This window comes from Sphingobium sp. 3R8 (assembly GCF_020166615.1).
Classification (GTDB): Bacteria; Pseudomonadota; Alphaproteobacteria; order Sphingomonadales; family Sphingomonadaceae; genus Sphingobium; species Sphingobium bisphenolicum.
The window spans coordinates 284,214-397,979 of sequence record NZ_JAIQXR010000001.1; the positions used below are offsets into that span (position 1 = coordinate 284,214).

The 113,766-nt window shown below is 65.3% G+C and carries 103 protein-coding genes, 3 tRNA genes and 1 other RNA gene (2 of these 107 running past the window's edge); 40 read left to right on the plus strand and 67 right to left on the minus strand.

Going from position 1 to position 113,766, the window contains the following annotated elements; translation table 11 throughout:
- Both K9B33_RS01360 and gltX read right to left on the minus strand, forming a co-directional pair.
- Positions 1-135 carry the 5' portion of a citrate synthase gene (locus tag K9B33_RS01360; RefSeq protein WP_224546113.1) on the minus strand. Its footprint begins 1,152 nt before the window's first position, so the window shows 135 of its 1,287 coding nt (coding positions 1-135); the start codon lies at positions 133-135; the stop codon falls past the left edge of the window.
- A gap of 20 nt (positions 136-155) precedes the next feature.
- Positions 156-1,577, minus strand: a complete 1,422-nt coding sequence (gltX, locus tag K9B33_RS01365; RefSeq protein ID WP_224546286.1) for a glutamate--tRNA ligase — start codon at positions 1,575-1,577, stop codon at positions 156-158.
- A 69-nt stretch (positions 1,578-1,646) separates the two neighbouring features.
- Here gltX and K9B33_RS01370 point away from each other — a divergent pair, with 69 nt between their 5' ends.
- Positions 1,647-3,788, plus strand: coding sequence for a ComEC/Rec2 family competence protein (locus K9B33_RS01370; RefSeq protein WP_224546114.1), 2,142 nt, complete (start codon positions 1,647-1,649; stop codon positions 3,786-3,788).
- On the opposite strand, the gene lexA is transcribed toward K9B33_RS01370, so the two are convergent.
- From lexA to K9B33_RS01405, 7 genes are all read right to left on the minus strand, one after another.
- On the minus strand, positions 3,779-4,456 hold the full coding sequence (lexA, locus tag K9B33_RS01375; protein WP_224546115.1) for a transcriptional repressor LexA: 678 nt from the start codon (positions 4,454-4,456) through the stop codon (positions 3,779-3,781). The two genes, K9B33_RS01370 and lexA, sit on opposite strands and share 10 nt — an antisense overlap.
- Positions 4,457-4,525: 69 nt before the next feature.
- Positions 4,526-5,707, minus strand: coding sequence for a gephyrin-like molybdotransferase Glp (gene glp, locus K9B33_RS01380; RefSeq protein WP_224546116.1), 1,182 nt, complete (start codon positions 5,705-5,707; stop codon positions 4,526-4,528).
- The gene (gene moaC / locus K9B33_RS01385) at positions 5,704-6,177 is read right to left on the minus strand and encodes a cyclic pyranopterin monophosphate synthase MoaC (protein ID WP_224546117.1); all 474 of its coding nucleotides are present in this window, start codon (positions 6,175-6,177) and stop codon (positions 5,704-5,706) included. Before moaC ends, glp begins: the two co-directional genes overlap by 4 nt.
- Positions 6,174-6,965 carry an indole-3-glycerol phosphate synthase TrpC gene (gene trpC, locus K9B33_RS01390; protein ID WP_224546118.1) on the minus strand — a complete coding sequence of 264 codons (792 nt, stop codon included), beginning with the start codon at positions 6,963-6,965 and terminating at the stop codon, positions 6,174-6,176. Before trpC ends, moaC begins: the two co-directional genes overlap by 4 nt.
- Positions 6,962-7,954, minus strand: coding sequence for an anthranilate phosphoribosyltransferase (gene trpD, locus K9B33_RS01395; protein ID WP_224546119.1), 993 nt, complete (start codon positions 7,952-7,954; stop codon positions 6,962-6,964). Before trpD ends, trpC begins: the two co-directional genes overlap by 4 nt.
- A 156-nt stretch (positions 7,955-8,110) precedes the next feature.
- Positions 8,111-8,701: an anthranilate synthase component II gene (locus K9B33_RS01400; RefSeq protein WP_224546120.1), complete on the minus strand. Its 591-nt coding sequence runs from the start codon at positions 8,699-8,701 to the stop codon at positions 8,111-8,113.
- A 57-nt stretch (positions 8,702-8,758) separates the two neighbouring features.
- Positions 8,759-9,514, minus strand: coding sequence for an NRDE family protein (locus K9B33_RS01405; protein WP_224546287.1), 756 nt, complete (start codon positions 9,512-9,514; stop codon positions 8,759-8,761).
- Between the two features lie 39 nt (positions 9,515-9,553).
- Between K9B33_RS01405 and ssrA the strand changes: the two genes are divergently transcribed.
- The 3 genes from ssrA to K9B33_RS01420 all read left to right on the plus strand — a co-directional run bounded on the left by ssrA (position 9,554) and on the right by K9B33_RS01420 (position 10,651).
- Positions 9,554-9,906, plus strand: a transfer-messenger RNA (tmRNA) gene (ssrA, locus tag K9B33_RS01410).
- Positions 9,907-10,006: 100 nt separating this feature from the next.
- Positions 10,007-10,216, plus strand: coding sequence for a hypothetical protein (locus K9B33_RS01415; RefSeq protein ID WP_224546121.1), 210 nt, complete (start codon positions 10,007-10,009; stop codon positions 10,214-10,216).
- 45 nt (positions 10,217-10,261) lie between these two features.
- A complete protein-coding gene (locus tag K9B33_RS01420; protein ID WP_224546122.1) occupies positions 10,262-10,651 on the plus strand; it encodes a tetratricopeptide repeat protein in 390 nt (129 codons plus the stop codon).
- A 125-nt stretch (positions 10,652-10,776) separates the two neighbouring features.
- Here K9B33_RS01420 and K9B33_RS01425 read toward each other — a convergent pair whose 3' ends face one another.
- Positions 10,777-13,476 (minus strand): TonB-dependent receptor domain-containing protein, encoded by a 2,700-nt coding sequence (locus K9B33_RS01425; RefSeq protein ID WP_224546123.1) that lies wholly within the window; start codon positions 13,474-13,476, stop codon positions 10,777-10,779.
- Between the two features lie 91 nt (positions 13,477-13,567).
- Positions 13,568-15,166 (minus strand): hypothetical protein, encoded by a 1,599-nt coding sequence (locus tag K9B33_RS01430; RefSeq protein ID WP_224546124.1) that lies wholly within the window; start codon positions 15,164-15,166, stop codon positions 13,568-13,570.
- 239 nt (positions 15,167-15,405) lie between these two features.
- Between K9B33_RS01430 and K9B33_RS01435 the strand changes: the two genes are divergently transcribed.
- On the plus strand, positions 15,406-16,845 hold the full coding sequence (locus tag K9B33_RS01435) for a CHAD domain-containing protein (protein WP_411973971.1): 1,440 nt from the start codon (positions 15,406-15,408) through the stop codon (positions 16,843-16,845).
- Positions 16,846-16,851: 6 nt separating this feature from the next.
- Here K9B33_RS01435 and K9B33_RS01440 read toward each other — a convergent pair whose 3' ends face one another.
- Positions 16,852-17,511 carry a prolyl hydroxylase family protein gene (locus tag K9B33_RS01440; RefSeq protein WP_224546127.1) on the minus strand — a complete coding sequence of 220 codons (660 nt, stop codon included), beginning with the start codon at positions 17,509-17,511 and terminating at the stop codon, positions 16,852-16,854.
- Positions 17,512-17,681: 170 nt separating this feature from the next.
- On the opposite strand from K9B33_RS01440, the gene K9B33_RS01445 reads away from it, so the two are divergent.
- The 13 genes from K9B33_RS01445 to K9B33_RS01505 are packed head-to-tail and all read left to right on the plus strand — an operon-like array spanning position 17,682 to position 29,626.
- Positions 17,682-18,551, plus strand: coding sequence for a type II secretion system protein N (locus K9B33_RS01445; protein ID WP_224546129.1), 870 nt, complete (start codon positions 17,682-17,684; stop codon positions 18,549-18,551).
- A complete protein-coding gene (gspD, locus tag K9B33_RS01450) occupies positions 18,548-20,755 on the plus strand; it encodes a type II secretion system secretin GspD (RefSeq protein WP_224546131.1) in 2,208 nt (735 codons plus the stop codon). The genes K9B33_RS01445 and gspD overlap by 4 nt, the downstream gene beginning before the upstream one ends.
- Positions 20,752-22,293 (plus strand): type II secretion system ATPase GspE, encoded by a 1,542-nt coding sequence (gspE, locus tag K9B33_RS01455; protein ID WP_224546133.1) that lies wholly within the window; start codon positions 20,752-20,754, stop codon positions 22,291-22,293. Before gspD ends, gspE begins: the two co-directional genes overlap by 4 nt.
- Positions 22,286-23,503 (plus strand): type II secretion system inner membrane protein GspF, encoded by a 1,218-nt coding sequence (gspF, locus tag K9B33_RS01460; protein WP_224546135.1) that lies wholly within the window; start codon positions 22,286-22,288, stop codon positions 23,501-23,503. The genes gspE and gspF overlap by 8 nt, the downstream gene beginning before the upstream one ends.
- Before the next feature lie 11 nt (positions 23,504-23,514).
- Positions 23,515-24,039: a type II secretion system major pseudopilin GspG gene (gene gspG / locus K9B33_RS01465; RefSeq protein WP_224546137.1), complete on the plus strand. Its 525-nt coding sequence runs from the start codon at positions 23,515-23,517 to the stop codon at positions 24,037-24,039.
- Positions 24,011-24,475, plus strand: coding sequence for a GspH/FimT family pseudopilin (locus K9B33_RS01470; RefSeq protein WP_224546138.1), 465 nt, complete (start codon positions 24,011-24,013; stop codon positions 24,473-24,475). Before gspG ends, K9B33_RS01470 begins: the two co-directional genes overlap by 29 nt.
- Positions 24,468-24,839 carry a type II secretion system minor pseudopilin GspI gene (gene gspI / locus K9B33_RS01475; RefSeq protein ID WP_224546140.1) on the plus strand — a complete coding sequence of 124 codons (372 nt, stop codon included), beginning with the start codon at positions 24,468-24,470 and terminating at the stop codon, positions 24,837-24,839. Before K9B33_RS01470 ends, gspI begins: the two co-directional genes overlap by 8 nt.
- Positions 24,839-25,549 carry a type II secretion system minor pseudopilin GspJ gene (gene gspJ, locus K9B33_RS01480; protein ID WP_224546142.1) on the plus strand — a complete coding sequence of 237 codons (711 nt, stop codon included), beginning with the start codon at positions 24,839-24,841 and terminating at the stop codon, positions 25,547-25,549. The genes gspI and gspJ overlap by 1 nt, the downstream gene beginning before the upstream one ends.
- A complete protein-coding gene (gene gspK, locus K9B33_RS01485; protein WP_224546144.1) occupies positions 25,542-26,564 on the plus strand; it encodes a type II secretion system minor pseudopilin GspK in 1,023 nt (340 codons plus the stop codon). Before gspJ ends, gspK begins: the two co-directional genes overlap by 8 nt.
- Positions 26,561-27,685 (plus strand): type II secretion system protein GspL, encoded by a 1,125-nt coding sequence (gspL, locus tag K9B33_RS01490; RefSeq protein ID WP_224546145.1) that lies wholly within the window; start codon positions 26,561-26,563, stop codon positions 27,683-27,685. The genes gspK and gspL overlap by 4 nt, the downstream gene beginning before the upstream one ends.
- The gene (gene gspM, locus K9B33_RS01495) at positions 27,682-28,170 is read left to right on the plus strand and encodes a type II secretion system protein GspM (RefSeq protein ID WP_224546147.1); all 489 of its coding nucleotides are present in this window, start codon (positions 27,682-27,684) and stop codon (positions 28,168-28,170) included. The genes gspL and gspM overlap by 4 nt, the downstream gene beginning before the upstream one ends.
- Positions 28,167-28,889: a type II secretion system protein N gene (gene gspN / locus K9B33_RS01500; protein ID WP_224546149.1), complete on the plus strand. Its 723-nt coding sequence runs from the start codon at positions 28,167-28,169 to the stop codon at positions 28,887-28,889. Before gspM ends, gspN begins: the two co-directional genes overlap by 4 nt.
- Positions 28,886-29,626 (plus strand): prepilin peptidase, encoded by a 741-nt coding sequence (locus tag K9B33_RS01505; protein WP_224546152.1) that lies wholly within the window; start codon positions 28,886-28,888, stop codon positions 29,624-29,626. Before gspN ends, K9B33_RS01505 begins: the two co-directional genes overlap by 4 nt.
- A gap of 5 nt (positions 29,627-29,631) precedes the next feature.
- On the opposite strand, the gene K9B33_RS01510 is transcribed toward K9B33_RS01505, so the two are convergent.
- From K9B33_RS01510 to K9B33_RS01520, 3 genes are all read right to left on the minus strand, one after another.
- Positions 29,632-29,708, minus strand: a tRNA-Pro gene (locus tag K9B33_RS01510).
- Positions 29,709-29,982: 274 nt separating this feature from the next.
- On the minus strand, positions 29,983-30,186 hold the full coding sequence (locus K9B33_RS01515) for a hypothetical protein (protein WP_224546154.1): 204 nt from the start codon (positions 30,184-30,186) through the stop codon (positions 29,983-29,985).
- Positions 30,187-30,343: 157 nt separating this feature from the next.
- Positions 30,344-31,717 (minus strand): M20/M25/M40 family metallo-hydrolase, encoded by a 1,374-nt coding sequence (locus K9B33_RS01520; RefSeq protein WP_224546156.1) that lies wholly within the window; start codon positions 31,715-31,717, stop codon positions 30,344-30,346.
- A 99-nt stretch (positions 31,718-31,816) separates the two neighbouring features.
- Here K9B33_RS01520 and ettA point away from each other — a divergent pair, with 99 nt between their 5' ends.
- Positions 31,817-33,502, plus strand: a complete 1,686-nt coding sequence (gene ettA / locus K9B33_RS01525) for an energy-dependent translational throttle protein EttA (protein WP_224546158.1) — start codon at positions 31,817-31,819, stop codon at positions 33,500-33,502.
- 220 nt (positions 33,503-33,722) lie between these two features.
- Here the strand turns inward: ettA and K9B33_RS01530 are convergent, their stop codons facing one another.
- From K9B33_RS01530 to K9B33_RS01545, 4 genes are all read right to left on the minus strand, one after another.
- Positions 33,723-34,730 (minus strand): cytochrome-c peroxidase, encoded by a 1,008-nt coding sequence (locus K9B33_RS01530; protein ID WP_318011065.1) that lies wholly within the window; start codon positions 34,728-34,730, stop codon positions 33,723-33,725.
- Positions 34,731-35,093: 363 nt separating this feature from the next.
- Positions 35,094-35,375, minus strand: a complete 282-nt coding sequence (locus K9B33_RS01535; RefSeq protein ID WP_224546291.1) for an acylphosphatase — start codon at positions 35,373-35,375, stop codon at positions 35,094-35,096.
- Positions 35,375-36,205 (minus strand): NYN domain-containing protein, encoded by an 831-nt coding sequence (locus K9B33_RS01540; protein WP_224546159.1) that lies wholly within the window; start codon positions 36,203-36,205, stop codon positions 35,375-35,377. Before K9B33_RS01540 ends, K9B33_RS01535 begins: the two co-directional genes overlap by 1 nt.
- Before the next feature lie 14 nt (positions 36,206-36,219).
- Entirely contained in the window at positions 36,220-36,858 is a 639-nt protein-coding gene (locus K9B33_RS01545) for a carbonic anhydrase (protein WP_224546160.1), read from the minus strand.
- Between the two features lie 8 nt (positions 36,859-36,866).
- On the opposite strand from K9B33_RS01545, the gene lipA reads away from it, so the two are divergent.
- Positions 36,867-37,874, plus strand: coding sequence for a lipoyl synthase (gene lipA, locus K9B33_RS01550; protein ID WP_224546161.1), 1,008 nt, complete (start codon positions 36,867-36,869; stop codon positions 37,872-37,874).
- Between the two features lie 7 nt (positions 37,875-37,881).
- Complete coding sequence (locus K9B33_RS01555) at positions 37,882-38,355, plus strand: type II toxin-antitoxin system RatA family toxin (protein ID WP_224546162.1); 474 nt, start codon at positions 37,882-37,884, stop codon at positions 38,353-38,355.
- Here K9B33_RS01555 and K9B33_RS01560 read toward each other — a convergent pair.
- Complete coding sequence (locus K9B33_RS01560) at positions 38,304-38,819, minus strand: CinA family protein (protein WP_224546163.1); 516 nt, start codon at positions 38,817-38,819, stop codon at positions 38,304-38,306. The genes K9B33_RS01555 and K9B33_RS01560 overlap by 52 nt on opposite strands.
- Before the next feature lie 4 nt (positions 38,820-38,823).
- Positions 38,824-40,005, minus strand: a complete 1,182-nt coding sequence (locus tag K9B33_RS01565; RefSeq protein ID WP_224546164.1) for a bifunctional 2-C-methyl-D-erythritol 4-phosphate cytidylyltransferase/2-C-methyl-D-erythritol 2,4-cyclodiphosphate synthase — start codon at positions 40,003-40,005, stop codon at positions 38,824-38,826.
- Between the two features lie 115 nt (positions 40,006-40,120).
- Between K9B33_RS01565 and dusB the strand changes: the two genes are divergently transcribed.
- The 7 genes from dusB to hflX all read left to right on the plus strand — a co-directional run bounded on the left by dusB (position 40,121) and on the right by hflX (position 49,477).
- A complete protein-coding gene (gene dusB / locus K9B33_RS01570; protein WP_224546165.1) occupies positions 40,121-41,143 on the plus strand; it encodes a tRNA dihydrouridine synthase DusB in 1,023 nt (340 codons plus the stop codon).
- Positions 41,140-42,249 carry a two-component system sensor histidine kinase NtrB gene (locus K9B33_RS01575; protein ID WP_224546166.1) on the plus strand — a complete coding sequence of 370 codons (1,110 nt, stop codon included), beginning with the start codon at positions 41,140-41,142 and terminating at the stop codon, positions 42,247-42,249. Before dusB ends, K9B33_RS01575 begins: the two co-directional genes overlap by 4 nt.
- On the plus strand, positions 42,249-43,694 hold the full coding sequence (gene ntrC / locus K9B33_RS01580; RefSeq protein WP_224546292.1) for a nitrogen regulation protein NR(I): 1,446 nt from the start codon (positions 42,249-42,251) through the stop codon (positions 43,692-43,694). The genes K9B33_RS01575 and ntrC overlap by 1 nt, the downstream gene beginning before the upstream one ends.
- A 111-nt stretch (positions 43,695-43,805) precedes the next feature.
- Positions 43,806-46,058, plus strand: a complete 2,253-nt coding sequence (locus K9B33_RS01585; RefSeq protein ID WP_224546167.1) for an ATP-binding protein — start codon at positions 43,806-43,808, stop codon at positions 46,056-46,058.
- Positions 46,048-47,418, plus strand: coding sequence for a sigma-54-dependent transcriptional regulator (locus K9B33_RS01590; RefSeq protein WP_224546168.1), 1,371 nt, complete (start codon positions 46,048-46,050; stop codon positions 47,416-47,418). The genes K9B33_RS01585 and K9B33_RS01590 overlap by 11 nt, the downstream gene beginning before the upstream one ends.
- A gap of 80 nt (positions 47,419-47,498) precedes the next feature.
- On the plus strand, positions 47,499-48,077 hold the full coding sequence (gene hfq, locus K9B33_RS01595) for an RNA chaperone Hfq (RefSeq protein ID WP_411973972.1): 579 nt from the start codon (positions 47,499-47,501) through the stop codon (positions 48,075-48,077).
- 65 nt (positions 48,078-48,142) lie between these two features.
- Positions 48,143-49,477, plus strand: coding sequence for a GTPase HflX (gene hflX / locus K9B33_RS01600; protein ID WP_224546170.1), 1,335 nt, complete (start codon positions 48,143-48,145; stop codon positions 49,475-49,477).
- A gap of 27 nt (positions 49,478-49,504) precedes the next feature.
- Here hflX and K9B33_RS01605 read toward each other — a convergent pair whose 3' ends face one another.
- The 12 genes from K9B33_RS01605 to K9B33_RS01660 all read right to left on the minus strand — a co-directional run bounded on the left by K9B33_RS01605 (position 49,505) and on the right by K9B33_RS01660 (position 61,006).
- The gene (locus K9B33_RS01605; RefSeq protein ID WP_224546172.1) at positions 49,505-50,035 is read right to left on the minus strand and encodes a tetratricopeptide repeat protein; all 531 of its coding nucleotides are present in this window, start codon (positions 50,033-50,035) and stop codon (positions 49,505-49,507) included.
- 118 nt (positions 50,036-50,153) lie between these two features.
- Complete coding sequence (mazG, locus tag K9B33_RS01610) at positions 50,154-50,933, minus strand: nucleoside triphosphate pyrophosphohydrolase (RefSeq protein WP_224546175.1); 780 nt, start codon at positions 50,931-50,933, stop codon at positions 50,154-50,156.
- Positions 50,934-51,083: 150 nt separating this feature from the next.
- Positions 51,084-52,394: an MFS transporter gene (locus K9B33_RS01615; RefSeq protein ID WP_224546177.1), complete on the minus strand. Its 1,311-nt coding sequence runs from the start codon at positions 52,392-52,394 to the stop codon at positions 51,084-51,086.
- Positions 52,391-53,020 carry a TIGR02281 family clan AA aspartic protease gene (locus K9B33_RS01620; protein WP_224546179.1) on the minus strand — a complete coding sequence of 210 codons (630 nt, stop codon included), beginning with the start codon at positions 53,018-53,020 and terminating at the stop codon, positions 52,391-52,393. The genes K9B33_RS01615 and K9B33_RS01620 overlap by 4 nt, the downstream gene beginning before the upstream one ends.
- Entirely contained in the window at positions 53,021-53,812 is a 792-nt protein-coding gene (locus K9B33_RS01625; protein WP_224546181.1) for an MBL fold metallo-hydrolase, read from the minus strand.
- Entirely contained in the window at positions 53,809-54,582 is a 774-nt protein-coding gene (locus K9B33_RS01630) for a TatD family hydrolase (RefSeq protein ID WP_224546183.1), read from the minus strand. The genes K9B33_RS01625 and K9B33_RS01630 overlap by 4 nt, the downstream gene beginning before the upstream one ends.
- Positions 54,583-54,586: 4 nt before the next feature.
- Positions 54,587-56,149: a methionine--tRNA ligase gene (metG, locus tag K9B33_RS01635; RefSeq protein WP_224546185.1), complete on the minus strand. Its 1,563-nt coding sequence runs from the start codon at positions 56,147-56,149 to the stop codon at positions 54,587-54,589.
- Between the two features lie 43 nt (positions 56,150-56,192).
- Positions 56,193-57,161: an AAA family ATPase gene (locus K9B33_RS01640; protein ID WP_224546187.1), complete on the minus strand. Its 969-nt coding sequence runs from the start codon at positions 57,159-57,161 to the stop codon at positions 56,193-56,195.
- The gene (tmk, locus tag K9B33_RS01645; protein ID WP_224546188.1) at positions 57,158-57,784 is read right to left on the minus strand and encodes a dTMP kinase; all 627 of its coding nucleotides are present in this window, start codon (positions 57,782-57,784) and stop codon (positions 57,158-57,160) included. The genes K9B33_RS01640 and tmk overlap by 4 nt, the downstream gene beginning before the upstream one ends.
- On the minus strand, positions 57,781-58,944 hold the full coding sequence (locus tag K9B33_RS01650) for a D-alanyl-D-alanine carboxypeptidase family protein (protein WP_224546190.1): 1,164 nt from the start codon (positions 58,942-58,944) through the stop codon (positions 57,781-57,783). The genes tmk and K9B33_RS01650 overlap by 4 nt, the downstream gene beginning before the upstream one ends.
- A 48-nt stretch (positions 58,945-58,992) precedes the next feature.
- Positions 58,993-59,973 (minus strand): RlpA-like double-psi beta-barrel domain-containing protein, encoded by a 981-nt coding sequence (locus K9B33_RS01655; RefSeq protein ID WP_224546192.1) that lies wholly within the window; start codon positions 59,971-59,973, stop codon positions 58,993-58,995.
- Positions 59,957-61,006, minus strand: a complete 1,050-nt coding sequence (locus tag K9B33_RS01660) for a lytic transglycosylase domain-containing protein (protein ID WP_224546194.1) — start codon at positions 61,004-61,006, stop codon at positions 59,957-59,959. Before K9B33_RS01660 ends, K9B33_RS01655 begins: the two co-directional genes overlap by 17 nt.
- 133 nt (positions 61,007-61,139) lie before the next feature.
- On the opposite strand from K9B33_RS01660, the gene K9B33_RS01665 reads away from it, so the two are divergent.
- Positions 61,140-61,229 (plus strand) — tRNA-Ser (locus K9B33_RS01665).
- On the opposite strand, the gene K9B33_RS01670 is transcribed toward K9B33_RS01665, so the two are convergent.
- The 8 genes from K9B33_RS01670 to secA all read right to left on the minus strand — a co-directional run bounded on the left by K9B33_RS01670 (position 61,230) and on the right by secA (position 72,531).
- Complete coding sequence (locus K9B33_RS01670) at positions 61,230-61,931, minus strand: response regulator (protein ID WP_224546196.1); 702 nt, start codon at positions 61,929-61,931, stop codon at positions 61,230-61,232. It abuts the tRNA gene before it with no gap.
- Positions 61,928-64,594: a DUF4118 domain-containing protein gene (locus tag K9B33_RS01675; RefSeq protein ID WP_224546198.1), complete on the minus strand. Its 2,667-nt coding sequence runs from the start codon at positions 64,592-64,594 to the stop codon at positions 61,928-61,930. The genes K9B33_RS01670 and K9B33_RS01675 overlap by 4 nt, the downstream gene beginning before the upstream one ends.
- Complete coding sequence (gene kdpC / locus K9B33_RS01680) at positions 64,591-65,181, minus strand: potassium-transporting ATPase subunit KdpC (protein ID WP_224546200.1); 591 nt, start codon at positions 65,179-65,181, stop codon at positions 64,591-64,593. Before kdpC ends, K9B33_RS01675 begins: the two co-directional genes overlap by 4 nt.
- 17 nt (positions 65,182-65,198) lie before the next feature.
- Entirely contained in the window at positions 65,199-67,232 is a 2,034-nt protein-coding gene (kdpB, locus tag K9B33_RS01685; protein ID WP_224546202.1) for a potassium-transporting ATPase subunit KdpB, read from the minus strand.
- A 12-nt stretch (positions 67,233-67,244) separates the two neighbouring features.
- Entirely contained in the window at positions 67,245-68,948 is a 1,704-nt protein-coding gene (kdpA, locus tag K9B33_RS01690) for a potassium-transporting ATPase subunit KdpA (protein ID WP_224546204.1), read from the minus strand.
- Positions 68,949-68,960: 12 nt separating this feature from the next.
- Complete coding sequence (locus K9B33_RS01695; protein ID WP_224546205.1) at positions 68,961-69,050, minus strand: potassium-transporting ATPase subunit F; 90 nt, start codon at positions 69,048-69,050, stop codon at positions 68,961-68,963.
- A gap of 259 nt (positions 69,051-69,309) precedes the next feature.
- Entirely contained in the window at positions 69,310-69,666 is a 357-nt protein-coding gene (locus K9B33_RS01700; protein ID WP_224546206.1) for a PilZ domain-containing protein, read from the minus strand.
- A 129-nt stretch (positions 69,667-69,795) separates the two neighbouring features.
- Entirely contained in the window at positions 69,796-72,531 is a 2,736-nt protein-coding gene (gene secA, locus K9B33_RS01705; RefSeq protein WP_224546207.1) for a preprotein translocase subunit SecA, read from the minus strand.
- Between the two features lie 283 nt (positions 72,532-72,814).
- On the opposite strand from secA, the gene K9B33_RS01710 reads away from it, so the two are divergent.
- Genes K9B33_RS01710 through K9B33_RS01725 form a run of 4 tightly spaced genes read left to right on the plus strand, consistent with a single transcriptional unit; the run spans position 72,815 to position 77,035 of the window.
- Complete coding sequence (locus tag K9B33_RS01710) at positions 72,815-74,362, plus strand: ArnT family glycosyltransferase (protein ID WP_224546208.1); 1,548 nt, start codon at positions 72,815-72,817, stop codon at positions 74,360-74,362.
- A gap of 32 nt (positions 74,363-74,394) precedes the next feature.
- The gene (gene argJ, locus K9B33_RS01715) at positions 74,395-75,621 is read left to right on the plus strand and encodes a bifunctional glutamate N-acetyltransferase/amino-acid acetyltransferase ArgJ (protein ID WP_224546209.1); all 1,227 of its coding nucleotides are present in this window, start codon (positions 74,395-74,397) and stop codon (positions 75,619-75,621) included.
- Positions 75,621-76,415 (plus strand): inositol monophosphatase family protein, encoded by a 795-nt coding sequence (locus K9B33_RS01720; RefSeq protein WP_411973973.1) that lies wholly within the window; start codon positions 75,621-75,623, stop codon positions 76,413-76,415. Before argJ ends, K9B33_RS01720 begins: the two co-directional genes overlap by 1 nt.
- An 11-nt stretch (positions 76,416-76,426) precedes the next feature.
- Positions 76,427-77,035, plus strand: coding sequence for a glutathione S-transferase family protein (locus K9B33_RS01725; RefSeq protein WP_224546210.1), 609 nt, complete (start codon positions 76,427-76,429; stop codon positions 77,033-77,035).
- A 55-nt stretch (positions 77,036-77,090) separates the two neighbouring features.
- Here K9B33_RS01725 and trxA read toward each other — a convergent pair whose 3' ends face one another.
- From trxA to K9B33_RS01770, 9 genes are all read right to left on the minus strand, one after another.
- Entirely contained in the window at positions 77,091-77,411 is a 321-nt protein-coding gene (gene trxA, locus K9B33_RS01730) for a thioredoxin TrxA (protein ID WP_066602036.1), read from the minus strand.
- Between the two features lie 28 nt (positions 77,412-77,439).
- Complete coding sequence (addA, locus tag K9B33_RS01735) at positions 77,440-80,877, minus strand: double-strand break repair helicase AddA (RefSeq protein ID WP_224546211.1); 3,438 nt, start codon at positions 80,875-80,877, stop codon at positions 77,440-77,442.
- On the minus strand, positions 80,858-83,827 hold the full coding sequence (gene addB, locus K9B33_RS01740; protein WP_224546212.1) for a double-strand break repair protein AddB: 2,970 nt from the start codon (positions 83,825-83,827) through the stop codon (positions 80,858-80,860). Before addB ends, addA begins: the two co-directional genes overlap by 20 nt.
- Entirely contained in the window at positions 83,820-84,530 is a 711-nt protein-coding gene (locus K9B33_RS01745; protein WP_224546214.1) for a nucleotidyltransferase family protein, read from the minus strand. Before K9B33_RS01745 ends, addB begins: the two co-directional genes overlap by 8 nt.
- Positions 84,527-85,513 carry an aminoglycoside phosphotransferase family protein gene (locus tag K9B33_RS01750; RefSeq protein WP_224546295.1) on the minus strand — a complete coding sequence of 329 codons (987 nt, stop codon included), beginning with the start codon at positions 85,511-85,513 and terminating at the stop codon, positions 84,527-84,529. Before K9B33_RS01750 ends, K9B33_RS01745 begins: the two co-directional genes overlap by 4 nt.
- On the minus strand, positions 85,510-85,929 hold the full coding sequence (gene tsaE, locus K9B33_RS01755; RefSeq protein ID WP_263499440.1) for a tRNA (adenosine(37)-N6)-threonylcarbamoyltransferase complex ATPase subunit type 1 TsaE: 420 nt from the start codon (positions 85,927-85,929) through the stop codon (positions 85,510-85,512). The genes K9B33_RS01750 and tsaE overlap by 4 nt, the downstream gene beginning before the upstream one ends.
- Before the next feature lie 31 nt (positions 85,930-85,960).
- Positions 85,961-88,309, minus strand: coding sequence for a sensor histidine kinase (locus tag K9B33_RS01760; RefSeq protein WP_224546217.1), 2,349 nt, complete (start codon positions 88,307-88,309; stop codon positions 85,961-85,963).
- A 172-nt stretch (positions 88,310-88,481) separates the two neighbouring features.
- Positions 88,482-89,900 carry an adenosylhomocysteinase gene (gene ahcY, locus K9B33_RS01765; RefSeq protein ID WP_224546218.1) on the minus strand — a complete coding sequence of 473 codons (1,419 nt, stop codon included), beginning with the start codon at positions 89,898-89,900 and terminating at the stop codon, positions 88,482-88,484.
- A gap of 142 nt (positions 89,901-90,042) precedes the next feature.
- Positions 90,043-90,603 (minus strand): YqgE/AlgH family protein, encoded by a 561-nt coding sequence (locus tag K9B33_RS01770; protein ID WP_224546296.1) that lies wholly within the window; start codon positions 90,601-90,603, stop codon positions 90,043-90,045.
- Positions 90,604-90,745: 142 nt separating this feature from the next.
- On the opposite strand from K9B33_RS01770, the gene K9B33_RS01775 reads away from it, so the two are divergent.
- Both K9B33_RS01775 and K9B33_RS01780 read left to right on the plus strand, forming a co-directional pair.
- The gene (locus tag K9B33_RS01775; protein ID WP_224546219.1) at positions 90,746-91,228 is read left to right on the plus strand and encodes a peroxiredoxin; all 483 of its coding nucleotides are present in this window, start codon (positions 90,746-90,748) and stop codon (positions 91,226-91,228) included.
- A gap of 93 nt (positions 91,229-91,321) precedes the next feature.
- Positions 91,322-92,776, plus strand: coding sequence for an AMP nucleosidase (locus K9B33_RS01780; protein ID WP_224546220.1), 1,455 nt, complete (start codon positions 91,322-91,324; stop codon positions 92,774-92,776).
- A gap of 5 nt (positions 92,777-92,781) precedes the next feature.
- Here K9B33_RS01780 and K9B33_RS01785 read toward each other — a convergent pair whose 3' ends face one another.
- From K9B33_RS01785 to K9B33_RS01815, 7 genes are all read right to left on the minus strand, one after another.
- Entirely contained in the window at positions 92,782-93,930 is a 1,149-nt protein-coding gene (locus K9B33_RS01785) for a sensor domain-containing diguanylate cyclase (protein ID WP_224546221.1), read from the minus strand.
- A 31-nt stretch (positions 93,931-93,961) separates the two neighbouring features.
- On the minus strand, positions 93,962-95,785 hold the full coding sequence (locus K9B33_RS01790; RefSeq protein WP_224546222.1) for a M2 family metallopeptidase: 1,824 nt from the start codon (positions 95,783-95,785) through the stop codon (positions 93,962-93,964).
- Positions 95,786-95,838: 53 nt separating this feature from the next.
- Positions 95,839-96,600, minus strand: coding sequence for an alpha/beta fold hydrolase (locus tag K9B33_RS01795; RefSeq protein WP_224546223.1), 762 nt, complete (start codon positions 96,598-96,600; stop codon positions 95,839-95,841).
- Positions 96,601-96,644: 44 nt separating this feature from the next.
- Complete coding sequence (locus K9B33_RS01800; protein ID WP_224546224.1) at positions 96,645-97,283, minus strand: DUF2238 domain-containing protein; 639 nt, start codon at positions 97,281-97,283, stop codon at positions 96,645-96,647.
- 8 nt (positions 97,284-97,291) lie between these two features.
- Complete coding sequence (locus K9B33_RS01805; protein WP_224546225.1) at positions 97,292-98,317, minus strand: aspartate-semialdehyde dehydrogenase; 1,026 nt, start codon at positions 98,315-98,317, stop codon at positions 97,292-97,294.
- Between the two features lie 112 nt (positions 98,318-98,429).
- Complete coding sequence (locus tag K9B33_RS01810) at positions 98,430-100,649, minus strand: S9 family peptidase (protein WP_224546227.1); 2,220 nt, start codon at positions 100,647-100,649, stop codon at positions 98,430-98,432.
- A 116-nt stretch (positions 100,650-100,765) separates the two neighbouring features.
- Positions 100,766-100,840, minus strand: a tRNA-Val gene (locus tag K9B33_RS01815).
- 136 nt (positions 100,841-100,976) lie between these two features.
- Here K9B33_RS01815 and K9B33_RS01820 point away from each other — a divergent pair.
- Positions 100,977-101,105, plus strand: coding sequence for an entericidin A/B family lipoprotein (locus K9B33_RS01820; protein WP_224546229.1), 129 nt, complete (start codon positions 100,977-100,979; stop codon positions 101,103-101,105).
- A gap of 5 nt (positions 101,106-101,110) precedes the next feature.
- Here the strand turns inward: K9B33_RS01820 and K9B33_RS01825 are convergent, their stop codons facing one another.
- On the minus strand, positions 101,111-101,299 hold the full coding sequence (locus K9B33_RS01825; protein ID WP_224546231.1) for a hypothetical protein: 189 nt from the start codon (positions 101,297-101,299) through the stop codon (positions 101,111-101,113).
- A gap of 201 nt (positions 101,300-101,500) precedes the next feature.
- Here K9B33_RS01825 and hslV point away from each other — a divergent pair, with 201 nt between their 5' ends.
- Together hslV and hslU are read left to right on the plus strand one after the other, a co-directional pair.
- Complete coding sequence (hslV, locus tag K9B33_RS01830) at positions 101,501-102,043, plus strand: ATP-dependent protease subunit HslV (RefSeq protein WP_201785510.1); 543 nt, start codon at positions 101,501-101,503, stop codon at positions 102,041-102,043.
- A 42-nt stretch (positions 102,044-102,085) separates the two neighbouring features.
- On the plus strand, positions 102,086-103,387 hold the full coding sequence (gene hslU / locus K9B33_RS01835; protein ID WP_224546233.1) for an ATP-dependent protease ATPase subunit HslU: 1,302 nt from the start codon (positions 102,086-102,088) through the stop codon (positions 103,385-103,387).
- 106 nt (positions 103,388-103,493) lie between these two features.
- On the opposite strand, the gene proS is transcribed toward hslU, so the two are convergent.
- From proS to phaR, 3 genes are all read right to left on the minus strand, one after another.
- Positions 103,494-105,020 (minus strand): proline--tRNA ligase, encoded by a 1,527-nt coding sequence (proS, locus tag K9B33_RS01840; RefSeq protein ID WP_224546235.1) that lies wholly within the window; start codon positions 105,018-105,020, stop codon positions 103,494-103,496.
- Between the two features lie 101 nt (positions 105,021-105,121).
- Positions 105,122-105,466 (minus strand): hypothetical protein, encoded by a 345-nt coding sequence (locus K9B33_RS01845; protein WP_224546237.1) that lies wholly within the window; start codon positions 105,464-105,466, stop codon positions 105,122-105,124.
- Between the two features lie 4 nt (positions 105,467-105,470).
- Positions 105,471-106,061 carry a polyhydroxyalkanoate synthesis repressor PhaR gene (gene phaR / locus K9B33_RS01850; RefSeq protein ID WP_224546238.1) on the minus strand — a complete coding sequence of 197 codons (591 nt, stop codon included), beginning with the start codon at positions 106,059-106,061 and terminating at the stop codon, positions 105,471-105,473.
- Between phaR and K9B33_RS01855 the strand changes: the two genes are divergently transcribed.
- Together K9B33_RS01855 and K9B33_RS01860 are read left to right on the plus strand one after the other, a co-directional pair.
- The gene (locus K9B33_RS01855) at positions 106,060-107,148 is read left to right on the plus strand and encodes an alpha/beta hydrolase (RefSeq protein ID WP_224546240.1); all 1,089 of its coding nucleotides are present in this window, start codon (positions 106,060-106,062) and stop codon (positions 107,146-107,148) included. The genes phaR and K9B33_RS01855 overlap by 2 nt on opposite strands.
- A gap of 47 nt (positions 107,149-107,195) precedes the next feature.
- Positions 107,196-108,368, plus strand: coding sequence for an acetyl-CoA C-acetyltransferase (locus tag K9B33_RS01860; protein ID WP_224546242.1), 1,173 nt, complete (start codon positions 107,196-107,198; stop codon positions 108,366-108,368).
- Between the two features lie 59 nt (positions 108,369-108,427).
- Here the strand turns inward: K9B33_RS01860 and K9B33_RS01865 are convergent, their stop codons facing one another.
- From K9B33_RS01865 to K9B33_RS01890, 6 genes are all read right to left on the minus strand, one after another.
- Complete coding sequence (locus K9B33_RS01865; RefSeq protein WP_224546243.1) at positions 108,428-108,577, minus strand: DUF2256 domain-containing protein; 150 nt, start codon at positions 108,575-108,577, stop codon at positions 108,428-108,430.
- Between the two features lie 13 nt (positions 108,578-108,590).
- A complete protein-coding gene (locus tag K9B33_RS01870) occupies positions 108,591-110,180 on the minus strand; it encodes an MFS transporter (protein WP_224546245.1) in 1,590 nt (529 codons plus the stop codon).
- An 81-nt stretch (positions 110,181-110,261) separates the two neighbouring features.
- Positions 110,262-110,633, minus strand: coding sequence for a tRNA-binding protein (locus K9B33_RS01875; RefSeq protein ID WP_224546247.1), 372 nt, complete (start codon positions 110,631-110,633; stop codon positions 110,262-110,264).
- A gap of 10 nt (positions 110,634-110,643) precedes the next feature.
- On the minus strand, positions 110,644-111,543 hold the full coding sequence (locus K9B33_RS01880; RefSeq protein WP_224546249.1) for a class I SAM-dependent methyltransferase: 900 nt from the start codon (positions 111,541-111,543) through the stop codon (positions 110,644-110,646).
- 50 nt (positions 111,544-111,593) lie between these two features.
- Positions 111,594-113,594, minus strand: coding sequence for an acetyl/propionyl/methylcrotonyl-CoA carboxylase subunit alpha (locus K9B33_RS01885; protein WP_224546251.1), 2,001 nt, complete (start codon positions 113,592-113,594; stop codon positions 111,594-111,596).
- Positions 113,595-113,745: 151 nt separating this feature from the next.
- On the minus strand, positions 113,746-113,766 hold the final stretch of the coding sequence (locus tag K9B33_RS01890) for a hypothetical protein (protein ID WP_224546253.1). The gene runs 219 nt beyond the window's last position; the window shows 21 of its 240 coding nt (coding positions 220-240); its start codon lies beyond the right edge, outside the window — the gene reads right to left on this strand; its stop codon occupies positions 113,746-113,748.

Sequence of the window (113,766 nt, forward strand, 5' to 3'; positions counted from 1 at the left end):
CGGATCATAGGTGAACATGCCGGTGTTGGCATAGAGCTTGCGAACGTCGATGACCTGCGGGCCGACCGTGCCGTCCATGACGGCATAGTCCTTGCTGTCTCCCCCAACGGTCAAATTGGCTGTGTTATCCGACATGTTTTTCTCCTTGTACGTCATCAACCGGCTGCTGCGTGCCCTGCGTCAGCCAATCGTTCCAAGCTCCCCTCTTTCCCCAGCAGGAAGAGGACATCAAAAATGCCCGGCGAGGTCGTGCGACCGGTGAGCGCCGCACGAAGCGGTTGCGCCACCTTGCCCAGTCCCAGGTCGGCATCCTCTGCCACGCGGCGTATCACGTCTTCGATCGCTTCAACCGTCCAGGACTGGACGGACTGGAGAGCGTCGGCTGTCTTATCGAGCAGCGCGCGCGCGGAGTCGTCTAGCAGAGCGGTAGCCTTCTCGTCAAAATCGAGCGGGCAACTTTTGAACAGAAATTCTGCTCCCTCCGCAATTTCATTAAGGTTCTTGGCCCGCGGCTTCAGCGAAGCCATAGCTTCCGTCAGCAGTGACAGATTGGTATCCGATATAGCGATTTCAAGCCGCTTTTCGATCCGTGGCGCCACCAGCGCGGCGAGGCGCGCGTCGTCGGCTTCGCGGATATAATGGCCGTTGAGATTTTCCAGCTTCTTGATATCGAAGCGCGACGGCGAGCGGCCGACGCCGCCGATATCGAACAGGTCGATGGCGCGGGCGATCGGGATGATCTCCTCGTCACCATGGCCCCAACCCAGCCGCAGAAGATAGTTGAGCACCGCTTCGGGCAGCATGCCCATTTCGTCGCGATAGGCGTCCACACCCAGCGCGCCGTGACGCTTCGACAGCTTCGCGCCATCCGATCCGTGGATCAGCGGGATATGGGCGTAGATCGGCTCTTCCCAACCCATCGCCTTGATGATGCTGAGCTGGCGGAAGGCGTTGTTGAGATGATCGTCGCCGCGGATGACGTGGGTGACGCCCATGTCATGATCGTCGACGACGACGGCCAGCATATAGGTAGGCGTACCGTCGGAGCGGAGCAGGATCATGTCGTCCAGCTCGGCATTCTGCACGACCACGCGCCCCTGCACCGCGTCCTCGATCACGGTCTCGCCTTCGCGCGGCGCCTTGATGCGGATCACGAAGGGCGCACCTTCCGGCGCATCTTCGGGCGCGCGGTCGCGCCAGCGGCCGTCATAGCGCATGGGCTGCTTGGCGGCGCGCTGCTGTTCGCGCAGCTCGGCCAGTTCCTCGGGCGTCGCATAACAGCGATAGGCGTGGCCAGCTTCCAGAAGCTGGTTGGCGACTTCTGCATGGCGCGGCGTGCGTTCGAACTGGAAGACAGCGGGTTCGTCGCCGCCCAGGCCCAGCCAGTCCAGACCGTCGAAAATCGCGGCCACGGCTTCTTCTGTGGAGCGGGCGCGATCGGTATCCTCGATCCGCAGCAGGAACTTGCCGCCATGGTGGCGCGCGAACAGCCAGTTGAACAGCGCGGTGCGCGCGCCGCCGATATGCAGGAACCCGGTTGGGGACGGGGCGAAACGGGTCACCACCGGCTTGTTCATTTCCGTTGCACTTGCCGTCATATTCCCTGACATTCGCCTAGCTGACCCATGGATGCTGCGCCCCCTAGCATGGCTTTTGAGCCACGACAAACCTCCCTTGGTGGGAGGCCGGCGGCGTTGGCGCGTGTGCGGCTGGACCGGCTCGAACGCTGGCTGGAACGCGAGCGCGAACAGATCGGATTATGGGTGCCGATCGCGCTGGGTGGCGGGATCGCCGCCTGGTTCATCCTGCCCCATGCCATGGCCTGGCTGGCCTTTTGCTGCGGCACGCTGGCGATGGCCTGTATCGGGGCGATGTTGCCGGTGGGCGGGCGGTTGCGGCGGATGATGGTCGTGGGTGCAATCCTGGCTTGCATGGGGTGCCTGCTGGTCTGGGGGAAGGCGATGCTGTGGGGCCAGCCGCCGCTTGTCCGGGCGACCTTCGTGCAAATGACGGGCGATGTTGTCGCGATCCGCCCCGTTCCGGCGCAGGCGATGGTGCGCGTCATGCTGCGCCCGGTCGACGCGCCCGATCTGCCGGCCGTCATACGGGTGAATATCGCCGACGCGGATGTGCCGGCGGGGCTGGGCGAGGGCGCGCGGCTACGCTTTCGCGTGCGCTTGATGCCGCCCGCGCCGCCGAGCGTTCCGGGCGGCTATGATTTTGCGGCGCGCGCCTACTTCCAGGGGATCGGCGCGACGGGCAAGGCGCTGAAGCCGGTCGAGATAGTGATCCCATCCACTGCCTCGCCGCCGCTGCGGGCGCAGTTGTTCGGCCATATATTGGAGCAAGTGGACGGTTCCGCCGAAGGGATCGCCGCCGCTCTGGCGACCGGGGACCAAGGCGCGATTCCCGAAGCCGATGCGGAGGCGATGCGGCGCGGCGGACTGGCGCATCTTCTGTCGATCAGCGGATTGCATGTGACGGCGCTGATCGGCGCGGTCATCTTCCTGCTGATGCGGGTGATGGCCCTGAGCCAGCGGGCGGCGCTGGGTTGGCCACTCATGTTGATCGCGGCGGCGGGCGGCGCGCTGGCCGGGATCGGCTATACGTTGCTGACCGGGGCGGAGGTGCCGACGGTGCGGTCCTGCGTCGCCGCCCTGCTGGTGCTGGGCGGGCTGGCCATGGGGCGGGACGCGGTGACCTTGCGTCTGGTAGCGACCGGCGCGCTGGTGGTGCTATTTCTGTGGCCCGAAGCACTGGTCGGGCCGAGCTTTCAGATGAGCTTCGCCGCTGTGACGGCGCTGGTGGCGCTGGCCGAGCATCCCCGTTTCCGAGCCTTTGCCGCCGCGCGGGACGAGGGTGCGTTTCGTCGGCTTGTACGCGGCCTGGCGGTCACACTGGCGACTGGCATCGCTGTCGAACTGGTGCTGATGCCGATCGCGCTGTTCCATTTTCACAAGGCGGGGCTGCTCGGCGCCTTCGCCAATCTGATCGCGATTCCGCTCACCACCTTCGTCGTCATGCCGCTGGAGGCGCTGGCGCTCGTGCTGGATGTCGCGGGCTTGGGCGCGCCTTTCTGGTGGTTGACGCAGCAGGCGCTGAACCTGTTGCTGTTACTGGCCCATGGCGTGGCGGCCAGTCCGATGGCGACATTGCTGGCGCCGACCATGGGCATGGGGCTATTCGGTATCACGGTCGTCGGGCTGCTCTGGTGCCTGTTGTGGCGGACGGGGTGGCGATGGCTGGGACTTGCGCCGGTGCTGATCGGCGTGGCGGTCACCTTTACCGCCGCGCCGCCCGATATCCTGATTACCGGCGACGGGCGGCATGTCGCCGTGCGGACGGGAAAGGGCATGGCGATATTGCGCGATCGGGCGGGGGATTATGTGCGGGACGTGCTGTCGGAAAGTGCAGGTTATGACGGCGAACTGGCGGCGATCGCGGATTTGCCGGACGCACGCTGTTCGCGCGATCTGTGCGCTGTCGGCGTGAAGGACGGCAATGGCCGTAGCTGGCGGCTGCTCTTCACCCGCAGCACAGTGCTGATCGAGCGGTCCGACTTCGCCCGCGATTGCGCCGCGGCGGACATCGTCGTCAGCGATCGGGGGCTACCGCGCTGGTGTCATCCGCGCTGGATGAAGATCGACCGCCGGTTGCTGGCACGGACCGGCGGCCTGTCCATCACCCTGGCAAAGGGCGAAGTTCACACCGTCCATCGAGTCGGCGACGCACATCCCTGGATCGTTCGCCCACCCCGTGGATCAGGACGACCCAAATCTCAATTATAGCGGCGCAGCAGCCCTGCCAGCTTGCCCTGGATGCGGACCTGCCGCGGGTCGTAGATCTGCGGTTCATAAGCGGAATTGGCCGGATCGAGCCGGACGCGGCTGCCCTCGCGGCGGAAATATTTGAGCGTGGCTTCCGCTTCGTCGATCAACGCCACGACGATCTGACCTTCGCGCGCGACGTCGGTGCGCTGGATCAGGGCGAAGTCACCGTCGAGAATGCCCGCCTCCATCATCGAATCGCCCGACACTTCCAGCGCATAATGGTCGCCCGCACCCAACAGCGCGGCCGGCACGGAGAGCATGGTCTGCCCCTCCATCGCCTCGATCGGCACGCCGGCCGCGATCCGGCCGTGCATCGGGATTTCGATCACGTCATTGGCGGCGATCGGTATAGGCGCCGCGACCTTGGGTTTGAGCGCAACGACTGGCGCGGGCACCGGCGCACGATGCATCGCGTCGGGCAGCTTCAGCACTTCCAGCGCACGGGCGCGATTGGGCAGGCGGCGGATGAACCCGCGCTCCTCCAGGGCATTGATAAGCCGGTGGATGCCGGACTTGGACCGCAGGTCCAGCGCATCCTTCATTTCCTCGAACGAGGGCGAAACGCCGCCTTCGTCCAATCGGGTCTGAATGAAGCTCAGCAATTCCTGCTGCTTGGGCGTCAACATCGCGGTCCTCCGTGGAACGTATGAGGAACGCATAGGAAACAGATGAAGGTTAGTCAAGCACCGAACATGTCAGGGCAGCGGCAGGATCACCACCCGATCGCCCGGTGCGGCCGCTGGCGATCCGGCCGGGCGCAGGATCAGGCAGTCGGCTTTCGCCATGGCGGCGGTGGCGGCGCTGTCCTGCGACGTCACCGACACGATGCCGTCCTGCCCGCGCCAGGCGCGGAGATAATCGTCGCGATCGCCAGTGGCCGGGAGAGGAGAGGCGAGTGGCGCGTCGCTCATGGGCGGAAGCGGATCGCGCGCGCCGCCCAGATGCCGGACCAGCGGGAGCAGGAACAGCGTCGCCGTGACGAAAGCCGAAACGGGATTGCCCGGAAGGCCCAGGAACAGCGTATCGCCGATGCGACCGGCCATCAGCGGTTTGCCCGGCCGCATTTTGATCTTCCAGAAATCGAGCGCACCGCCCGCCTTAATGAAGGCGGGCCGCACCAGATCATGGTCACCGACGGAGGCGCCCCCGGTCGAGACAATGATGTCCGCCGTCCGCGCCCGGTCGAGCGCGGCCGCCATGGCGTCGAGATCGTCCGGTACGATGCCGAGGTCGATGACGTCGCAGGGCAGGGCGGCGAGCAGGGCGGCAAGCATCGGCGCGTTGGAGGAAGGCAGGAAACCCGGCGGCGTCGGGGCGCCGGGCGGCACCAGTTCATTGCCGGTGGAGAGCAAAGCGACCATCGGCCGCCCACCCACCGGCACGGCGCCATGACCGCCCAGCACGGCCAGCGCGATCTGCGCCGGACCGAGGCGGCTGCCTGCCTCCAGCAACAGGGCGTCCTGCGCGAAGTCGGAGGCGGCGCTACGGACATGGCGGCCGGCGGGCGGCGGATCGGCGCTGGCGGTCAGCCGATCGCCGTCGCGGGCCGCATTTTCCTGGATCAATATGGCGTCGGCACCGGGCGGCAGCGGCGCGCCGGTGAAGATGCGGCTGGCCTCGCCGGGCGGCAAGAGCGGAAGGTTAGCCGTTCCGGCTGCGCTTTCGCCGGTGACGCGCCAGGGACCGGGCGCCTCCGCCGCGCGCACGGCATAGCCGTCCATCGCCGAAAGGTCGGTCCAGGGCTGGTTGCGCAGCGCCGCCAGATCCTGCGCCAGCCAGCGGCCGACGGCGGCGGTTATCGGCACGGTTTCGGTCGCCAGTCGCGGGGCGAGCGCGAACAGGCGCGCCTGCGCTTCGGCCACCGGCAGCAGACTCATGGCGTGCGCCGCCAGTCGCCGGATTTGCCGCCGGTTTTGGCGATCAGGCAGACGCCGCCGATTATCATGGACTTATCCAGCGCCTTGGCCATGTCGTAGACGGTAAGCAGCGCGACGGAGGCCGCGGTCAGCGCCTCCATCTCCACGCCGGTCTGGCCGGCTGTGCGGGCGGTGGCGATCACGGTGACGCCGCTGTCGTCAAGGGAGAAATCGACTGTCACGGCGCTCAGCGCGATCGGGTGGCAGAGCGGGATAAGGTCGGCGGTGCGCTTGGCGGCCATGATGCCCGCCACGCGCGCCACGGCGAGCACGTCGCCCTTTTTCACCAGGCCGTCAGCGATGGCTCTGGCTGCCGTCACGCTCATGTCGATCCGGCCGGAGGCTATGGCCTCGCGTGCTGTGACCGCCTTGGCCCCGACATCGACCATCCGGGCCGCGCCGTCGTCGTCCAGATGGGTGAGTCCGGTCATGCGCCCGTCAGCAGATTGTGCGTCGCCGCCTCGACATCGGCCTGGCGCATCAGCGTTTCTCCGACCAGGAAGCAGCGCACGCCATGATCGGCCATGGCGACGAGATCGGCATGGCCGGTCAGGCCGCTTTCTGCGACAAAGGTGCAGCCTTCGGGCGCCTTGCCCACCAGTTCATAGGTGCGGGCGAAATCGACGCTGAAATCGCGCAGGTCGCGATTGTTCACGCCGATCAGGCGCGAGCGGAGCTTCAGTGCGCGTTCCAGTTCGGCTTCGTCATGCACCTCGATCAGGGCGTCCATGCCGAGGCCCAGGGCGGCGTCTTCTATTTCCTGCATCTGGCCATCGTCCAGCGCGGCGACGATGATGAGGATCGCGTCGGCGCCGAGCGACCGGCTTTCCAGCACCTGCCAGGGATCGACCAGGAAATCCTTGCGCAACACCGGCAACGCGCAGGCCGATCGGGCGGCCATCAGATAATCGTCATGACCCTGAAAATAGGGTTCGTCGGTCAGGACGGAGAGGCAGGCGGCGCCACCGGCCGCATAGGCCCGCGCATGGGCGGGCGGATCGAAATCGGCGCGGATCAGCCCTTTGGAGGGACTGGCCTTCTTCACTTCCGCGATCAGGCCGAAACCCGTGCGGGCGGCATTGTCCAGCGCCTGGCGGAAGCCGCGCGGGGGCGTCTGCTCGCTCGCGCGGGCGTGGAGCGCCGACACGCTGGTCGCGGCCCGGCGGCGGGCGACGTCTTCACGCTTGAAATCGCAGATTTCGATCAGCTTGTTGGTCATGTATAGGCAATCCAGCAATTGAGGAGCGCGTTGGCAAGGCCGCGATCGATGGTTTCGGCGGCCTCCTCCACGCCTTCGCGCAGATCGGGGACGGCGTCGGCGACGACAAGCGCTGCGGCCGCGTTGAGCAGCACAGCGTGGCGATAGGCGCCCGGTTCGCCTTGCAGCAGGGCGCGGAGCGCAGCGGCGTTATGGGCGGCATCGCCGCCACGGATCGCCTCGACCGGCTGGGTGGAGAGGCCCAGTTCGGCGGCGGTCAGGCGGTGCATGGCGACGAGGTCATGGCCCTTTACTTCCGCCATGTCGTTGCCGCTGGCGAGCGAGAGTTCATCCAGTCCTTCGTCGCCGGAGATGATCATGGCATGATCGACGCCCAGGTCAGCAAGCGCCTGCGCATAGATGGGGACATAGGCCGGCCGGGCGATGCCGATGAGCTGGCGTCGAACCCTGGCCGGATTGGCGAGCGGCCCCATCAGGTTGAAGATCGTGCGTTCGCCGATCGCCTTGCGGATCGGGCCGAGCCGCTTGAGCGCGGGATGATAATTCTGGGCGAAGAGGAAGCAGATGCCGAGATCGGCCAGCGTCGCTTCGGCGGTGGCGGCGGCCCGATCGAGGTCGAGGCCCAGCGCCTCCAGCGTATCGGCCGCGCCAGCCTTGGAAGAGGCGGCGCGGTTGCCATGTTTGGCGACGGGCACGCCCGCCGCTGCGACAACGAGCGAGACGGCTGTGGAGACGTTCAGCGTATGATGGCCGTCGCCGCCGGTGCCGCAGACGTCGATCGCGCCGTCGGGCGCGCCGACCGTTATCATGCGCGCCCGCATGGCGCGGGCGGCGGCGGCGATCTCCACCGCGCTTTCGCCCCGGCGCGCCATGGTGACGAGGAAGGCGGCAATGTCCGCTTCGGGAAGGTCGGCGTCGAACAGCAGGTCGAAGGCCTGGGCTGCGGCGTCGGGGGCGAGCGGTAGGGAAGGATCGGGCAGGCGTGTCATCGCCCCTGCCTTAGTCGGCGGGAGGGCGCGGAGTCGAGAGGGCGTGCGTGCCTAGCTTCGTACTTTTCCCGCAGATTTTGAAATTGCGTTTCCTATTATGGCAACATTCGAAAAGCGATCCGCCTATGATAAACCGATCGCCGCCGATAGGAAGGGTCAGGCCGCTTCGCGCTGACGCACGGGAATACCGGCAATCTCCATGAAATTGGCCAGCATGTCATGGCCATGTTCGGTGGCGATGCTTTCGGGATGGAACTGCACCGAATGGATCGGCAGGGTCGCGTGGCGGAAGCCCATGACCGATCCGTCTTCGCTGGTCGCGTTCACCACCAGGCTGTCGGGAATATCCTCCACGATCAGCGAGTGATAGCGGGTCGCGGTGAAGGGCGAGGGCAGACCTGCGAACAGGCCGGTGCCGTCATGGGTGACGGGCGAGGTCTTGCCGTGCATCAGCCCGCCGCGCACCACCTTGCCGCCGAAATGTTGGCCGATCGACTGGTGACCCAGGCACACGCCCAGCAGCGGCGCGCCCGCGTCGGCGCAGGCCGCGACGAGGTCCAGGCTGACGCCTGCTTCATTGGGGGTGCAGGGACCGGGCGAAAGCAGGAACGCCTTTGCGCCGCTGGACAGGGCCTGGCCCGCCGAAATGGCGTCGTTGCGGACGACCTCCACCTGCGCGCCCAGTTCCATCAGATAATGGACCAGGTTCCAGGTGAAGCTGTCATAATTGTCGATGACGAGGATCATGGGCAGAGCCTTAGCGCGGGATGAGGGCGGGGGGAAGTGGGGAGGGGCGGTTAGCCATCACCAGCGGAAGCCGAGCCGGGTTTCGCCCGTATCGCCGCCGTCGCGGTCGAAGCGGCGTTCCACGATCTGGCCCCGACCGTCGCGATCGACGGCGATGACGGTGCTGCAGCGCGTGCCATAGAGCGGGTTGCGGATGAAGATGGGGGAGGCGGCGGCTTCGTCCGGGGCGTCGGAGGGCGTGGCGGGGGCGATGCCGGCGTCGGGCAGGTTTTCCCGGCGCAGTGCCTCGAACAGGGCGGCCGGGTCATCGGCATCTTCGGTCAGCCAACCGAGCAAGGCGGTTTTGAGCGCCAGCGTCTTGGGCCATGGCGCGTCGAGCGCGCCGTTGGACAGGCCATACAGGCCCGGCGTCAGCCGCGTGCGCAGCGGTTGCGGACGATTGGTGAGAAAATCGGCGCGATCGGCTTCGACCAGAATCAGGTTGAACGGGTTGAAATCCTCCAGCCGCGCCTGTGTGACATCGGCATAGGCGCCGTCGCCCGCCAGAAGGTCCGTCACCAGCGCGCCGCGGGAGGCGCGGTCCGGCTGCGGGCCGCCATAGCCACGCAAATTGGTGACGATCGCGGTCCGGCCCGCTTCCGATACGCCAAGCCATGTGCCGCCCGATTGCAGGTCGCGCCCGGCGATCAGGCCCTTGCGGTCGCCCCAGCGGGCGAGCGGGGCGGCGGGGCGCGCATGATATTCATCGCGATTGCCGATCAGGATGAGGCGCCAGCGCGGATGCGCCGCCCAGGCCATGGCCATGATGCACATGGGGCCGATGTATCGTCCCGGCCGCATCCCGCAAGTCCATGACTTGAAAAACCCGTCGCGTGGGGCCATATGGGTCGCGCCGGGTTCGCCCGGCTATGGTGATAAATTGTGTCGTATAATAGATGCAGCGGACCCGGGGGCAGTACCCGGCGGTTCCACCAGAAGGCCCGATGGCTTAACGCTTTGGGGTTTCCTGACGGGGCCGAACTAGGATCGACGTGTGTTCAAAGGCGATATTTTTACCCGGCCCGTGTAAGCCGTTAAACTGTGCAAAACTCACAAGTGCCAACGATAACGAAGCACTCGCCATTGCAGCGTAACTGAGGGCCTCACGGCCTGACGTTACTCTAAAATAGCGCGGTTGAACCCACCGGGCAACAGAAGGGAATTCAGCGGCCCCCGGAGGCGCCGGGCAACAGAAGCCTCCGGACTTTTCCACGATCGTTATGGCATATGCGATGCGCATTCCGCATCGTCCGACAAGGAGTCGCTGTGGCGGATGCCCGCGATGATGGGCAAGCGGCGTACGCCGCGTGCGAGCGATTGTATGATATCGATGATTCGAATCATCTTCAATCTGCGACGATTTTCGATTACGCTTTTATGACAGTCTTGCGTAAAATTTATAAATTATTGAAATTAAAGCAAAGAAAATCGTTTTTGCTGGTTCGATCCGCCCTTGTCCTGATGTCATCTAAATGAAATACTTCTGGCTATAGTGAGAAGTTTTTTCTGGAGGCATGAGAGATGAAGAAGGTCGCTGTAATCATGGGTCTGGCGCTGGCGGCAATGACGCCGAACATGGCCCAGGCGGCGGCCGAAGGGCAGGACGTCGTGGTCGTGGGTGGTCCCGAAGGCAGCCTGGCCGCCAAGGCGCTGGCCAGCGGCCGCTTCGATGCGGCGCTGCGCAAGCTGCAGCCTATGCAGGTCTATGGCGAGAACGACCCGGCCCGCCTCATCAATCTTGGCAACGCCTATGCGGGCGTCGGCCGCATGGCCCAGGCGCGTGAAGCCTATCGTTCCGCTCGCTTCGCGCCGGAAACGACGCTCGTGCTGGCCAATGGCACGGAAGAATCCTCGCGCTCGGTCGCGCTGCGGGCGCTCAGCCGTCTCAATCCCAGCTACGCGATGCGTTGATCGCACGGCATAAGGCGTAGGAGCGGAGGCGCCGTCCTCGCGCACGGCGCCGCCTCGCATATTGCCCATGAAAAAGGCCGACCGGGTTGCCCCGGCCGGCCTTTTTCATGCGGTCGATCGTCGGATCAGAAGGCCACGGTGAGCGAGGCCGCGATCGTGGTGCCGATCTTGTAGCGGTTATAATAGACCTTGTTGCCGTCCTGCTCCTGGAACTCCTGGAACTTGCGGCCCAAAATGTTGCGCGCTTCGAACTTGACTTCGCTGTTGATGCCGCCGGGCAGCTTCACACCCTGCCGCGCGACGAAGTCGAGCTGAACGCCCGGCTTTTCCTTGATGTCGGGCTGCAGATTGGGACCGCGGCTGGTGACGCGCGGGCTGGCATAGGTCAGCAACAGCGTCTGCTGCGACAGTTTTTCGGTGTCTTCCAGGCCCAGTTGCAGGTTGACCAGATGGTCCGACTGGCCCGTCAGCGGCGCGCCATCGACGAAATAGTCCGACGCAGCAGGCAGGTCGCCGGTGGTGTAGGTATAGGGGATGGTGGTGTCCCCGTCGCTCACCTTCAGCTTGGACTGGGTGTAGGTATAGTTGGCGATCAGCGCGACCCGGCGGCTCTGGAAGAAGGCCGAATCCATCCCGTCGAGCGGGATATATTTCTGCGCTTCGAACTCGGCGCCGTAGAGCGTGGCTTCCGGCGCGTTGGCGAAGCTGGTCGTCACCGCATAGGTGTCGCTGATGGTGGTGTAGGTTTCGATCGGATTCTTGATCTTCTTGTAGAAGGCCGATGCGGTGAGGCGTTCCTCGCGACCCATATACCATTCGGCGCGGATGTCCGCATTCCACAGCTCGCTGTCCTGCAGGAACGGATTGCCGCGGTAGAAGCGGTTGGAGTCGGTGTCGATGAACGGCTGGGCGATCAGTTCGCGGAACTGCGGGCGGGCGAGCGTCTTGGAACCCGATGCGCGGAATTGCAGGCCGCCACCCGCGTCGAAGGTCAGTGTGACCGCGGGCAACCAATAGTCGTTCTTGATCTGGTTGAAGGGCGTCACGCCGGTCGCATAGACGTCCACGCCCGTCACCGACTGGCGGCCGCTTTCGTAGCGGACACCCGCGTCGATGCTGAAGCCGGGGAAGAGTTCGGCCTTCACCTGACCATAGCCGGCATGGACGCGCATGGCGGCGTCATAGACCGGATAGTTGCCGGAGAAGTCGAGCAGACCCAGATCATAGAGCTGGATCGTCGCGTCCGACAGCAGATAGTCGGGACGAAGTTGCTGCACCGGGATCGGCAGGTTGACTGCGTCGAAATGCAGTTCGTAGCGCGACGAGGTCCGCTTCGTATCGGTATAGGCGTAGCCGCCCGTCACGACGAATTTCGGTGCGATCTTGAAGCTCAGATCCGCGCCGCCCGACCAGAGATCTTCGTTCAGATCGCTGAAGGTGACCGAAGCGTCGCCGCGCTGGCGGTTGAGCGCGTTGACGAAGCGATCGCCGACCGGATCGGTCGCCAGATCGCGATTGGTGCGGACATAGACGAATTCCCGCTCATAGGGCGCTTCGCGTTGCGAATTGGCATAGCCGCCGCGCAGGTCGAGGCTGATAATGTCGTTGAACTTGAATTCGCCGGTGAACTGGGTGTCGATCAGCTGCCGCTCATACCAGGCGGTCTGTTGCGTGAGATAATAGGCGCCCTGGATCTGGCCGTCATTCTGGCCGACCGCGAGCGACGCGCGCTTCAACGTGTCGCGAATATAGAGGTTGGTCCAGCGAACCTTCTGGTCGCCCCATTCCAGGCCGAAGCCCAGCAGGCCGTTGACCGTCACCTGATTGTCGGTGACGACCTGATGGGCGCTCTTGCCCGCGCCTTCCGACACGGTCAGCGACGCCTGCTGCAGGTTGTCGCGGGTGCGCCACTTGTTGCTGTAGCCCGCCGTGGCGATGACGCCCAGGCGCGCATCGCCGATATCGAACGCGGTGCCGGCATTCAGCGTGCTGGAGAAGTTGAAGGGCAGGCTGTTCGTCCGTTGCACGACCGAGGTCTTGCTGTTGAGGAACTGCATCGCGATCGCCTGCTGGTCTGCGCGTTCGATATTCGCGAAGGGCACGCCGGCGCCGAAGGCCTGCTTGAGCAGCGGCGGCACGTCGCGCGAGCTGTCGTCGAAGCCGGTCCAGTCGGACTTGGCGCCATAATAGGTGTAGCCGAGCTGGCCCGAGGTTTCGGTGTTGGCCGAGCTGCCGACGCCGAATTCCAGATAGGATTCGGTCGGGATCGCCTTGGTCGTCAGGTTGATGACGCCGCCGCCGAATTCACCGGGGAAGTTGGCCGAAAAGCTCTTCTGCACCAGGGTCGATGCGATCACGCTGGTGGGGAAGAGGTCGAGCGGCACCACGCGCTTGAGCGGTTCGGGGCTGGGCAGCGGCGAACCGTTCAGCAGGGCGAGCGAATAGCGATCGCCCAGGCCGCGGACATAGACATAGCCGCCCGATACGACCGACAGGCCGGTGACGCGCTGCAACGAACCGGCGATGTCGCCTTCGCCCGTACGCTTGATGTCGGCGGCGGACAGGACGTTGACCACCTGCGGCGCGGACTGCGAGATGTTGCTGTTGCGGCGGCCGGTGACGATGATGTCGGAGCCGGGGATCGACACGTCGACATTGCCCGACTGCGCATCGGCTTCGTCGGCGGCGCTGGGCGTGCTCGACATGCCGGCATCGCCGGTGGTCGCCCCGCCAGCTTGGCTGGCATCGGTCTGCGCCATCGCCATGGGAGCGACCAGCGCGGTGGAAATCAGGAGCAGGCGCGCCAGACTGAGCGGCTTCGACATGCTATATATCCCCCTTGGGAAAATTTAGTGCAAAGAAGGCGGGGAAGCGCGGTTGCACGCTCCCCCGCCCCTGTTGAGGTCGTGGGTCCGATCAGGTCGTCGGAATGGCGGTGCAGTTGCCGCTGGTGCTGCCGAAGCTGGCGGTCACCGAGTTGCAGGTCCAGCCGGCATACCAGGTGTCGCTGCTGTCCTTGACCGCACCGATATAGTTGGTGGTGGTGAAGGCGGCGTCGATCGTCTTGGGGTCGATCGCGGTGCGGGCCGTCTCGGTCGCGCCGTTGATGAACAGGTTGGTCAGCGACGGGGTGTAGCTGATCGTGCTGTTCGCGCCGGCTTCGAAGATCGACTGGACCAGGGCGGCGTCAACACCGGTGCCGGTGCCCTTATAGGGCGTGCTGTTGCACTGCATCACCACCGACAGGTAGCGCGGCTTGCCCGCATCCTGCAGCGTGGTGTCGGCGTCACGGACCGCAGCGGCACCGTTGATGCGCAGGCAGCTCTGGTTGGGGCTGACGATGATGCCGTTGACCAGGGCCAGGTCGGCACCGCCGCGCAGCAGCATCGCCGCGCCGTCGTCACCGGTGTTCGAACGTTGGATATGCGTGAAGTTGGCGACCTTCAGATACTGGCGGGGCAGGGCGTCCTCGCTGGCGTTGCTGTTGGTGGCCGAACCGTTCGAGTCGGTTTCGAGGAAGGTGTCACCGACATTATTGCCCTCGCGCTGGGCGGCGATGACGAACTGGGCGGTGCCGCGGAAGCCGACGTCGGTGTCGAGATTGTCGTCTTCGTTGCCGGTCAGCACCAGATATTTCATGTTGAAGCTGCCGCCGAACGCTTCGATGCCGTCGTCAGAGCTGTTGTGGACCTGGATATGGTCGATCACGGTGCCGCTGCCGACGCCCGAGGGGGTCAGGCCCTGCAGTTCCTTGCCGTCGGCGAGGACGAAGCCCGAATAGCGGATCTGGACATAGCTGAGACGACCCGAATTGTCGGTGTCGGTCGCGCCGCCGTACAGGGCGTTGCTGGTGCCTTCGGTGTCGCGTTCGCAGGCGGTGGTGCCCGGTGCGGCGGCCGGCGCCTGGCAATCGGTGATCTTCGCACGGCCGAGCAGCACGATGCCGCCCCACTGGCCCGACGACTGGTCGGTCGCAGCGCCGGTAACGTTTTCACGGCTGGTGAAGATGATCGGCGCGGTGGCGCTGCCGACGGCGCTGATCTTGTTGCCGCGGTTGACCGCCAGATAGGCGTTGCCGGTGCTGGCGAACACGACCACGCCCGGATCGATGCTGAGCGTCACGTCGGTATTGGTGCTGGCGGCGCCCTGGTCCGTGCCGACATCGACGCGGCCGGGCAGCGAGTAGATCACGCCGGTGGTCTTGGCGATCGCCGTGGTCGCGGTGAAGCGCGCCGGGAAAGCGCAGTTGCGCCAGGTGTTGGTGCCGTCCGTGATGGTGCCCAGATCGCTCAGCTGGTTCGGGCCGGCGATGGTCGGGCAGTTGGCCGCCGGCGTCACCGCAGTCGGCGTGGGGGTCGGCGTGGGCGTGGGGGTCGGCGTGGGGGTCGGCGTCGGCGTCGGGATGACGATGGTGCCTTCGCCCGGCGAAGCGATGTCGTCGGCGCCGCAGGCGCTCAGGCCCACGCAGGCGCAGCTCGCCATCAGGATCGTTTGGATACGGTTAATCTTGGCCATGTCGTCTCCGCTCCGGCCTGTTGCCGGGATTGTTGAAGTGCGGAGCGCAGGGGAATTTCGACTCGGACAACGCCCCCTGTCGCCCTCAGAACGGGCAGTTAGGCGCGGCACATGACAGGCTGATGCTGCTTCTATGACAATGGAGCGTCTTTAAAATGACAGTTTGGAGACAGCGACGACGTTTCCATGGTTAAGGCCGTTCGTGCTAAGGCGCGTGGCGCGCGGGACGCTGGCAGGAGATGGGCTTGCAACCGGAAATCGAACTGAAGCTGGACCTGGCGCCGGAAGCGGCGGACATGTTCGCGCAATGGCCGTCGCTGCCGGCCGATAGCCAGACGGCTGCGCTGCACGCCACCTATTTCGACACGCCCGATCATCAGCTCGGCAAACGGGGCATGAGCCTGCGCATCCGGCGGTCGGGCCGGCGGCGCGTCCAGACGGTGAAGGCCGATGGCCGCGATGGCGCGGGCCTGTTCGCGCGCGACGAATGGGAGATGCCGGTGCGCGGCGCCAAGCCGGTGCTGGACGCGCGCACGCCGGTCGTTGCGCTGCTGGGGGAAGCGGTGGCGGAAGTGGATAAGCTCTTTAGCGTCGATGTGCAGCGCCGGATGTGGGTGGTGTCGCAGGACAATGCGACGATCGAGCTGGTGCTGGATCGCGGGGCCATAATGGTGGCCGGGCGGGAACAGGCGATCTGCGAAATAGAGCTGGAACTGAAGGCGGGCGAACCGGCGGCGCTGTTCGCGCTGGCGCGGCGGATCGATGCAGACATCGCCGTGCGACCCGGCGTCCTGAGCAAGGCGGAGCGCGGCTATCGACTGACCGAGGCGCTGCCAGCCGCGATCAAGGCGGAGCCGGTGGCGCTCGATCCTTCCATGACGATTCGCCAGGCCTTCCTGCGGATCGGTGCGGCCTGCCTGCGTCATTATCGGCTGAACGAAGCGCTGCTGCTGGACCATTATACGCCCGAAGCGCTGCATCAGGCGCGAGTCGCGATCCGACGGCTGCGATCCGCGCTGAAATTGTTCGCGCCGCAGTTGCCGACGGCGGATCTTGCCCGCTTTCAGGGCGAATTGCGCTGGCTGGCCGCTGTGCTGGGCGAGGCGCGCGACCTGGACGTGCTGATGCCGCGGATCGCCGACGGCGCGATGCGCGCGCCGCTGGAAGGGGCGCAGGCGGCGGCGCACGATCATGTCCTGCAATGGCTGGCGTCTGCGCGGGTGCGGATGCTGCTGCTCGATCTTGTCGAATGGCTGGCGCTGGGCGCGGGCATGGGCGCGAAAGCCAGTCGGTCGGCCGCCCCTTTCGCCGCGACGCGCCTGCGCAGGCTGCGCAAGCGTATCGCCAAGGAGGGCAAGCCTATGGCGCGGCTGAGCGACGGAGCGCGTCATGAGGTGCGCAAGGATGCCAAGAAGCTGCGCTATGGCGCTGAATTCTTTGCCGGACTGTTCGATGAAAAAAAGAAGCATCGCCGCCGGCAAAAGGCATTTCTGGGCAAGCTGGAAGCCATGCAGGACGTGCTGGGTGCGCTCAACGATCTGGTCGCCACGCCCGCGATCCTGGCCCGCCATGGACTGCCGGGCGATATCGGAGCGGGCGGCGCGGAGAAGGCGGACCTGCTCGCCGCAGCGGCGCGCGCGCATGGCGAACTTGTCGATGCACGCCGTTTCTGGACCTGAGCCGCGTCAGCCCCAGGGGCGCTCGCGATACCATTTGGTGATGACATGCTTCACCCCCGACCGCACCTTCATGCCGTGATGGAGGCTGGCGGGGTTCGGCTCGCCCGATGCGTTGCGGTTGTTCCAGGCGAGTAATTTGCCGGTTTCCGGCTGGACGGTCTTGCCGATCTTGGTGAAGCGGGTCGCGCCGCCGGCCATGGGTTCGTTCAGATAGACCATCAACGTCCAGGTGCGATTGCCCGCCACCGAACAATATTTCGCATAATCCGACCCCTTCGGATCGAAATAGTCGGTATGCGCCTTGAATTCCTGGCCCACGTCGTAGCGCTGGCCCTGGATCGGTTCGCCATAGGGCGCGGCTATCCCCGCGAAAGCGTCCAGCCGCGCATTGATCGCGGCGACGAAAGGATCGGCATGATCGAGGTCGCAGGTCTCGCTGGTGCGAAAATAGCCGTCGCCATTGGCGTCCGCAATGGTGGACGGGCGCCGCTTGGCATCGATTCGCGCGATCAGCCCGGCGCATTCTTCCGCGTCCAGGAAATGGCGCTGGATGAAGAGCGTCAGTTCACGGTTGGGCACCCGCTGGATGCGCGGATGGGCGGCGATCCAGGCCGGGTCGGCATCGGTTGCCGTTGGTGCGGGGGGCGGGGCGGTCAGGTCCGTCATGGAAAATCCCGAAAGAAGCGAAGATGCGGAAGACGACGCCACAGCTATATTCCGGCCCCTAAAATGCAAGGCGCCAGTGACATGTCATATTACCGCAATATAACTGTCATGCAGCAGTAAGATCATCTGCCTAGCAGGCTCCCGAATGATTGGGGGCTTGGGGCAGCATCATGCGAGTGCCATTTAGCGACAGGATGCGCGGCTTCGGACGCGGGAAGACGGCGGCCATTCCCACGATCGACTGGCTTGGGCTGCTCGAACGGGTGTTGCTCGTCCTGCTGGCTTTGCAACTGGTACGGCTGGTCTGGGCGGTCGTGGCGCCGGTCGGCAGCTTCGGACCGTGGGAAGGGCGTCAGGCGCAGATATTGTCGCCCAGCGCGCGGCAGGCGCTGTTCGCCAGCTTCGATCCCTTTTTCCGCACGGGCGCGCCGCAACAGGCGGGCAGTGGCGTCGTCACTTCGCTGGCGCTGACGCTGTATGGCGTGCGGCTGAACGAAGGGTCGGGGCTTGGATCTGCCATCATCGCCGCGCCCGATGGGGTGCAGAACAGCTACGCCGTCGGCGATGAGATCCTGCCGGGCGTGGTGCTGAAGGCCGTGGCGTTCGATCATGTGACGATCGACCGGGGCGGCGCGGAAGAACAGATTTTCATCGACCAGTCGACCCCGGCCCCCGAAGCCGAACCCGCCGCTGCGGTCGCCTCGGTTCAGGGCGCTGGCTGGCAGAGCGCCGCCCCACCGCCACCCGCCGCACCCGGCGCCGGTCCGACCGTGGACAGCCTGAAGCGCGACATCGGTTTTGCCCCGCGGTTGCAGAACGGCCGTGTCACCGGCCTTGCGGTCATGGCCAAGGGGCCGACCTTCGCGGGCGCGGGCTTCCGGCCCGGCGACATCATCAGCCAGATCAATGGCCAGCCGATCGGATCGGCCGGCGACCTCCAGTCTCTCCAGAACCAGATCGCGCCCGGCGCGCGCCTTTCCCTCACCGTCGAGCGCGGCGCCGCCGTGGCATCGGTCAACATCATAGTGCAAGGCCAATGACCCGCAAACTCCTCCTTACCGCCGCCACCGCGCTCGCGCTCGCCACGCCCATCGCCGCGCCGCTCCTGGCGCAGCAGACGCTCAATGTGCGCGACGCCGACATCCGGGCCTTCATCCAGGATGCTGCGCGGGTGACCGGCCGCACCTTCATCATCGACAACAAGGTGCAGGGGAAGGTGTCGGTCGTGACCGACCGGCCGCTGTCGCGATCCGAATATTTCGAGATCGTGCTGTCCACCCTGCGGGCCAACGGCCTGGTGGCGGTCCCGGCGCCCGGCGGGGCCTATCGCATCCAGCCAGCCGATGGCGCTGCGGGCCAGCCGAGCAGCGTCGGACGCGCCGCCAATCGCAACAGCTTCGTGACGGAGGTGTTTCGCCTGCGCTCCATCGACGCGGCGAGCGCGCTGGAAACGCTGCGCCCGCTGGTCAGCAAGGAAGGCTCCGTCACCGCCAACCGCGCGGGCAACAGCGTGGTGGTGGCCGACTATGCCGACAATATCGCCCGCATCCGGCAGGTGATCGCCCGTATCGACCGCGATACGTCGTCGACGCAGATGGTGATGCTGAAAAATGCCGGCGCGCGCGAAATCGCGACCTCGCTCCAGGCGCTGGTGGCGAGTGGCGGGGGCGGGGAGAACGCCGCGCCGTCGGCCGCGACCGTGGTGCCGATCGACAGCAGCAACGCCGTTGCGATCCGCGGCGACGCCAATACCGTTGCGCGACTCGCCGCCATGGCGCGCCAGCTCGACCAGCAGGCGGCGAGCGGCACCGAAATCCGCGTCTACTGGCTGGAACATGCCGACGCCGAAAAGCTGCTGCCGGTATTGCAGCAGCTTGTGGGCCAATCGACCAGCCAACCGGTGACGGCTTCCACCCCGGCCGCCGGCGGGCAGGGCGGTGCGCCCGCAGCGCAGGCGGCTGCGCCGGTCGCGGCGGCATCCTCGTCCGCATCGAGCGGCGGCGGCATTTCCACCCGCGGCCCGGCGATCGTCACCCGTTACGAAGGCGCCAATGCGATCATCGTCGCGGCGAACAGCGACGTGCAGCGGATGCTGGGCGAAACCATCCGCCAGGTCGACACCCGGCGCGAACAGGTGCTGGTGGAGGCGATCATCGTCGAGATCAGCGACGCGGCCGCCAAGAAGCTGGGCGTGCAGTTCCTGCTCGGCAGCACATCGACCGGCTTCGCCGCGAGCAACTATTCCAACGCCTCGCCCAATCTGCTGACATTGGCGGGGGCCTATGGCGCGACGCAGCTCGGTACGACGACGACGACCGTGGTAGCGCCGGACGGTACTAAAACGACGACCGAGGTCCAGAATAGCGGCGACCTCGCGAGCAGCTTGCAGGAAGCGGCGATCAGCAGCCTGACCAGCGCAACCGGCGCGATTGCGGGGCTGGGCGGCAGCATCGGCAAGAACGGCATTTTCGGTGCGATCATCAATGCGGTCAAATCCGACACCGAAAGCAACCTGCTTTCCACGCCGTCCGTGATGACGCTGGACAATCAGAAGGCGTCGATCCTGGTCGGGCAGCAGGTGCCCGTTACCACCGGCGAGGCGCTGAGCCAGAATTTCGACAATCAGTTCCGTACCGTCCAGCGTCAGGATGTCGGCATCAAGCTGGAAGTGAAGCCGCAGATCAACACCGGCGGCGCGATCAAGCTGTTCCTGAAGCAGGAAGTGTCGAGCGTGGCCGGGCCGGTCAGCAACTCCAGCAGCGACCTCATCATCAACAAGCGCGAGATCGAGACGACCGTGACCGTCGATGACGGCGAGATACTGGCGCTGGGCGGCCTGCTGGACGATAATGAGCGCAAGACGATCGAACGCATCCCGCTGCTGTCCGATATTCCGGGGCTGGGCGAATTGTTCAAATCGCGCAGCAAGAGCCGGACCAAGACCAATTTGATGGTCTTCATCCGGCCGACCATTCTGCGGTCGAAGGAGGATGCGCAGCGGCTGACGCAGCAGCGCTACGGCTATGTCCGGGGTATGCAGTTGCAGCGCAATCCCGATGTCGAACCGACGATAGACGAACTGGTGCGCGACTATATGGGCGCGACCCCGCCGGTCGCGGCGCAGCCGGGCGATGCGGTGGTGCAGCCCGATGCGGCGCCCGCGCAGGTCATCGAACCCACCGTCCGCCAGTCGAGCGGCGTGGTGCGGCCGGTCGAAATACCGGCAAGCGGAGGGCGCAAGTGAGCGAACAGGCGCACACCGATATTAGCCCGCCCGCGCAGCCGCCGCGGCCCATCGACATACCTTATGTCTTCGCGCGCAGGCATGGCGTGGTCATGCTGCCGGTCGAGGGCGAGCGGCTGACCATAGCGGTGCGCGCGGGGAGCGATCCGCGCGTGCTGCTAGAGGTGCGGCGGCATCTGGCGCGCAGTTTCGACGTCATTTTCGTTGAACCGGCAGAGTTCGACCGGCACTTGTCGAACCATTATGCGATGGAGGGCAGCGCGGCGGCCATGGCCGGATCGCTGGAGGTCGGCGCGGACGAACTGGACATTTTGGCCGCCGACATTCCGACCGCCGACGACCTGCTCGACAGCGCCGACGATGCGCCCGCGATCCGGCTGATCAACGGCATCATCGCCGAAGCGGCGCGACAGGGCGTGTCGGACATCCATATCGAACCCTATGAAACCGGCCTGATCGTGCGGATGCGCGTGGACGGCGTGCTGCGCGAGACGCTGCGGATGCCGCCGCATGTCGCGCCGGTCGTCGTCAGCCGCATCAAGGTGATGGCGCGGCTTGACATCGCCGAACGGCGCGTGCCGCAGGACGGGCGCATCGGCCTGACGCTGGGCGGCAAGCTGCTCGATGTGCGCGTATCAACCCTGCCCAGTCGAGCGGGCGAGCGGGTCGTGCTGCGTATCCTGGACAAGGAAAATGCCGGGATCACGCTCGACCTGCTGGGCATGAACGGGGTGCCTGACCGCATCTTCCGCGAAGGATTGAGCGAACCCAACGGCATCATTCTGGTCACCGGGCCGACCGGGTCGGGCAAGACGACGACGCTCTATGCCGGCCTGCGCCAGCTCAACGACGGATCGCGCAATATTCTGACCGTCGAAGACCCGGTCGAATATGCGATGGAGGGCGTGGGCCAGACCCAGGTGAATGCCAAGGTCGGCCTGACCTTCGCGGCGGGCCTGCGCGCGATCCTGCGGCAAGATCCCGACGTCGTCATGGTCGGCGAAATCCGCGACCGGGAAACGGCGGAAATCGCCGTGCAGGCGTCGCTGACGGGGCATCTCGTCCTGTCCACCGTCCACACCAATGATGCGGTCGGCGCGATCACCCGGATGCGCGATATGCGGGTAGAACCCTTTCTGCTCGCCTCCACCCTGCGTGCGGTCATCGCCCAGCGGCTGGTTCGGCGGTTGTGCCAGAATTGCCGTGAACCGGTGCAGGCCGACAAATCGGCCAGCGCATTGCTGGGCTTCGACCCCGGTACGATCATCTATCGGGCGAAGGGCTGCGACGAATGCGGCGGCAGCGGCTATAAGGGCCGCATCGGCGTGTTCGAGGCGATCCGTGTGGACGACACCATCCGTCGCCTGATCAACGACGGCGGCGACGAATCGCTGATTGCGCGCCATGCCTTCCTGAATGCCCCGAATCTGGGATCGGCGGCGCGGGCGCTGGTGCGCGACGGCCAGACCACGGCGGAGGAAGCCATACGCGTGTCGCGCCGCGACGCGATCGAGGCGGAAACCATAGTCGATGGCTGATTTCGACTATAGCGCGATCGACCCGGCGGGCCGGGAGCGCAACGGCAGCATCAAGGCCGGGACGATCGAGGATGCGCGCGCCAAGCTGGATGCGCGCAAGATGTTCATCGTGCGGATCGAACCCGGCGCGGTGGAGACGGCGCGCAAGCGGGCGAGCCTGTCTCTGCGCACGCCGCGCCTCAGCCCCAAGGAACTGACGCTCTTCACGCGCCAATTGGCGACGCTGACCCAGGTCAGCCCGCTGGAGGAATCGCTGCGCACCATCGGTCGCCAGAGCGAGCAGGATCATGTCCGCGCGATCGTCGGGAAGGTCCATGGCGGGGTGATGGAAGGACGGCGGCTGGCCGATGCGCTGGGCGCGGAGCCGAAAAGCTTCCCGCCGCTCTATCGCGCGATGATCTCGGCCGGTGAAAGCTCCGGCAGCCTGCCCACCATCATGGAGCGCCTGTCCGACCTGATGGAACGGCAGGCGGTGATGCGGTCGAAGGTGCTGACCGCCATCGCCTATCCGTCGGTGCTGGCAACTTTTGCCGTGTTCGTGGTTGCGGCGCTGATGATTTTCGTCGTGCCCAAGGTGGTGGAGCAGTTCGACACGGTCGGACAGGAATTGCCGCTGCTGACCCGGATCGTCATGGCGATATCGGCTTTTCTGGCCGCCTATTGGTGGCTGCTGCTGATTGCGATGCTGCTGGCCGGCTTCGGTTTCTGGCGCGCGTTGAAGAATGACGGCTTTCGCTATCGCTTTGACGCGATGCTGCTGGGGCTGCCCGTGCTGGGCAGGTTGATCCGTGACCTGCATGCCGCGCGGATGGCGCGCACCCTGTCCACCATGGTCGCCAGCCGCCTGCCGCTGATGGAAGGGCTGACGCTCACCGCCAACACGGTCCATAATCGCGTGCTGCGCAAGGCGTCGGACGAGATTGTAGAGGCGATCCGGGGCGGCGGCAGCCTGTCCGCGGCGCTGCGCCGGGCGGGCGTGTTTCCCCCGCTGCTGGTCTATCTGGCGGCGAGCGGCGAAAGCGCCGGGCGGCTCGACACCATGCTGGAGCGCGCGGCCGATTATCTGGAACGGGAATTCGACGCCTTCACCTCGACCGCGCTTGCCATGCTGGAGCCGATCATCATCATACTGATGGGGGGCATCGTCGCCGTCATCATCCTGTCCATCCTGCTGCCGATCCTGCAGCTGCAAAGCCTCACCGGGGCTTGAAGGAGTTGAATATGTTCAATCTAAAATCCGTTCGGGCTGAGCTTGTCGAAGCCCTCTCTGGCTTCAAAACAAAAGAAAAGCCCTTCGTCAAGCTCAGCGCGAACGGAGACGAGACGTCAGGTGAAGCCGGCTTCACGCTGGTCGAGCTGATGGTCGTCATCGTCATCATCGGCTTGCTGGCGACGATCGTGGCGATCAATGTCATCCCTGCGACCGATACGGCTCGCGTCGAAAAGGCGAAGGCGGACATCGCCACCATCGAACAGGCGCTGGAGCAGTATCGGCTCGATAACCTGACCTACCCGGCGGGATCGGACGGGTTGCAGGCCTTGCTCAACCCGCCCGCCTCGCTGGCGCAGCCGCAGCGCTATCGCCGCGGCGGCTATATCAAGAAGCTGCCCGACGATCCGTGGGGCCGCGCCTATGTCTACACCGTGCCGGGCCGCAAGGGCGCGTTCGACATCAGTTCGCTGGGCGCGGACGGCCAGCCGGGCGGCGAGAGTGAAAATGCGGATATTTATTCCAGCGAACTCTGAAGAGAGCGGTTTCACCCTGCTGGAGCTGATGGTCGTGCTGACGATCATCGGCTTCATTTCGGCTGCCGTCGTGCTCGCCATCCCCGATCCGCGCGGACGCGTGATCGAGGATGCCGACCGCTTCGCCGCGCGCGTTGCCGCCGCGCGCGACGAAGCGGTCGTGACCGCGCGCCCGATGGGCCTGTGGGTGTCGGCATCCGGCTATGGCTTCCAGCGTCGCGAGGGAGGGCAATGGACGCCGCTGGAGGACAAACCCTTCGTCACCGCCAATTGGAAGAGCGGCACCCGCGCTCTGGTGGGCAAGGATGGCCGCCAGCAGATCGCCTTCGACGGCACCGGCCTGCCCACCGATCCGCTGACCGTCACTCTGGCGCGCGAAGGCGAACGGGTGTCGGTGACCGTCGACATGGCGGGGAAGGTCATGGTCGGTGGGTAATGGAAGACACAATGACGAGGGCTTTACGCTCCTCGAAATGCTGGTCGCGCTGGCGGTGTTCAGCCTCGCCGCGCTGGCGCTGGTGCGGTTGCAGGGCGTGACGCTGCGCACCGCCGCCGATCTCGACAGCAAAGCGCTGGGCCAGATCGTCGCGCGCAACCTGATGGTCGACGTGCAGACCGATCCGCTCCCACCATCGGTGGGCGAGGAGGCTGGCGATGTCGACAATGGCGGGCGGCGCTGGCACTGGAGCCGGACCGTCAAGCCGACCGACGACCGGCGGCTGTTGCAGGTCGACCTGACCGTCGATGGCCAGCCGGGCGCTTCGCCGGTGGTGCTCAGCTTCGTGCGGACGGTCGAGTGATGGCGCGCTTCCAACCTCCGTTCGGGCGTGAGGACGGCTTCACGTTTTCCGGGCGTTCCGCCGAACACGGCTTCACGTTTCCGGGGCGTTCCGCCGAACAGGGCTTCACGCTGATCGAGCTGCTCGTCGCCCTGATGATTTTTGCCCTGCTGGCGGGGGCGGGCGTGCTGCTGTTGGGCAACAGCGTTTCAGCGCAGGCGCAAATCAAGGCGCGGCTGGACGATATGGCGGCGGTGCAGCGCGCGGGCGGGGCGCTGGCCGGCGACCTGGGGCAGGCGGTGCCGCGTATCACGCGGACCGAGGCCGGCACCCTGGCGCCCGCCTTCTGGGCCCATCAGGACGGCGAGAGCCAGCCGGTGATGCAGTTCGTGCGCGGTGGATGGGACAATCTGGGCGAGTTGCCCCGGCCATCCTTGCAGAAGGTCGAATATTGGGTGCGGCAGGGGCGGCTGGAACGACGCACTTACGCCCAGCTCGACGGCGCGGCGGGCGACGATCCGGCTGCGCTGCTGGAGAATGTCGAGGCGGTCGTGCTGCGCTTTCGGGACGCGCAGGGCAAATGGCGGGAGGATTGGACCCCGACCCAGCCCGACCTGTTGCCCCGTGCGGTCGAAATGACGGTGACGCGCACCGGCGAACCGCCGGTCATGCTGCGCTTTCTGGTCGCGCCCGGCCCGGTGGAAAAGCTGGAGGTCGCGGCCGGTGCCTGATCCTCTTTCGAGCGTTCCGCCGTACACGGCTTCACGGGGCACCAAAAACGAACGGGGCGCCGCGTTGCTGACCGTGCTGCTGCTGATAGCGGTCATGGCCGTGGTCGCCGCGACCGCGCTGGAGCGGGTCGCACTGGCGACGCGGATGACCGGCAATGGCGGCGCCGTGGACCAGGGCCGCGCCTATGCCGATGCCGCGACGGAAATGGCCCGGCTGCGCATCGCCGACCTGACCGAATCGAACCCGGCCAGGATCACGCTGGCGGGCGGATGGATGGGCACGCCGCAGAGCCTGCCGGTGCCGGGGGGTATCGCGACCGCGCGGGTGACGGACGCGGGCAATTGCTTCAACCTCAACAGCGTCGTCAGCGGCGAGAGCGAAACAAGTCTGAAGGTGCGGCCGATCGGCGTCGGTCAGTTTCAGGGTTTGTTGCAGGCGCTGGGCGTGGATGCGCGACAGGCGCAGGCCGCGGCGGCGAGCCTGGCCGACTGGATCGACACCGACAGTGCGCCCCAGCCCGGCGGGGCCGAGGATGAGACCTATGCGCGGATGGAGCGGCCCTATCGCGCCGCCAACCGCATGATGGTGGACGCCAGCGAATTGCGCGCAGTCAGCGGGATCAGCCCCGCCATCTACGCGCTGGCGCGGCCATGGATTTGCGCCCTGCCGGTCACGACGCTGTCGCCGATCAACATCAATACGCTGTTGCCCGATCAGGCGCCGTTGTTCGCGATGCTGATGCCAGGACAATTGAGCGTCGGCCAGGCACGGCAACTGCTGGCGCAACGGCCAGCGGACGGCTACGGCAGCACGGTGCAATTCTGGGCCTTGCCTTCGCTTGCCGGGCTTTCGCCGATGACCGAGGTGCAGGAACAGGTGAAATTGACGACGGGATTTTTCGGAGTGGACGTGTCGGTGGATGTCGGGGGAACGCAGGTGGTGGAGCGGGCGCTGATCGATGCGCGGCAAAGCCCGGCGACGCTGGTGCGTCGCAGCTGGGGAGCGGGGGCATGAGCAGTCGCGACGCCCTGATCGTCATCCTGCCCGAAGCGGCAGGCGCGGAACCCCATTGGATGCGGGTGGTGGACGGCGCGCTGGTCCAGTCGGGCATGGGCGCCAACTGGCTGGCGGCTTGCGGCATCGCCGCGCTGCCCGATCAGGCGCGGGTCATGCTGGTGCCGCCGGCGGCGCTGGTGACGTTGTATTGGACGGACTATCCCGACCTGCCGGTGCGGCAGGGGCGCGCGGCGGCACGGCTGGCGGCACTCGCCGGCGGACTGATGCCGTCCGACCAGCTGTTCGCCGCAACCGACGCCAATGAAGATCCCGCCCGCCCGCATATCGTCGCGGTGACGAGCCGCGCCGACATGCAGCATTGGCTGCTCTGGGCGCAGCATCACGGGCTGGACCCCGACATCATCGTGCCGGCGCCGCTGCTGTTGCCGGAGCCGGAACCGGAGTGCGGCTTTGCCCGCGGCCTGATAGCCGGCGACATGGTGTTGCGCGGCATCGACATGGCGCTCACCGGCGATATGGCGTTGCCGGCACTGATCGCCGACGCGCCGATCATCGACGTGTCGCCGGGGTTGATCGAAGGGCGGGCGATCGCCGCGCTGGACGCGCCGCCGCTCGATCTGCGGCAGGGTGATTTCGCCAAGCGCGTCCGCCGCGCGATGGACGGTCGCATGATCGGCCGCATCGCGCTGTGGAGCGGACTGATCCTGTTCGTGAGCCTCGCCATCGCCCTGATCGGCATCGCCAAGCAGCATATGGAAGCGAGCCGACTGGACCGCGAAAGCCTGGCGCTGGCGCAGCAGGTGACGCCCGGCGCCACCGATGCGGTGCAGGCGCTGACGGAAATGGAGGGCAAGCTGGCCGCGCGGGGCGCGGGCGGGCGCGCCTTCACCGCGCCGGTGGCGGGAGTGCTGGCGGCGATGCAGGATGCGCCGGGCGTGGCGCTGACCAGCCTATCGCGCGATCCCGACGGCATGGTCCGCGCAACCCTGGCCGCGGCCAAGGCGGACGACATCAACATCGTGCTGCTGGCGTTGCAGGCGGCCGGTTTCACGATCACGGCGACTCCGTCCCAGGAACCGGGCGGACGAACGCTGGCAGATATCACGGTGCGGTCATGATGGAACGGTTGGGCACATATTGGGCGGAACGCTCGACCCGCGAGCAATGGATGCTGGGCGTCATGTTCGCGCTGCTGGCGGTCGTGATCCTGTGGTTTGGCGTCGCCATGCCGCTCGACCGGACGCAGCGCAGCGCGCGCGATACGCTCAATGAGGCGACTGACCGCAATGCGGCGGTGCGCGTCGCGGTGAAGCAGCTCAAGGCTTTGCCGCGCAACGCCGTCGTCACAGGACCGGTCGCGCCGGTCGACCAGTTCGTCGGCCAGAGCGCGGGCGAGGCCGGGCTGACGCTGGAACGGGCGCAGGCGCAGGGCGGCGACCGGATCGACATCGCCATCGCTTCGGTGCGGCCGGTCGCGCTCTTTTCCTGGCTCGCCGCGCTGGAGGCGCAGGGCATCCGGGTGGACACGATGAGCGCGCGGCCATCGCCCACGGCGGGCAGCGTTTCGGTACAGGCGGTGTTGGTGCGGGGAGAGGGACAATGATGGGCCTGTCCCTGTCACGCCGGATGCGGATCATCCTGGTCGTAACGCTGGCGCTGGGACTGCTGCTGTTCCTGCCGATGCGGGTCGCGCTGGGCCTGGCCGGGCTGGAGCGGCTGGGCATTGCGGCGCGGGAAGTGCGCGGAACGGTGTGGAGCGGGCGGATCGACCAGTTGATGCTCGGCAATATGCCGCTCGGCAGCGTGCGGGCCGGGTTGTCGCCCGTCGCCCTGCTCGTGGGGCATGCGCGATTCGATGTCGCGCGGGTCAAGGGGCTGGCGGATGACATTCAGGGCGCCTTGACGGTCGGTTTCGGCCGCATCGGTGTGGACGACGTCACCGGCGCGGTGCCGCTTGGTCGCACCTTCGCGCCGCTGCCGGTCGGCAGCCTGATGCTGGAGGATGTCAGCGCCTATTATACGGGCGATCGCTGCGGCCATGCCGAAGGCCGGGTGCGGGCGCGGATGGCGGGGCAATTTCCCGGCCTGAACCTGACGCAGGGGCTGTCGGGTATGGTCAGTTGCGACGGCGAGGCGCTGTTGCTGCCGTTGGTCAGCCAGTCGGGCTTGGAGAAGATCACTCTGCGTATCTGGCGATCAGGGCGCTATGCGGCCGAAATGCGCGTCGAAACCGCTGATCCGACGCTGGCGGCGACTTTGGGCCAGGCCGGTTTCGCCGGCGTCGGCAACGTCCAGTTGCTGAAGGTCGAAGGGACGTTGTGATCCAGCCGATCGCGGCGCTGGCCGGCGCGCTGGTCGGCGCAATCCTGGGCAGCTTTCTCGCCACGCTGATCCTGCGCTGGCCGCAGGGGCGGGGCGTGGTCGGCGGCCGATCGGCCTGCGACGGCTGCGGCCGGACCCTGGCGGTGCGCGACCTGATTCCGTTGATGAGTGCGCTGGTCCAGCGAGGGCGTTGTCGCACTTGCGGCGCACATATCGACCCGCTGCATGGCCGGGTGGAGGCGGGATGCGCGATCATCGGCGCACTGGCGATCGGTGGGATGCCGGATTTGGGGGGCGTAGGCTGGGCGATGCTCGGCTGGACGCTGCTGACGCTGGCGATCCTGGATTGGCGGCATTTCTGGCTGCCAGATGCGCTGACCCTGACACTGGCCTTTCTTGGCCTTACCATCGGCATGTGGGCGACTGATGTCATCCTGATGGATCGCGTCATCGGCGCGGCGATCGGCTATGGCATATTGCTGGCCATATCGCTGGGCTATCGGGCGCTGCGCGGGCGCAATGGCCTGGGCCTGGGCGATGCCAAGCTGCTCGGTGCGCTTGGCGCATGGTTTGGCTGGCAGGCGCTGCCTTTCATCCTGCTGATCGCATCGATGCTGGGGCTGGCGGTGATGCTCGTCAGCGGACGGGTGAAGAGCCGGACCGCGCAAGCGCCGCTCGGCACCTTTCTGGCGCTGGCTGCCTTGCCGGCGTGGATCATCGTCCTGCGACTATTTTAAAGCGGTGGTCGGGGAGACAGGATTCGAACCTGCGACATCCTGCTCCCAAAGCAGGCGCGCTACCAGACTGCGCTACTCCCCGACGAGGGGCGGCCTTAGCGGGGAAGCGCGCGTCCCGTCAATCGCCGATCGCGCGGATCAGTGAAAGAACAGCCACAATAGCAAAATGATGGGGATAGGCACGCCTAGCAGCCACAATAATATGCCCTTGCCCATGTCGACTTCTCCTTTGTTGTCGGGGATAAAACCGGTGGAGAGCCGCGGATGTTCCGTTGGGCAATTATGCAAAATGTCGGCGCAAACAAAAAGGGCGGGCCGTTAAGGCCCGCCCTTCGAGAATCTCGCAAATGCGAAGATTACATCGCGTTCGCGGCGTTGTTCGCAACGTTCGCGGCGTTGTCAGCAGCGTTGGCAGCATTTTCAGCAGCGTTGGCGGCGTTCTCGACAACGTTCTCGACGACGGCGTTCGAAGCGTTCGCGGTCTCGTTGGCCGGCTTCTCACCGCAAGCGGCGAGGGCCATCAGGCTGGCCGAAGCGAAAACAGCAGCGATCTTCTTCATTGTGTACGGCTCCCATAGCATTATGCCGCGTCTGGCACGTTACAAATGTGACCCTACGCGAGCGACCCGCATTAACGTGTGCGATGCACAAATCAATGCTTTTCTGCGCCGGTGAAACGATGGAATCACGCGACAGGGCGTTGTCTACTATAAAAGTTCAGTTAACGCCCATGGATTCTGATGCATTGGCCACCGCATCGAGCGTCACCGCCCAGGCCGCGACATTCTGCCGCAACTGGTCCGGATGGACCTTGTCCAGCGTATCGTCGGGCGTGTGGTGCAGGTCGAAATAGCGGGTGCCGTCCTGCTGAAGATCGATCACCGGCACCCCGGCCTTCACCAGCGGCGCGATATCGGCGCCGCCGCCCGCTTCCTGCGTGCTGGCGCCGACGCCCAGCGGCGCGAGCGCGCCGGCGATGCGCCTGGCCAACGCCTCATGTCCTTGCGGCAGTTTGAAATCGACGCGCCAGATGCGGTCCGCGCCGAAATCCGATTCGATCGCCAGCGCATGTTTCTCCGTTCCATGCGCCTTATAATAAGCGCGTGCGCCGTCGCCGCCGACTTCCTCCGCGCCCGCCATCAGCACGCGGATGGTGCGGCGGGGCTGGCCCGTTTTGGCGATCTGCAACGCGGCAGCCGTTGCGATGCCGCATCCGGTTGCGTCGTCGATCGCGCCCGTGCCCTGGTCCCAACTGTCGAGGTGGCAGGCGGCCACGACCACGCCCGCCGCCGGATCGCTGCCGGGAATTTCGGCGATGACGTTGCCGGACGGCTGGTCCTTCAGCATCCTGGACGTCAGCGTCAGATGCACCGTCACCGGCTGGCCGCGCGCGATCACGCGGGCGAGCTGTTCGGCGTCCGGCACGGTGAGCGCCGCGGCGGGGATCGGCGTCACGCCGTCCGCCCACATCTGCACGCCGGTATGCGGCACGCGATGATGATCGGTGCCGATCGACCGGATCAGGATCGCGATCGCGCCCTTTTTCGACGCGATGCTCGGTCCCTGCCGCCGCGCCGCACCGAAATAACCATAGGAAGAGCCGTCCTGCGTCGCCTTCATGCCATGATCGACAAAGGCGATCTTGCCCTTGAGTGCGGCGGCAGGCGCGGCTTCCAGATCGGCCATGCTGGGGAAATAGACGATTTCGCCCTCGATCCCCTTGTCGCTGGTCGACCCGCTATTGCCGAGCGCCGCCAGCACCAGATTTTGCGGGAAGGGCGAGAGGATGCGTGCTTCGTCACGTTCGCGCACCCATACCGGCATAGTATAAGGTTCCGCGCGGACATTGGAAAAGCCGAGCGCTTTGAGCTTCGCTACCGCCCATTCGCGCGCGCGGGCCTCTTGCGGCGTCCCGGCCGGGCGCGGGCCGACTTCGGTCGTCAGCCCTTCAGTAAAGTCGAAGGCGACATCGTCCTTCAGCGCCGCTTCGCGAATCGCGGCGCTGTCGGCGGGTGCGGCCAGGGCGATGGGCGGGGTGAAAATGCTGCCAAGGAGAAGGGCGGCCAGCGTGCCCGATCGGATTTTCTGCATGGGTGGAAGCGTAGCGAGCCATCACCCATTTGCCAATGCGTCCCGCCTCCGCTAACTCCGCGCCAAATCCTCTTATCCTACCGTTGGAGCTGCCCGAACATGTCCGCCTCCTCGCAATATGCCTATGTCATGAAGAGCATGACGAAGACCTTCCCCGGCGCGGCCAAGCCGGTGCTGAGCAACATCAACCTGCAATTCTACCGCGGCTCGAAGATCGGCATCGTCGGTCCCAACGGTGCGGGCAAATCCACTCTCATCAAGATCATGGCGGGGATCGACACCGACTTTTCCGGTGAAGCCTGGCCGGGCGAAAATATCACGGTCGGCTATCTGCCGCAGGAGCCGCAGCTCGATCCGAACAAGACCGTGCTGGAAAACGTCAAGGACGGCGCACGCGAAACCGCGGACAAGCTGGACCGCTTCAACGAGATCAGCGCCATCATGGGCGACCCGCCGGAAGACGTCGATTTCGACGCGCTGATGGAGGAAATGGGCACGCTCCAGGAACAGATCGACGCCGTCGATGGCTGGTCGCTCGACAGCCAGCTCGAACTGGCGATGGAAGCGCTGCGCTGCCCGCCCTCGGACTGGTCGGTGGAAAGCCTGTCGGGCGGTGAAAAGCGCCGTATCGCGCTGACCCGCCTGCTGATCCAGAAGCCGGACATCCTGCTGCTCGACGAACCGACCAACCATCTGGATGCCGAAAGCGTCACCTGGCTGGAAAATCATCTGAAGGAATATGCCGGGTCGGTGCTGATGATCACCCACGACCGCTATTTCCTCGACAATGTGGTCGGCTGGATTCTGGAACTCGATCGTGGAAAATATTTCCCCTACGAAGGCAACTACTCCACCTATCTGGAGAAGAAGTCGAAGCGCCTGGAGCAGGAAGACCGCGAGGCGACCGGCCGCCAGAAGGCGATCAACGACGAACTGGAATGGATTCGTCAGGGCACCAAGGGCCGCCAGACCAAGTCAAAGGCGCGTATCAAGAAGTTCGAGGAACTGGTCGCGGGCCAGAATAACCGCTCGCCCGGCAAGGCGCAGATCGTCATCCAGGTGCCCGAGCGTCTGGGCGGCAAGGTGATCGAGTTCAAGGGCATCACCAAGGCATTCGGCGACAAGCTGCTGTTCGAGGATCTGTCCTTCCTGCTGCCGCCGGGCGGCATCGTCGGCGTGATCGGCCCGAACGGCGCGGGCAAGTCCACCCTGTTCAAGCTCATCACCGGCCAGGAAACCCCGGACGCAGGCGAGATCGACATCGGCACGACCGTCCGCCTGGGCTTTGTCGACCAGAGCCGCGATCATCTCGACGGGTCGAAGAACGTCTGGGAGGAAGTGTCCGATGGTCTCGACTATGTGAAGGTCAATGGCCACGACATGTCGACGCGCGCCTATGTCGGCGCCTTCAACTTCAAGGGGCAGGACCAGCAGAAGAATGTCGGAAAGCTGTCGGGCGGTGAACGCAACCGCGTCCATATCGCCAAGATGCTGAAGCGCGGCGGCAATGTGCTGCTGCTCGACGAACCAACCAACGACCTGGACGTCGAAACGCTGGGCGCGCTGGAAGAAGCGATCGAAAATTTCGCGGGCTGCGCCGTGGTCATCAGCCATGACCGCTTCTTCCTCGATCGCCTCGCCACCCATATCCTGGCGTTCGAAGGCAACAGCCATGTCGAATGGTTCGAAGGCAATTTCGAAGCCTATGAGGAAGACAAGCGCCGCCGCCTGGGCGACGCCGCCGATCGCCCGACCGCGCTGGCCTATAAGAAGCTGACGCGCTGATGCGCGCCGTGGCAAGGTTACGATTGCAGTTTTTGCAATCGTAACCTTGCCGTTCGCACTTGCGATGGTGGCGCTAACATTTCATAGGGAGCGAGCCTTTCAGGCATCCTCTCCTAAAACTTTACGGGCTGGTCCTTCATGGATCGGCCCTTTTTTTGTCTGTCGCCCGTCCGAAGCGTCCGTGTTCCCGCTCAGGCGGGAGTGCGCTGCGCTAGGCAGACTAAGCCGGGACAGGGCAGCCGACAGGAGGCGGTCCCAGCGCAGGATTCTTCAGAAAATCCCCGTCCGTCAGCAAATCAAGAAATGCCAGCAGCGCGGGCATGTCGATGCCGGTCAGATGCGCGGCGGCATGGCGGCGAATCGCGCCGTCGATGCTGTCGGCCTTGCCATCGTGCAGCCATGGCCCGGTAACCGCGACATTGCGCAGCGATGGGGTGCGGAACTGTTCGGGCGGCGGCTCGAAACCTGGGGGCGGCGGTTTGCCGCCATAGGCCGGATCGTCCGATTCGCGGGGCGCTGCCGTGCCGACATAATGGACCTTGCCATCGGTCAGGTCCGGGCCGCTATGGCAGGATGCGCAGCCCGACGCCTTGAACTGCGCCGCGCCCTTGGCGGCAAGCGGCGTCAGCGCACCGCGATCATAGGCGCTGCCGAACGAGATCATGGTGCGCTGGAACGCGCCCAGCGCCGCCGTCACCCTGGCGAAATCCGCGGCCCCCTTTGCGCCGGGAAAGGCCTGCGCGAACATCCGGCGATAGCAGGGATCGGCGTCTAGCCGCGTGGCCAGGTCGTGCTCGCGGTCGCCCAAGCCCATTTCCACCGGCTTGGTCCCGGTCATCGGCACCATCGCCTGCGCCTCCAGCGTGGTGATCCCCGCATCGGTCCAGGTGAGGCCGCTGCGCCAGCCGACATTGGCAAGCCCCGGCACGTTGCGCACGCCCATGTCGCCGGTCACGCCGACATGGGTGGGCAGGCCGTCGGTAAAGCCGCGCGCCTGTTGGTGGCAATCGGCGCAGGCCATGCTACCATCATGCGACAGCGCGCGATCGTAGAAGAGGCGGCGGCCCAGCGCGACCTTGGCCGCGCTCATGCCATTTTCGGCGGGCAGGGCGGGGGCGCTGACCCCGGCAGGGAAGCTGGGCCAGCGCCAGTCCGTCCGCGCGCCCATCGCGCCGGACGCCAGCACGAGCGCGCCGATGATCCCTGCTATGCCAACCCGCATCGCCATTCCCCCTGTGCCGCGCACGACGAACGAACGCTGGCTTATCCGCAGGGCGAGGGCAAGGGTGGGGGATAGGGGGGGATGGCGGGGGCGCCATTTCCGCGACCCGAAGGGCGGCTGTCGGTCAACGCGGAGATCCATCTCCCGCCTTTCCAGCTTGTTGCGAGCGTGCGAGATGGGTTGCCGCCTTCGCTGGAAGGACGAATTGGGTGGAAAGCTGAAGTTTCAGATATCGTCATGCTGAACTTGTTTCAGCATCCATGGTGCCACATGGACCGTTGCTCTATCTGAAGAAATGGATCCTGAAACAAGTTCAGGGTGACGATGCTTAAGAGGACCGCCCTTGGTCGTTAGTAGACGCCTGCAGCCTCAAAGCGTCCCCCGCTTCTCGAACCCGCTCAGCCCCTCGCCCCCCACCTCGACGACATCAATCCGCGCCACCTTAGCCGCTGGTGGCCCATCGTGCGCCAGCACAATAAACCGCGCCACCACCGCCGCCTCGCCCTCCACCAGCGCCTCAACGCAGCCGTCTGCGCGGTTACGGACCCAGCCGGCCAATCCCAGCCTGCGCGCCGTTTCGACCGTCCAGGCGCGATACCACACGCCCTGGACCCGGCCATGGATCATCAGGTGACGCGCCACCTGCAGCATCACTTGACCCGCTTGATCCAGGTCTGCCCGCCTTCGCGGACTTCGGTGATGAAATTGGGGATGGCGGCGACCAGGTCGGACAGGCGCTTATAGCCATAATTGCGCACGTCGAAACTGGAACGGTTACCGACCCGCTGACCGACCGGCCCTAGCGCCACGAAGCCGCGCTCGTCGCGCTTCGCCTCGTCATAGGCGTCGATCAGCAGGCGCACGACTTCGGCGTCCACCGTCTTGCTGGGGGGCGGCGTGGCGGGTGCGGGCGCGGCGGGCGCAGCGACCCCCTTGGCGGGGGGCGTCTGCTGCGGCGTGGTCGCCTTGGCCTGCGCGGCTTTGGCCGGGGCTGCCGCCTTGGCCGGGGCCTTGGCCAGCACGGGCACTTCTGCGGGTTTCAGCGCCGCGACATTGAGGAACCGCGTGCAGGCGCGGCGGAAGCCTTCGGGGGTGTTCGCCGATCCAAAGCCGTAGACCGGGATGCCCTGCTGGCGGATGCGGGTCGCCAGCGGGGTGAAGTCGCTGTCGCTGGACATCAGGCCGAACCCGTCGACCCGGCCCGACGCCATCAGGTCCATGGCGTCGATCGTCATCTTCATGTCGGTGGCGTTTTTGCCCTTGGTCAGGTCGAACTGCTGCTGCGGTTCGATCGCGTGCGCGACCGACAGCGCCGCCCAGGTCTTGAGTGTCGCCTTGCTCCAATTGCCATAGGCGCGGCGGATATTGACCGTGCCCAGTTCCGCCAGCACGGTCATGACCGAATCGAAATGGGCCGCCGACGCATTGTCCGCATCGATCAGCAGGGCGATATTGCCCCGGCCTTCCTGTAAAAAAGCCATGCCGCCTGCTCCCTTCATGCGGGCGAGAAGGCGCCGCTATCCTCATCCAAAATGTTCAGCACGCCGTCGGCGATGGCGAAGAAACTGCCGACCAGCTTCAATTCGCCATTACGCTCCTTGGACCGGACGCAGGGGAAGGTGCGCAGATTGGCGAGGCTGACCTTCACCGCTTCCTGCTCCATCGCCCGTTCGACGGTACGGTCGCGCTGGTCGCCATATTGGCCGACCACCACGTCGCGGGCATCGTCCAGCAATTCGATCCAGTTATGGATGAAGCCGCCTTCGCCCGGCGGCGCATTCTTCAGATCCTGACTGAGCGCCGCCTTGCAACCCCCACATTTGCCATGGCCCATGACAACGATCTCGCCAACCTTGAGCACCTGCACCGCAAATTCCAGCGCCGCCGACACGCCATGATGACCCGGATTGGTTTCGAACGGCGGCACCAGCGCGGCGACGTTGCGCACGACGAAGATTTCGCCGGGGCTGGTGTCGAAAATCTGCGCAGGATCGACCCGGCTGTCGGAACAGGCGATCACCATCACCCTGGGGCTCTGCCCCTCGTTGAGTTCGTCCCATCGCGCCCGCTGCTGGTTCCAGCCGGTGTCGCGGAAACGGCGATAGCCCTGAAGCATGTCGGAAAAGTCTGTCATGGCGAGCGATGTGCCGCACAAATAGGGGGCTGGCAAGAGCGAGCCTGCGTCGCTATCTGGGGCGCATGAACGACATCAGCCCGATCCCCGTGCCCGGTCAGCCCGCCAGTCCGGAACGCGCCCGCAAGCCCGACTGGATTCGCGTCAAGGCGCCGACCAGCCCCGCCTATCATGAAACGCGCAAGCTGATGCGCGACAAGGGGCTGAATACGGTCTGCGAAGAAGCGGCCTGCCCGAATATCGGGGAATGCTGGACCAAGAAGCACGCCACGGTGATGATCCTGGGCGACGTCTGCACCCGCGCCTGCGCCTTTTGCAACGTCAAGACCGGGATGCCGCGGAAGGTCGATGTCAACGAACCGCAGAATCTGGCCGATGCCTGCGCCGAAATGGGGCTGGAACATATCGTCATCACCTCGGTCGACCGCGACGACCTGCCCGACGGCGGCGCATCGCAGTTCGTCAAGGTGATCGAGGCGCTGCGCCGCACGACTCCGAACACGACGATCGAAATCCTGACCCCAGACTTCCGCAACAAGCATGAGCGCGCCGTCGAGATGATCGTCGCCGCGCGGCCGGACGTCTATAACCATAATCTGGAGACGGTCCCGCGCCTCTACCCGACCATCCGCCCCGGCGCGCGCTATTATGCGTCGCTGCGCCTGCTCGAGTCGGTCAAGAAGCTCGACCCGTCCATCTTCACCAAGTCGGGCATCATGCTGGGCCTGGGCGAGGAAAGGCTGGAGGTCCATCAGGTGATGGACGACATGCGGTCGGCCGACATCGATTTCCTGACTATGGGGCAATATCTGCAACCCACGCCCAAGCACGCCAAGGTGATCGACTTCGTCACCCCGGCGGCGTTCAACAGCTATGCCGGCATCGCGCGGGCCAAGGGCTTCCTGCAGGTCGCATCGTCGCCGCTGACACGGTCGAGCTATCATGCCGGCAAGGATTTCGCGGAAATGCGTGCCGCGCGGGAGGCCAAACTGGCCAAGGCGGCGGCGAAGGCCTGACGTCCAGATGCCCAAGCATGAAGAAACGCGGCAGCTTCCCTATACGCCGACGCAGATGTTCGACCTCGTGTCCGACGTCGCCGCCTATCCGCAATTCCTGCCCTGGATCAGCGCGATCCGCGTCCGGTCCGACAGCGATACGGAGATGGTCGCCGACATGATCGTCGGCTTCAAGGGCGTGAAGGAAAGCTTCACCTCGCGCGTCCATAAACATCGGCCCGACCATGTCCGTGTCGACTATCTCGATGGGCCGCTCAAGCATCTCCACAATGAGTGGCGCTTCCGCGACGACGGGCAGGGGGGCGTGCTGGTCGATTTCGAGGTCGAGTTCGAATTCAAGAACCGGCTGTTCGAAATGCTGGCCGGCCAGTTTTTCGACAAGGCGCTGCGCAAGATGATCGGCGCGTTCGAAACCCGCGCCGCGCAACTCTATGGGGCCGAGTCGGGCAACAGCAGTTCCAGCGCGCACAGCGCCGCCTGAAGCCGCACGCCGCCACGGCCATCATTGTCGAAATGGCGCATGTCGGCGACGACCTTGTCGGCCGCGGCGCCGCGTTCGGCGCGGGCGAAGACGACGGTGCCGACCGGCTTCTGCTCGCTGCCGCCGCCCGGCCCTGCGATGCCGGTGATGGCGACCGCCACATGCGCGTGGCTTTTCTTGAGCGCGCCCTGCGCCATCGCCCAGGCAGTGGCGATCGACACCGCGCCGAACGTATCCAGCACATCATGTGAAACTTTCAGAAGTTCCGCTTTCATGTCGTTGGAATAGGTAATGAAACCGGCTTCGAAGACTTCGGAGGAGCCTACGATTTCGGTCAGCGCCGCCGACACCAGTCCGCCGGTGCAGCTTTCCGCCACCGCGATGGTGCGGCCGGCGCGGCGATTGGCGATGATGACCTTTTCGGCGAGTTCGACCAGCTGGGCCGGCAGGATCGTATCTGGCATGGGGTCAGGATAGCGCGGGGAGGGACAGGGTGGCAACCGCTTGTGCGGCGATGCCTTCGCGCCGGCCGGCAAAGCCCAGCCGCTCGGTGGTGGTCGCCTTCACGCTAATGCGGTCGACCGGCACCGCCAGTATCTCTGCGATGCGCGCGCGCATGGCGTCGCGATGCGGGCCGATCTTGGGCGCTTCGCAGATGATGGTCAGGTCGATATGCTCGATCCGGCCGTCCCGCGCCGCCACCCGGTCGCGCGCATAGGCCAGGAAGCGGTCCGAGGATGCGCCGCGCCATTGCGGGTCGGACGGGGGGAAATGGCTGCCGATATCGCCTTCCGCCAGCGCGCCCAGCATGGCGTCGACGATCGCGTGAAGCGCCACATCGGCATCGCTATGCCCAGCCAGCCCGCGATCGTGCGGGACCAGCAGGCCAGCCAGCCAAAGCTCTTCGTCGGCGGCCAGGCGATGGACGTCATAGCCCATGCCGACCCGCGTCGAACGCGGTGTCGCCAGTTGGGCTTCGGCGCGGGCGAAGTCCTGCGGATAGGTCAATTTCTCAAGCCTTTCATCGCCTTGGACCAATATGACGTCATGGCCCCAGCCTTTGAGAATCTGCGCATCGTCGGTCGCCTCGCGGACTCCGCTCCACGCCCGGTGCGCCGCCACGATGGCATCGAAGCGGAAGGCCTGCGGTGTCTGCACCCGATGCAGCCCGTCCCTGCCCACGCCATCGCCCATGATGCTGCCGGCTTCGCGTATCAGTGTATCAGCGACGGGCAGGGTGGGAATGGCCCCCGTTCCGCTTTCCAGCGCTGCCAGCAGTCGATCGACCACCGCGCCGGGCAGGAAGGGGCGGGCGGCGTCATGGATCAGCACGATATCCGCGCCACCCTGCGCCGTGATCGCCTCCAGTCCCGCGCGCACCGATCCGCGCCGGCTGTCTGCGCCGGTCACGAAGGATGCCGCCCGTTCGCCCAGCGCGGTGCGCGCCGTCGCCTCCTGCCCGTCGCCCAGCACGATATGGATCGCGTCGATCCCGCCATGTGCGGCCAGCGCATCATAGGCATGGGCCAGCACGGCCTTGCCCGCGACGCTTCGGAACTGTTTGGGGATGTCGCCGCCCGCGCGGCTGCCCTGGCCCGCGGCGACGATCAGCGCGACGATCTTGCTGTTTGATGTCATGGAGCGGCGCATAGCGGGTCGCGGGGCGGATCGAAAGGGGCGGTGGGCCGAAAGGGGCGCGCCTTGCCGCCCGCTCCAATTTCCGCTAAGGGCTGCCTGTTTTTTAGGCAGTATCAAAAGTAAGATCATGCGCAGGCTTTCCCCCATCTCCATCGGCCCGATCACTATCGACATGCCGGTTGTCCTCGCCCCCATGACGGGCGTGACCGACATGCCGTTCCGCACGCTGGTGCGCCGCTACGGGTGCGGCCTCAACGTGACGGAGATGATCGCGTCGGCGGCGATGATCCGCGAGACCCGCCAGTCCCTGCAAAAGGCGGCCTGGCATCCGCTGGAAGAGCCGGTGTCGATGCAACTTGCCGGTTGCTCGCCGACCGAAATGGCCGACGCCGCCAGGCTCAATGCCGATCGTGGCGCTGCGATCATCGACATCAATATGGGCTGTCCGGTGAAGAAGGTCGTCAATGGCGACGCGGGCAGCGCCCTGATGCGCGATCTCCCGCTCGCCGCCTCGCTCATCAAGGCGACGGTGGAGGCGGTCGACGTGCCGGTGACGGTCAAGATGCGTATGGGCTGGGACCATGCCAGCCTCAACGCGCCGGAACTCGCGCATATCGCGGAGGATCTGGGTGCGCAGCTCATCACCGTCCACGGCCGCACCCGCTGCCAGATGTACAAGGGGTCGGCCGACTGGGCGTTCGTCCGCTCGGTCAAGGAGGCGGTGAAGCTGCCGGTGATCGTCAACGGGGACATCTGCTCGGTCGAGGATGCCGAGATGGCGCTGGAACAGAGCGGCGCCGATGGCGTGATGATCGGGCGCGGCGCCTATGGCCGGCCCTGGCTCATCAGCCAGGTCATGGCGTGGTTGACCGACGGCACGCGCGTTCCCGACCCGTCGCTTGCCGAGCAATATCAAGCGATCATAGGGCATTATCATGCCATGCTCGAACATTATGACACCTATACCGGCGTCAATATGGCACGCAAGCATATCGGCTGGTACACCAAGGGACTGACAGGATCGGCCGAGTTCCGCAATGCCGTGAACCAGCAGCCGGACGCCGCGGTGGTGCTTGACATGCTGGCCCGCTTCTACGAACCGTTGATCGCCAGCGGGCTTGATCCTGCGGACCTGCGCAAGGCCGCATGACGGTGACATTGACGTCCGTCCCGCCGCTTCGAATGCTGCAGGACGGGCCTTCGCTGGGCGAACAGATGACGGCGCTGCCCGTGGCGACGCTGGTGGTGAAGCCGGACAACAGCATCGCCGAAGCCAATGTCCGCGCCGAAACCTTGCTCAACATGGCGCGATCGGCCATCGTCGGCAGCGATGTCGCGCGCACCATCCGCATCGCGGAGGCGGGCGCGCGGTTCGACATCTGGCACAGCAACAAGCCGATCGCCGCCTATGACATCAAGGTCCATGCCGGCCGCACCGCCGAAATGGAGGTCGACCTGATGATCGCGCCGATCGTCGATCATGACGGTTGGCGCGTGGTGTCGCTCCACGCCCAGAGCCAGGCGCGCAAGATCGGCCATCGGGGATCGTCCGGCGGCGCGCGCTCCGCCATGGGCGCGGCGGCGATCCTGGCGCATGAGATCAAGAACCCGCTGTCGGGCATCCGTGGCGCGGCGCAACTTCTGGAATCCAGCCAGGGCGGCCGCGACGCGGCGCTGACCCAGTTGATCTGCAACGAGGTGGACCGGATCGCCGCGCTGATCGATCGGATGCAGGATTTCACCACCGATCGGACGCTCGAATGTCATCCCGGCAACATCTATCCGCTGATCGACCGGGCGGCCGGGATCGCGGCGGCGGGATTTGCAAAACATATAAAGATCATAAAGCATTATGATCCGTCCTTGCCATTCGCTAACATCAATGACGACGCGCTGGTGCAGGTGATGATCAACCTGCTGAAAAATGCGGCCGAAGCGCTGGAGCATGTCGCCAAGCCGCGTATCCGGGTGGAAACCGCGTTCCGCCATGGCGTGTCGGTGGTGGTCGGCGATGGCAAGGGCAGCGCGGTGCTGCCGATCGAAATCCTCGTCATCGACAATGGCCCCGGTGTGCCCGAACATATTCTCGACCATCTCTTCAACCCCTTCATCACCGGCAAGCGCGACGGGCAGGGGCTGGGCCTGGCGCTGGTGGACAAGCTGGTGCGCGATATGAGCGGCTTCGTCCAATATAGCCGCGACGTGGAGGCCGGCGAATCCACCTTCCGCATCCTTCTGCCGATGGGGATGGCGTGATGGGCGCGACCGGCACGATCCTGGTGGTCGATGACGATCCCGCCATCTGCGTGGTGGTCGGCGAAGCGCTGCGGCGGCAGGGGCATAGGGTGAAGACGGCCGCCTCGATCCGCGAGCGGAGCGCGCTGATGGAAAGCTTCGCGCCCGACGTGCTGATCACCGACGTCATGCTGCCGGACGGTGACGGGCTGGACGGTGTGGCCGACATTTTGGCGACCAAGCCCGACCTCAACGTCATCATCCTGTCGGCGCAGAACACGCTCAACACCGCGATCCGCGCCACGGAAAAGGGCGCGTTCGAATATCTGCCAAAGCCTTTCGACCTCAACGAACTGACGCGCGCGGTGGCGGATGCGCTCGGCACCCGGCAGAGCGCGGACGAGCCGGGCGGCGACGTCGGCCTGCCGCATGACGGCCTGCCGCTGGTCGGCCGGTCGCCGGCGATGCAGGAAGTGTACCGCACCATCGCCCGCGTCCTGTCCAACGACCTGTCGATTCTGGTGCTGGGCGAATCGGGCACCGGCAAGGAGCTGGTGGCCGAAGCGATCCACAGCCTGGGCCAGCGCCGCACCAAGCCCTTCGTCGCGATCAACATGGCGGCCATCCCGCGCGAGCTGATCGAGGCGGAGCTGTTCGGCTATGAAAAGGGCGCCTTCACCGGCGCCCATGCCCGCACCGCCGGGAAATTCGAGCAGGCGCAGGGCGGGACGCTGTTCCTGGACGAGATCGGCGACATGCCGATGGAGGCGCAGACCCGGCTGCTGCGGGTGCTCCAGTCGGGCGAAGTCACGACGGTCGGCGGGTCGAAGCCGGTGCGGGTCAATGTCCGCATCATCGCCGCGACCAACAAGGATCTGTCGCTGCTGATCGAGGATGGGCGCTTCCGCCAGGACCTCTACTACCGGCTCAACGTCGTGCCGATCGCGTTGCCGGCGTTGCGCGAACGGCGCGAGGACGTGATCCTGCTCGCACGCCATTTCCTGGAGCGGGCGGCGCAGGAGGGCCTGCCGCGCAAGGCGTTGGCCGACGATGCGGCGCAACTGCTGATGACCTATCACTGGCCGGGCAATGTGCGCGAGCTGCAGAATCTGATGCAGCGCCTGTCCGTCCTGAGCCGTGAAAATGTCATCACCGGCGACATATTGCGCCACATGCTGCCGATGGACGCGGTGCCGGCCGACTATGCCGCGCCCACCGACCAGCTCGCCCATGCGGTCCGCGACTGGGCCAAGCGGCAGTTGGGCGTGGGCCTTGGCCAGCCCAACCGCGCCTTGCATGACGATCTGCTGGCGGTGGTGGAGCCGATCCTGTTGCAGGAGGTGCTGGCCAGTGTCGATGGCAACCAGATTCGCGCGGCCGGATTGCTGGGCATCAATCGCAACACGCTGCGCAAGAAGCTGACCGATTACGGCCTGGACCCCATGCAGCTCCGCCTCAACGATTGATCCGCATGCGGCGCTGGTCGGGACGAACCGACGGTCTGGATCGACCAGCGACAGCGATTTGCCCAAATACTGTGTTTGAACGGGCACGGGGGTTGTTGTAACAATGCCACTATGAACGGCGCGACCACACTCCCCCGGCGGGCAACGGCATGGCGGAGGCATCTACCGCTATTCCTCCGCAACGGGCGACTGGCTGCGCTGGTGGAGGGGGTGACTCTTGCCCTCTTCCTGGGGATGGCGGGGCTGACCTACTATCTTCTGTCAGGCGGCGGTCAATCCTACGCCCTGCTTACGCCGCCGATCGTCGCCCTGCTGCTGGTTGCGAATCTGGTGCCGGCGATCGCCTTGCTGGTGCTGCTGGGGCGGCGCGTGGCGAAACGGCGCGCGGCGCAATCGGCGATCGGCAGCGATGGCCAGTTGCACGTGCGGCTGGTCGCGATCTTCTCGATCGTCGCCAGCGTGCCGATGCTGCTGGTGGTGATCTTCGCATCGCTGCTGTTCCAATATGGCGTGCAATTCTGGTTTTCCGACAGCGCGCGCGGGATGCTGCAAAATGCGGGCGATCTGGCGCGCGGCTATTATCAGGCGAATTTGCGAGAGGTCGGTGACGAAACCGTGACGATGGCCGGCGACCTGCGCGACTATTTGAACCAGTCGAAGGTCAACAGCCCGCGCTTTGCCGAAGGCTTTATCTATCAGGTCGTCACGCGCAAGCTCAACCGGTCGGCCATCATAGAGGTCGGGAAAGACGGCATCGCCCGCACCGCCGCGACGGTGGACCCGGAAAACCGGCCGGCTGGGGCTATGCTGACGCCGGAGGTCATCAGGCGCCTGGCATCGGGTGAAAATGTCGTGGTGCAGGCAAGCCCGAACCAGATCGAAGCGGTGACGCTGCTCTACCCCGAGTCGAAAATCTATCTGTTCGCGACCCGTAATGCGGAAAGCTGGTCCTTCAGCAACGTCGCGCGCGCGCAGAAGGTGATTGCCGACTATGACCAGTTCGCCACCCAGTCCCGCGCGCTGCAACTGCGCTTCAACATTGCGCTGTTCGTGGGGTCGCTGCTGCTGGTCGGCATCGCCGTCTACATCGCGCTGGCCGTCGCCGACTGGATGGTCCGGCCGGTGAACCAATTGGTGACCGCGGCGCGCAGGATCACCGCCGGCGACCTGTCCGCGCGCGTGACCGGGCCGATGGCGCGCGACGAGATCGGCACGCTGGCCGCGGCCTTCAACCGTATGACCCAACGGCTGGAGGCGCAGACGGGCGCGCTGGTTGCGGCGAACAGCCAACTCGACGAACGGCGCGCCTTTATCGAGGCGATCCTGTCGGGCGTCAGCGCGGGCGTGCTGTCGGTGGATTTCCATGGCGTGGTGCAGTTGCTCAACAGTTCGGCCGCGGCGATTCTGGTGGACGAAGGCGACGATCTGGTCGGCCGCACCCTGGCCGAAGTATCGCCGGAGCTGGTCGAGTTCATCGCCTCCGAAGAGAGCGCGGGTATCGTCCAGGTGCGTGCGCATGGCGACCTGCGCACCCTGGCGGTCAAGCGGTCGCAGGACGCATCGCGCCATATCCTGACGTTCGACGATATCACCCAGCAGCTGTCCGACCAGCGCCGCGCCGCCTGGTCCGACGTGGCGCGGCGCATCGCGCATGAGATCAAGAATCCGCTGACCCCGATCCAGCTCGCCGCCGAACGGCTGCAACGCCGCTATGCCGACGAGATCACCAGCGACAAGCCGACCTTTACGCGCCTGACCGGCACGATCGTCCGGCAGGTGGGCGACCTGCGCAGGATCGTCGACGAATTTTCCTCCTTCGCGCGGATGCCCAAGCCGGTGTTCCGGCGCGAGGCGGTGGGCGATATCGCCCGCCATGCCCTGTTCCTGCACGAAGTGGCGCATCCCGATATTCGCTTCGAATATGCCGGGGCCGACGATCTGGAGATGGTGTGCGACCGGCGTCAGTTGGGGCAGGCGCTGACGAACATCGTGAAGAATGCGGTTGAAGCTATTGAACCCAAAGCAGTTTCGAATGAGGGTGGCCCGCGTGGCCATGTCCGTATGACATTGGTGCGGGAGGGGGACGATATTCTCATCACCGTGCGCGACGACGGTATCGGCCTGCCGCCCGAACGCGAGCGGATATTGGAACCTTATATGACGACGCGGACCAAGGGGACGGGTCTGGGCCTGGCCATCGTCAAGAAGATTGTCGAGGAGCATTTGGGGGAGATCCGCTTCGACGATGCACAAGGGGGCGGGGCGTGCGTAACGCTGCGCTTCGCCGCGGGGGCGCTGGAAAAACTGGAAGAAGGGCAGGTTATCGCCCTGCCAAAAGGAAAAGTGACGGCCAATGGCGCTTGATATTCTGATAGTCGACGATGAAGAGGATATTCGCGATCTGGTCGCGGGTGTGCTGGAAGATGAAGGTTTCACCACCCGTACCGCCGCCAATAGCGACAGCGCCATCGATGCGCTCGATGCCCGTCGTCCCTCGCTCGTCCTGCTCGACGTCTGGTTGCAGGGGTCGCGCATGGACGGGCTGGAATTGCTCGAGGAGATCAAGCGCCGGGATCCCACCGTGCCGGTGCTGATGATTTCGGGCCATGGCAATATCGACACGGCCGTCGCGGCGATCCGCAAGGGCGCGGCCGACTTTATCGAAAAGCCCTTCGAGGCCGACCGGCTGCTGCACCTGGTGTCGCGCGCGACAGAGACGGAGCGTCTGCGCCGGGAGAATCAGGTTCTGCGCGCCCGGTTCGGTCAGGATGATGAACTGACCGGTACCTCGGCGTCGATCAACGGCGTGCGGGCCACCATCAAGAAGGTCGCCGGCACTGGCAGTCGCGTCCTCATTTCCGGCCCTGCCGGCGTCGGCAAGGAAGTCGCCGCGCGGATGCTGCATAGCTGGAGCGGCCGCGCCGATTCGCCCTTCATCATCGTTGCTGCGGCCCGGATGGACCCCGACCGTGTCGAGGAGGAACTGTTCGGCGTCGAAGATGCGAGCGGCCTCGTCCGCCCCGGCTTCCTGGAACAGTCGCATGGCGGCACGCTCTATCTGGACGAGATCGCCGACATGCCGATCACGACGCAGGGCAAGATATTGCGCGTCCTGACCGACCAGAGCTTCACCCGCGTCGGCGGCCAGCGCAATGTCAAGGTGGACGTCCGCGTTATCTCGTCCACCGCGCTGGACCTGGCGGGCGAGATCGAGGAGCGGCGCTTCCGCGAGGATCTCTTCTATCGCCTCAATGTCGTGCCGCTGGCGATCCCGCCTCTGTCCGAACGGCGCGACGACATCCCGCCGCTGGTCGAACATTATCTGGCCCGTTTCGCCGCCGAACGCCGCGTGCCGCCGCCGGAAATCGCCAGCGACGCCATGGCCGCGCTGCAGGCCAATGAATGGCCGGGCAATGTCCGGCAGTTGCGCAACGTCATCGAACGCACGATGATCCTGGCGCCGGGCGACCGGATCGGACGAATCGAACTCGACATGCTGCCGCCCGAACTGACCAGCGGCGGCGGCGGGGAGGGGATGGGCCAGTCCGCCATCATGGGCGCCCCGCTGCGCGAAGCGCGCGAGAGCTTCGAACGGGAATATCTGCGCATCCAGATTCGGCGTTTCTCCGGCAACATCTCCCGCACCGCGACCTTCATCGGCATGGAGCGGTCCGCGCTGCACCGCAAACTCAAGCTGCTGGGCATCACCGAAGGCAAGGACTAGACCATGTTTGGCCAATCGGTTGCCGAACTTTGGCCAAAGCGCATCTGCGCCATGGACGCTCCTTCGCAATTGCGATAGGATTGCACCGCTCCCGACAAGCGGGGGCGGGCAAGACACCCTGCTTAGGGTGCGAGAGCGGGCAACGTCCCGCCAAGAATAAAGGACTGGCGACGACCATGGCCGACAAAGTGAACAACCTTCAGGATATTTTCCTCAACAGCCTGCGCAAGACCAAGACCCCGGTGACCATGTTCCTGGTCAAGGGCGTCAAGTTGCAGGGCATCATCACCTGGTTCGACAATTTCTCCGTGCTGCTGCGCCGCGACGGCCAGTCGCAACTGGTCTACAAACATGCGATATCGACCGTCATGCCGGCCCAGTCGATGGACCTGACCGATCTGCGCAAGGCCAGCGATGGCAACGGCAAAGGCAAGCTGCTGCAGGAAATCTTCCTGTCGGCGGTCCGCAAGTCGGGCAGCCCGGTGACGATGTTCCTGGTCAACGGCGTCATGCTCCAGGGTGAGATCGCGGCCTTCGACCTCTTCTGCATGCTGCTCGAACGCGACGGCATGGTGCAGCTCGTCTACAAACACGCCATCTCGACCGTCCAGCCGCTTCATGCGCTCGACCTGAGCGGCGAAAACGAACAGGACGATTGATCGTCCCAGCAGCGTCCGGTCCGCGCTCAGGTGGACCGGGCCGCTGCAAGATGCTCTAAACATCCATGGCCATATTCAATCGCGACTCCGATGACGAAGTGGCGCGCGGCGCGCGCGCCGTCGTCGTTCATGCCGAAACCCACAATGGAGACCGCCGCGACAGCGACGCCCGGCTGGAGGAAGCGCGTGGCCTTGCGCTGGCGATCGGTATCGACGTGCGCGCCGCCCAGGCGTTCCGGGTGCGCGACCGCAAACCCGCGACCCTGTTCGGCAGCGGGCAGGTGGACCAGATCGCGACGCTGGCGCGGCAGGAAGAGGCTGAACTCATCATCGTCGACAACAGCCTGTCGCCGGTGCAGCAGAGCAATCTGGAAAAATCCTGCGAGGCCAAGGTCATCGACCGCACGGGCCTGATCCTCGAAATCTTCGGCGAGCGGGCCGCCACCAATGAAGGGCGGCTACAGGTCGAACTCGCCCATCTCGACTATCAGGCGGGCCGTCTCGTCCGCAGCTGGACCCATCTTGAACGACAGCGCGGCGGTTTCGGCTTCCTGGGCGGTCCGGGCGAGACCCAGATCGAGGCGGACCGGCGCATGATCCGCGATCGCATGGCCAAGATTCGCAAGGAACTGGACCAGGTCACCCGCACCCGCGGCCTGCACCGCGCACGGCGCCAGCGTGCGCCCTGGCCGGTGATCGCGCTGGTCGGCTATACAAACGCCGGAAAGTCCACGCTTTTCAACCGGATGACCGGGGCTGACGTCATGGCGGAAGACCTGTTGTTCGCCACACTGGACCCGACCATGCGCCAGATTGCGTTGCCGGGCCTGGACAAGGCGATCCTGTCCGACACGGTTGGCTTCGTCTCCGATCTGCCGACGCAATTGATCGCCGCCTTCCGCGCGACGCTGGAGGAAGTGCTGTCGGCCGATCTCATCGTCCATGTGCGCGACATCGCCCATCCCGACAGCGACGCGCAGCGCGACGATGTGCTGGACGTGCTGGGCGAACTGGGCGTCGCCGGCGAAGCGGCGCTCGATCGTAGGGAAGGGGAGGCCGACGCCCCCCCGATCCTGGAAGCCTGGAACAAGCTCGACCTGTTGAGCGAAGACGATGCAGCCCTCGCGCGCGAGACGGCGTCCCGGCGCGACGATGTCGTCATCCTCTCGGCCCTGACCGGGGAGGGGGTGGACATGCTTCAGCGGACCATCAGCGACCGCATGACCCGCGGTGCGAAAGTTTACGGCCTGCGCATCCCGATATCGGACGGCGCCACGGTCGCCTGGCTCCACGAACATGGCGAAGTGCTTTCGACCCTGGTCGAAGGTGAGGAAAGCCGCATCGACGTCCGCCTCTCGGACGCCGCCTTCGCCCGCTATTCCAAGCGGAGCGAAGGCTAACCGAGCGGCTTCCTGGGTCAGGTCACTTCAGGTCAACGCCTTTTCGACCACGGCAATGGCCTGATCCAGCGGCTTGGCGCGATCACAATCGCTCCGGCATTTTTCCTGCTGGTAGCGCAGCTTCTGCAATATATCCTCGGCCGCATCCCTGTTGCCCAAGCGGATTTCCGCCAGCGCCAGTCCCGACATCGCGCCGGGATAGCCACTCCGGTTACTATAAAGGCTCTTTTCGAAATAGCGGCGCGCCGCGACGGCATCGCCCATGCCCAGCTTGGCGACTCCCTTGAGGAAGCGGACCTGCCTGTTGCTGGTCTGGCCGATCAGCCTGGCCAGCAGCGCGTCAGCTTCTGCATAATCGCCGTCTGCGATCAGCTTCTGCGCGCGGCCCACATCCGGGCTGCGCGATATAGAGGCGAAGCTGGCCGCGTTATAGCCGTTCACCGGCGCGGCCATGGGCGCGCCTTGGTTGAAATGGATACCCGACACGCCGGCCACATGCTGGGCATGGGCCGGCACCGCAAGCACGCAGCAAAGGGGGAGAAGGACAGTCAGGCGCATCGCATATTCCTCCGTCGTGAGAGGCAAAAAGCTATGGCGATCGCGCACTCTTGTCAAATATCAGTTGCAGTTACGAACCTTGTCTGTTGGATGTCTGCTTCGTGACAACATATGCTGGTTATGCCGATTTTTCCTGTTGCTTTGCTCGTTGCCAAAGCGCTTCCTTTGCGTCGAGCGTCAGTCCGGCAAAGGTCTCGCCGGCCATATCCTCCATTGATCGGAACCGGCGATCGAATTTCCCATTCGCCTTGCGCAGAGCGGTTTCGGGATCGACCTTCAGATGTCGTGCGAGATTGACCACGGCGAATAGGAGGTCGCCGACTTCCTCTTCACGCTCCTCCTGCGTGGCGGCTTCGCGCACTTCATCCAGTTCCTCGACGATCTTGTCGATCACGCCGACCGTATCGGGCCAGTCGAACCCGGTGCGGGCGGCGCGCTTCTGCAATTTTCCCGCGCGGAGCAGTGCGGGCAGGGCGCTCGCCACGCCAGCCAGCGCGCTGGGGTCGGGATCTTTTTCTGCCCGTTCGGCCGCCTTGATCGTCTCCCACTGGGCGTGGCCGTCCTCCCGGCGGGCGCCGTCGCCGAAGACATGCGGATGCCGGCGGATCATCTTCTGCGTAATGGCGTCGATCACATCCTGCATCGCAAAATGGCCAGCCTGTTCCGCGATGCGGCTGTGGAAGGCGACCTGGAGCAGCAGATCGCCCAGTTCGTCGCGCAGCGCATCCATGTCCGCACGTTCGATCGCATCAGCCACTTCATAGGCTTCCTCGATCGTGTAGGGCGCGATCGACTCGAAATCCTGCTCGATGTCCCAGGGGCAACCCGTATCGGGATCGCGCAACCGCGCCATGACCTCGGCGAGCGGCATGATGTCGGCGGGGCTGGCTTTGTTCATATAGGACCTGATCGCTATGGATGCTGATCGTGCGATAGGGTGCGCCCACGCCTCTGACCAGCATCAATGTGAGTTCGATAATATATCTTATGTTAAATTTATCGCACGTCGCGGTCGCGTACAACTGTCCAGCTCGCTGTCGCAGCGCCTTCAATCCTCGCGAATCTGGCTGTGTTTGGCCGTGTCCCGCATCTTCACATATACGCTCAGCGATATGGCGATCATCACCGTGACATAGATGTAGAAAGCCTGCTCCATGCCGGCCTGCTTGAACCATAAGGCGACGAATTCCGCCGTCCCGCCGAACAAGGTATTGGCCAGCGCATAAGGCAGCGCCACGCCCAGCGCGCGGATGTGCGCCGGAAACAGCTCCGCCTTCACCACCGCATTGATCGACGTATAGCCGGTCACGATGACCAGGCCCGCCATCACGAGCAGCCCGGCGACAAGCGGGTCTTTCGTCACCGCCAGCGTCGCGAAGATCGGATAGGTGCACAGCATGCCCATGACGCCGAAGCCGATCATCAGCGGCTTGCGGCCGATCCGGTCGGACAAGGCGCCCGCAACAGGCTGCAACAGCATGAACGCGAACAGCGTCGCCGCGTTGATCTGCGACGCGACTTGACGGCTGAGGCCACTGGTGTTGACCAGGAATTTCTGCATGTAGATGCTGTAGGCGTAGAAAGCGATCGTTCCGCCCGCCGTCAGCAGCATCACCGTCAGCGTCTCGCGCGGATGGTTGGTTATCAGTTCGACGAAGCCGGACTTGGGCGCGCCCGCCGCCTTGGCCACCGCAAAGCTCTGCGTCTCTGCCAGCCCGCGCCGCAGCCAGAACACGATGACCGCCAGCAGCCCGCCGATGAAGAAGGGTATGCGCCATCCCCAGGCGTCGAGTTGCGCTTCGGTCAGCGTCGCCTGCAGCAGCAACAGCACGCAGATCGCGACCAACTGCCCCGCGATCAGCGTCACATATTGGAAGCTGGAAAAGAAGCCGCGCCGGTTCTTCCCTGCCATTTCCGACAGATAGGTCGCGCTCGCGCCATATTCGCCGCCGATCGACAATCCCTGCATCAGCCGCGCCAGCACCAGCATCAGCGGCGCTGCGACTCCGATCGTTTCATAACCCGGCGTCACCGCGATCAGCAGCGACCCCGCGCACATCAGTGCGACCGACAGGGTCAGGCCGCTCTTGCGCCCATGACGATCGGCATAGACGCCCATCAGCCACGCGCCGATCGGCCGCATCAGGAAGCCGACCGCAAAGATGCCCGCCGCGCTCAACAATTGCGCGGTGCGATCCTCGCTGGGGAAGAAATGCGGCGCGAAATAGAGGGTGAAGGCGGCATAGGCATACCAGTCGTACCATTCTACCAGATTGCCGGTGGACCCGCCGATAATGGCCTTGAGCCGCTGCCCCTGCGTGGGCGCGCTCGTCTCGATCGAAGCGGTCTCTGCGCTCATGGCGTCAGCACCATGGCGCCGTCCTGCACGCCCCAGCTTTTCAGGCGTGACAGCATGTTCATGCCGATGACATTGACCTCCCCGAAGGCGGGCGACACGACCACGGGCAGGTCGCTCGCCGAAATGGGACCGATGGCGAGGGTAGCGATGCTCGACCGCTTCGCCGTCACCTTGCCATTGGCGGTGGTCATGATGACGCCCGGTTCGCCGACATCATAGTTGAGGCCGGCGGCGCGGGCCGTATTTTCGGACAGAGCGGTGACGGTCGCGCCGCTGTCGATCAGAAAACGCGCGGACGTGCCGTTGATCGTGGCCTCGACCCAATAATGACCGTCCGGCGCGACCGGGATGCGCAGCGCCTGTCCCTCGGTCCGGGCCTTGGGCAGTGCAGCCGGCGCTTCGTCGGGGGCGGCCATATCCCCTTCCTCCGCCCAACGCCCGGTCAGATAGCCTTGCGTCTGGGCGAATTTGAACAGGCCCAGCAGGCCAGCGAAGATCGCGACCCACAGCAACGCCATGCGCAGCAGGCTCCCCCAGGCCATCTGCCGCCCGACCAGCGCGGACCCGACCAGCACGAGCGCCAGCACATACCAGATGGTCGAGGCCGCCTGATTCGTGCTGTCCATTCAGGCCCCCTGCTCTTTCGCGTCCAGCGCCACCACCATGCCGTCATAGCCCGGCTCCACGCCCTGGGGTAGCGTGCCGATCAATGTCGCATAATCCATGCTCTGGTCCATATGGGTCAGGATCGCCAGACTCGGCCGGGTGGCGCTGATACCTTCCAGCGTCAGCGCCAGATGCGGATGAGTCGGGTGCGGCTTGATCCGCAGCGCATCGACCACCAAGACGTCGAGGCCGTCGTAGAGCGCCAACATGTCCGGCGTCAGCGCATGGAAATCCGTGGCATAGCCGACCGACCGGCCGCCATGGCTGAAACGGAAGCCGGTGGAATAGATGTCGCCATGGGGCTGGTCGACACAGGCGATGTCGATGTCGCCGATCCGCAGCCCGTCGGGAAGGACGTGCGGCTCTATGGTCGGGTGATAGCCGTTGCGCCCTTCGAACGCATAGGCGAACCGCTCCGACAGCAGCTTGAGCGTCTGCGGGCGCGCATAGCCCGGAACGGGCGTGCGGCGATGGTGGAAAAGCTGGCGCACGTCGTCGATACCATGGCTGTGATCGGCATGGTCGTGCGTCCACAGGATCGCATCGATCCGGATCACGTCGGCCGCCAGCAACTGAGCGCGCATATCGGGCGAGGTATCGACCAGAATGCGCGTTGTCGGGCTTTCCACCAGGATGGACACCCGCGTCCGCCGGTTTTTCGGTTCCGCGGGGTCGCAGTCGCCCCAGTCATTGCCGATCCGTGGCACGCCGGAGGATGTGCCGCTGCCCAGGATCGTGAGCTTCAGGCTCATGCGACCTTGCTGAACAAGGTGCGGAAATTGGCCGACGTCGCCGCCGCCAGCTCCTCGATGCTTTCACCACGCAGATTGGCCAGGAATTTGGCGGTGTCGGCGACATAGGCCGGCTCGCACGGGCGGCCGCGATGCGGCACCGGCGCGAGAAAGGGCGAGTCCGTTTCCACCAGCAGCCGGTCGATCGGCAGCCGCGCCGCCGTCTCCTGCAGATCCTTCGCGCTCTTGAACGTCACGATGCCCGAAATGCTGATATAGAAGCCCAGTTCCATCGCCGCATCGGCAAAGGCGCCGCTGGCGGTGAAGCAATGGATGACGCCGCTATAGGCCCCCTTCCCCATCTCCTCGCGCATGATGGCAAGGGTATCGTCCTCCGCGTCGCGGGTATGGACGATCAGCGGCAGGCCGGCGTCGCGCGCCGCAACGATATGCGATCGGAAGCTCTTCTGCTGCCGCTCCCGGTCGCTATGGTCGTAATAATAATCCAGCCCGGTTTCGCCGATGCCGACCACGCGCGGATGCGCCGCGCGCTCGACCAGCTTGGCGGTATCGATATGGGGATGCTCGTCCGCCTCATGCGGGTGGATGCCGACCGTCGCCCAGACGTCCGGCTCGCGGATCGCCGTGCCCAACACATCGTCCCATTCGCTTTCGCGCGTCGCGATATTGAGCATGAGGTCGACGCCAGCGGCCCGCGATCGTTCCAGCACATTGGCCTGATCCTCGATCAAGCCCTTGTAATTGAGGTGGCAATGGCTGTCGATCAGCATGGGCTCAGGCGTCCTCTGCTGGCAGTTCGAGGCGCGGGAAAAGCGGCTTGGGCGGGCTGAGCGTGAAACCGGCACTCCGCAACTCGGCGTAGAAATCTCCACCGATGACGTCATAGCCGCGTCCGTTGTCGTCCAGCCCCATCTGGTCGAGCAAGGCGGCGGCGCTGGCCGGGATGACCGGCTGGATCATGATGGCCAGACTGGCGATCGCCTCGTAAAGTGTGGCGAGCACCGCCTCCATCCGCGCCGGATCGGTCTTGCGCAGCGCCCAGGGCGCCTGCGCGTCAATATAGGCGTTACAGGCGAACACGGCGCGCATCCACGCCTCGATCGCGACCGAAGGGGCCAGATCGACCATGGCGGTCTGGAAGGTCGCGGCGGCATCGGCCACCGTCTTAAGCAGGTCGCTGTCGACATCCTGTGGCGCCGGCTCGGGCAGACGGCCCTCCAGATTCTTGGCGATGAAGCTCAAGGTCCGCTGCGCCAGGTTGCCGAAGCTGTTGGCCAGATCGCTGTTCGAACGCGCGACGATCGCCTCCGCGCTATAGCTGCCATCATTGCCGAAGGTGACTTCGGACAGCAGGAAATAGCGCAACTGATCCACGCCGAAGCGGTCGGCCAGTTCCATCGGATCGGCGACGTTGCCGACGGACTTCGACATCTTCTCGCCGCGGTTGAGCAGGAAGCCATGGCCGAAGACATGGCGGGGCAAAGGCAGCTTCGCGCTCATCAGGAAGGCTGGCCAGTAAACGGCATGAAAACGCACGATATCCTTGCCGATGATGTGCGTGATATCGCCGCCCTCGGCCCAGTAACGCGCCATCCGCTCAGCATCGTCGGGATAGCCGCAGCCGGTCAGATAATTGGTGAGCGCATCGACCCACACATACATGACATGACCGTCCGATCCGGGCACCTTGACGCCCCAGTCAAAGCTGGTGCGCGACACGCTGAGGTCGGACAGGCCGCCTTCGACGAAGCGCAGGATTTCGTTGCGGCGGCTATCGGGCTGGATGAAGTCGGGCTGGCTCTCATACAGCGCCAGCAGCCGGTCCTGATAGGCCGACAGGCGGAAAAACCAGCTTTCCTCGACCGTCCATTCGACCGGCGTACCTTGCGGGGACAGCTTGACGCCCCCCTCCCCGTCGGTGATTTCCTTCTCGTCGTAAAAGGCTTCGTCGCGGACCGAATACCAGCCTTCATATCGGCCGAGATACAGGTCGCCGTTGGCCTCCATCGCCTGCCAGATCGCCTGGCTGGCGCTGTGATGATCCGGCTCGCTGGTGCGGATGAAACGATCATGACTGATATTCAGTCTTTCATTCATCGCCTTGAAATAGCCTGCCATTTCATCGGCCAGTTCGCGCGGCTCGATGCCACGGCCCCGCGCCGTCTGGGCCATTTTCAGCCCATGTTCGTCGGTGCCGGTCTGGAAGAAGACGTCGCGGCCCATCATCCGCTGGAACCGGGCGACCGCGTCGGTGGCGATCACTTCATAGGCATGGCCGATATGCGGACGGCCATTGGGATAGGAAATGGCGGTGGTGATGGTGAAGGGCTTGGACATGGCGCTTCCCTAGAGCGATTTCGGGTCGCCGCAAAGCCGCTTTTCAGCCCGGATGTGCGAGCGCCGCGACGTGGCCGGCTAGCTCGAACACGACGCCTGCCGGATCGAGCGACAGGATCACCGCGCCGCCCGCCAGATGCCGGGCCTTTTCCCAATGGTCCAGCGCCGTGCCCAGCGCCTGCCCCTGCCGGGTCCGCGCCGCCTGGGCGATGAAGGCCGGCGCCCGTTCCAAAAAGGCTTCGTAGCGCGGCTTGGCCGATTTTAGCGCCAGCGCCTTGGCCAGCGCCAGCCGCTGGCGGTTGCCCGGATCGCCCTGCGTCGCCAGCGCGCTAAGCGCCTGCTCGATCTCCGATAGATTGAGGCCCGCATAGCGCAGCGCCTGCCCAGGCGACCCCTCGCCCGCGCGCACCAGCGCGTCCATTTCCTGGGGCGACAGCGTCTCGTCCGTCGCCTTCAGCACAGACCGCATCGCCGCCGCATCCAGCGGATCGAAGCGCAACGTCCGGCAGCGCGAGCGGATCGTCGGCAGCAAGCGTCCCGGCGCATGGCTGACCAACAGGAAGATCATGTCCGCCGGCGGCTCTTCCAGCGTCTTGAGCAGCGCATTGGCCGCGCCGCGTTCCAGATCGTCGGCGCTGTCGACCACCACCACGCGGCGCGGCGACAGCGACGGGGCAGACTGGGTCAGGCGTTGCAGTCCACGCACCTGATCGACGCTGATGTTGCGCGCGGTAACGCCATCCTTTTCCAGCGGCGCCAGTTCGGCATAATCGGGATGGGCCGACGCCTCGATCAGGCGACGGGTCTGGTGGTTTTCCGGCACGGACAACCCTTCGCCACCGATCGGCGGCCCGGCGGCGTCGGCCAGCAGCCGCATCGCCAGCGCGCGGGCAAAGCTGCCCTTGCCGATGCCTTTGGGGCCGGCAAGTATCCAGCCATGGTGCATCCGTCCGCTCTGCGCGGCGGTCATCAGAGTGCGGGCCTGTGCGTCATGGCCCAGAAGCATGGTCATGGCAGCAGGTCTTCTATCGCGTCGAGCAGCCGCACCGTCACGACCTCGGCCGGGCCGGACGAATCGATCGCACGGACGCGTTCGCCCTCATCGCGCGCGAAGCGGCTGAAGGCGTCGGCCACGGCGCGATGAAAGTCGCCCGCCCGCCCGCCGATCCGGTCTTCGGCATCGCCGTCACGCGCCTTGGCCCGCCCGGTCGCTTCTTCTTCGGGCAACGTCAGCAGCAGGGTGCGGTCGGGCAGAAAGCCGTCGCTGCCGATCCTGTGCAACGTCAATATGTCGGCGTCGGACAAGGCGCCCTGCCCCTGATAGGCGCGGCCCGAATCGAGGAACCGGTCGGATAGCACCCACGCGCCCCGCACCAGCGCCGGACGGATCGTCTTTTCGATATGGTCCGCCCGAGCCGCCGCGAACAGCAGAGCCTCGGCGCGCGGGCTCCAGCGGTCGGCCCCGCCGGTCAACAGCAGGGCGCGGATCGCCTCCGCCCCGTCGCTGCCGCCCGGCTCGCGCGTCTCGACCACATCCAGCCCGCGCGCGCGCAGGGCAGCGGCCAGCGCGCGCAACTGCGTCGATTTGCCCGCGCCCTCGCCGCCTTCCAGGCTTATGAACTTGCCTTGGTTCAAGCGAAGAGCGACTTCATGCCATTCCACAACCGGCCGAAAAAGCCCGCTTCGGCGACATCGTCACCCGCGACCAGCGGCATGATCTGTGGCGGCGTGTCAGGCGTCTGGACGATCAACTGGGCGATCTGTTGCCCCTTGGCGATCGGCGCCTTGATCGGGCCGGTATAGACCACCTTCACCTGCACATTGGCCGACGCCGTACGCGGTAGAGTGACGGCCATATTTTGCGGCGCGACCAGCGCCACGCTCGTCGCGCTGCCCAGTTGCACGGCCGCCGTTTCGACGGTCTGCCCCTTCTTGAACAAAGGCTGCGCCTTCCACGCCTTGAAGCCCCAGTCCATGAAGCGGACGGCTTCGGTAGCGCGGCCGTTGAAGCTGGTGGAGCCTGCGGTGACGATGATCAGGCGACGACCATCCTGTTCGGCAGAACCCGTGAAACCATATCCGGCCTCCTCGGTATGCCCGGTTTTCAATCCGTCGGCGCCGGGAATCTTGCCCAGGATCGGGTTGCGATTGGCCTGCGCGATATCCGACCCACCCATGGTCTTGCCCCAGGTGAAGGCGCGGGTGGCATAGAAACGCTTGTAGAGGTCTGGCGTCTCGACGATCGTCGCCTCGGCCAGCTTGGCGAGGTCTTCGGCGGTGACATAGGTCACGCCTTCGTCCGGCCAGCCATTGCTGGTGCCGAAATGGCTGTTCTTCAGGCCAAGCCGCTTGGCTTCCTCGTTCATCGCCGCGACGAAGGCCTGCTCCGTCCCGGAAATGCCCTCCGCCAGCACGACGCAGGCGTCATTGCCCGACAGAGTAACGATACCATGCAGCAGATTTTCGACCGACACCTGTTCGCCGGCGGACAGGAACATGGTCGAACCCGCCTGCGGCCCATGCCATTGCTTCCAGGTTTCCGGGCGCACGGTGAATTTGGTGTCGAGTTTCAGTTCGCCCTTCTGAATCAGGCGAAAGGCGACATGCGCGGTCATCATCTTGGCCAGCGACGCCGGGGGCATGCGGGTCTCGCCTCCCTTGTCGTACAGCACTGCGCCCGACGAAAGATCTTTCATATAGGCGATCGGCGCTTCGCTGGTATAGGGCGGCGCGGCCGCGATCAGTGGCTGGGCCAGCAGCCCGACGGCGAGGAGGACTGCAACGGATTTCTTCATCGGGGCACTGCCTTTGACTGGAATGGAATCGCTTGTCGCGCGCGATCTCTATCGCGCGTCATTAGCCATGATGCGGGCATTCTCAAAGCCCTTGGCTGCCGCCGTCCGTATGCCGGCCTGCGCGGCCTGCGGGGTGGCGTAAGGCCCAAGCCTTACGCGCCATATGCCGCCGCTGGCTTCGACGCGCGCACCCAGATTCTGCGCGAGGGCGTTGGCGCGGGTCTGGGAGGAAAATGCGCCGACCTGCACGACATAGCCGCCGGTCTTCGGCGGAGCGGGCACGGGCGTGGGCGCTGGCGGCGTCTTGGCCGGCTGCGCGACGGGTTTGGGCGCAGGCATATCGAAATCCGCGCCCGGCCGGCTGGCGCCGACAGGCTTGGCCTGCGCGATCACCGGCTTAGGCTTGGCCGTGACCGGCGTGCGGGTCGGCGGAGTCGCCGCGATCCGCAAGGGACCGAGCTTGCCGCGCAACACCTTGAGCAAGGCCGCCGGCGTTTCCAGCCGCTCGGCCGCCTGGCCATGGCTGCGCAGCACCGCGCGTTCCTGCTCGGGCGGGTTGACCCGCCGCACCCGCACCGGTGCCATTCCGGTCACGCCCAGTTGCGCCGCAGCGCCCGGCGACAGTGCGATCAACTGGTCGCCCCGCATCGGTCCCCGGTCATTGACTCGGACCAGGATCGTCCGGCCGCTGTCCAGCGCCGTCACTTCGACATAGCTGGGCAAGGGCAAGGTCTTGTGCGCGGCGGTGATGGCGGTGGGCACGAAGGCTTCGCCCGTCGCGGTCGCGCCGCCCTGGCTGCCATCCTCGACAGTGCCGGCATAGCCGACCTCGTCATAGGAAACCGGATCGGCCGGTATATAGGTTACACCACCCACCCTATAGGGCGGCCCCAACGGGACCGGCGTATCGCCGACCATCGGCCCCGATCCGATCGCACCGGCCCTTTGCGGCTGCGCGGCACCTGCCCCGCCACCGGCCAGCGCCAGCATCATGGCCGTGACGAACAGACCCTTATTGTTTGACAGCATCCGCCAGCAATCCCACCGACAAGGCATAGAAGTTGGAACAATTATAATCCAGGATTGCCCGATAATTGCTGGTCAGCAAATAGGCGGTCTTGCCCGGCCCATCTGGTTCCAGCAGCGTCGCCAGCATATTGTCCGCGGGCCAGACGCCGCTGGCCGGGAACAGCCCCAGCTTGCGCCATTCCGCCATCGTCAGCCAGCGGCTGTGCCGGTTGAACACCCGCGGGCAACGCGCAGGCTCGGTCTTGGCGACCACGGCGGCGCGGTTGAAACTCGCCGGCACAGTGACCGCCACCCCCCAGGGCTGGCCCTTGCGCCATCCCGACTGGACGAAATAATTGGCGATGGAAGCCAGCGCATCGGCCTCGCTCGTCCAGATGTCGGCCTTCCCGTCGCCATCGCCATCCTTGGCGATGCGCAGATAGACGGACGGCAGGAATTGCGGATAGCCCGTCGCCCCCGCCCAACTGCCGACCAGCCGGCTGCGCGGCACGCCATTGTCCAGCATCTTGAGCGTGGCGAGCAGTTCCGGCTCGAACAAGGCCCGCCGCCGCCCTTCATGCGCCAGCGTCGCGAGCGACCGGATCAGGTCGAAATCGCCGGTATAGGAGCCATAATTGGTCTCATGGCCGTAGATGGCGACCATGATCTCCTCCGGCACACCCGTCTCCGCCTCGATCCGGGCGAGCCGCGACCGGTTGGCCTGATAGGCGGTTCGGCCCCGGCTGATCCGCGCGGCGTCGACATGCTGGCGGCGATAGGGCTCGAAATTGGGAATAGGGGAATAGGCGCCCCCGCCCGGTTGGCTCTGGTCGAGCTGCACGACGCGCGGATTGGGCGTCAGCGTCGGAAATACGCTGTCCAGCGTGGCGTCGCGAATGCCCATGGCCCGCGCTTTGGGCCGCAGGCTTTCCAGATAGGCGCGGAAATCCGCACCATCCTGCGCCTGCGCTGGCCCCACGGCGATGCTGCCAGCAACGACGGTGGCAAGGCCCAGCAACAAGGACAGGACGGATGAACGCAAAGAATCCCTCATGTTCCCGTTGTTGCACAGGCGGGGCGCGAGGTGAATCCCCTTAATGCCCGGTCGGGTCGCTTAAGACGACGAACGGAGAGGGCGACGATTTTTGCTTGGCATCGCCGCCCGGCGCGCTAGGAAGCGACCCAACGGAAGTGTGGCCGAGTGGTTTAAGGCAGCGGTCTTGAAAACCGCCGTGGGTGTAAGCTCACCGTGGGTTCGAATCCCACCGCTTCCGCCATCATCCCCCCTCGCCATCCGTCTTCAGCCGATAGCCGATGCCCGGTTCGTTGCCGATGATTTGCGGCCGTTGCGGATCATCCTCCAGCTTGTGGCGCAGCGTGCGGACCAGGACGCGCAGATATTCGACATGATGCTCGACCTCGCGCGGCCAGACCTGCGCCATGATCTGGCCATGGGTGATGACCCGGCCGGGAAATTTCGCCAACTGGACCAGCACGCCATATTCCTTGGGTGTCAGATGCACCTCATGGCCGCCCTTGCGCACGATCCGCGCCAGCAGGTCGATCTCCACGTCGCCCGCCTTGACCGCCGACACGCCACCCTCGCGCGTCAGCCGGTTGCGCAGCGCGACGCGGAGCCGCGCCAGCAGTTCGTCGGTGTCGAACGGCTTGGTCAGATAATCGTCGGCGCCCAGATCCAGCGCCGCCACCTTCTGCTCGGTCGCCTCGCGCGCGGACACGACCACCAGCGTCGCGTCGGACCGCTGCTTGATCAGCGGTACCAGTTCCAGTCCGTTGCGATCGGGCAGCCCCAGGTCAAGGATAACGATATCGGGCGACGCCTCGCGCAGCCGGTCGAGCGCCTCGCGCGCATCCTGCGCCTCCACCGTCTCATAATCGGCGCGAGCCAGCGCGCTATGGATCAGGCGGCGGATATGCAGTTCGTCATCGACGATCAGCACTTTATGGCGGGTGGTCATGGTCGGTCGTCCTGGGGCATATCCTTGATGATGCAATTTTCGGGGATGCGGAGGGTGAAGCAGGCGCCCGGCGGATCATCGATATTGGCGGCCTGCGCAGTCAATCCCATGGCTTGCGCGAACCCCTTGACGATGGCGAGGCCCAGACCCGTGCCATGTTTGGCGCGATCGGTGCCCTCGATACGGGTGAAACTGTCGAACAGGCGGCTTTCCGCACCCGGCGGGATGCCCGGCCCCTGGTCGATCACCGACAGCAGCAGCGCGTCGGCCGTCCGGCCACCGTGGATGGTGACGGGCGTGCCGGGATCCCCATAGCGCCCGGCATTGTCGAGCAGGTTCAAGAGAATATGGTGCAACAGGACCGGATCGACCCGGACCAGCGGAATGTCGGGCGGAATATCGACCTTCACCTCCCGACCGGCGAGCGACTGGCGGGTGTCCTGCACCGCACTGGCGACCGCGTCGAACAGGTCGGTCGCCTCGATCCGCATCGGCAGCGCCCCGGCCTCGACCCGCGCCATGTCCAGCAGGTTGGCGACGAAACGATTGAGCCGCAGCGCCTCCCCCTCGATCAGTTCGGCCAGCGGCAGCGCATGATCCCGGCGCAATTCCTGCGCCGCCGACAATATGGTGGTCAGCGGGGTGCGCAGATCGTGACTGACCGAGGACAGCAACGCCGCGCGCAGCCGGTCGCGCTCGCGCACATGGCGCACGTCCAGCATCTGTTCTTCCAGCGCCATCCGATCGAGCGCGATCGCCGCCTGGTCGAGCAGGCTGATGAGCAGCGGCATCTGGTCGGGGCGCAGCGCCAGCCCGGCGTCGTCGCGCGCGATGCCAAGCACCCCCAGCACGCCCCGCTGGGTATGGAGCGGATGGAACAGCCAGTCGGACGCGGTCAGGGTGGACGATCCGCGCCCGGCTGGCTGGACATTGTCCATCGCCCATTGTGCTGCCGCCTTCTCGATCTGCTCCATCCGGTCTTCGGGGGGAAAGGCAGCGCGCAGGGTCGGCCCGATAGCGGATGGGGTAAGCAACACCGTGCGCACGTCGAGCAGTCGGGCGACTTCGGCGCAGACGCCCTGCATGAGTTCGTCCTGGCTGGCCGCGACAGTCAGGTGGCGGGAAAAGCCCGCCAGCGCCGCATTCTGCCGCGCGCTTTCCCCCGCGAGATTGGCCTGCGCGCGCACGCCCGCGGCAAATTGCGCGGTCACGATGGCGACGCCCAGCAGCACCAGGATAGAGATGATATTTTCCGGGTTGCTTACCGTCAGCGTGCCTGTCGGCGGCAGGAAGAAGAAATTATAGGCCAGGCTCGACGCCAGTCCGCCGAACAATCCGGCGCGCAGGCCATAGGAGGCGGCCGCGAACATGACGGGGACGAGGTAGAGCAAGGCGATGTTGCCCAGGTCGATCGCCTCGACCAGCAGCCGGCCGATCGCCGTCATCGCCACGACCGCGAGCAACGTCAGGATATAATCGGCTGGCCTGCCCCACCCGCCCGTCATCGCCCTGGAACGGACCTGCGTCGGCGCATCCTCGTCCGATGGCAGTACATGCACCGCCACCCGTCCGATGTCGCGCACCAGCCGGTCGACCACCGATCCATGCCGCAATTCGAACCACCAGGACCGGGTGGATTTGCCGATGACGATCTGCGTCGCGCGCGCCTCCACCGCAAAGCGGCGCAGCCCTTCGACCACATTGCGTGCCGGGATGCTGGCGGTCGCCGCCCCCAGCCGCGACGCCAGCGCCAGCGTTTCGGCCAGTCCCTGCCGCTCCGAATCGGACAGGATCGCGCTGCGACGGGTTTCGATATGCACCGCGGTCCAGGGCGCGCGCAGCGCGTCGGCCAGCCGCTTGGCGGCGCGGACCAGCCCCGGCGCGCTCGGTTGCTCGCTGATCGCAACGACCACCCGCTCCCCCACCGCAAAGCTGCCGGCCAGCGCATGGGCGCGGACATAGTCCAGCATCTGTGCGTCGACCGCCTGCGCCGCCCGGCGCAGCGCCAATTCGCGCAGCGCGGTAAGGTTCGACTTTGAAAAGAAATGGGTGAGCGCCCGGCTGGCCTCCTGCGGGATATAGACTTTGCCGTCCTTCAGCCGCTCGATGAGTTCATCGGGGGGCAGGTCCACCACCTCGATTTCCGCATCCTCCAGCACGCTATCGGGTACGGTCTCGCGCACCCGGACGCGGGTGAAGGAGGCGACGACATCGTTCAGGCTTTCGAGATGCTGGATGTTCAGCGTCGAATAGACGTCGATCCCCGCCGCCAGCAATTCTTCGACATCCTGATAGCGTTTGGGATGGCGACTGCCCGGCGCATTGCTGTGCGCCAGTTCATCCACCAGCGCCAGTTGTGGACGCCGCGCCAGAATGGCGTCGATGTCCATCTCGGTCAGGCTGTAATTCTGGTGGGGGACGATTTGGCGCGGGATCAGTTCATGGCCATGGACCAGCGCTTCCGTTTCGCGACGGCCATGGGTCTCGACGATGCCGACCACCACGTCGGCTCCGGCCCTGGCGCGCTGCGCCCCTTCCGTCAGCATCTCATATGTCTTGCCGACGCCGGGCGCCGAACCCAGGAAGATTTTCAGACGCCCGCGGCCTTCCTGCGCGGCGGCGCGCAGAAAGGCTTCGGGGTCCGGGCGCGCTGCGTCGTTCACCGCGCCTGCTTAACGCCAATCGCGTCCAGCCGTCGATTCAGTTCGAACAGATTGACCCGCGCTTCACCCAGAAACCCCAGCAGCGGCCGTTCGACGCTGGCCGAAACCAGCAACCGGACCTGCCGCGGGTCCATGCCGCGCGCCTTGGCGACGCGATCGACCTGATAAAAAGCCGCCTCTGGACCGATATGAGGGTCAAGTCCGGAGGCGGAGGCTGTCACCAGATCGGACGGAACGGGGCGATCGGGTGTGGCAGTCTTATAGGATGCGATATCGGCCTTCACCCGGTCGACCAGCGCCTGGCTTGTAGGGCCGAGGTTGGAGCCGGAAGAGGCGAGGCCATCATAGCCCTTGCCCGCCGCCGACGGGCGGCTGTGGAAATAGCGGTCCGACGTAAAGGCCTGGCCGACGATGGTGGAGCCGATGACGACGCCTTTGTCGCGGACCAGGCTGCCATTGGCCTGGGCCGGGAAGAGCGCCTGCCCTGCCCCCGTCAACGCCAGCGGATAGGCGATGCCGAGCAGTAGCGCGAAGAGCAAGGTCATGACGAGGGCCGGACGGATGGCGGATGTGATATCGTGGAACATCGGAAAATCCTTTTCGATCAGGCGAGGCCGAGGCTGTTGACGGCCATATCGATCAGCTTGATCCCCACGAACGGCGCGACCAGTCCGCCCAAACCATATATGGCCAGGTTCCGCGCCAGCAGCGGCCCCGCGCCGATCGGCCGGTAGGTGACGCCTTTGAGCGCCAACGGCACCAGGCAGGGAATGACCAGCGCATTGAAGATGATCGCAGACAGGATTGCGCTTTGCGCCGTGCCCAAGCCCATGATGTTGAGTACCCCCAGCCCCGGATAGAGCGTCACGAACATCGCCGGGATGATCGCGAAATATTTGGCGACATCGTTGGCGACCGAGAAGGTGGTCAACGCCCCGCGGGTCATTAACAATTGCTTGCCCAGCCCCACTACCTCGATCAGCTTGGTAGGATCGCTGTCCAAGTCGACCATATTGCCCGCTTCGCGCGCCGCCTGCGTGCCCGTGTTCATCGCCACGCCGACATCCGCCTGCGCCAGCGCTGGCGCGTCGTTGGTGCCGTCGCCGCACATCGCGACCAGCCGTCCGCCCTGCTGCTCCTTGCGGATCAGCGCCAGCTTGTCCTCCGGCGTCGCCTGCGCCAAAAAATCGTCCACCCCGGCCTCGGCCGCGATCGACGCGGCGGTCAGCGGATTGTCGCCGGTGATCATCACCGTGCGGATGCCCATCTGGCGCAATTCACCGAACCGTTCGCGGATGCCCGCCTTGACGATATCCTTCAGGAAGATCGCGCCGAGCAGCCGGCCATCCTGCGCCACCGCCAGCGGCGTACCGCCCGCGCGCGCAATCTCGTCGGTGATGCGGCGCAGTTCGTCCGCATCCGCGCCCCCGTTCGAAGACAGGGCGTTCAACACGGAATCCACCGCGCCCTTGATGATCCGTGTGCCGCCAGTTTCCACGCCGGAAATACGTGTCTGCGCCGTGAAAGGAATGACTTCCGCGCCGTCGGGCAAAGCCTGCGCCGTCTGGCCAAAACGCTCGCGCGCCAGCAAAACGATCGACCGGCCTTCCGGCGTCTCGTCCGCCAGGCTGGCGAGCAGCGCGGCTTCGGCGAGTTGCGCCTGGCTGGCGCCGCCCACCGGCCGAAATTCGGTCGCTTGCCGATCGCCCACCGTGATCGTGCCGGTCTTGTCGAGCAACAGCACGTCGATATCGCCCGCAGCCTCGACCGCGCGGCCCGACTTGGCCAGCACGTTGAACCGCACCAGCCGGTCCATTCCCGCAATGCCGATCGCGGACAGCAAGGCTGCGATGGTGGTGGGAATGAGGGTGATGAACAATGCCGCCAACACCGCGACCGGGATCGCTCCGCCGGCATAATGGGCAAAGCTGGGGATTGTCGCCACCGCGATCAGGAAGATGATGGTCAGGCCCACCAGCAACAGCGTCAGCGCGATCTCGTTGGGCGTCTTCTGCCGCTCGGCCCCCTCGACCAGCGCGATCATCCGGTCGAGAAAGCCCTGCCCCGGATTGACCGTCACCTGCACCTTGATCCGGTCGGAAATGACGCGCGTCCCTGCCGTTACGGCCGAACGATCGCCGCCCGCCTCGCGGATCACCGGCGCGGATTCGCCGGTGATGGCGGCTTCGTTGACCGACGCGACGCCCCATATGACCTCGCCATCGGACGGGATCAAGTCGCCGGTTTCAACCAGCACGACATCCCCCATCCGCAACGCGCTGGCCGGGACGGCGTCGAAAGTCTCGCCGTCCTTCTTCAGGCGCTTGGCCGTCAGTTCTGCTTTCGTGGCACGCAGCGAGGCGGCCTGCGCCTTGCCCCGCCCTTCGGCGAGCGCTTCGGCAAAGGTGCCAAACAACACGGTCAGCCACAGCCAGACGACCAGTTGCAGCTTGAAGCCGAGCGACAGGCTGTCCTGCCCCACCGCCAGCAGAATGGTGAGCAGCACCGCGACAATGGCGGTGGTAAACATCACCGGATTGCGGATCAGTTCGCGCGGGGCAAGCTTGCGAAAGGCGTCGCCGATCGCAGGCAGGATCAGGTCGGCGGTGAAGAGCGATTTGGACGCGGTGCGTGCCATGGTGATGCTCCGTTAAAAGGTCTGGCCGTGGATCATCGCGAGATGATCGGCGATGGGGCCAAGGGCGAGGCTGGGCAGGAAGGTCAGGCCGCCCACGACCAGCACGATGCCGATCAGCAGGCCGGTCCATAGCGGCCCGGTGGTGGGGAAGCTGCCGGCCGTTTCCGGCGTGTGGCTCTTGGCCGCCAGTCCGCCTGCAATCGCCAGCATCGGAATGATGATGAAGAAGCGTCCGATCCACATCGCGACGCCCAGCAAGCCGTTATAGAAGGGCGTGTTGGCGGTGAGGCCGGCAAAGGCCGACCCGTTATTCCCGACCGCGCTGGTGAAGGCGTATAGGATTTCGGAAAAGCCGTGCGGCCCCTTGTTCAGCGGCCCGGCCAGACCTGCGTCTGTGACGCTGGCGATCGCGGTCATGCCCAATATGACCAGCGGCAGCACGGCGATGGCCAGCACCGCGAGCTTGACCTCGCGCGCCTCGATCTTCTTGCCGACATATTCGGGCGTCCGCCCGACCATCAGCCCCGCGACGAACACGGCGAGGATGGCGAATAGCAGGAAGCCGTAGATGCCCGCGCCGACGCCGCCCACCACCACTTCGCCCAACTGGATGTTGAACAGCGGGACCATCCCGCCCAACGCGGTGAAGCTGTCATGCATGGCGTTGACCGCACCACAGCTTGCCGCCGTGGTGACGACCGAGAAGAGCGCCGATGCCGCGGTGCCGAAGCGGACTTCCTTACCCTCCATATTGCCGCCCGCGACGCCCAGGCCATGCAGGATCGGGTTGCCGGCGGCCTCTTGCCAATAGGCGATGGTGACGCCGACCAGGAAGATGGTCATCATCGCCGCCAATATCGCCCAGCCCTGACGCGTGTTGCCGACCGCCTTGCCGAAGGTGAAGGTCAGGCCAGCGCCGATGACCAGGATCGACAGCATCTGCATGAAATTGGTCAACGCGCTGGGGTTCTCGAACGGATGGGCGCTATTGGCGTTGAAGAAGCCGCCGCCATTGGTGCCCAGCATCTTGATCGCTTCCTGACTGGCGACCGGGCCGAGTGCCAGCCCCTGCTTTGCCCCCTCCAGCGTCGTCACGTCGACCGATCCTGCGAGCGTCTGGGGCACACCGCTCGCGATCAGGAACAGCGCGTAGAGGATGCACAGCGGCAGCAGCAGATAGAGCGTCACTCGCGTCATATCGGCCCAGAAATTGCCGATCGTCGTCGCGTTCCGACGGGCGAAGCCACGGAACAGCGCGAAGGCGAGCGCGATGCCGGTCGCCGCCGACAGGAAATTATGGATCGCCAGCCCCAGCATCTGCGACAGGTTCGACAGCGTCGATTCCCCCGCATAGCTCTGCCAGTTGGTGTTGGTAGCGAAGCTGATAGCGGTGTTGAACGCCAGATGGTCGCTCGTACCGGCAAAGCCCATCGGGTTGAGCGGCAACAGCCCCTGCAAGCGCAGCACTGCATAAGTGAAGAGCGCCAGCGCGAGGTTGAAGAGCAGCATATGCACGGCGTAGCGCCGCCAGCCCTGCTCCTGTGCCGGGTCGACCCCGGACAGACGGTAAAAGCCTCGCTCGACCGGGCCAAGCACGGCGTGCAGCGGCGTGCGACGCCCCTCGTACAGCGCAAACAGCCACAGGCCGACCGGTTTCGCAAGCGCCAGCAACAAGCCGATGAAGGCCGCGATGAGCAACCATCCCTGAAGGGTCATGTCGTCCCTCCCCTAAAAACGTTCGGGTCGTGCGAGCACGGCGGCGAGGTAGGCGAGAAGGCCGAGCGCGGCGATGGCTGCGAGCCAGAGGTCGAGCGTCATGACGGCCGCCCCCTCACGCATGGTCGCAAAGCGCGACATAGCCAAGGCTTGCCGCCGCCAGGATCAGGATGAGGCCGATCCAGAGGATGTCCTGCATGAAAATTCTCCCGCACGCCGTCGCCGCGAAGGCGGCAGGATCGGCTGCAGGAGGTCAATTAGGCGGTCAGCGCGGTGGAATGCGAGAGGAGGAGCGCGCCGCCGGCATAGTATTTTCGTATGATTTATGCGTCAGGAGTAAATCAGGCGCGAAAGCCCGTGGTCAGGCGTAGCTGCCCGGGCCGATGCGGTGCAGCGTGATCGGGGGATGATCGACCGCATGGACGCGCGCTTCGGCGATGACGGCGAGCGGGTCGATCGCATGGCTGAGCAGCAGGCCGCAGCGATCCGGACCTTCCCAGATCACCGTCCCGCAAACTTCCAGCCCATCGGCGATCAGCGTCACGCGCTCGCCGATGGTCGGGAGCCAGGCGCCGACAATCAGCGCGCCATAGATGGAGATATTGCGGATCGTGACGGGCTGACTGATCCCATCCCAGTGCAGCATCGCTCCTACCTCGGCGGCCAGGCGGCTTTCGCGTCGGCGTTCGGCGCGGGCGCGATAGGAAATGCTGTCCATGGCCTTCTCTCCCGGTATGCCCCCCGGGATCAGCCTATATTCGATCGATAAAGTTGCGAAAACACTAAGCCGGCTGGTTAACGACCGGTTGGCCGCAAAGGAGGACGGGGTCGCCCGTCCCCCCTCAATTCAGGCCAGCGCGCCGTGGCAATGCTTGTATTTCTCGCCCGATCCACAAGGGCAGGGCGCGTTGCGGCTGATGTCGAGATTGGCGAACTCGCCGGGTTGGGCATTGCCCACCGGCGCGCGGGGAATGGTCGTGGTGATCCCGCCGAAGCTGCCCCCGTCGATGTCGGCGCTGTTGTCCTCGCCCGAAAACGGATCGATATGGGTGGTGATGAAGTCGGGCAGCACCGGCAGGTCGAACTGCGGCATCGGCGCCTCGTCCATGCGGAACTGCACACGGGCGATCGATCCGGTCACATCCTCGCGGATATTCTCCAGCATCCGCTCGAACAGGGCGAAGGCTTCCTGCTTATATTCGTTGATCGGCGTTTTCTGGGCATAGGCGCGCAGATGCACCACCTGGCGCAAGGCGTCGAGCGTCGAGAGATGCTCCTTCCAATGATGGTCCAGACTCTGGAGCAGGATCGATTTTTCGATCATGTGCCAGTCTGACGCATCGATCTCCTTGACCTTCTCGGCAACGGCTTCGTCGGCCAGCGCCGACAACCGTTCCTCGATCATTTCCGGATCGACGGAATCCTCGGCCAGCCAAGCGTCGAAGTCCGGTTCCAGGCCCAATATCTCGGCCGTGCGGGCCTTGAGCCGCTCCATGTCCCACTGTTCAGGATAGGTGCCGGGCGGGCAGGATGCGCCGACCAGGTCGTTCACCGTCTCATGGCGCATGTCGGCGACCACGTCATCGACCGTGTCGGCGTCCATGATGTCGGCGCGCTGCTCGTAGATCACCTTGCGCTGGTCGTTCATCACGTCGTCATATTCGACGACCTGCTTGCGGATGTCGTAGTTGCGCGCTTCGACCTTGCGCTGGGCCGTCTCGATCGCCTTGCTCAGCCATTTGGACGGCGGCAATGCCTCGCCATCCTCCAGATTGGAGCGGATCATCTTGGCGAACATCGTGTCCGGGCCGAAGATGCGCATCAGGTCGTCGTCGAGGCTGAGGTAGAAGCGCGACAGGCCCGGATCGCCCTGACGGCCCGAACGGCCGCGCAACTGATTGTCGATGCGGCGGCTTTCATGACGCTCTGTCGCCAGCACGAACAGGCCGCCTGCGGCCAGCACTTCGGCCTTTTCGGCGGCGATCTCGGCGCGGATTCGCTCGATCGCGGCGTCGCGCTCCGGCCCCTCGGGCATGTCGCGCAGCTCGTCCTCGACTCGCAGCTCCAGATTGCCGCCCAGCTGGATGTCGGTGCCGCGGCCCGCCATGTTGGTGGCGATCGTCACCACCCCCTTGCGCCCGGCCTGCGCGACGATATGCGCTTCGCTTTCGTGGAAGCGGGCGTTCAGCACCGCGTGCGGGACGCCGTCCTGGTTCAGGAACTCGGACAGCATCTCCGACTTTTCGATCGACACGGTGCCGACCAGCACGGGCTGGCCCTTTTCGGCATGTTCCTTGATCGTCCTGGCGATGCCGCGGAACTTGTCCTCGATATTCTTGTAGAAGCTGTCCTGTTCGTCGACTCGCTGCACCGGCTTGTTGGTCGGGATGGTGACGACGTTCATCTTGTAGATTTCATAGAATTCGGTCGCTTCGGTCGACGCGGTGCCGGTCATCCCCGAAATCTTGGGATACATGCGGAAATAATTCTGGAAGGTGACTGACGCCAGCGTCTGGTTCTCCGGCTCGATCTGGACGCCCTCCTTGGCTTCCACTGCCTGGTGCAGGCCGTCCGACCAGCGGCGACCATCCATCATGCGGCCGGTAAATTCGTCGATGATGACGACCTTGCCGTCCTTTACGATATAATCGATGTCGCGGCGGAACATCACCACGGCGCGCAGCGCCTGGTTCACATGATGCACGACCTGCGTATTTTCGAAATCATAGAGGTTGCTGCCCTGCAGCAGCCCTGCGGTTTCCAGCAGACGCTCGATCTTCTCGGTGCCGTCCTCCGTCAGCGTGACGGTGCGCTGCTTTTCATCCTTCTCATAATCTTCGTCGACCAACTGCTTCACGATCGCGTCGACCGCGACATACAGTTCCGACTTGTCGTCGGTGGGGCCGGAGATGATGAGCGGCGTGCGCGCCTCGTCGATCAGGATCGAATCGACCTCGTCGACGATCGCATAGTTGAACGGCCGCTGGACCATCGACGCGCGATCATATTTCATATTGTCGCGCAGATAGTCGAAGCCCAGCTCGTTGTTCGTCGCATAGGTGATGTCCGCGGCATAGGCTTCACGCCGCTGGTCTTCGCTGATGTTCGGCACGATGACGCCGGTGGTCAGGCCCAGGAAGCGATAGACCTGGCCCATCCATTCGCAGTCGCGACTGGCCAGATAATCGTTCACGGTGACGACGTGGACGCCCTTGCCCTCCAGCGCGTTCAGGTAGGTGGCGAGCGTCGCGACAAGCGTCTTGCCCTCGCCCGTGCGCATTTCGGCGATTTCGCCGCGATGGAGGACCATGCCGCCCACCATCTGCACGTCGAAATGCCGCATCCCCAGTACCCGCACGCCGGCTTCCCGCACCGTGGCGAAGGCTTCGGGCAGCAGGGCGTCAAGCGTTTCGCCATTGGCCAGCCGTTCGCGGAACTTAGCCGTCTGGCCGACCAGTTCCTCGTCGCTCATGGCCTGCATCGTCGGTTCGAATGCGGCGATCTGGTCGACGGTCTTGCCCAGCGACTTCACATAACGTTCGTTGGACGATCCGAAGATGGACTTGGCGAGTGCGCCGAACATGCAATTTCCTAAGCTACCGAGGGGCGCACGGCTCCCTTGTGAGGAACGCGCGCGGATATGCGCCGCGATTTAGGCACGGCACATCCTTTAGTCAATCAGACTGCGGCTGAACTCGCCCCGTCATCCGCCCTGCCATGCGCGCTGTCGCACGCCCGTCACACTATTGCGCCAGGTGGCATTGGTCGGGCGGCTTTGATCGGGCGGTGGCGTCGTGCCAACGCGAAGGCTTTGCACTTCGCGCAAGCTGCGCCACAAGAGCGCGACAAGAGCAAGGGTCGCACATTTGTTTCGTTCAATCGTCCTGGCGCGCGCGCCCAGCAGCGCCCTGCCGATCGCCACACTGGTGGCGATGGCGCTGATCCTCTGGTTCGGCCTGACCGCGATCGCGACCCCGTTCGACCATGACGAAAGCCAATATGTCGCCGGCGCCTATTTCAGCAGCCGCCTGCTGATCTTCCGCGACTTCCTCTATCTTCAGCCGCCGCTGCACAGCTGGACCTTCGCGCCGCTCGCCCTGTTCTTCCCCGACCATATGGTGGTGGCGATGCGGCTGGCCACCGCCGTCACCGCCCTGTGCACCCTGGCGACCCTGTGGGCGGGCCAGCGGATCGCGGGCATTTCGCGCGACAGCGCCGCCATCGCGACCCTCCTCGTCGGGGCGACCGCCGCCTTCCAGTTCACTGGCGCCGTCGTGCGCAACGACATGCTGCCGACGCTTTTGTCGTCCATGGGGCTGCTTGTCAGCCTGCTCGCGATGCGCCATTGCACGCGCCGCTATTGGTTCGCGGCGGGATCGCTGTTCGGCCTCGCCATCGCGACCAAACTCAATTTCGCGCCGCTGGGGCTGATGACCGGTCTGTTCGTCATCAGCGCCGGCGGCCGTTGCGGCCTGCGTGCGGCTGGCTGGCTGGCGGCGGGCGCAATGGCGGGCATGACGCCGATGCTGGTCGCCTGGGCGCTGGCACCCGATGCCTTCTTCTATGGCGTGCTGACCTTCGGCGCGACCGCTCCCCATGCCTGGTATGCGGCCAATGGCGCATTCGATGAACTGGCGACCGTCGAAAAGCTGACCGACCTGCTCAAATATCTGTGGAAGGGGCCGGCACTTGCCGCCTTGCTCCTGCTGTCGGCCAACTGGATCATGACCCGGCGGCGCGTGCGCTCGCCTGGACGGCGTTTGGCGATCTGGATGAGCGCAGGCGCGCTGATCGGCGCGGCGATGCCGACGCCGTCACAGGTGCAATATGTCATGCCGCTGCTGCCGCCGCTGGCGCTGGCGCTCGGCTATCTCCTCGACGACGCGCGGCGCTGGTCGTTCGCGCCGCGTCAGGCCTCGCTCGGCCTGCTCTGTCTGGCCGCCATTCCCGGCATGTTACCCGCGACCCGGCATGTGGTAGCGATGCTTCGCACGGGATCGCCGGTGCTGGAAGCGGATGCCGCCGCGCGCTGGGCCGGGGCGACGGTCCGCGCCATGGGCCGGGGCGATGCCATCGCCACCCTGTCGCCACACATGATCCTGGGCAGCGGTCTCGATCTCGACCCGCGCTTCGCCGCCGGCCCCTTCGCCTGGCGGACCGGATGGACGATGGGGCCGGTGTTGGCGCGGCAGGTCCACGCCATGATCCCGGCGACGCTGCCCGACATGGACCGCGATCCGCCCGCCGCCATCCTGACCGGCTATGAAGCGGGCACCCGCAAATTGCCGTTGCGGCCCGATGACCCGCTGGTCGCCTATGCTCGCCAGCACGGCTATCGCATAGTGACGATGCCCGATGGCGTAGGGCAACTGTACCTGCGCGATCATCCGTCAGGCCCGTCGCGGAAAGATTGACCCCTGCCCGATTTTGACGCATTTCGCGCGGCATGACCCAGCGCTCGCCCCTTGCACCCGCCTCATTCCCCGACTTGCCCGCCATTGACGGGGTGACGCTACGCACCGCCCGCGCCGGATACAAGGCATGGACGCGCTGCGACCTCACCTATGTCGAACTGAACGCGGGTACGGCCGTCGCGGGCGTCACGACGCAGAGTAAATGCCCCTCGCCCGAAGTCGAATGGTGTCGGGACGCCATTCCGCTCGGCTCCGCGCGGGCGCTGGTGGTCAATGCCGGCAACGCCAACGCCTTTACCGGCCATCGCGGCCGCGCCGCGGTGGAGGCGATCGCGGCCAAGGTCGCCAATCACCTCGGCTGCCTGCCTTCCGACATCTTCGTCTCCTCGACCGGGGTGATCGGCGTGCCTTTGCCCATCGACAAGGCCGAAGCGGGCCTGGAAGCCGCCTTCACCGCGGCTCCGTGCAACTGGGAAGAGGCTGCGACCACGATCGGCACGACCGACACTTTCCCCAAGGGCGCCCATGTGTCGGCGATGATCGGCGACCAGCGGGTGGAACTGGTCGGCATCATCAAGGGATCGGGCATGATCGCGCCCGACATGGCGACGATGCTGGGCTATATCTTCACCGACGCGGCGATCGATCCGGCCCTGTTGCAACAGATGCTGTCGGCGGCGAACCGCAAGAGCTTCTCCTGCATCACGGTCGATAGCGACACATCGACCAGCGATACCGTGCTGGCCTTCGCCACCGGCAAGGCGGGCCATGCGCCGATCACCAGCATGGACGACGCCGGCGCCGACGCCTTCAACGCGGCGCTGCATGACCTCTGCCGCCAGCTCGCCCATCTGGTGGTGCGCGACGGCGAAGGCGCGACCAAGTTCATCGACATCATAGTCGAAGGCGCGGACAGCGACGCCAGCGCCCATCGCATCGCGCTGTCGATCGCCAACTCGCCGCTGGTGAAGACGGCGATCGCCGGCGAGGACGCCAATTGGGGCCGTGTCGTCATGGCCGTGGGCAAGGCGGGCGAACCGGCCGACCGCGATAAACTGTCGATCCGCTTCGGCGCGACGCAGGTGGCGACCGGCGGCCTGGCGGTCGAAGGCTATGACGAAGCGCCAGTCGCCGCCCACCTCAAGGGACAGGATATCCAGATCGGCGTCGACCTGGGGCTGGGCGACGGCCGGGCGCAGGTCTGGACCTGCGACTTGACCCACGGCTATATCTCGATCAACGCGGATTATCGCAGCTGATGCTGGAACTGCATGATCCCGTCGTGGCGCTGATGCGATCGGTGGGCCGCGACATCGTCATGCCGCGCTACCAGAATCTGGCCAGCGACGAGATCAGCGAAAAGGCGGCGAACGATTTCGTCACCATCGCCGACAAGGAAAGCGAGATCCGCCTCGCTGAAGGGCTGGCCGCCATCCTGCCCGAAGCCGGGATCATCGGCGAGGAAGCCTGCGCCGCCGACCCCGCCATACTCGACCGGGCGGGCGAAGGGCTGAACTGGATCATCGACCCGATCGACGGCACCGGCAATTTCGCGGCGGGCCAGTCGCCCTTCGGCATCATCGTCGCGCTGGTCGATGGCGGCACGACGCTGGCGGGCTGGATATACGACCCGCTGACCGGACGGCTCTGCCACGCGATGCTGGGCGGCGGCAGCCATGTCGATGGCGAACGGGTGCAGGCCCGCGAGACCGGCGGCGCGCTGCCGATCGCGGCGCTGGCGACCTATTTCATGTCGGAGGAAGAACGCGCCGACATCCAGCGCCGGTCGCAGGCCAGCTTCACGCTGGTGGACATTCCCCGCTGCGCCGCGGAGCAATATCCCCGGCTGGTGCTGGGGCAGAATGACGTGTCGGTGTTTGCGCGGACCTTGCCCTGGGATCATGCGGCGGGCACTTTGTTCGTCAACGAAGCGGGCGGCTGCTGCCAGCGTACCGACGGCACGCCCTATGTCGTGGGCGACCTCCGCCGCGGGCTGATGGGCGCTTCTTCGCCCCGGCTGTGGGACAAGGCGGCGGCGACGTTGTTCGGATAGAAGGACATGCGATGCTGACGATCTGGGGCCGGTTGAACTCGCATAATGTGAAGAAGGTCGTCTGGTTCGCCGACGAGATCGGCCTTCCTTATGTCCGCCACGATGTCGGCGGCGCGTTCGGCATGAGCGCGGATTATCTGGCGAAAAACCCCAATGCGCTGATCCCCACGATCGAGGATGGCGACGTCACCTTGTGGGAATCCAACGCGATCCTGCGCTATCTGGCGGCGCGATACGCCCCTGCCCTGTGGCCCGCCAACCCCGCGGAACGGGCGCAGGGCGACAAGTGGATGGACTGGCAATTCGCCTTTGCCGACGCCCAGCGCGACGCGTTCCTGCAATTGGTGCGGCACAGGCCCGAACAGCGAGATGGACAGTTGCTGGCGACATCCGCTGCCGCATCGGGCGCGGCGATGCGGATATTGGACCGCACGCTCGCAGTGCAACCATGGCTTTCAGGTGTCGCTTTCGGTGTCGCGGACGTGCCGATGGGCGTCTATGCCCACACTTTCTTCACGCTCGACATGGAACGGCCCGACGTGCCGCATGTGCGTGCCTGGTACGACCGGCTGCGCGCGCGACCGGCCTATGCCCAGTCGGTGATGATCCCGCTGACATAGGGGCCGGCTGTGCCGGTCGTGCCAGACCGTTCGGCCCGGCACGACCGCATGAGCATTAGAGAACGCTTTCGATCCAGCCCTTGAGCGCGCTCTTGGGCGCGGCGCCGACCTTGGTCGCCGCCGCTTCGCCATTCTTGAACAGGATCATCGTCGGAATGCCGCGCACGCCATATTGGCCCGGCGCATCGGGATTTTCGTCGATGTTGATCTTGGCGATCGTCACCTTGTCGGCCAGTTCTTCGGAAATTTCTTCCAGAGCCGGGCCGATCATCTTGCACGGCCCGCACCATTCGGCCCAGAAATCGACGAGGACGGGCTTGTCCGAATTAATGACGTCATCCTGGAAGCTGAGGTCGGTAACTGCCTTGGTGGCCATGGGTGATCTCCTTTACTTGAAACGCTATCTAGGATGCGGGGGCATCAGGCTCAACGGGCCAGAGCGGCAAATTCTCCTGCGCGGGCACATAGTTCGGCTTGTACGCAACCAGCAGCGACGGCGGCAGGACGATCAGGCGCGGCGCGCTGGTGTAGAGCAGCCCCGCCTCGATCGGCCGGTCGGGGAAGATCACGCCCAGCGCCGCGACATAGGCGGCCATCTGGCGGATATGGGCGGTCGGCACTTCGGCCAGCGTCAGCGGCGCAATCCGCCCGGTCTTGAAATCGACCAGCTGGATGCGATCCGCGCCGATACACAGCCGGTCGACGGTGCCGGCGATCACCGCCTCGCCTACCACGGCCGCGATCGGCGCTTCGGCCAGCGCATCGGGGCCGAACAGGGCCGCGAAATCCGGCGCTTCGATCACCCTGATCGCCTGGTCGATGACGTCATGGCGCTGCGCCGCATCACCTACGCCCTGCTGGACCAGCCAGCGATCCGCCGCATCGCGTCGCCGCTCGGCGGACAGGTCGGGCAGCCGTTCGAACAGCGCGTGGAGCCAGCGCCCGCGTTCGGCCGCGGCCCGCATCGCCTGCGTCGGTGGCGGATAGGGCACGTCATCCTCCACCGGGGCGGACGGCGCGAGCGGCCGGGGCGGGCGCGATTCGGCGGGGGCCGGTTCGCGCAGCCATGCGGGCTGGACGACCGGCATCGATGCGCGCGCCTCTTCCGCCTCCGCCTTGCGCGGTTCCAACTGCTCCGTCCCGCGCCAGCGGCGCACCCCGCCCCACAGCGGATCGGCTTCCCAGTCCGTGCCCAGCGATATCATCGCCCCTTCGACCGCGGCGTACCAGCTTTCCGGCTTCACCTCCCCCTTGGCGCGGGGGCCGAGCGATCCGGCGACGATCAGCTTCTCTTCCGCACGGGTCAGCGCGACATAGAGCAGCCGCCAATGCTCCTCCCGCTCCACCTGCGCAGCGGCTTCGGCGACGTCGCCGATCGGCCCCTGCCGTTCGGGCTTGCGCGGGGCGAGGATCGGCAGGCCGTTCCACAGCAGCGAGTCCGACCGGTTGCCGGCATCGGGATCGAGGCAGGTGTCCGCCAGAATGACGATCGGCGCCTGCAACCCCTTGGCGCCGTGGACGGTCAGCAGGCGCAGCATGTCGCCCTGCGCCGCGGCATCGCGGACAATCTCTACCTCACCCCGGTCGAACCAGTCGATGAAGCGCTGGAGCGAGGGATGATCGTCGCTTTCGAACGCAAGCGCGGCGTTCAGCAATTCCTCGATCGGATCGGCGGCCTCTGTCCCCAGCCGCTCGACCAGACGCCTGCGGCCGTCCATCGGTCCGGACAATATCGCCTCCAGATAGCGATAGGGGGTGGTGAAGTCCGCCACCGCCAGCAGATCGCGCAACGGCTGCAACGCCGCATCGTCCATCGTCTGGTTCAGGTGCCGCCACAGCCCGGTCTTGCGACCGATCAGCCGCATCATCAGCTCGTCCTGGGTCCAGCCGATCAGCGGCGATACCAGCAATGACGCCAGGTTCAGCTCATCTTCCGGCTGCACCGCAAAGCGCAATGCGGCGAGCAGGTCGCGCACGGCCAGCGGCGCGTTGAGCCGCAACCGGTCGATCCCGGCGACCGCCACCTTTTCCTCATAGAGGCGCGCGACGATCAGCCGCGCCAGTTCGCTGCGGCGACGCACCAGGATCATGATGTCGCCCGCGCGCACTGGCCGCCCCCGGCTTTCCAGCATCAGCCCGTCGTCGATCCACTGCTTGATCTGCCGCGCGATCTTGCCGGCCAGAACGCGCTCCTGGTCGGCGGCCCAATCCTCCTCGCCTTCCGCGTCTTCCGACAGGCCCGCGACGACGGGCTTCCACAATTGCACTTCACCCGGATGGCGATTGGCGCTGACATGGCGCACCTCGCCGGGGTCCATGCCCAGCCGTTCGGCGCGGAGCGTGGAGATGGTGCGGTCCACCACGTCCAGCACCGCCGGGGTCGATCGGAAGCTGCGATCGAGCGACAGGTTGAAGAAATCATGGCCCGATTGATCGGCGTCCCGCTGGAACAATATGCGCGCGGCGGCGAAATTGGCCGGGCTGGTGCCTTGAAAGCCGAATATCGCCTGCTTGAAATCGCCCACGGTGAAGATAGTGCGGACCTTCTGGCCCGGCTCCCACTCGGTCGCGAAAAATTCTTCGGCCAGGGTACGGACGATCCGCCACTGCGCGGCATTGGTGTCCTGCGCCTCATCCACCAATATATGGTCGATCCGCTGGTCCAGCTTGTAGCGTATCCATTCGGCAATGCCGGGCTGTTCCAGCAGGGTGGCGGTGCGGGCGATAAGATCGTCGAAATCGACCGCGCCGGCCAGCCGCTTGGCTTGGGCATAATCACGCGCATAGGCCCGCCCGGCATGGAGCGCCTGACCCAGCAGCGCGGCATAATCGGCGCGCAGCTTCATCGCGATCAGCGCGCCGCACCTGTCGTAGAGCTGCGCCGCCATCTCGATATAACCGTCGATCGGCGGCACCCAGCCCTTGGCGTCGATCAGGTCTCCGTCCGCCTTGCTCCAGGCACGATGGAGATCGCCCAGCGTCGCCGCCCGCCCGACCGGATCGAGCGCGCGCCAGGCGGCGATGCGATCGCACCGCTCCAGTCCCCGGCCCTTGCCCCATTCCACATTGGCGCGCACGATCCCGTCCAGCGTGCGCATGTCGAACATCGTGTCTGAACATTGGTCAGCAAGCCATTGATCGATATCGCCTTCGGGCAGCTCCAGTTCCTGCGCCAGCCAAGCCCCGATCGCCTCCGGCAGCGCATCGAGCGCGTCGCCTTTCGCCGCGCAGCGCAACAAAAACTGTTCGGCCCCGCCCTCGCCCAGCCGCAGGCTGATCGCCTGCAAAGCGCCGATCAGCGCTTGGTCGCCGACTTCATGCGCCCGCACCGCCATGTCGGCCAGCGTCTGGCGCGCGAGGCTCGTTTGTTCGCGCTGGTCGAGCGGGCGAAAGCCCGGCGTCAGGTCTGCCTCCAGAGGGAAAGCGGTCAGCAATTGCTGGCAAAAACCGTGGATGGTCTGGATGCGCAGCCCGCCACCGGTCGATTCCAGCACTTCGGCAAAGAGGCGACGGGCATAGTCGCGCGCCTCCGGCCCGGACTCTTCGCCCAGCGCCTCCAGGTCGTTGAACAGGTCGACCTCTTCCATCTGCACCCAGGCAGCGAGGCGATCATGGATGCGGTCGGCCATTTCCGCCGCCCCCGCCTTGGTGAAGGTCAGGCAGAGGATATTTTCCGGCCGCACGCCTTGCAGCAACAGGCGAAAGACGCGGGCGGTCAGCACATGGGTCTTGCCAGTGCCGGCGGACGCCGACAGCCAGACATGGGCGTCGGGCGCGGCGGCGCGCGCCTGATCTCCCAGTAACTTCTGAAGCGCGCGCGCCTTAGCCATCGTCGCGGCCATACCATTCCTCCAGCCGCATAAGCTGGTCATAATCGCCATAATTGGCGACTTCGGGGTTGATTTCCGCCCGGAATGGCGCGGCACCGAGCAGGAACATGTTCGCCACCTCCTCGAAATGTTCATGCGCGTGCGCGGTGAACTGGTCGGTGACGATCTTGTCGCGCTTGCCCATCGGATCGACCGGCCGTTCGCGATAGCCGAACTGATCGCCCTTCTTGGCGAGCGACCAATATTCGAAGTCGCCCGCTTGCGGATTGGGACCAAGGCCATCGAACCCGCCCAGTTCGGCGATGATGCCAAGCAGCCCCAGTTGCAGCGAAAAGCCCGCCTTCACCTGCCGCGCGCTGGGCGGTTTGCCGGTCTTGTAATCGATGATGCCGATGCGCCCGTCGGCCAGCCGGTCGATCCGGTCGGCCTTCCCCATCAGGGTGACGCCGGCGATGTCGGCGCGGCCTTCCTTCTCGACCGCCAATATGGTGCGGCCCTCCGCCTTGTCGCTGGCGACCTCGTCCGCAATCCAGCGGATCGCCTCGATCAGGCGCGGCTGCCACAGCGCCTTGAGCAAGGGATGGACTTCGGGCTGGTCGAACATGGCGCGGGCGCGCGCTTCCAGATCGGCGGGATCGAGCGTCCCGGCCTCCGCCCAGCGCTGGAGAATATCGTGGACCGCTGTCCCACGCCAGGCCGGGCCGGCATCGGCATCGACCGGATCGAGCCGATTGAGGCGCAATACCCGCTTGGCATAGAAGGCATAGGGATCGGCCTTCAGCCGATCGACATCGGTGACCGGAATCACATTTGGCCGAACGGACGCAGGCGGCGCGGGGGCGGGACGGTTGGCGGGGCTATGCCGGACCGGCGCGTCGATCGCCTGCGCCAGCGCCGCATAGCGGTCCGCCGTCTTCCATTGCGGCCCGGCCATCGCCTTCAGTCGCAGCCAGAAGCGCGACGCCACCGCCGGCCCACTGCTGCCCCGCCGCGCGCGGGTGATGAGGACATGCGGCGCGCCCAGCGCACCGGCGAAATCATGCGCGGCGAGGCCGATGCGCGTCTCCAGCCCCGGCAGCCCCAATTCGCGCCGGATGCGCGGGGCGAGCCAGGGGTCGGGCGAAGGCAGGCCGGGCCAGGTGCCTTCGTTGAGGCCACCCAGGACCATGAGGTCCGCCTGCATCAGCCGCGCCTCGATCAGCCCCAATATGCTGATGCGTGGATGGCCGCCCTGGGGCGGGCGCACCGATACGCCGCCCAGCATATGGTCTAGCAGCACCGGCAGCGCGCGCGGATCGGCCTGGCGCGGGCCTTCGGGCGCGGCGGCTTCCATCTCGGCGAACAGGTCGGCGGCGGCATGGCCCTGATGACCAGCCCAGATGGCATCGTTGGTCAGGGCGCCGGCCTGTTCGCGCAGCGCCGCCAATTGTCCGCTCAAGTCGGCAGCGGCGGCAAAGGCGCTTTCCAGCGGCTCCAGCAACGCGCGCGCCATCGGCCACCAGTCGCGCACCTGCTCGCGCAACACTCGCTGCCGGTCGTCCGCGCGTGGATGCAGCAGCAGGTCGATGCCGACCAACCCCGCCTGCGGCCGTGGCCCGCGGAGCAACAGGTCGAGCGCGCGCACCCCCTCCAGCCAAGTCAGACGCCCCTCGCCCCGCATCACCAACGGATGTTTGAGCAGGGTCAGTAAAGCCACCGGCGCGAAGCGTTCCGCCACCGCCTGCGCCATGGCAATCAGCATCGTGCCGGGCGGCAGGCGCGACAGCGGCAGGCCCGCTGTATCGTCCGCCTCGATGCCCCAGCGCCGCAGATGCGCCGACACCCGCGTCGCCAGTTGCCGGTCGGGCGTGACCAAAGCGGCGGTGCGTTCCGGCGTCTCCAGCGCCTCGCGCAGCGCGATGGCGATGGCCTGCGCTTCCTCGCCCGGCGTCGCCACTTCCAGCGCCACGACCCCCGCCAGCGACCGGTCTGCGGTCTTGAGGTCGCGCCAGCGGCTCGTCAGCCGGGGCGGCAGCATCGCGTTGGAGATGTTGCGCCCACGCACCGCCCGCGCATCATGCTCGCTGCCCCAGCGCCATAAAGCGACATCGTCCCGTGTCGCACTCATGCGGTCGAGCAGGCGCTTCAGCGCATATTGGGGATGGCTTTCATGGCCCTGCGGCGCGCGGCCGGTGAGGGGATCGGGATCGAACGGCCCGATCGCCTGCCATGCCGGATCGTCCATATGCTGGTCGAGGCCGGCGAACACCACCATGCCCTTGGGCATCGCGCCGATCCGCCGCAGCAGGCTGGCGACGGCGGGGGCGGTGGTCGACAGGCCCGCCGCGACGACGAAGCCTGACGGCGGATGGTCCTTCCAGCGCGCCGCCAGCCGATCGAACAGTTGGTTGCGCCGATCCGCCAGGTCGATGCACCCGGTCCGCGCCAGTTCGCCGGGCCAGCGGGCGATCAAAATTTCGAACATCGTCAGCGACGTCTGCCAATGCTTTGACAGCTCGTCCGACAGCGCCAGCGTGCGCAACGCCGTCATCGGCACGCGCTCCACCTGCATCTGGTCCAGCACCGCGCCCAGCGCCTGTCCCAGCAGCAGCGCCTGTCCCGCATCGATACCCGGCTGCGCATCCTGCACCATGCGCGCCAGGATCATCTGGCGGCGCATCGGCGCGATCGCCGGCGGGACGGGGTCGGCCTCCCCCAGCGGGTCGAGCGCGCCGCCCACCTGTTCCCCCAGATCGGGGTCGCCGATCGCGACCAGTCGGGGCAGCAGCAGCCCACCGCCCGATCGCCGGACGAAGGCGTCGCTCACCGCCCGGACCGCGCGGTTGTTGGGCAGCAGGACCATAGCCTGCGCCAGCGCCATGGGATCACCGCGATGCTGCGCCAGCAATCCCGCCGCCAGCGCGTCGGCGAAGGCGCGATGCGCGGGTATCGTGAAGAGCGCGGGGCGCGTCTTCTCACCCATGAGCGAGCATCGACTCCACCACCGGAATAGCCTGGGGCGTGCCGACGTCAAACCAGAGGCCCTGATGCGACACCCCGTAGAGCCGCCCGGCCTCAATCGCCCGGTTCCAGAAGATATTGGTGGAAAACACGTCGCCCGGCGGATCGACCAGCAACGACGGCGACAATATCTGCACGCCGGTAAAGACGAACGGCGCGACATGGGCGGTCTTGCGCCGGCTGAGCCGCCCGTCCGCATCCATGTGAAAATCGCCCGGCCCCTTATGGCAATTCGCGCGCGCCAGCGGGACCAGCAGCAACAGCGCATCCATCCGGTCGGGGTTCCAGATCCGCTGCATCACAGCCAGCGTCTCCTGCGGCCCGTCAATCCACAGATTGTCGCTATTGGCGCAGATGAAGGGCGCGTCGCCCAGCAGCGGCTTCGCCTTGATAAGGCCACCGCCGGTTTCCAGCAGTCTGGTCCGCTCATCAGAAACGGCGAAATCCAGCCCGCATTTGCGCGCTCTTAGATGCGCCTCGACCGTGTCGGCCAGATAATGGACGTTGACGACCACCTTCCTGATCCCGCCCGCTTCCAGCCGGTCCAATGCGTGGTCCATCAGCGGCTTGCCAGCCACCTTCACCAGCGGCTTGGGCCGGGTCGCGGTGAGCGGACGCATCCGCTTGCCCAGCCCGGCGGCCATCAGCATGGCGGTGTCGATCATATGGGCGCGAACTCTTGCAGGGCGTCATGGCGCTGGTCGGCGGGGATGTTGGCAGCGAACCAGTCGGCGACGGGTGCCAGCGCCGGGTGGGCCAGATCGCGCTCCAGCAATCCCCACATACGCGGCAGGAAGGAGAGATAACGCGGCTTGCCGTCGCGTTTCCACAACCGGGTGAAGATGCCGATGATCTTGGCGTTGCGCTGCGCGCCCAGCACCGCATAGGCGGCGTCGAAGTCGGCGGGCGGGTTGGCCATCGCCTTGTAATGGGCCAGCATCGCCGCCTCGACTTCCACCGGCACGTCGCGCCGGGCGTCCTGCAACAGCGATACGAGGTCATAGGCCGGGTGGCCCGCCAGTGCGTCCTGAAAATCGAGCAGGCCCAGCCCGTGCGAGGCGACCCGGTCGATCAGCATGATATTTTCGGCATGATAATCGCGCAGCACCGTCACGGTCGGGCTGGCCGACTGCTCCACGACGGGCAACACCGCATCCCAGGCGCGGACATAGCCGTCGACATCGACATCCAGCCCGATCGCCGGGCAATACCATTCGGTCAGCAGCCCGACCTCCCGCTGATAGACGGCGCGATCATAGGGCGGCACTAGCGCCGCGGGCAGGCGATGCAGGTCGGCGAGCAGGTCGATCGCACGGGCGTAGGTCGCCATTTCTTCGGCCGGATCAGCGTCCAGATGCTCCTTGACCCGCAGGTCGCCGAAATCCTCGATCAGAACGAGGCCCTGCTTCAGATCGCGCGCCAATATCCGCGGCGCGGCGAAGCCGTCGGCCAGCAGATGCTCGGCGATGGCGATGAACGGGCGCGGGTCTTCATGCGGTGGCGGCGCATCCATCAGCACGGCGCGACGGCCGCCGTCCAGCACGCGGAAATAGCGGCGGAAGGACGCGTCGCCGGCAAGCGGTACGATGGCGGCGTCCCCCCATCCCGCGTCGGCGAGAAAGGCGGGCGCGGTGGCGGGCGGGATCATATCTGTGACCATCGCTCCGTCCAAGCGTCCGGCACGTCCGCTGTCAAGCGCCGCGCATCCTCGCCTGCAAAGTCGATGCTCAACCGCAGGGCATGGGGCCACAGGGCATCGCCCAGCCGGTCGGGCCATTCGATGATGAGCAGACTGTCCATCAGATAGTCGCCCAGCGCCAGTTCCTCGGCTTCGGCCGCATCGTCCAGCCGGTAGAGATCGACATGGGCGACCGGCAGGCGCACCTCCGGCACGTCATAGGGCTGGACGATGGCGAAGCTGGGACTGGGCGCTTCGCCTTCCAGCCCCAAGGCCTCCAGCAGACCGCGCGCCAGCGTCGTCTTGCCCGCGCCGAGCCCGCCTTCCAGCGCGATCACATCGCCGATCCGCGCATGGCCGGCGATCCGCCGGCCCAGGTCCAGCATCGCCGCTTCACCGTCGAGGTGCACGACCGCTTCAGCCACGCGGCAGTTCGATCACGGCCATGGTCCCCTGCCCGGCTTCCGACACCAGTTGCAACGTGCCGCCATGCGCTTCGGCCAGTTGCCGCGCCAGCGGCAGGCCGATCCCCGCCCGGCCGCCGTTGCGCGCCTGTCCCGCGCGCGCCGCCGGATCGAAGATCGCCGCCTGCTGCCCTGCCGCAATGCCAGGGCCATTGTCCGACACGACGATCCGCGCCTTGTCAGTCATGCCGTCTCCATGCAGCAGGATGCGGGCGCCCTTGCCGCAATAGCGGATCGCATTTTCCAGCAGATGATCGATCGCCTGGCCGATCCGCCGGGCGTCGCCCTGCACCGCGCCCAGACTGTCTTGCAGCGTCAAATCGATTTCCATGCCCTTGGCGGTGGCATCCATCATCATCCGGCTGGCGCTGCCCCGCACCACGGTGGCCAGGTCGACGCGGACATGATCGATAGGCAGCGTGCCGACTTCGCCCTGGGTCAGGTCCAGCACATTGTCGATCAGCATCGACAGGCGGGCCGTACTTTTGAGGATGCCATCGACATATTCGGCGGCCGATGGGCTGAGTTCCCCCGCATAACCCGCGCTCATCATCTCGGCGAAACCGGAAATAGTGGTGAGCGGGGTGCGCAGTTCATAACTCATATTGGTGACGAAGGCGGTCTTGACCTTATCCGCCTGCTCCAATGCTTCGTTCCGGTCGCGCAGCACCTGTTCCACCCGGCGGCTGTCGGTCACGTCCAGCATGGTGAACAACGCATTGCCGTCGGGCAGCGGGATCGCGGCGAATTCGAAGATGCGCCCATCGGCGAAACCGACATGGCCGATACGCTGCTTGCGCTCGATCGTGGCGGCGCGCACCAGTTCGCGCACCAGATTGGCCTGTTCCGGCTTGGCCAACTGGGTCTGCACCGCCCGCATCAGATCGTCGATGCGCGGATGCCCCGCCAGCAGATCCTCGCTGGCACCCCAGATGATGCGGAAGCGGCTGTTCCACATCTGCAAGCGGCCGTCGGATGCGAATACCCCGATCGATTCGAACAGATTGTCGAAGGTCGCCGTCCGTACCCGCAGCAGCGTGTCGCGCGCGCTCGACAATTGCACTTGCTCGGTCCGGTCCTCGAAGATCAGCAGCAGGCCGCCATCGGGCAAAGGCTGGGCATAAACGCGCAAATGGGTGCCATCCTGCAGCAGCCAGTTTTCCTCCAGCGGATCGGGCGACAGGAACCATTGCCGCCGCTCCGCCCGCCAGGCCGGAAAGTCGCGATGTTCGGGCAGCCGCCGCGCGTCGCGCATCTGGTCCAGCACCCGCTCGAACAGCGGGGCGTCGGCCAGCGCATCCTGATGCAGGCCGAACAGGCTGATGAAGGGCTGGTTCCAGAAGCGCAAGGCCCGGTCGGGGCCGAAGCGGGCGACGCCGGCGGACAGCCGGTCGAGCAGGTCGCGCTGCGCCGCCTCCAGCCGCCGATGCTCGACCCGCGCCTGTTCCAGTTCATGCTGGTCGACGGCATAGCCCGCGACGCCCGCCGCCCCCAGAGGCACATCGACAACGCGCATCGTGCGCCGTTCGCCATCGATCGTAGCGGGCACCATCCGTTCGATCGGTTCGTCGCGGGTGATCGCTTCGGCGGCGGCGGCCTCTGGCGTCAGGCCCGCGACGGTTTCCACCAGTTCGGTGCCATGGGCGATGACATCGCCCGCCCCCTGCCCGTCGACCGCGCGGACATAGGCGCTGTTGACCAGGCTGAGGCGCAGGTCGGGGGTGCGGTGCCACATCGGGAAGGGCGCGGCCTCGACCAGCCCGGCCAGCGCCTCCAGCGCATCGCGCAACTGCTCGACATGGCCGCGCAGCGACTGGATTTCCGCCTGGCTGTCGGTCGCGTCGAAAATCCATAGGATGACGCCGCCGCTGGCCGCGATGCCCGGCCCGGCCGGCGCGCCGCGCACCAGCAGCAGGCGCGACGATCCTTGGCCGCGCACCGGCAGAGCGAAGCTCTTGCCCGCGCGCTGGGCCGAGGCGATCTCCTGCGCCAAAGCAGCCGCGTCTTCCGGTTCCAGCCCGCCGTCAGGCGCCGTGAGTTCGGAGGCGAAGGTCGGTACGCGCGGCTTTCCCAGCCATTTGGCCAGGCGATCGGCCGCTTCCAGCCGCCCATCGGGGTGGACGATGATCGGCGCGGCCGGCGCGGATGCCAGCAACATGGTCAGCCGATCGAGCTTGCCCTGCGCATGCGTGCCCTCACGCCGCATCCGCTGGCCGCTGACCAGCGCCCAGACGGCAGCGCCCAGCCAGCCGGCCAGCACCACGCCGAAAATGATCGCGGCATAGGGGGATAATGTCGTCATGACATTCTTGTCCGTGCGCGCTGAGCCTTGCTGTCCCTGTTCATAAGCCGGTTGGGCCTAACCCAGATCGATCGCATGGCCAAGAAGGCGCACGAGAAAAAAGGGAGGCGTCGCCGCCTCCCTCTTCCGTGTCTTGCTGTAGCGCCCCGTTGTTCAGCAGCGCCCGCGCCATTTAGTAGCGGTAGTGATCGGGCTTGAACGGGCCTTCCACCGGCACGCCGATATAATCGGCCTGACGCTGGCTCAGCTTTGTCAGCTTCACGCCCAGCTTTTCCAGATGCAGTTCGGCGACCTTCTCGTCGAGATGCTTGGGCAGGACATAGACGTCGTTGCCGTAGGTCTCGCTCTTGGTCCACAGTTCGATCTGCGCCAGCGTCTGATTGGTGAAGCTGGCCGACATCACGAAGCTGGGATGGCCAGTGGCGTTGCCCAGATTGACCAGGCGGCCCTTCGACAGGACGATGATCTTCTTGCCGTCGGGGAATTCGACTTCATCGACCTGCGGCTTGATCTCGGTCCACTTCATGTTGGACAGACCGGCAATCTCGATCTCGCTGTCGAAATGGCCGATGTTGGACACGATCGCCATATTCTTCATCGCGCGCATATGATCGACGGTCAGCACGCCTTCATTGCCGGTCGCGGTGACGAAGATGTCGGCGCGCGGCGCGGCCTCTTCCATCGTCACGACTTCATAGCCTTCCATCGCCGCCTGCAACGCGCAGATCGGATCGACTTCGGTCACCAGGACGCGCGCGCCGCCATTGCGGAGCGAGGCCGCCGACCCCTTGCCGACATCGCCGAAGCCCGCGACGCAGGCAATCTTGCCCGCCAGCATGACGTCGGTCCCGCGACGGATCGCGTCGACCAGCGATTCCTTGCAGCCATAGAGGTTGTCGAACTTCGACTTGGTGACGCTGTCGTTCACGTTGATCGCCGGGAAGGGCAACTTGCCCTTCTTCGCCAGTTCATACAGGCGATGGACGCCGGTGGTGGTTTCTTCCGACACGCCCTTGATGGCGGCGACCGTCTTGGTCAGGAAGCCGGGACGTTCGGCCAGCACGCGCTTCAGCACCGAACAGAAGATTTCCTCTTCCTCGTTCGACGGCGTGAACAGTTCCTCGCCCGCCTCGACACGCGCGCCCCACAGCGCGAACATGGTGGCGTCGCCGCCATCGTCCAGGATCATGTTGCAGACGCCGGATTCATCGGTGTGCCAGTCGAAGATGCGCTCGACATAGTCCCAATATTCCTGGAGCGTCTCGCCCTTGATCGCGAAGACCGGCACGCCCGACGCGGCGATCGCGGCGGCGGCATGGTCCTGCGTGGAATAGATGTTGCAGGTCGCCCAGCGAACTTCCGCGCCCAGCGCCGTCAGCGTCTCGATCAGCACGGCGGTCTGGATCGTCATGTGCAGCGATCCGGTGATGCGCGCGCCCTTCAGCGGCTGCGACGGGCCGAACTCGGCGCGCAGCGCCATCAGGCCGGGCATTTCGGTTTCGGCGATATCCATTTCCTTGCGGCCAAAGGCGGCAAGGGCGATATCGGCGATGACATAATCCTGCGCCTGGGTGGCGGGTGCAGTGGCCACGAGCGTATCTCCGTCAGCTTAGAATGGAGCCCCGCCAGCGACAAGGCGGGCGGTGGCGATGGAATGCGCCTTACCAACCGGCAATGCGCATGGCAACTCATATAAAGATTTCTTTATGTGCCTGCCGAAGAACATCTCTCCTTCAGGCCGATCCGGCGCCGGGGACGAGGTGGGACGCATCCACACCCGCCGCAGCGTAGGCCGCCGCCCATTTGCGGGACGTCGGCACGTCGAACAGCAGGTCGGGATCGCCATCGGCGAGAAACCAGCTTTCCCCGCCCATTTCCTGTTCCAGTTGCCCCGCCCCCCAGCCGGCATAGCCGAGCGCGACCAGATAACGGCTTGGCCCCCTTCCCCGTGCGATCGCCTTCAATATGTCGAGCGACCCCGAAAGCCCCCACCGACCGCCCACCTGCACCATGTCCTGGCCGCCCCAGTCGAGCGAATGGAGGACGAAGCCACGCCGTGGTTCGACAGGCCCTCCGCGCAGCACCGGCGTGTCGGCCACCTGGCTGCCGTCGATATCGAAGCTTTCGAGCAGTTCGCGCAGCGAAACGCCCTCTATCTCCTGATCGACCGCAATGCCGAGCGCGCCATTATCATCATGGACGCATAGCGCCACGACCGAATGGTCGAACCGCATGTCCGCCATGCCGGGAAGGGCGAGCAGGAAATGCCCGCCATAGAAGCGCGTCTGGATCATGTCCTGAATATAGCCCGCCTCCGGCCCTTGCCAAGGACGCATGGTCGCATCGGCAGGGCGTCGTGACATATAACTGGCCGGGCGTCTTGACAGCGGCCGTGCCAGCGCCGACCTCCCGCCCGTCATAGGCCAGGAGACAGACATGACCATTTCCAAAGGCGATCGCCTTCCCAGCACCACCTTCACCCAGATGACCGAAAACGGCCCTGAAGCCGTGGCTTCGGACGACTATTTCGCCGGCAAGACCGTCGCCATCTTCTCGGTTCCCGGCGCCTTCACCCCCACCTGTTCGGCCAAGCACCTGCCCGGCTTCATCGACAAGAGCGAAGCGCTCAAGGCGAAGGGCGTGGACGAAATCGCCTGCACCGCCGTCAACGACGCCTTCGTCATGGGCGCCTGGGGCAAGTCGGCCGGCGCGGACGGCAAGGTCACGATGCTCGCCGACGGCAATGGCGATTTCGCACAGGCCGTGGGCCTGACCATGGACGGCAGCAAGTTCGGCCTGGGCCAGCGCGGCCAGCGTTTCTCGATGATCGTCAAGGATGGCGTGGTCGCGGAGCTGAACGTCGAAGCGCCCGGCGACTTCAAGGTCTCCTCGGCCGACCATATGCTCGAACAGCTCTAGTTACAAAGGCGATCGGGCGGCGGATTTCAAGTCCGCCGCCCGATCTGCACGCTGCGTCTTCCTTCCGTCACGCAAAGGCGGTAACAGGGGGCGATGACACAAAGCATCGGCAGCGCAACGGTCACGCAACTTGACCGTATCTATCGGACATCCATCGAAAATCTGCGCGAAGCGATGCGGGCCTACGCCCGCGACGGCAGCGTCCCGCCGCCAGAGGCCAAGGCCGACCGGCGCTACTGCTATCCTGAGCTGCGCATCGTCTATCATGGCGACAGCGATGCGCCGCCGCCGGGCCGCTCCTTCGCCCGCCTCTCCAAGCCGGGACGCTACGTCACCACCGTAACCCGCCCCGCCATGTTCGCCGACTATCTCGCCGAACAGATCGACCTGCTCGTCCGCGACTATGGCGTCGACGTGGAGGCCGGGCTGAGCGAACAGCAGATCCCCTTCCCCTATGTGCTGGACGGCCTGGACATGAGCGCGCTGGATGGCACGCCGCCGACCGAACTGGCTCGCCACTTCCCCGCCACCGAACTGGCGGAGATCGGTGACGAGATCGCCGACGGCCTGTTCATGCCCGATCCGAACGGCGATCGCCCGCTTGCCCTGTTCGACGGATTGCGCACCGATTTCTCGCTGGCGCGCCTGAAACATTATACCGGCACGCCGGCCGAACATGTGCAGCGCTATATTCTCTTCACCAACTATCACCGCTATGTCGACGAATTCGTCGCCTGGGCCTGCGATGAGCTACAGCGCGAAGGCAGCCGCTACACGGCCTTGTCGGGCGCCGGCGGCGTCTATGTGACCCCGGAAACCGCCGACCCGGCGCGGATGATCGCCGACAGCGCCTGGCGCCGGCACCAGATGCCCGCCTATCACCTGATCGCGCCGGACCGCAGCGGCATCACCCTGGTCAATATCGGCGTCGGCCCATCCAACGCAAAGACCATCTGCGATCATCTCGCCGTCGTGCGTCCGGAAGCCTGGCTGATGATCGGTCATTGCGGCGGCCTGCGTCCCAGCCAGCGGATCGGCGACTATGTGCTGGCCCACGCCTATCTGCGCGACGATCATGTGCTGGACGAGATGCTGCCGCCCGAAATTCCGGTGCCGGCGATCGCCGAAGTGCAGGTCGCCATGGCGCAGGCTGCCGAAGCCGTGCTGGGTCACAGCGATCCGGAGGATTTCAAGCGCCGCCTGCGCACCGGCACGGTCGTCACCACCGACGATCGCAACTGGGAATTGCGCTATTCCAGCTCGGCCCTGCGCTTCAGCCTGTCGCGCGCGGTCGGCATCGACATGGAATCGGCGACCATCGCGGCTCAGGGCTATCGCTTCCGCGTTCCCTACGGCACGTTGCTGTGCGTATCCGACAAGCCGATCCATGGCGAACTCAAGCTGCCGGGACAGGCCAACCGCTTCTATGAGGAAGCCATCGCCAGCCATTTGCGCGTGGGCCTGATGACCTGCGAACTGCTGCGCGAGGAAGGCGCAAAGCTGCACAGCCGCAAGCTGCGCGCCTTCAACGAACCGCCGTTCCGCTAAGTGGTTTAAGCCGCTTCCTGCCAGATGCTGATGCGGTCCTTGCCGTTCTTCTTGGCGGCATAAAGGGCCGCATCCGCCCGCGCGACCAAATCTTCCATCTGGATGTCGGCGGCGGCCAGTTCGGACACGCCGAAACTGGCGCGCAGCCAGACGTCGGGAAATCCCGGCAGCGCCAGGTGACCGACCTCGCTACGTACGCGTTCCATCACGTCTGCGGCGGCGCCGGCGCTGGTGTTCATCAGCAGCAGCCCGAATTCGTCGCCGCCCATCCGCCCCACGACATCGCCGCGACGCACCGCGTTGGTGAGCAACTGAGCGAAGCCTTTTAGCGCCTGATCGCCCGCAATATGGCCATGGCCGTCATTGAGCGCCTTGAACCCATCGAGATCGCACACGACCAGCGCCAGCGGCAGGCTCTGCCGCCGGGCAAGCGCCATCGCCCGCGCCGCCGCCTCGTCCAGACCCCGGCGGTTCAAGACCTGGGTCAGCGGATCATGACGCATCTGCGTGCGCAGTTGCTGGGCCAGGTCGCCCGCGACCACCAGCACCGCCGTGACGGCGGTGGCCACATAGATGGTCGGCATGAAGATGCTGAAGATCAGGCGATAGAGATCCTTCCCCATCTCGGGTCCGCGAATCATCATGGCCGACCCCGCCAGCGCCAGCTGGACGATGACGAAGGCCAGCAGGGCGAGGAAGAACACCAGCTCCGGGGGCGTGAAAGACCGGTCCCTGGGCCAAAGCGACACGGCGCTCGCCGCCAGCAATGCGCCGACATAGGCGGGGATGATCAGGCCCTGCATGATCTGGCTGCCGGCCGGACCGATGGCGAACGCCATGGCCAGGATCACGATAATCGCGGGAATGACGAATCCGGCCAGCCGCAACGGTTTCCCCGATCGCTGGCGAATGCCGATCGCCAGCAAGGATCCGCTGATGATCAGTCCGACGCCGGTGACGATGAACCAGCCGGGACTTTTGAGGAAGAAGCCGCAGGCATTGGCCGTCCATTGCACCATGCCGATGCCGTAGGAGGCGGTCCATGTCAGGACATGCCGTTGTCGACCGAAATGCAGCCACGCCACAGTCAGCGCGACGGTCATGACGGCAGCGGTGCCGAACAGCAGGGACAGGAGAATGGCTGGTGCGTTCATACACCAGCCATTTACCAAGATTTACTCCGGCTTACCACCCACAGGACTTGCCTTTATTTTGCGTAATCAACCACTTCTGCAATGGTGCGAAATAATTGACCAGCGCCTTGCCTGACATTTCGCGACTGCCGGTAAAGGCTTGCAACGCGTCGGGCCAAGGCTTTGACGCACCCATTTGCAACATGGCATCAAGTTTCGCGCCTACAGCCTTGTTTCCGTAGAAAGAACAGCGATGCAGCGGCCCTTTCCAGCCGGCCTGCTTGCACGCCGCCTCATAGAATTGGAACTGCAGCACCCGCGCCAGGAAGTAGCGCGTGTAGGGCGTGTTGCCGGGAATATGATATTTGCCGCCGGCGTCGAACTTCGTCTCGTCGCGGGATACGGGCGGCGTGATGCCCTGATATTGCAGGCGCAGGTCGGTCCAGCCTTTTTCATACTGGCTCTGCGGAATCGATCCGTCGAACACGCCCCAGCGCCATTTGTCGATCAGCAGGCCGAAGGGCAGGAAGGCGACCTTGTCCATCGCCTGCCGCAGCAACAGGCCCAGATCCTTGTCCGCGCCCGGCACCTTGGCCGGATCGAGCAGGCCGATCTTCACCAGATAGTCGGGCGTGATCGACAAAGCGACGAAATCGCCGATCGCTTCATGGAAGCCGTCATTGGCGCCATCCAGATAGAGCTGGCTATGCTTCTGATAGGCGCGCTGGTAATAATTATGGCCCAGTTCATGATGGATGGTGACGAAATCATCGCCATTCACCTTCGTGCACATCTTGATGCGGATGTCGTTCTTGTTGTCGATGTCCCAGGCGGAGGCATGACAGATGACCTCGCGGTCGCGCGGCTTGGTAATCTGCGACCGCTCCCAGAAAGTCTGCGGCAACGGCTCGAACCCCAGCGAGCTGTAGAAACCCTCGCCCGTCTTCACCATCCTGACCGGGTCATAGCCCTTGGCCTTCAGCAGATCGGTCGTATCGAAGCCGAGATCGCCCGCGCCCTGCGGTGCGACGACGTCGTAGATATTGCCCCATTCCTGCGCCCACATATTGCCCAGCAGGTCGGCGCGGATCGGCCCGGTCTTGGGCTGCACCGCATCGCCATATTTCTCGTTCAGCTTGGTGCGCGTGTAGCAATGGAGATCGTCATAGAGCGGCTTGACCTCCGCCCAGATCTTGTCGGTCAGCTTGGCGAAATCGTCGGCCGGCATGTCATATTTGGACCGCCACATCGCGCCGGTATCGGCAAAGCCCAGCTCCTTGGCCCCTGCATTGGCGATATCGACCAGCTTCGCATAGTCGGTCCGCATCGGCGCGCCGACATTGTCGTGCCAACTGACCCACATTTCCCTGAGTTCGTCGGGGTTGCGGTTGATCCCCATCTGCTCTTCGATATCGCTGCCGTTGATCGGCTGGCCTTTCAGCGTCCCCTTCCCCTTGCCATAGGCGGACTGCAGCTTGGTCGCGAGATCGTTCAGTTCTTCGGCGGCGCCCGGCGTCGTCGGCGCGGGCAGCGTCAACGCGGTGCGCAGCAGCGTCAGCCGACGCTTCGTCTCCATGCTCAGCCCCGGCGCGGTCGCGTATTTCGCCGCCTCCAGCGCATAATCGACCCGCTGCTTGGTGTCGATCGCGCCGAAATAGGACGCGATCGCGTCGGTATCGTCGGTGATGTAGGTCGCGTTGATCCATGCCGCGCGGCCGCTGACGATCGACTGGTCGAACAGCGCCTTCTCCGCCTTGGCGAGGAACGCGTCGGCTTCGGCCGCGGTGGGCGCGGCGGCAGCGGGTGACTGCTGCGCCAATACCGGCGAAACAACGAGGGCGGCCGCAAGCGCGGCCATCGATATAGCGATTTTCATGAGGTTCCCCTGATCGGTTATGACGGGGAAGGTGACTTGGCTTGGCGATACAGTCAAGCCGTCAGGAAATCGACCATCGCCTGCCCCAGTTCCTTGCGGGTGACCGCATTCATATGATTGCCCGGAACCTCGACATAGCGTCCGTTTGGCAATGTTTCGGCGAGTTCCTGCGCAACGCCATTGTCGCGATCGTCCGCGCCGCAGATTACTGCGGTCGGCTGCCGGAACCCGGCGATGGTCGCTTCGCCGGTATCGACAAAGGTGTTGAGAATATGCAGCATCGCCACCGGATCGCCCTTGGTCGTCTTGAGAAACGCCTCGGTCATCCATTCCGACGTGCCGCGCTCGAACGTGCCCAGGTTGTTCAGCACATTCTTGTAATAGCCGCCCTTGTCGAGCGTCTTGGTCAGCCCGCGCAACCCCATGCCGGCCAATATCACGCGCCGCGGCGTTGCGCTGCGCGCCAGCATCCGCACCGTCGTCCGCGCGCCCAGCGAATAGCCGCCCAGATCATAGTCGGTCAGTCCCAGTTGCGCGACCAGCCCCAGATTGTCATCGGTCAGCGCGTCGGGCGGATAGGCGGCGGGATCATGCGGCTTGGCGCTTTCGCCGTGGCCGCGCAGGTCCGGCAGGATCAGACGGAATCCCGCCTCCACCAGCCTGGCGGCATGGCCGTAGCGGACCCAATTGGTGAAGGCGTTGGAGAAATAGCCGTGGATCAGCACGAGATCACGCCCCTCTCCGACCATATGCACTGCGATCGGCAATCCGTCGAAACCCTTGATGTCGTGGCGTTCGATCGGCAGGTCGGTCATCGGGGCATTTCCTTATCGGGCTGGGACGCCCTGCCGATATGGCGTCATCCCCGGCGGCGCAAGAGCGCGATCAGCGCCAATGCGCTGCCGACCTGCGCGGCGGCCATGTCCTTCTGCGCGTCCCAGACGTCGCCCTGCTGCCCATTATAATAATCCGCCGTTTCGCCCGCTGCCAACAGGGTGAGCAGCCATTCGAAAATTTCGTAAACAGCGCTGCCCAGGCCGATCATGGCAAAGGCGAAGGCCAGGCTCCACCGCCACGGCAATCCGCCATGACGCCGCGCAGCTTCCGCGATCGGCAGTGTCAGCAATGCGCCGAAGCCAAAATGCACCAGCCGATCATAACCATTGCGCGTCATGCCGAAGAGACTGGAAATATCATGCCCGCTCAGCGCCCGCGCCCAGTCGTCATAGGGCACATAGCTATAGATCCAGCGCGCGCCCACCGTATGAAGCAGCAGGAACAGCCAGATGCAGCCGATTGACGATGTGGAAAGCGACCAGCGGCGCAGCAGCCAGGGCGCGGTCAGGACCAGCGCGACGGTCGGTCCATGCTGGAGCGGCGCGAGATCGGGATAGGGCTGGGCGATATTGGCGAGGCCAATAGCTGCTGCCAGCAAGACGATCATCCGGCGCTGTGCGATCGGAAGAGCTTTCCACATCGCGACAGCGCCGGCAATCATGAGAGGCGTCAGCCCTTTTTGAGGTGACGACGGCCAAGCAGTTCGGCGATCTGCACCGCGTTCAGCGCCGCGCCCTTGCGCAGATTGTCGCTGACGCACCACAGGTTGATGCCGTTCTCGATCGTGGAATCCTCGCGCACGCGGCTGATGAAGGTCGCGAAATCGCCCACGCATTCGATCGGCGTGATGTATCCGCCGTCCTCGCGCTTGTCGACCAGCATGATGCCCGGCGCTTCGCGCAGGATGTCCTGCGCTTCCTTGGCCGAAATCTCGTTCTCGAACTCGATGTTGATCGATTCGCTATGGCCGACGAACACCGGCACGCGCACGCAGGTCGCGGTCACCTTCACCTTGGGATCGAGGATCTTCTTGGTTTCCGCGACCATCTTCCATTCTTCCTTGGTCGAACCATCGTCCAGGAACACGTCGATATGCGGGATCACGTTGAAGGCGATCTGCTTGGTGAACTTCTTCGGTTCGGCCGGATCGCCGACGAAGATATTGCGGCTCTGCTCGAACAGTTCGTCCATGCCCGCCTTGCCTGCGCCGGACACCGACTGGTACGTCGACACGACCACGCGCTTGATCTTGGCGGCGTCATGCAGCGGCTTCAACGCCACGACCATCTGCGCGGTCGAGCAGTTGGGGTTCGCGATGATGTTCTTCTTCTTATAGCCGTCGATCGCGTCCGGGTTCACTTCGGGCACGATCAGCGGGACGTCCGGGTCCATGCGATAGAGCGAGCTGTTGTCGATCACGACGCAACCGGCGGCCGCCGCCTTGGGCGCATAGATTTCCGTCGGGCCGCTCCCCGCGGCGAACAGGGCGATGTCCCAGCCGGTGAAATCGAAATGCTCGATATTCTGGCATTTTATGGTCTTGCCGGTCTCACCGAAATCCACGGTCAGCCCCTGCGACCGCGACGAAGCGACCGCCGCAATCTCGTCAATAGGGAACTCGCGCTCGGCGAGAATGGTCAGCATTTCGCGGCCCACATTACCGGTGGCACCCACGACGACGACCTTGTAACCCATGACTAAAGTCTCCACTCCAATGCATAATTGCGGAGTGCGCGCCATAGCGCTGTCGCTACATTTGTCCAGAAAGAAGGGCTTCGCTGCTGCAAAGCCCTTCATCGACGCAATTTTATTCCGACGTCGGCCCGCCGGCATGCGCCGCCAGGAAATGCTCGATCGTCTTCCACAGGTGGACGCTGATGCCCGGCCCGCCGACGCGATGGGTCTGGCCCGGATAGGCCATCATCTCGAACGGCACCGCTTCGCCCTGCATCTTCGCCATCAGCGCGGTCGCGTTGTCGAACACGACATTATCATCGGACATGCCGTGGATCAGCAGCAGCGGATCGGTGATCTTCACCGCCTCGTCCACCGCGCCCGATGCCGGATAGGCGCTGGCCTTGTCCTGCGGCTGGCCCAGATAGCGTTCGGTGTAGTGGGTGTCGTAGAGCTGCCATTTGGTCACAGGCGCACCCGCCACCGCCGCGGCGAACACGCCCGGTGCCTTCTCCAGCAGCTTGAGCGACATATAGCCGCCATAGGACCAGCCATAGGTCGCGATCCGCCTGGGGTCCACGAACGGCTGGGCCTTCAACCATTCCACGCCCTTCAACTGATCCTCGACCTCGACCGTGCCCATGGCGCGGTAGAGATGATCCTCGAACGCCTTGCCGCGATCGGGGGTGCCGCGATTGTCGATCGCGAAGACGATCCAGCCGCGATCCACCAGATATTGGTTGAGCGCGCCGGACCATGTGTTGGTTACCTGCCGTCCGCCGCCCGGGCCGCCATAATGGATCATGAAGACGGGGTAGCGCTTCCCCGGCTCCATCTTGGGCGTCATGATCTTGGTGTACAGCGTCGTGCCGTCCGCCGCCTTCACCGTGCCGAACACCGTCTTCACATGGCCCGCGACATAGGGCGCATAGGGAGGGCTGCCCGTCAGCGCATTTTCCGACAGCCATTGCAACTGCTTGCCGCCGCTGTCGGCCAGATAGACCTGCTTGGGCTGATCGCTATTCTGGCGCGTCACAACGACCCGGCTCGCCGCCCCGTCCATGACGGCGTCGTTCCACCAGCCCTTGGACGTCAGCGCCCGCGCTTGCCCCGCCTTGCCCAGAGTCGTCACATAAAGCTGCTGCTCCAGCGGCGTTTCGCGATTACCGGTGAAATAGACCAGCGACTTGGCCTCATCCACGCCCACGACATCGCGCACCTCCCAGTCGCCGCTGGTGAGCGCCGTCCATTTGCCGCCGCTCACGCGATACAGATGCCCATGCCCGCTCTTCTCAGACCACCAGAGGAAACTGCCATCCTTCAGCGCATGAAAATTGTTCGACAGGTTGATCCAGCTTTTCGCCGTCTCGGTCAGCGCCACCCTGGCCTTGCCGGTCGCCGGGTCGACCGCCAGCAGGTCGAGCCGCTTCTGGTCCCGGCTCTCCCGCTGGACATAGAGCGTCTTGCCGTCCTTCGACCAGTCGACGCGGGCGAGGTAGATATCCTTGTCCGCGCCCAGCTCGACCTGGACCTGGCCCGACCCGTCAGGCTTCATCACGAACAGGTCCACGATCGCATTGGGCGTGCCGGCGGCGGGATAGCGTTGCTGATAAACCTTCGTCCCCTCCCCGCCGATCGCGGTGCGGGTGACGATGCCGACCGGGCTTTCATCGACGCGGGCGACCGCTATCCGCGCGTCGTCGGGCGACCACCAGTAACCGGTGCGCCGGTCCATTTCCTCCTGCGCCACGAACTCGGCCACGCCCCAACTCAGCGTATCGCTGGCGCCCTGCGTCAACTGCCGTTCCGCGCCGCCGATCGGCTGGGCGAACAGATTGCCACCGCGCACGAAGGAGACATAGCCGCCCGTGGGGCTGACCACGCCATTCAACTCGCCATCGGGCGTATCGGTCAGGCCCGTGACCTTCCCATCCAACCCGGCAAGATAGAGGTCGCCATCCACCGGCACCAATATGCTCTTCCCGTCTGGCGCCCAGTCATAGCTGGTGATGCCGGTGCTGCCCGCCACGGAGCGATCGCGCTCGCGCTGCATCTTCTCCGCTTCGGAAAGCTCCGCGCCGCTGCCGGTCCTCTTCGAATCGACCAGCATCCGTTCCGCGCCCGTACTGCTGTCGATCGCCCACAGGTCGAGCCGTTCCTTCTCGTCGGCGCGGGGCTTGAGCAGCGTCACCAGCGATCCGTCCGGCGACAATTTGAGCGCGCGCGGCTGCGGCCCGGCCAGGTCGGGGCTGGCGAACAAGCGCTCCAGCGTCAGTTGCTCCTGCGCGCTGGCGGGAAGAGGGGAGAGCAGCAGCGCACCGAGGGCTGCGCCGGCTTTCAGATAGGGGGGCATGATCGTCCTTTCCGGTCGGCGCGCAAACGCGCCGCATGATGGCGCAGATTTAGCGCGTCGGATTAGAAAAGATCAATGCCGGGAAATTATCTGTCCTGCCATGATCGCTTGGATCATGGTGGGCGCGACAGGGATTGAACCTGTGACCCCACCCGTGTGAAGGGTGTGCTCTACCGCTGAGCTACGCGCCCCCTGTAAGGAGGAGGCGGCCTTTGGCATCGGTGGCGCGCCCTGTCAACATCCCCGCATCGATTTGATGCAAAAGCGTTTCCGCCCGCGCGTATCGCCGCCTATAAGGGGCTTTCGAAATTACGGAGTTGCGCCTTCATGCCCAAAAGTCTCGCCCTTCTGATCGGAAGCCTGCTGCTCACGGCGCTGGCCGCCTGCAATACGGTGCAGGGTGTCGGGCGCGACATCGAATCGGTCGGGCGCGCCGGCAAGGACGCGATGCATTAAACAGACTATTGGAGGATGCGGCCGATCGCGGTCGCATTCTTGCGCAGGCGCACACCATCGCAATCGGGTTCGCCACATTCGCAGGCTTCGATGGTATAACGCACGCCACACATGACCAGCACGTCGTGATCGAACGAATAGTTGGAAATTCCCGCGCGCTCGACCTTTTCCTGTGCTCTGGCCTTGAGAGTCATGCGTGTCCTCCCCCGTCATATGTGGGATAGCGATCATTGATGTTGCGGTGCATCAAGTCAATTGACCGGCATTTGTTCCTGCACGATTTGTAAGAATATTGTCGCTGAAATGACACGCTTCATCCCGTTGCGTCGCGCGACTTGCACGCGGCGGCACAGCGTCCCATATGCCGCGTCATGAACGACCAAAGCAGCTCTTCCATGCCCGTCTGGCATGGCACCACCATCATGTCAGCCCGCAAGAATGGAAAGGTCGTCGTCGCCGGCGACGGCCAGGTGTCCATGGGCCAGACCGTGATGAAGCCCAATGCCCGCAAGGTCCGCCGCCTGCACGACGGCAGCGTGATCGGCGGCTTCGCCGGCGCCACCGCCGACGCCTTCACCCTGTTCGAACGGCTCGAAGCCAAACTGGAGCGCCATAACGGCCAGTTGATGCGATCCGCAGTCGAACTGGCCAAGGACTGGCGCACCGACAAATATCTGCGCAACCTGGAAGCGATGATGATCGTCGCGGACAAGGATGTCACCCTGATCCTGACCGGCAATGGCGACGTGCTGGAGCCGCTGAACGGCGTTGCCGCGATCGGTTCGGGCGGTAATTTCGCCCTCGCCGCCGCGCGCGCGCTGATGGAATATGAGGAAGACGCCGAAACCCTCGCCCGCAAGGCGATGGCCGTCGCGGCCGACATCTGCGTCTACACCAACGACCAGTTGACCATCGAAACGCTGGACAGCGCCGCCTAAACTAAAAAGCCCCTCCCTTGAAAGGGAGGGGGGAGTTTTTTGATGAACGACAACCTGACCCCCAAAGCCATCGTCGCCGCGCTCGACGCACACATCATCGGCCAGCAGGACGCCAAGCGCGCCGTTGCGGTCGCGCTGCGCAACCGCTGGCGCCGCCAGCACCTGTCCGCCGATTTGCGCGACGAGGTGACGCCCAAGAATATCCTGATGATCGGGCCGACGGGCTGCGGCAAGACCGAGATCAGCCGCCGCCTCGCCAAGCTGGCCGACGCCCCCTTCGTCAAGGTCGAGGCGACCAAGTTCACCGAGGTCGGCTATGTCGGCCGTGACGTCGAACAGATCGTCCGCGATCTGGTCGAGGAAGCTGTGCGGCTGGAGAAGGACCGCCGCCGCGAAGCCGTGCGCGAAGCCGCCTCCGAAGCCGCCATGGCGCGGCTGCTCGATGCATTGACCGGCAAGGAAGCGAGCGAAGCCACGCGCCTCTCCTTCCGCCAGAAGATCGAAGCCGACCAGATGAACGAGGTCGAGGTCGAGGTGGAGGTCGCCGACAGCCCCTCCATGCCGATGGAAATCCCCGGCATGGGCGGACAGGTCGGCATGATCAACCTGTCCGACATGATGTCCAAGGCGTTCGGCCAGCAACAGAAGAAGCGCCGCAAGATGCGCGTCGCCGAAGCCTGGGACAAGCTGGTCGAGGAAGAGCAGGACAAGCGGCTGGACCAGGATGACGTCGCCCGCGTCGCCATCACCAGCGCGGAACAGAATGGCATCGTCTTCCTCGACGAGATCGACAAGATCGCCGTCAGCGACGTGCGCGGCGGCTCCGTCAGCCGCGAAGGCGTGCAGCGCGACCTGCTGCCCCTGATCGAAGGAACCACCGTCTCGACCAAATATGGCCCGCTCAAGACCGACCATATCCTGTTCATCGCGTCGGGCGCGTTCCATGTGGCAAAGCCCAGCGACCTGCTGCCCGAACTCCAGGGCCGCCTGCCGATCCGCGTCGAACTGAAGGCGCTGACCGAGGAGGATTTCGTTGCGATCCTCTCCGACACCAAGGCCAGCTTGGTCACCCAATATCGCGCCTTGCTGGCGACCGAGGAGGTGACGATCGACCTGACACCCGAAGGCATCCGCGCTGTTGCGAAGATCGCCGCCGACGTGAACAGCGAGATCGAGAATATCGGCGCCCGCCGCCTCCAGACCGTCATGGAAAAGCTGCTGGAGGATGTCAGCTTCGAAGCGGAGGACCGCCGCGGCGAAACGCTGGTGATCGACGCCGCCTATGTCGAGAAGCAATTGTCAGCGGTCGCCCACGACACCGACCTCAGCAAATATGTTCTGTAATTAGGCGAAAACGGGATGAGAGGGGAAACCATCCTCTCATCCCGCTCCGATTTACCAAATCTCCGTTCGCTCGGAACGAACGACCCACTGATTAAAAATCAGTTGCTCAGTAACTGCGCCCAACCAGCACGCGCTCCACGGCCTGCCCGCCGGTGAAGATACACGCGCCGTCCGCTGCGTCCGCATCCAGCGGCACGTTGCGCAGCGTCAGCTTCTCGCCCTTGAGCCACTGCACCACCTTCTCCAGCGCCTCGCCGGTCGGCCTGGCCCACTGGACCAGCGCCCAGCCGGGCCTGGCGCTGGCGTTGAAATAGGCTTTCAGCGCGTCTAGCGTGCCGATCGAGCGATCGATGCTGCCGTCCAGCCGGCCTTTGGCGTCGGCGAAGAGGGACGCCTGAATATCCTCCAGCATGGCGGTCGCGCCCGTCACGAAATCGCCCTTGGCGACGATCTGGCTGTCGAGCTTTCCATCCTCGCGATAGAGGCGATCGCGACGGATCACCGACACATTGCCGCCGGCGACGTCACGCCCCCCGACCTCGATCACGATCGGCGCGCCCTTCTTCACCCAGCCCCAGCGCTTGGTCGCGGCCTTGGCCGGCCGCTTGTCGAGCAGCGCGCGCACCGGCTCGCGGAAGGCGTCCAGCTCATTGAGGGACGCCATCAGTTCGCCGCAATAATCCAAAATCGCGGCGTCCTCGTCATTGTCGCGCAGCATCGGCACGACGACGACCTGATAGGGCGCGACGCGCGGCGGGACGCGCAGGCCATCGTCGTCGCCATGCACCATGATGAGGCCGCCGATCATGCGGGTGGACATGCCCCAGCTCGTCGTCTGCGCCAGTTCCTGTTGCCCTTCGGCATTCTGGAACTTGATATTCTGCGCCTGGCTGAAAGTCGTGCCCAGGAAATGCGAGGTGCCGGCCTGCAGCGCCTTGCCATCCTGCATCATCGCCTCGATCGAATAGGTCGCGACGGCGCCGGGGAAGCGTTCATTCTCCGGCTTCTCGCCCGCGACCACCGGCAGGCCGACGCAATCCTCGGCGAAGCTGCGATAGACTTCCAGCATCTTCATCGTCTCTTCCATCGCCTCATCGACGGTGGCGTGCGCGGTATGGCCTTCCTGCCAGAGAAATTCGCTGGTGCGCAGGAACATGCGCGTGCGCATTTCCCAGCGCACGACGTTTGCCCACTGGTTGATGAGAACCGGCAGGTCGCGCCAGCTCTGCACCCAGCGGCTGAACGCCGCGCCGATCACGGTCTCCGACGTCGGCCGCACGACCAGCGGCTCCTCCAGCTTGGCTTCGGGGTCCGGCACCAGCTTGCCGTCCTTCTGGATCAGCCGGTGATGCGTGACGACCGCCATTTCCTTGGCGAAGCCGTCGACATGCTCGGCCTCCTTCTCGAAATAGGAAAGCGGAATGAACAGCGGGAAATAGCAATTTTCATGCCCCGTCGCCTTGATCCTGGCGTCGAGCAAGGTCTGGATGCGCTCCCAGATGCCATAGCCCCAGGGACGGATGACCATGCAGCCGCGCACGCCGCTTTCCTCGGCCAGGTCGGCCTCCGAAATGACGGCCTGATACCAGGCGGAAAAATCCTGTTCGCGGGTGACGGAAAGGGCGTGTTTCACGGGATCGAAAACCTGACGTAAAAAGGGAATGGCGCGCCATAAGCCAGAGGCGGCGTCCCTGTCGACCCCCGACGACAGGGCGCGTGCCGATCGGCGGCGCGTCAGGCGGTCGCCGCGCCCATCTCTTCCAGCCAAGCCTTCGCCTGCCTGGGTTCGCCGACCGCATCGGCCGCGGCGGGACCGCGCGCCGCCGTGAAGCGCTGATGCAGCGCAAAGGGCTCCAGCCCCAGCGTATCGCGCATCCCCTCAATCTCGTCCGCCAGCTCGCCCAGCGCCGCTACGACGGGCGCGACGCGCGCGCGCGCGACCTTGTCCTTCTGATGGTCGAACAGGCCCCATTGCCCGTTCGCCGTCACCCGCAGGGCCGCGATCAACGCATCGCGATACTCAGCCTCCACCTCTTCGCGGCGGACGTCCAACCGTTCCAGCCTGTCCGCCTTCGCCATCGCTTCAGGTCAGCTTGTCGATCTTGGCGTTGAGCGCGGCGAGTTGGGCCTTGAGATCGTTGATCTCGTCGTCCTTGCTGCCATCGGTCGCCGCCGGCGCTGCGGCAGGCGGCGTCATGCCCGGGATACCCGGCATACCAGGCACCCCGTTGCCGAAGGCGCTGGCCGCCGCTTCGAACATCTGCATGTTGCGCTTGGCGATATCGGCCAACGGGCCGCCGCCGAACGCGCCCTTCATCGCTTCCTGGAACTGCTGCTGGTTCTTGCGGAATGCATCCATCGACGCTTCCAGATATTGCGGCACCATCGACTGCATGGAATCGCCGTACATCGCGATCAACTGGCGCAGGAAATTGACGGGCAGCATGTTCTTGCCGCGCTGTTCCTCTTCCATGATGATCTGGGTCAGGACGTTATGCGTGATATCCTCGCCGGTCTTGGCGTCGACCACGGTAAACTCGCGCCCCTCGCGCGTCATCTGCGACAAAAGGTCCAGCGTGATATAACTCGAAGTTTCGGTATTATAGAGCCGCCGATTGGCGTACTTCTTGATGACGACCGGTTCCGATTCATTTGCGGTCTTAGATTTGGCCATGGATTCCTCTCCCACACCTGAACATCTCGCATTAGCACAGGGCGATGCCGCACCGCAACATGGACCGCGGCCTTTACCCCTTTTTCTCAATATTTTATGGCGCGAAACGCAGGACGATCCCGAACTTCGCCGCCGGGCGTTCGCGGGATTGCGCAAATATCAGGATGCAGCGCGTCCGCCCGCCCCGCCGCCGGCGCGTTGCGTCAGCACCGCCGGCCCTGCCCGATTGCTGCAGCATGGTGCGGAAAATGGCCGTTCTCCCGTGGTTTTCATCCCGTCTCTCATCAATCCGCCGCGCGTATTGGACCTGTCCGAAAGCAGATCCTTGCTGCGCCACATGGCTGCAGCAGGCCACGACGCGCATCTGGTCGATTGGGGCCCGCCGATGCCGCACGATGCTAGGCTAGGTCTCGACGGCCATGTTACCGAACGGCTGCTGCCGCTGCTCGCGGCTCTCCCCAGGCCGCCGATCCTGGTCGGCTATTGCCTGGGCGGCAGCCTCGCGCTCGGCGCAGCGACCATGGGCGCCTTTCCCGCCGTCGCGACCATCGCCGCGCCCTGGCGGTTCGACGCCTTTCCCGCCGCCGACCTGGACTTGATCGGGAGCCTGTGGAACGGCGCCCGCGCCATGAGCGAGCGGATCGGCTACGTCCCGATGGAGGTGCTGCAATCGGGCTTCTGGGCCATGGACCCGGCGCGCACCATAGGCAAATATGCGGCTTTCGCCGACATGGAGGCCGGGTCCGACGCCGAGCGCGCCTTCCTCGCGGTGGAGGACTGGGCCAATGGCGGCGCGCCGCTGACCTTCGCGGCGGGGCGCGACCTGTTCGACCATTTCTACGCCGGCAATGTCAGCGGACGCGGCCAATGGCGCATCGACGCGCGCACCGTGGACCCGACCGCGCTCGATTGCCCGACCCTGTCGATCGTGTCGACCAGCGACCGCATCGTGCCCGCCGCCGCCGGCCCTCGCTTGCGCGAAGAGCGCAGCCTTTCGCTCGGCCATGTCGGCATGGTCGTGGGCGGACGCGCCCGCGAAACGCTTTGGGAACCGCTGTCCCACTGGCTTTTCAGCCATGGCGGTTGATGCTATTGCGCCTGCGAAAACAACCACTGGAATCGAGGATCAAGCCTTTGTCAGACATCGTCATCACCGCCGCAAAGCGCACTGCCGTCGGCAGCTTCATGGGCGCCTTCGGCTCGACCCCCGCGCACGAACTGGGCCGCCAGGCGATCATCGCCGCGCTCGCGCAGGCCGGCGTCGCGCCCGATGAAGTGGACGAAGTGATCCTGGGCCAGGTGCTGACCGCCGGCCAGGGGCAGAACCCCGCACGGCAGGCCGCGGTCAACGCCGGCATCCCGGTCGAGCGGACCGCCATCGGCCTCAACCAGTTATGCGGTTCGGGCCTGCGCGCCGTCGCCCTCGCGGCGCAGGCGATCCGCGCCGGCGACGCCAGCATCATGGTCGCGGGCGGCCAGGAAAGCATGTCGCTCGCCCCCCATGCGCAATATCTGCGCGCCGGCAGCAAGATGGGCAATGTCAGCCTCATTGACACGATGATCCATGACGGTCTGACCGACGCCTTCAACAATTATCATATGGGCATCACGGCCGAAAATCTGGCCGAGAAATACCAGATCAGCCGCGAAGCGCAGGACATCTTCGCCGTCGCCAGCCAGAACAAGGCCGAAGCCGCGCGCGCATCGGGCCGCTTCGCCGACGAAATCGTGCCGGTCACGATCAAGGGGCGCAAAGGCGACACCATCGTCGATGCCGACGAATATATCCGCGCCGGCGCCACCATCGAAGCGATGGAAAAGCTCAAGCCCGCCTTCAAGAAGGACGGCACCGTCACCGCCGCCAACGCCAGCGGCCTCAATGACGGCGCCGCCGCGCTGGTGCTGATGACCGCCGACGCCGCCGCCAAGCGCGGCGCGACCATCCTCGGCCGCATCGCCGGCTTCGCCACCTGCGGCGTCGATCCGGCGATCATGGGCATCGGCCCGGCCCCGGCCAGCCGCAAGGCGCTGGAAAAGGCCGGCTGGTCGGTCGCCGACCTGGACCTGATCGAAGCCAATGAAGCCTTCGCCGCGCAGGCGCTGTCGGTCGGCCAGGAACTGGGCTGGGATGCGGAGAAGGTCAACGTCAATGGCGGCGCGATCGCCATCGGCCACCCGATCGGCGCGTCAGGCGCGCGCGTGCTGACCACTCTTCTCTACGAAATGGCCAAGCGCGACGCGAAGAAGGGCCTCGCCACCCTCTGCATCGGCGGCGGCATGGGCGTCGCCATGTGCATCGAGCGCTGATCGCGTCCTGACTTGCCAAAAAGGCCGCCGCTCTTGACGGAGCGGCGGCCTTTTGCCTGTCAGCCCTTCCTGGCTGCGGCCCGGCACCGTTCGGAACAATAGACGACATTCTCCCAGTCGCGTTCCCACTTCTTGCGCCAGGCGAAAGGACGCTGACAGACCGGACAGCTCTTGGTCGGCAGATCCCGTTTGGCGACCCCGCTTGGCATCGTTCCAGTCCCTTCAGGCGTCGAGCGATCGGTCCTTCGTCTCCGGCAGCGCGACCAGACAAGTGACCAGCGCCAGCGCCACGATCGCCAGCGTATACCATAGCCCGGCATAGGGATTGCCCGTCCGCGCGACGATATATTGGCTGACCAGCGGCAGGAACCCGCCGAAATAGCCGGTCCCGATATGATAGGGGATCGACAGCGAGCTATAGCGGATGCGCGCCGGGAAATATTCCGACAGAAGGGCCGCCACCGGCCCATATGTCGCGCCCGACAGCGTCCACAGCAACAGAAGCGCTGCGAACACCATCATCGCGCGCGGCCAGTCCGGCGTCACCGCGCCGAAATCATAACCCCGCCGTTCCAATGCCGCATCAAGCCCCTCCGCGCTCAGGTCGCCGACCGCCACCCCGCCGATCGCCACCGCCGGCGTCGCGCCATCGCGCTTGTCATAGGGAATGCCACGCTTGGAAAAATGGTCGAGCAGCTTGCCGCATGCCGTCGGCTGCACCTTGGCGAAGGGATCGAACCGGCAATCGGGACCGCTCACCACCACCGGCGCGCGCTGCGCCGCCTGCGTCAGCGCGGGGTTCGCGGTCGCGCCCATGAACTGATAGAGCGGCAGCGCCAGCAGCAGCACCAGCGCATAGCCGATCACGATCGGCTTCTTCCGCCCGATCCGGTCGGACAGCCAGCCGAAGAAGATGAACGCGCCCATGCCGATGAAAGCGCTGCCACCGACCAGCAATTGCGCTACCCCCGCCGCGACATGCAGGCCGTTCTGCAAAAAATAGAGCGCCTGGAACATCACCGTATAGGCGATGACGGTAAAGCCCGCCGCGATGCCGATCATCGCGACGAACATCCGCTTCCTGTTGCCCGGCGCGGTAAAGGCTTCCCGGATCGGGTTCTTCGCCTGTGTCCCCGCCTTCTTCATCGCCAGGAACACCGGACTCTCGCGCAGCATCAACCGCATCCACAGTGAGATCGCCAGCAGCACCAGCGACAGGACGAAGGGGATGCGCCATCCCCACGCGTCCCACGCCGCCTGGCCGACGATCGCCTGCGTGCCGACCACGACGAGCAACGACAGGATGAAACCGCCGATCACGCCGGCCTGGATGAAGCTGGTATAAAATCCCCGCTTCCCCGCCGGCGCATGTTCCGCGACATAGATGGCCGCCCCGCCATATTCGCCGCCCAGCGCCAGCCCCTGCGCGATCCGCAAGCCGATCAGGATGATCGGCGCCGCTATCCCGATGCTCGCGGCGGACGGCGTCAAACCGACCCCCGCGGTCGCGAGGCCCATCAGCACGATGGTCGCCAGAAACGTATATTTCCGCCCCAGTCGGTCGCCCAGATAGCCGAACAGCACCGCCCCGATCGGCCGGAACGCGAACCCGATGGCGAACCCCGCCAGCGTATAGAGCAGTTCGACGGTGGGATTGTCGGTGGGAAAGAATGTCCGCCCGATGATCGGCGCCAGCACGCCATAGATGTAGAAATCATACCATTCGAACACGGTGCCGAGCGCCGACGCGGTAATGACCAGCCGGTCCCGCTTGGCATCCATCACATAATCGCTGCCGACCATGTCGGTCATCCCGCCCTCTCCCACCGTTCGCTTTCCTCTATGCGGAAGGGAGTGGCCGTCCGACAAGCGCGGGATGACGGGACGCGGAAATTAAAATAGTCGCGATCCGTTGGGAACCGGCCTGTCCGGCGCGAACAGCATCACCGCCCCTGTCTCATCGGCAAAGCCCAGAGTCAGCACCTCCGACATGAACTTGCCGATCTGGCGCGGCGGGAAGTTCACCACGGCGGCGACCTGTCGCCCCGGCAAGTCCGCCAGCGCATGGTTTTCGGTGATCTGCGCGCTGGACCGCTTCTGTCCAATTGCCGGACCGAAATCGATCAGCAGCTTGTAGGCGGGCTTGCGCGCCTGCGGGTAAGGCTCCGCCGACAGGATCGTCCCGATCCGGATGTCGACCTTCAGGAAATCGTCGAAGCCGATCATGGTGCCGGCGGGCGCGGCCGGGTCGTGGGTCAGGTGCATGGATCGCCCCTCACAGCGGGTTGGTGGCCGACCATATCCAGGCAGCGGCCGGAAAGTCCACCGCATCGTCCTGCAATCGCGCCCGGCAGACCGCCTCTACCTGCGCGATCAGCCCCGCCCGATCCTGCGGCACGGCGGCCTTGAGCGCGCGTGCTGCCGGGCCGATCCGGCTAAAGAAATCGACTGCATCCGCCACAGGATCTGGGCCAGCCCCGGCGCGATAGGCGAAGTTCACCGCCCGCGCCCTGACGTCGGCCCATCCCGCTTCGTTCAGCAAAGCCTGGACGAACGCCTCGTCGGCAAAGGCGAAGGGACCGGGTTCATAGCCGGCCGGAGGCGGCGCGCTGCCCGACAGCGCCGTCATCAACTCGCGCGCCCAGCCATTGAGCGCCGCACCGCGGAAACAGGAAAAAACGAGCCGTGCACCCGGTCGCGCCGCCGCGCGCATGCCGGCGAAGGCCGCCACCGGATCGTCGAAGAACATCACGCCATGGCGCGACAACAGCAGGTCGAACGGACCGGCCTGCCCGATCGCCGCTTCCACAGGCGCGGCGAGAAACCGGCAGTTGGGCAGGCCCGCCGCCCGCTCCTGCGCCACAGCGACGAGGGCCGCGGAAATGTCGAAGCCGGTGACATCCGCCCGATCATTGGCCCTGGCCGCCGCGATCGCGGTGCCGCCTGCGCCGCAGCCGATATCGGCGACCGCGACCGGCGCACTGTCCATGGCCTCCCGGATCGTCCGATCCAGTTCCATCGACAGTGCGGCAAAGCTGCGGTCCGTGCGCCGCCACTCCCGCGCCCAGATGTCGCCATTGGCGCCGGCCCATGCGGCCCCATCGGTGCGGACCGTAGCGGACCGATCACCATGGTCGGATGGTGGCCTGTTCGATGTCTCGTTCGTCGTCATCATTCCCACAAAGCGGAAATGATAACGACAATCAAGATCATAGTGCTAACAGGTCATTCCATTTCCAGAATGATCGCGTCGACCGGCAGGCTTTCGCCCTGCGCCGCCGACACGCTCTTGACCGTGCCCGCCTTCTGCGCGCGCAGGATATTTTCCATCTTCATCGCTTCGATCACCGCCAGCGGCTGGCCGGCCTCGACCTTGTCGCCCGCCGCCACATGCAGCGCGACCAGCAGGCCTGGCATCGGGCAGATCAGGAAACGGGACAGGTCTGGCGGGATTTTTTCGATCATATGCTGCGCGTGCGGCGCGGCATGGGCGGGCAGGATGCGCAGGCGGTGGCTGGCCCCATGCGCCGTCAGCAGGAAGCCCGACCGCACCGGCGCGATCCGCACCGCCAGGTCGTCTTCGCCGAACTCCGCCTCGATCAGCCGATCGCCCGGCGTATATTCCAACGCCATGTCGATCGCTTCGCCGTCCACGCTGACCTCATCGCCGTCGATCACCACATCATGGATCGCGTCCCCGATCTTGACCTGCCAGCCGGTCGGCGGGCTGAGCCGCTTGCCCAACTGCCCATCGATCCGCCGCGCCCGGTCCGCCTGCGCCATGGCCGCGAACGCGCCGATCGCCGACAGCCGGACCAACAGTTCGGGCGACGCAGGCGCCCCCTGGAACCCGTCGGGATATTCCTCTGCGATGAAGCCGGTTGTGATGTTGCCCGACCGGAACCGCTCATGCTGCATCAGCGCGGACACGAAATCGATATTATGCCCCGGCCCCTCGATCTCGAACTTGTCGAGCGCTTCGATCTGCTTGTCGATCGCCTCCAGCCGCGTCGGCGCCCAGGTGATCAGCTTGGCGATCATCGGGTCGTAGAACATCGACACCTCGCCGCCTTCCTCCACGCCGTCATCGACGCGGATCAGCGCGCCGCTTTCATCCGTGCCGGTTTCGGGCGGATTGTAGCGGATCAGGCGACCGGTGGACGGTAGAAAGCCGCGATAGGGATCTTCGGCATAGACGCGATTCTCGATCGACCAGCCGTTGATCTTCACGTCCGCCTGCCCGAAGGACAGCGCCTCGCCATTGGCCACGCGGATCATCTGCTCGACCAGATCGACTCCGGTGATTTCCTCGGTGACGGGATGCTCGACCTGCAAGCGGGTATTCATTTCCAGGAAGTAGAAGCCGTCGCCGGTCTTGTCCTCACCGCTGACGATCAGTTCCACCGTCCCCGCGCTGAAATAGCCGACCGCGCGGGCCAGCGCGACGCACTGTTCGCCCATCTTCTTACGCATTTCGGGGCTGACGAAGGGCGACGGCGCTTCCTCGACCACCTTCTGGTGGCGGCGCTGGATCGAACATTCGCGCTCGTTGAGGTAGACGATATTGCCATGCTGGTCGCCCAGCACCTGAATTTCGATATGGCGCGGGCTTTCGATGAACTTCTCGATGAACACGCGGTCATCGCCAAAGCTGTTCAGCCCCTCACGCTTGGTCGCCTCGAACCCTTCGCGCACATCCTGTTCGGAGTAGGCAAGCCGCATCCCCTTGCCGCCGCCGCCGGCCGACGCCTTCATCATCACCGGATAGCCGATCTCGTTGGAGATGCGAACCGCATGTTCGGTATCGTCGATCACGCCGACGAAACCCGGCACGACATTGACGCCCGCTTCCAGCGCCAGCTTCTTGGACTCGATCTTGTCGCCCATCGCCGCGATCGCATTGGCGGGCGGCCCCACGAAGATGATGCCCTCCGCGTCCAGCGCCTTGCGGAAACTCTCGCGCTCCGACAGGAAGCCATAACCCGGATGCACCGCATCGGCGCCGGTCTGCTTGCACGCCGCGATGATCTTCTCGGCGATCAGATAGGACTGCGCGGCAGGCGACGGCCCGATATGCACGGCTTCATCGGCCATCAACACATGCGGCGCGCGCGCATCGGCATCGGAATAGACCGCGACGGTCTTAATGCCCATCTTCTTGGCCGTGCGCATGACACGGCACGCAATTTCGCCACGGTTCGCGATCAGGATCTTGGTGATTGCCATTCTACTTCCTGTCCCAGTCCTTATTCAGTTCCTCTCACCCCGTTCGGGCTGAGCCTGTCGAAGCCCCGTTCTTCACTTCGAAGAGAAGTGCAGCCCTTCGACATTTCAACGAGACAAGCGGCTCGTTGAAACAGGGCGAACGGGTGTTGATCTATTGCTTATCCACTCCCGA

Excerpts from the sequence above, each read along its gene's own strand:
- gltX (WP_224546286.1), bottom strand. The coding sequence starts at position 1,577 with ATGAACAAGCCGGTGGTGACCCGTTTCGCCCCGTCCCCAACCGGGTTC.
- K9B33_RS01370 (WP_224546114.1), top strand. The coding sequence starts at position 1,647 with ATGGCTTTTGAGCCACGACAAACCTCCCTTGGTGGGAGGCCGGCGGCG.
- lexA (WP_224546115.1), bottom strand. The coding sequence starts at position 4,456 with ATGTTGACGCCCAAGCAGCAGGAATTGCTGAGCTTCATTCAGACCCGA.
- glp (WP_224546116.1), bottom strand. The coding sequence starts at position 5,707 with ATGAGTCTGCTGCCGGTGGCCGAAGCGCAGGCGCGCCTGTTCGCGCTC.
- moaC (WP_224546117.1), bottom strand. The coding sequence starts at position 6,177 with ATGACCGGACTCACCCATCTGGACGACGACGGCGCGGCCCGGATGGTC.
- trpC (WP_224546118.1), bottom strand. The coding sequence starts at position 6,965 with ATGACCAACAAGCTGATCGAAATCTGCGATTTCAAGCGTGAAGACGTC.
- trpD (WP_224546119.1), bottom strand. The coding sequence starts at position 7,954 with ATGACACGCCTGCCCGATCCTTCCCTACCGCTCGCCCCCGACGCCGCA.
- K9B33_RS01400 (WP_224546120.1), bottom strand. The coding sequence starts at position 8,701 with ATGATCCTCGTCATCGACAATTATGACAGCTTCACCTGGAACCTGGTC.
- K9B33_RS01405 (WP_224546287.1), bottom strand. The coding sequence starts at position 9,514 with ATGTGCATCATGGCCATGGCCTGGGCGGCGCATCCGCGCTGGCGCCTC.
- K9B33_RS01420 (WP_224546122.1), top strand. The coding sequence starts at position 10,262 with ATGAAGAAGGTCGCTGTAATCATGGGTCTGGCGCTGGCGGCAATGACG.
- K9B33_RS01425 (WP_224546123.1), bottom strand. The coding sequence starts at position 13,476 with ATGTCGAAGCCGCTCAGTCTGGCGCGCCTGCTCCTGATTTCCACCGCG.
- K9B33_RS01430 (WP_224546124.1), bottom strand. The coding sequence starts at position 15,166 with ATGGCCAAGATTAACCGTATCCAAACGATCCTGATGGCGAGCTGCGCC.
- K9B33_RS01435 (WP_411973971.1), top strand. The coding sequence starts at position 15,406 with ATGGGCTTGCAACCGGAAATCGAACTGAAGCTGGACCTGGCGCCGGAA.
- K9B33_RS01440 (WP_224546127.1), bottom strand. The coding sequence starts at position 17,511 with ATGACGGACCTGACCGCCCCGCCCCCCGCACCAACGGCAACCGATGCC.
- K9B33_RS01445 (WP_224546129.1), top strand. The coding sequence starts at position 17,682 with ATGCGAGTGCCATTTAGCGACAGGATGCGCGGCTTCGGACGCGGGAAG.
- gspD (WP_224546131.1), top strand. The coding sequence starts at position 18,548 with ATGACCCGCAAACTCCTCCTTACCGCCGCCACCGCGCTCGCGCTCGCC.
- gspF (WP_224546135.1), top strand. The coding sequence starts at position 22,286 with ATGGCTGATTTCGACTATAGCGCGATCGACCCGGCGGGCCGGGAGCGC.
- gspG (WP_224546137.1), top strand. The coding sequence starts at position 23,515 with ATGTTCAATCTAAAATCCGTTCGGGCTGAGCTTGTCGAAGCCCTCTCT.
- K9B33_RS01470 (WP_224546138.1), top strand. The coding sequence starts at position 24,011 with ATGCGGATATTTATTCCAGCGAACTCTGAAGAGAGCGGTTTCACCCTG.
- gspJ (WP_224546142.1), top strand. The coding sequence starts at position 24,839 with ATGGCGCGCTTCCAACCTCCGTTCGGGCGTGAGGACGGCTTCACGTTT.
- gspL (WP_224546145.1), top strand. The coding sequence starts at position 26,561 with ATGAGCAGTCGCGACGCCCTGATCGTCATCCTGCCCGAAGCGGCAGGC.
- gspM (WP_224546147.1), top strand. The coding sequence starts at position 27,682 with ATGATGGAACGGTTGGGCACATATTGGGCGGAACGCTCGACCCGCGAG.
- gspN (WP_224546149.1), top strand. The coding sequence starts at position 28,167 with ATGATGGGCCTGTCCCTGTCACGCCGGATGCGGATCATCCTGGTCGTA.
- K9B33_RS01515 (WP_224546154.1), bottom strand. The coding sequence starts at position 30,186 with ATGAAGAAGATCGCTGCTGTTTTCGCTTCGGCCAGCCTGATGGCCCTC.
- K9B33_RS01520 (WP_224546156.1), bottom strand. The coding sequence starts at position 31,717 with ATGCAGAAAATCCGATCGGGCACGCTGGCCGCCCTTCTCCTTGGCAGC.
- ettA (WP_224546158.1), top strand. The coding sequence starts at position 31,817 with ATGTCCGCCTCCTCGCAATATGCCTATGTCATGAAGAGCATGACGAAG.
- K9B33_RS01530 (WP_318011065.1), bottom strand. The coding sequence starts at position 34,730 with ATGGCGATGCGGGTTGGCATAGCAGGGATCATCGGCGCGCTCGTGCTG.
- K9B33_RS01535 (WP_224546291.1), bottom strand. The coding sequence starts at position 35,375 with ATGCTGCAGGTGGCGCGTCACCTGATGATCCATGGCCGGGTCCAGGGC.
- K9B33_RS01540 (WP_224546159.1), bottom strand. The coding sequence starts at position 36,205 with ATGGCTTTTTTACAGGAAGGCCGGGGCAATATCGCCCTGCTGATCGAT.
- K9B33_RS01545 (WP_224546160.1), bottom strand. The coding sequence starts at position 36,858 with ATGACAGACTTTTCCGACATGCTTCAGGGCTATCGCCGTTTCCGCGAC.
- lipA (WP_224546161.1), top strand. The coding sequence starts at position 36,867 with ATGTGCCGCACAAATAGGGGGCTGGCAAGAGCGAGCCTGCGTCGCTAT.
- K9B33_RS01555 (WP_224546162.1), top strand. The coding sequence starts at position 37,882 with ATGCCCAAGCATGAAGAAACGCGGCAGCTTCCCTATACGCCGACGCAG.
- K9B33_RS01560 (WP_224546163.1), bottom strand. The coding sequence starts at position 38,819 with ATGCCAGATACGATCCTGCCGGCCCAGCTGGTCGAACTCGCCGAAAAG.
- K9B33_RS01565 (WP_224546164.1), bottom strand. The coding sequence starts at position 40,005 with ATGCGCCGCTCCATGACATCAAACAGCAAGATCGTCGCGCTGATCGTC.
- dusB (WP_224546165.1), top strand. The coding sequence starts at position 40,121 with ATGCGCAGGCTTTCCCCCATCTCCATCGGCCCGATCACTATCGACATG.
- K9B33_RS01575 (WP_224546166.1), top strand. The coding sequence starts at position 41,140 with ATGACGGTGACATTGACGTCCGTCCCGCCGCTTCGAATGCTGCAGGAC.
- ntrC (WP_224546292.1), top strand. The coding sequence starts at position 42,249 with ATGGGCGCGACCGGCACGATCCTGGTGGTCGATGACGATCCCGCCATC.
- K9B33_RS01585 (WP_224546167.1), top strand. The coding sequence starts at position 43,806 with ATGAACGGCGCGACCACACTCCCCCGGCGGGCAACGGCATGGCGGAGG.
- K9B33_RS01590 (WP_224546168.1), top strand. The coding sequence starts at position 46,048 with ATGGCGCTTGATATTCTGATAGTCGACGATGAAGAGGATATTCGCGAT.
- hflX (WP_224546170.1), top strand. The coding sequence starts at position 48,143 with ATGGCCATATTCAATCGCGACTCCGATGACGAAGTGGCGCGCGGCGCG.
- K9B33_RS01605 (WP_224546172.1), bottom strand. The coding sequence starts at position 50,035 with ATGCGCCTGACTGTCCTTCTCCCCCTTTGCTGCGTGCTTGCGGTGCCG.
- mazG (WP_224546175.1), bottom strand. The coding sequence starts at position 50,933 with ATGAACAAAGCCAGCCCCGCCGACATCATGCCGCTCGCCGAGGTCATG.
- K9B33_RS01615 (WP_224546177.1), bottom strand. The coding sequence starts at position 52,394 with ATGAGCGCAGAGACCGCTTCGATCGAGACGAGCGCGCCCACGCAGGGG.
- K9B33_RS01620 (WP_224546179.1), bottom strand. The coding sequence starts at position 53,020 with ATGGACAGCACGAATCAGGCGGCCTCGACCATCTGGTATGTGCTGGCG.
- K9B33_RS01625 (WP_224546181.1), bottom strand. The coding sequence starts at position 53,812 with ATGAGCCTGAAGCTCACGATCCTGGGCAGCGGCACATCCTCCGGCGTG.
- K9B33_RS01630 (WP_224546183.1), bottom strand. The coding sequence starts at position 54,582 with ATGCTGATCGACAGCCATTGCCACCTCAATTACAAGGGCTTGATCGAG.
- metG (WP_224546185.1), bottom strand. The coding sequence starts at position 56,149 with ATGTCCAAGCCCTTCACCATCACCACCGCCATTTCCTATCCCAATGGC.
- K9B33_RS01640 (WP_224546187.1), bottom strand. The coding sequence starts at position 57,161 with ATGACCATGCTTCTGGGCCATGACGCACAGGCCCGCACTCTGATGACC.
- K9B33_RS01650 (WP_224546190.1), bottom strand. The coding sequence starts at position 58,944 with ATGAAGAAATCCGTTGCAGTCCTCCTCGCCGTCGGGCTGCTGGCCCAG.
- K9B33_RS01655 (WP_224546192.1), bottom strand. The coding sequence starts at position 59,973 with ATGCTGTCAAACAATAAGGGTCTGTTCGTCACGGCCATGATGCTGGCG.
- K9B33_RS01660 (WP_224546194.1), bottom strand. The coding sequence starts at position 61,006 with ATGAGGGATTCTTTGCGTTCATCCGTCCTGTCCTTGTTGCTGGGCCTT.
- K9B33_RS01670 (WP_224546196.1), bottom strand. The coding sequence starts at position 61,931 with ATGACCACCCGCCATAAAGTGCTGATCGTCGATGACGAACTGCATATC.
- kdpC (WP_224546200.1), bottom strand. The coding sequence starts at position 65,181 with ATGTTCCACGATATCACATCCGCCATCCGTCCGGCCCTCGTCATGACC.
- kdpB (WP_224546202.1), bottom strand. The coding sequence starts at position 67,232 with ATGGCACGCACCGCGTCCAAATCGCTCTTCACCGCCGACCTGATCCTG.
- kdpA (WP_224546204.1), bottom strand. The coding sequence starts at position 68,948 with ATGACCCTTCAGGGATGGTTGCTCATCGCGGCCTTCATCGGCTTGTTG.
- K9B33_RS01695 (WP_224546205.1), bottom strand. The coding sequence starts at position 69,050 with ATGACGCTCGACCTCTGGCTCGCAGCCATCGCCGCGCTCGGCCTTCTC.
- K9B33_RS01700 (WP_224546206.1), bottom strand. The coding sequence starts at position 69,666 with ATGGACAGCATTTCCTATCGCGCCCGCGCCGAACGCCGACGCGAAAGC.
- secA (WP_224546207.1), bottom strand. The coding sequence starts at position 72,531 with ATGTTCGGCGCACTCGCCAAGTCCATCTTCGGATCGTCCAACGAACGT.
- argJ (WP_224546209.1), top strand. The coding sequence starts at position 74,395 with ATGACCCAGCGCTCGCCCCTTGCACCCGCCTCATTCCCCGACTTGCCC.
- K9B33_RS01720 (WP_411973973.1), top strand. The coding sequence starts at position 75,621 with ATGCTGGAACTGCATGATCCCGTCGTGGCGCTGATGCGATCGGTGGGC.
- K9B33_RS01725 (WP_224546210.1), top strand. The coding sequence starts at position 76,427 with ATGCTGACGATCTGGGGCCGGTTGAACTCGCATAATGTGAAGAAGGTC.
- trxA (WP_066602036.1), bottom strand. The coding sequence starts at position 77,411 with ATGGCCACCAAGGCAGTTACCGACCTCAGCTTCCAGGATGACGTCATT.
- addA (WP_224546211.1), bottom strand. The coding sequence starts at position 80,877 with ATGGCCGCGACGATGGCTAAGGCGCGCGCGCTTCAGAAGTTACTGGGA.
- addB (WP_224546212.1), bottom strand. The coding sequence starts at position 83,827 with ATGGGTGAGAAGACGCGCCCCGCGCTCTTCACGATACCCGCGCATCGC.
- K9B33_RS01745 (WP_224546214.1), bottom strand. The coding sequence starts at position 84,530 with ATGATCGACACCGCCATGCTGATGGCCGCCGGGCTGGGCAAGCGGATG.
- K9B33_RS01750 (WP_224546295.1), bottom strand. The coding sequence starts at position 85,513 with ATGATCCCGCCCGCCACCGCGCCCGCCTTTCTCGCCGACGCGGGATGG.
- tsaE (WP_263499440.1), bottom strand. The coding sequence starts at position 85,929 with ATGCTGGACCTGGGCCGGCGGATCGCCGGCCATGCGCGGATCGGCGAT.
- K9B33_RS01760 (WP_224546217.1), bottom strand. The coding sequence starts at position 88,309 with ATGACGACATTATCCCCCTATGCCGCGATCATTTTCGGCGTGGTGCTG.
- K9B33_RS01770 (WP_224546296.1), bottom strand. The coding sequence starts at position 90,603 with ATGATCCAGACGCGCTTCTATGGCGGGCATTTCCTGCTCGCCCTTCCC.
- K9B33_RS01775 (WP_224546219.1), top strand. The coding sequence starts at position 90,746 with ATGACCATTTCCAAAGGCGATCGCCTTCCCAGCACCACCTTCACCCAG.
- K9B33_RS01780 (WP_224546220.1), top strand. The coding sequence starts at position 91,322 with ATGACACAAAGCATCGGCAGCGCAACGGTCACGCAACTTGACCGTATC.
- K9B33_RS01785 (WP_224546221.1), bottom strand. The coding sequence starts at position 93,930 with ATGAACGCACCAGCCATTCTCCTGTCCCTGCTGTTCGGCACCGCTGCC.
- K9B33_RS01790 (WP_224546222.1), bottom strand. The coding sequence starts at position 95,785 with ATGAAAATCGCTATATCGATGGCCGCGCTTGCGGCCGCCCTCGTTGTT.
- K9B33_RS01795 (WP_224546223.1), bottom strand. The coding sequence starts at position 96,600 with ATGACCGACCTGCCGATCGAACGCCACGACATCAAGGGTTTCGACGGA.
- K9B33_RS01800 (WP_224546224.1), bottom strand. The coding sequence starts at position 97,283 with ATGATTGCCGGCGCTGTCGCGATGTGGAAAGCTCTTCCGATCGCACAG.
- K9B33_RS01805 (WP_224546225.1), bottom strand. The coding sequence starts at position 98,317 with ATGGGTTACAAGGTCGTCGTCGTGGGTGCCACCGGTAATGTGGGCCGC.
- K9B33_RS01810 (WP_224546227.1), bottom strand. The coding sequence starts at position 100,649 with ATGCCCCCCTATCTGAAAGCCGGCGCAGCCCTCGGTGCGCTGCTGCTC.
- K9B33_RS01820 (WP_224546229.1), top strand. The coding sequence starts at position 100,977 with ATGCCCAAAAGTCTCGCCCTTCTGATCGGAAGCCTGCTGCTCACGGCG.
- K9B33_RS01825 (WP_224546231.1), bottom strand. The coding sequence starts at position 101,299 with ATGACTCTCAAGGCCAGAGCACAGGAAAAGGTCGAGCGCGCGGGAATT.
- hslV (WP_201785510.1), top strand. The coding sequence starts at position 101,501 with ATGCCCGTCTGGCATGGCACCACCATCATGTCAGCCCGCAAGAATGGA.
- hslU (WP_224546233.1), top strand. The coding sequence starts at position 102,086 with ATGAACGACAACCTGACCCCCAAAGCCATCGTCGCCGCGCTCGACGCA.
- K9B33_RS01845 (WP_224546237.1), bottom strand. The coding sequence starts at position 105,466 with ATGGCGAAGGCGGACAGGCTGGAACGGTTGGACGTCCGCCGCGAAGAG.
- K9B33_RS01855 (WP_224546240.1), top strand. The coding sequence starts at position 106,060 with ATGGATTCCTCTCCCACACCTGAACATCTCGCATTAGCACAGGGCGAT.
- phaR (WP_224546238.1), bottom strand. The coding sequence starts at position 106,061 with ATGGCCAAATCTAAGACCGCAAATGAATCGGAACCGGTCGTCATCAAG.
- K9B33_RS01865 (WP_224546243.1), bottom strand. The coding sequence starts at position 108,577 with ATGCCAAGCGGGGTCGCCAAACGGGATCTGCCGACCAAGAGCTGTCCG.
- K9B33_RS01870 (WP_224546245.1), bottom strand. The coding sequence starts at position 110,180 with ATGACCGACATGGTCGGCAGCGATTATGTGATGGATGCCAAGCGGGAC.
- K9B33_RS01875 (WP_224546247.1), bottom strand. The coding sequence starts at position 110,633 with ATGCACCTGACCCACGACCCGGCCGCGCCCGCCGGCACCATGATCGGC.
- K9B33_RS01880 (WP_224546249.1), bottom strand. The coding sequence starts at position 111,543 with ATGATGACGACGAACGAGACATCGAACAGGCCACCATCCGACCATGGT.
- K9B33_RS01885 (WP_224546251.1), bottom strand. The coding sequence starts at position 113,594 with ATGGCAATCACCAAGATCCTGATCGCGAACCGTGGCGAAATTGCGTGC.